At 69.0% G+C, this 95,517-nt stretch carries 78 protein-coding genes, 1 tRNA gene and 2 pseudogenes; 45 read left to right on the top strand and 36 right to left on the bottom strand.

Features of this window, described 5'->3' with window-relative positions; genetic code table 11:
- Positions 1-109 precede the first annotated feature (109 nt).
- A complete protein-coding gene (locus ABDW59_RS15650; RefSeq protein ID WP_343630766.1) occupies positions 110-622 on the bottom strand; it encodes a DUF6484 domain-containing protein in 513 nt (170 codons plus the stop codon).
- A gap of 105 nt (positions 623-727) precedes the next feature.
- Positions 728-1,339: a DUF308 domain-containing protein gene (locus ABDW59_RS15645; RefSeq protein WP_343630765.1), complete on the bottom strand. Its 612-nt coding sequence runs from the start codon at positions 1,337-1,339 to the stop codon at positions 728-730.
- Between the two features lie 119 nt (positions 1,340-1,458).
- Here ABDW59_RS15645 and ABDW59_RS15640 point away from each other — a divergent pair, with 119 nt between their 5' ends.
- From ABDW59_RS15640 to ABDW59_RS15620, 5 genes are all read left to right on the top strand, one after another.
- Entirely contained in the window at positions 1,459-2,154 is a 696-nt protein-coding gene (locus ABDW59_RS15640) for a heavy metal response regulator transcription factor (RefSeq protein WP_343630764.1), read from the top strand.
- A gap of 17 nt (positions 2,155-2,171) precedes the next feature.
- Positions 2,172-3,548, top strand: coding sequence for a heavy metal sensor histidine kinase (locus tag ABDW59_RS15635; RefSeq protein ID WP_343630763.1), 1,377 nt, complete (start codon positions 2,172-2,174; stop codon positions 3,546-3,548).
- A 137-nt stretch (positions 3,549-3,685) separates the two neighbouring features.
- Positions 3,686-4,036: a GntR family transcriptional regulator gene (locus tag ABDW59_RS15630; RefSeq protein WP_343630762.1), complete on the top strand. Its 351-nt coding sequence runs from the start codon at positions 3,686-3,688 to the stop codon at positions 4,034-4,036.
- On the top strand, positions 4,033-4,905 hold the full coding sequence (locus ABDW59_RS15625) for an ABC transporter ATP-binding protein (protein ID WP_343630761.1): 873 nt from the start codon (positions 4,033-4,035) through the stop codon (positions 4,903-4,905). Before ABDW59_RS15630 ends, ABDW59_RS15625 begins: the two co-directional genes overlap by 4 nt.
- A 60-nt stretch (positions 4,906-4,965) precedes the next feature.
- A complete protein-coding gene (locus ABDW59_RS15620) occupies positions 4,966-5,865 on the top strand; it encodes a hypothetical protein (protein ID WP_343630760.1) in 900 nt (299 codons plus the stop codon).
- Positions 5,866-5,960: 95 nt separating this feature from the next.
- On the opposite strand, the gene ABDW59_RS15615 is transcribed toward ABDW59_RS15620, so the two are convergent.
- The 3 genes from ABDW59_RS15615 to ABDW59_RS15605 all read right to left on the bottom strand — a co-directional run bounded on the left by ABDW59_RS15615 (position 5,961) and on the right by ABDW59_RS15605 (position 7,001).
- Complete coding sequence (locus ABDW59_RS15615; protein WP_343630759.1) at positions 5,961-6,194, bottom strand: hypothetical protein; 234 nt, start codon at positions 6,192-6,194, stop codon at positions 5,961-5,963.
- 36 nt (positions 6,195-6,230) lie between these two features.
- Positions 6,231-6,365 (bottom strand): hypothetical protein, encoded by a 135-nt coding sequence (locus ABDW59_RS15610; RefSeq protein ID WP_343630758.1) that lies wholly within the window; start codon positions 6,363-6,365, stop codon positions 6,231-6,233.
- A 156-nt stretch (positions 6,366-6,521) separates the two neighbouring features.
- Positions 6,522-7,001, bottom strand: coding sequence for an Lrp/AsnC family transcriptional regulator (locus ABDW59_RS15605; protein WP_343630757.1), 480 nt, complete (start codon positions 6,999-7,001; stop codon positions 6,522-6,524).
- A 180-nt stretch (positions 7,002-7,181) separates the two neighbouring features.
- On the opposite strand from ABDW59_RS15605, the gene ABDW59_RS15600 reads away from it, so the two are divergent.
- From ABDW59_RS15600 to ABDW59_RS15575, 6 genes are all read left to right on the top strand, one after another.
- Positions 7,182-8,276, top strand: coding sequence for a saccharopine dehydrogenase NADP-binding domain-containing protein (locus tag ABDW59_RS15600; RefSeq protein WP_343630756.1), 1,095 nt, complete (start codon positions 7,182-7,184; stop codon positions 8,274-8,276).
- 14 nt (positions 8,277-8,290) lie between these two features.
- The gene (locus ABDW59_RS15595; RefSeq protein ID WP_343630755.1) at positions 8,291-9,796 is read left to right on the top strand and encodes an aldehyde dehydrogenase family protein; all 1,506 of its coding nucleotides are present in this window, start codon (positions 8,291-8,293) and stop codon (positions 9,794-9,796) included.
- Positions 9,789-10,883: a DUF1338 family protein gene (locus ABDW59_RS15590; protein WP_343630754.1), complete on the top strand. Its 1,095-nt coding sequence runs from the start codon at positions 9,789-9,791 to the stop codon at positions 10,881-10,883. Before ABDW59_RS15595 ends, ABDW59_RS15590 begins: the two co-directional genes overlap by 8 nt.
- Positions 10,877-12,316, top strand: coding sequence for an FAD-binding oxidoreductase (locus tag ABDW59_RS15585; protein WP_343630753.1), 1,440 nt, complete (start codon positions 10,877-10,879; stop codon positions 12,314-12,316). Before ABDW59_RS15590 ends, ABDW59_RS15585 begins: the two co-directional genes overlap by 7 nt.
- Before the next feature lie 50 nt (positions 12,317-12,366).
- Positions 12,367-12,451 (top strand) — tRNA-Leu (locus ABDW59_RS15580).
- A 113-nt stretch (positions 12,452-12,564) separates the two neighbouring features.
- Entirely contained in the window at positions 12,565-13,635 is a 1,071-nt protein-coding gene (locus ABDW59_RS15575; protein ID WP_343630752.1) for a LacI family DNA-binding transcriptional regulator, read from the top strand.
- Between the two features lie 18 nt (positions 13,636-13,653).
- Here ABDW59_RS15575 and ABDW59_RS15570 read toward each other — a convergent pair whose 3' ends face one another.
- The gene (locus tag ABDW59_RS15570; protein WP_343630751.1) at positions 13,654-15,210 is read right to left on the bottom strand and encodes a tryptophan halogenase family protein; all 1,557 of its coding nucleotides are present in this window, start codon (positions 15,208-15,210) and stop codon (positions 13,654-13,656) included.
- Positions 15,211-15,574: 364 nt separating this feature from the next.
- Here ABDW59_RS15570 and ABDW59_RS15565 point away from each other — a divergent pair, with 364 nt between their 5' ends.
- The 6 genes from ABDW59_RS15565 (at position 15,575) to glk (ending at position 23,773) form a co-directional block, all read left to right on the top strand.
- Positions 15,575-18,022, top strand: coding sequence for a TonB-dependent receptor (locus ABDW59_RS15565; protein WP_343630750.1), 2,448 nt, complete (start codon positions 15,575-15,577; stop codon positions 18,020-18,022).
- A gap of 11 nt (positions 18,023-18,033) precedes the next feature.
- The gene (locus ABDW59_RS15560; RefSeq protein WP_343630749.1) at positions 18,034-19,314 is read left to right on the top strand and encodes an extracellular solute-binding protein; all 1,281 of its coding nucleotides are present in this window, start codon (positions 18,034-18,036) and stop codon (positions 19,312-19,314) included.
- Positions 19,315-19,325: 11 nt separating this feature from the next.
- Positions 19,326-20,303 (top strand): sugar ABC transporter permease, encoded by a 978-nt coding sequence (locus tag ABDW59_RS15555; protein ID WP_343630748.1) that lies wholly within the window; start codon positions 19,326-19,328, stop codon positions 20,301-20,303.
- Positions 20,290-21,168 carry a carbohydrate ABC transporter permease gene (locus ABDW59_RS15550; protein ID WP_343630747.1) on the top strand — a complete coding sequence of 293 codons (879 nt, stop codon included), beginning with the start codon at positions 20,290-20,292 and terminating at the stop codon, positions 21,166-21,168. The genes ABDW59_RS15555 and ABDW59_RS15550 overlap by 14 nt, the downstream gene beginning before the upstream one ends.
- A gap of 35 nt (positions 21,169-21,203) precedes the next feature.
- Entirely contained in the window at positions 21,204-22,598 is a 1,395-nt protein-coding gene (locus ABDW59_RS15545) for a GH1 family beta-glucosidase (protein WP_343630746.1), read from the top strand.
- A 116-nt stretch (positions 22,599-22,714) separates the two neighbouring features.
- A complete protein-coding gene (glk, locus tag ABDW59_RS15540; RefSeq protein WP_343630745.1) occupies positions 22,715-23,773 on the top strand; it encodes a glucokinase in 1,059 nt (352 codons plus the stop codon).
- Between the two features lie 75 nt (positions 23,774-23,848).
- Here the strand turns inward: glk and ABDW59_RS15535 are convergent, their stop codons facing one another.
- Complete coding sequence (locus ABDW59_RS15535; protein ID WP_343630744.1) at positions 23,849-25,870, bottom strand: M13 family metallopeptidase; 2,022 nt, start codon at positions 25,868-25,870, stop codon at positions 23,849-23,851.
- 94 nt (positions 25,871-25,964) lie between these two features.
- A complete protein-coding gene (locus tag ABDW59_RS15530) occupies positions 25,965-26,990 on the bottom strand; it encodes a DMT family transporter (RefSeq protein WP_343630743.1) in 1,026 nt (341 codons plus the stop codon).
- A gap of 135 nt (positions 26,991-27,125) precedes the next feature.
- Between ABDW59_RS15530 and ABDW59_RS15525 the strand changes: the two genes are divergently transcribed.
- The 3 genes from ABDW59_RS15525 to ABDW59_RS15515 all read left to right on the top strand — a co-directional run bounded on the left by ABDW59_RS15525 (position 27,126) and on the right by ABDW59_RS15515 (position 30,518).
- On the top strand, positions 27,126-28,004 hold the full coding sequence (locus ABDW59_RS15525; RefSeq protein WP_343630742.1) for a LysR family transcriptional regulator: 879 nt from the start codon (positions 27,126-27,128) through the stop codon (positions 28,002-28,004).
- Between the two features lie 128 nt (positions 28,005-28,132).
- Positions 28,133-28,945 (top strand): enoyl-CoA hydratase-related protein, encoded by an 813-nt coding sequence (locus ABDW59_RS15520; RefSeq protein WP_343630741.1) that lies wholly within the window; start codon positions 28,133-28,135, stop codon positions 28,943-28,945.
- Positions 28,946-28,994: 49 nt separating this feature from the next.
- Positions 28,995-30,518 (top strand): 3-hydroxyacyl-CoA dehydrogenase, encoded by a 1,524-nt coding sequence (locus ABDW59_RS15515; RefSeq protein WP_343630740.1) that lies wholly within the window; start codon positions 28,995-28,997, stop codon positions 30,516-30,518.
- Positions 30,519-30,582: 64 nt separating this feature from the next.
- Here ABDW59_RS15515 and ABDW59_RS15510 read toward each other — a convergent pair whose 3' ends face one another.
- Together ABDW59_RS15510 and pcaF are read right to left on the bottom strand one after the other, a co-directional pair.
- Positions 30,583-31,383, bottom strand: coding sequence for an IclR family transcriptional regulator C-terminal domain-containing protein (locus ABDW59_RS15510; protein WP_343630767.1), 801 nt, complete (start codon positions 31,381-31,383; stop codon positions 30,583-30,585).
- Between the two features lie 704 nt (positions 31,384-32,087).
- Positions 32,088-33,287 carry a 3-oxoadipyl-CoA thiolase gene (gene pcaF, locus ABDW59_RS15505; RefSeq protein WP_343630739.1) on the bottom strand — a complete coding sequence of 400 codons (1,200 nt, stop codon included), beginning with the start codon at positions 33,285-33,287 and terminating at the stop codon, positions 32,088-32,090.
- Between the two features lie 201 nt (positions 33,288-33,488).
- Here pcaF and ABDW59_RS15500 point away from each other — a divergent pair, with 201 nt between their 5' ends.
- The 6 genes from ABDW59_RS15500 to ABDW59_RS15475 all read left to right on the top strand — a co-directional run bounded on the left by ABDW59_RS15500 (position 33,489) and on the right by ABDW59_RS15475 (position 40,598).
- Positions 33,489-34,781, top strand: coding sequence for a DUF3391 domain-containing protein (locus tag ABDW59_RS15500; protein ID WP_343630738.1), 1,293 nt, complete (start codon positions 33,489-33,491; stop codon positions 34,779-34,781).
- Positions 34,778-36,955, top strand: coding sequence for an EAL domain-containing protein (locus ABDW59_RS15495; protein ID WP_343630737.1), 2,178 nt, complete (start codon positions 34,778-34,780; stop codon positions 36,953-36,955). The genes ABDW59_RS15500 and ABDW59_RS15495 overlap by 4 nt, the downstream gene beginning before the upstream one ends.
- A 126-nt stretch (positions 36,956-37,081) precedes the next feature.
- Complete coding sequence (locus ABDW59_RS15490; RefSeq protein ID WP_343630736.1) at positions 37,082-37,405, top strand: DUF1840 domain-containing protein; 324 nt, start codon at positions 37,082-37,084, stop codon at positions 37,403-37,405.
- Positions 37,406-38,125, top strand: a complete 720-nt coding sequence (locus ABDW59_RS15485) for a histidine phosphatase family protein (protein ID WP_343630735.1) — start codon at positions 37,406-37,408, stop codon at positions 38,123-38,125. It begins immediately after the preceding gene.
- Positions 38,126-38,418: 293 nt separating this feature from the next.
- Entirely contained in the window at positions 38,419-39,504 is a 1,086-nt protein-coding gene (locus tag ABDW59_RS15480; RefSeq protein ID WP_343630734.1) for a sterol desaturase family protein, read from the top strand.
- Positions 39,505-39,641: 137 nt separating this feature from the next.
- Positions 39,642-40,598: a porin gene (locus tag ABDW59_RS15475; protein WP_343630733.1), complete on the top strand. Its 957-nt coding sequence runs from the start codon at positions 39,642-39,644 to the stop codon at positions 40,596-40,598.
- A 154-nt stretch (positions 40,599-40,752) separates the two neighbouring features.
- On the opposite strand, the gene ruvB is transcribed toward ABDW59_RS15475, so the two are convergent.
- From ruvB to ABDW59_RS15455, 4 genes are all read right to left on the bottom strand, one after another.
- Positions 40,753-41,814, bottom strand: coding sequence for a Holliday junction branch migration DNA helicase RuvB (ruvB, locus tag ABDW59_RS15470; protein WP_343630732.1), 1,062 nt, complete (start codon positions 41,812-41,814; stop codon positions 40,753-40,755).
- A 56-nt stretch (positions 41,815-41,870) separates the two neighbouring features.
- Positions 41,871-42,440: a Holliday junction branch migration protein RuvA gene (gene ruvA / locus ABDW59_RS15465; protein WP_343630731.1), complete on the bottom strand. Its 570-nt coding sequence runs from the start codon at positions 42,438-42,440 to the stop codon at positions 41,871-41,873.
- 108 nt (positions 42,441-42,548) lie between these two features.
- Positions 42,549-43,202 (bottom strand): response regulator transcription factor, encoded by a 654-nt coding sequence (locus ABDW59_RS15460; protein WP_067069232.1) that lies wholly within the window; start codon positions 43,200-43,202, stop codon positions 42,549-42,551.
- A 262-nt stretch (positions 43,203-43,464) separates the two neighbouring features.
- Positions 43,465-44,958, bottom strand: coding sequence for an ATP-binding protein (locus ABDW59_RS15455; protein ID WP_343630730.1), 1,494 nt, complete (start codon positions 44,956-44,958; stop codon positions 43,465-43,467).
- A gap of 92 nt (positions 44,959-45,050) precedes the next feature.
- Here ABDW59_RS15455 and ABDW59_RS15450 point away from each other — a divergent pair.
- Positions 45,051-46,010, top strand: a pseudogene (locus tag ABDW59_RS15450) (PhoH family protein); the annotation flags it as partial.
- A 377-nt stretch (positions 46,011-46,387) separates the two neighbouring features.
- Positions 46,388-46,828 (top strand): annotated as a pseudogene (ybeY, locus tag ABDW59_RS15445) (rRNA maturation RNase YbeY); the annotation flags it as partial.
- Between the two features lie 117 nt (positions 46,829-46,945).
- On the opposite strand, the gene ABDW59_RS15440 reads toward ybeY, so the two are convergent.
- Together ABDW59_RS15440 and hemB are read right to left on the bottom strand one after the other, a co-directional pair.
- Positions 46,946-48,040 (bottom strand): magnesium transporter CorA family protein, encoded by a 1,095-nt coding sequence (locus tag ABDW59_RS15440; protein ID WP_343630729.1) that lies wholly within the window; start codon positions 48,038-48,040, stop codon positions 46,946-46,948.
- Between the two features lie 45 nt (positions 48,041-48,085).
- On the bottom strand, positions 48,086-49,093 hold the full coding sequence (hemB, locus tag ABDW59_RS15435; protein ID WP_343630728.1) for a porphobilinogen synthase: 1,008 nt from the start codon (positions 49,091-49,093) through the stop codon (positions 48,086-48,088).
- A gap of 220 nt (positions 49,094-49,313) precedes the next feature.
- Between hemB and ABDW59_RS15430 the strand changes: the two genes are divergently transcribed.
- The 7 genes from ABDW59_RS15430 to ABDW59_RS15400 all read left to right on the top strand — a co-directional run bounded on the left by ABDW59_RS15430 (position 49,314) and on the right by ABDW59_RS15400 (position 54,525).
- Positions 49,314-49,742, top strand: coding sequence for a CopD family protein (locus ABDW59_RS15430; protein WP_343630727.1), 429 nt, complete (start codon positions 49,314-49,316; stop codon positions 49,740-49,742).
- A gap of 7 nt (positions 49,743-49,749) precedes the next feature.
- Entirely contained in the window at positions 49,750-50,961 is a 1,212-nt protein-coding gene (locus ABDW59_RS15425; protein WP_343630726.1) for a VanZ family protein, read from the top strand.
- Positions 50,958-51,290, top strand: coding sequence for an NAD(P)H-dependent oxidoreductase subunit E (locus ABDW59_RS15420; protein WP_343630725.1), 333 nt, complete (start codon positions 50,958-50,960; stop codon positions 51,288-51,290). Before ABDW59_RS15425 ends, ABDW59_RS15420 begins: the two co-directional genes overlap by 4 nt.
- Positions 51,291-51,303: 13 nt before the next feature.
- On the top strand, positions 51,304-51,939 hold the full coding sequence (locus ABDW59_RS15415) for an alpha/beta fold hydrolase (RefSeq protein WP_343630724.1): 636 nt from the start codon (positions 51,304-51,306) through the stop codon (positions 51,937-51,939).
- Between the two features lie 13 nt (positions 51,940-51,952).
- The gene (locus ABDW59_RS15410; protein WP_343630723.1) at positions 51,953-53,119 is read left to right on the top strand and encodes a D-alanyl-D-alanine carboxypeptidase family protein; all 1,167 of its coding nucleotides are present in this window, start codon (positions 51,953-51,955) and stop codon (positions 53,117-53,119) included.
- A 209-nt stretch (positions 53,120-53,328) separates the two neighbouring features.
- Positions 53,329-54,210, top strand: a complete 882-nt coding sequence (locus ABDW59_RS15405; protein ID WP_343630722.1) for a D-amino acid aminotransferase — start codon at positions 53,329-53,331, stop codon at positions 54,208-54,210.
- A gap of 24 nt (positions 54,211-54,234) precedes the next feature.
- Positions 54,235-54,525: a DUF493 family protein gene (locus ABDW59_RS15400; RefSeq protein WP_343630721.1), complete on the top strand. Its 291-nt coding sequence runs from the start codon at positions 54,235-54,237 to the stop codon at positions 54,523-54,525.
- Between the two features lie 133 nt (positions 54,526-54,658).
- On the opposite strand, the gene ABDW59_RS15395 is transcribed toward ABDW59_RS15400, so the two are convergent.
- A complete protein-coding gene (locus ABDW59_RS15395; protein WP_343630720.1) occupies positions 54,659-55,399 on the bottom strand; it encodes a tetratricopeptide repeat protein in 741 nt (246 codons plus the stop codon).
- Positions 55,400-55,493: 94 nt separating this feature from the next.
- Here ABDW59_RS15395 and lipB point away from each other — a divergent pair, with 94 nt between their 5' ends.
- Positions 55,494-56,162 (top strand): lipoyl(octanoyl) transferase LipB, encoded by a 669-nt coding sequence (gene lipB, locus ABDW59_RS15390; protein ID WP_343630719.1) that lies wholly within the window; start codon positions 55,494-55,496, stop codon positions 56,160-56,162.
- Positions 56,163-56,193: 31 nt separating this feature from the next.
- Positions 56,194-57,201 (top strand): lipoyl synthase, encoded by a 1,008-nt coding sequence (lipA, locus tag ABDW59_RS15385; protein WP_343630718.1) that lies wholly within the window; start codon positions 56,194-56,196, stop codon positions 57,199-57,201.
- Between the two features lie 78 nt (positions 57,202-57,279).
- On the opposite strand, the gene ABDW59_RS15380 is transcribed toward lipA, so the two are convergent.
- From ABDW59_RS15380 to ABDW59_RS15345, 8 genes are all read right to left on the bottom strand, one after another.
- On the bottom strand, positions 57,280-58,737 hold the full coding sequence (locus ABDW59_RS15380) for an efflux transporter outer membrane subunit (RefSeq protein ID WP_343630717.1): 1,458 nt from the start codon (positions 58,735-58,737) through the stop codon (positions 57,280-57,282).
- A gap of 39 nt (positions 58,738-58,776) precedes the next feature.
- Positions 58,777-61,947: a multidrug efflux RND transporter permease subunit gene (locus tag ABDW59_RS15375; RefSeq protein ID WP_343630716.1), complete on the bottom strand. Its 3,171-nt coding sequence runs from the start codon at positions 61,945-61,947 to the stop codon at positions 58,777-58,779.
- Entirely contained in the window at positions 61,944-65,150 is a 3,207-nt protein-coding gene (locus ABDW59_RS15370; RefSeq protein WP_343630715.1) for an MdtB/MuxB family multidrug efflux RND transporter permease subunit, read from the bottom strand. The genes ABDW59_RS15375 and ABDW59_RS15370 overlap by 4 nt, the downstream gene beginning before the upstream one ends.
- A 21-nt stretch (positions 65,151-65,171) precedes the next feature.
- Entirely contained in the window at positions 65,172-66,851 is a 1,680-nt protein-coding gene (locus tag ABDW59_RS15365; RefSeq protein WP_343630714.1) for an MdtA/MuxA family multidrug efflux RND transporter periplasmic adaptor subunit, read from the bottom strand.
- 331 nt (positions 66,852-67,182) lie between these two features.
- Complete coding sequence (locus ABDW59_RS15360) at positions 67,183-67,692, bottom strand: TlpA disulfide reductase family protein (RefSeq protein ID WP_343630713.1); 510 nt, start codon at positions 67,690-67,692, stop codon at positions 67,183-67,185.
- 57 nt (positions 67,693-67,749) lie between these two features.
- The gene (locus ABDW59_RS15355) at positions 67,750-68,919 is read right to left on the bottom strand and encodes a hypothetical protein (RefSeq protein ID WP_343630712.1); all 1,170 of its coding nucleotides are present in this window, start codon (positions 68,917-68,919) and stop codon (positions 67,750-67,752) included.
- Between the two features lie 259 nt (positions 68,920-69,178).
- Positions 69,179-69,976 carry an alpha/beta hydrolase gene (locus ABDW59_RS15350; protein WP_343630711.1) on the bottom strand — a complete coding sequence of 266 codons (798 nt, stop codon included), beginning with the start codon at positions 69,974-69,976 and terminating at the stop codon, positions 69,179-69,181.
- Positions 69,973-71,238 (bottom strand): CaiB/BaiF CoA-transferase family protein, encoded by a 1,266-nt coding sequence (locus ABDW59_RS15345; RefSeq protein WP_343630710.1) that lies wholly within the window; start codon positions 71,236-71,238, stop codon positions 69,973-69,975. Before ABDW59_RS15345 ends, ABDW59_RS15350 begins: the two co-directional genes overlap by 4 nt.
- A 70-nt stretch (positions 71,239-71,308) precedes the next feature.
- On the opposite strand from ABDW59_RS15345, the gene ABDW59_RS15340 reads away from it, so the two are divergent.
- The 3 genes from ABDW59_RS15340 to ABDW59_RS15330 all read left to right on the top strand — a co-directional run bounded on the left by ABDW59_RS15340 (position 71,309) and on the right by ABDW59_RS15330 (position 72,694).
- On the top strand, positions 71,309-71,851 hold the full coding sequence (locus ABDW59_RS15340; protein WP_343630709.1) for a hypothetical protein: 543 nt from the start codon (positions 71,309-71,311) through the stop codon (positions 71,849-71,851).
- An 86-nt stretch (positions 71,852-71,937) separates the two neighbouring features.
- Complete coding sequence (locus ABDW59_RS15335) at positions 71,938-72,414, top strand: PTS fructose transporter subunit IIA (RefSeq protein ID WP_343630708.1); 477 nt, start codon at positions 71,938-71,940, stop codon at positions 72,412-72,414.
- A gap of 10 nt (positions 72,415-72,424) precedes the next feature.
- Positions 72,425-72,694, top strand: a complete 270-nt coding sequence (locus ABDW59_RS15330; RefSeq protein ID WP_343630707.1) for an HPr family phosphocarrier protein — start codon at positions 72,425-72,427, stop codon at positions 72,692-72,694.
- A gap of 107 nt (positions 72,695-72,801) precedes the next feature.
- Here ABDW59_RS15330 and ABDW59_RS15325 read toward each other — a convergent pair whose 3' ends face one another.
- The 7 genes from ABDW59_RS15325 to ABDW59_RS15295 all read right to left on the bottom strand — a co-directional run bounded on the left by ABDW59_RS15325 (position 72,802) and on the right by ABDW59_RS15295 (position 82,221).
- Positions 72,802-75,654: a pitrilysin family protein gene (locus tag ABDW59_RS15325; RefSeq protein ID WP_343630706.1), complete on the bottom strand. Its 2,853-nt coding sequence runs from the start codon at positions 75,652-75,654 to the stop codon at positions 72,802-72,804.
- Positions 75,655-75,727: 73 nt separating this feature from the next.
- Positions 75,728-76,645: a GNAT family N-acetyltransferase gene (locus ABDW59_RS15320; RefSeq protein ID WP_343630705.1), complete on the bottom strand. Its 918-nt coding sequence runs from the start codon at positions 76,643-76,645 to the stop codon at positions 75,728-75,730.
- Positions 76,646-76,655: 10 nt separating this feature from the next.
- Positions 76,656-77,636 carry an AEC family transporter gene (locus ABDW59_RS15315; protein WP_343630704.1) on the bottom strand — a complete coding sequence of 327 codons (981 nt, stop codon included), beginning with the start codon at positions 77,634-77,636 and terminating at the stop codon, positions 76,656-76,658.
- Positions 77,637-77,736: 100 nt separating this feature from the next.
- The gene (locus tag ABDW59_RS15310; RefSeq protein WP_343630703.1) at positions 77,737-79,566 is read right to left on the bottom strand and encodes an ATP-binding protein; all 1,830 of its coding nucleotides are present in this window, start codon (positions 79,564-79,566) and stop codon (positions 77,737-77,739) included.
- Between the two features lie 144 nt (positions 79,567-79,710).
- Complete coding sequence (locus ABDW59_RS15305; protein ID WP_343630702.1) at positions 79,711-80,550, bottom strand: hypothetical protein; 840 nt, start codon at positions 80,548-80,550, stop codon at positions 79,711-79,713.
- A 60-nt stretch (positions 80,551-80,610) separates the two neighbouring features.
- Positions 80,611-81,594 carry a pyridoxamine 5'-phosphate oxidase family protein gene (locus tag ABDW59_RS15300; RefSeq protein ID WP_343630701.1) on the bottom strand — a complete coding sequence of 328 codons (984 nt, stop codon included), beginning with the start codon at positions 81,592-81,594 and terminating at the stop codon, positions 80,611-80,613.
- Positions 81,595-81,603: 9 nt separating this feature from the next.
- Positions 81,604-82,221: a glutathione S-transferase family protein gene (locus ABDW59_RS15295; RefSeq protein WP_343630700.1), complete on the bottom strand. Its 618-nt coding sequence runs from the start codon at positions 82,219-82,221 to the stop codon at positions 81,604-81,606.
- Between the two features lie 138 nt (positions 82,222-82,359).
- Here ABDW59_RS15295 and ABDW59_RS15290 point away from each other — a divergent pair, with 138 nt between their 5' ends.
- Positions 82,360-83,268, top strand: coding sequence for a LysR substrate-binding domain-containing protein (locus ABDW59_RS15290; RefSeq protein ID WP_343630699.1), 909 nt, complete (start codon positions 82,360-82,362; stop codon positions 83,266-83,268).
- 138 nt (positions 83,269-83,406) lie between these two features.
- On the opposite strand, the gene ABDW59_RS15285 is transcribed toward ABDW59_RS15290, so the two are convergent.
- A complete protein-coding gene (locus ABDW59_RS15285) occupies positions 83,407-86,076 on the bottom strand; it encodes a DNA topoisomerase III (RefSeq protein ID WP_343630698.1) in 2,670 nt (889 codons plus the stop codon).
- Between the two features lie 138 nt (positions 86,077-86,214).
- On the opposite strand from ABDW59_RS15285, the gene ABDW59_RS15280 reads away from it, so the two are divergent.
- The 3 genes from ABDW59_RS15280 to ABDW59_RS15270 all read left to right on the top strand — a co-directional run bounded on the left by ABDW59_RS15280 (position 86,215) and on the right by ABDW59_RS15270 (position 88,423).
- On the top strand, positions 86,215-86,733 hold the full coding sequence (locus ABDW59_RS15280; RefSeq protein ID WP_343630697.1) for an SET domain-containing protein-lysine N-methyltransferase: 519 nt from the start codon (positions 86,215-86,217) through the stop codon (positions 86,731-86,733).
- A gap of 90 nt (positions 86,734-86,823) precedes the next feature.
- A complete protein-coding gene (locus ABDW59_RS15275; protein ID WP_343630696.1) occupies positions 86,824-87,729 on the top strand; it encodes a biotin--[acetyl-CoA-carboxylase] ligase in 906 nt (301 codons plus the stop codon).
- A gap of 7 nt (positions 87,730-87,736) precedes the next feature.
- On the top strand, positions 87,737-88,423 hold the full coding sequence (locus ABDW59_RS15270; RefSeq protein WP_343630695.1) for a hypothetical protein: 687 nt from the start codon (positions 87,737-87,739) through the stop codon (positions 88,421-88,423).
- Positions 88,424-88,578: 155 nt separating this feature from the next.
- On the opposite strand, the gene ABDW59_RS15265 is transcribed toward ABDW59_RS15270, so the two are convergent.
- The 3 genes from ABDW59_RS15265 to ABDW59_RS15255 all read right to left on the bottom strand — a co-directional run bounded on the left by ABDW59_RS15265 (position 88,579) and on the right by ABDW59_RS15255 (position 92,914).
- On the bottom strand, positions 88,579-90,414 hold the full coding sequence (locus ABDW59_RS15265; RefSeq protein WP_343630694.1) for a S8 family peptidase: 1,836 nt from the start codon (positions 90,412-90,414) through the stop codon (positions 88,579-88,581).
- 245 nt (positions 90,415-90,659) lie between these two features.
- Complete coding sequence (gene gap, locus ABDW59_RS15260; protein ID WP_343630693.1) at positions 90,660-91,658, bottom strand: type I glyceraldehyde-3-phosphate dehydrogenase; 999 nt, start codon at positions 91,656-91,658, stop codon at positions 90,660-90,662.
- 410 nt (positions 91,659-92,068) lie between these two features.
- The gene (locus ABDW59_RS15255; protein ID WP_343630692.1) at positions 92,069-92,914 is read right to left on the bottom strand and encodes a GNAT family N-acyltransferase; all 846 of its coding nucleotides are present in this window, start codon (positions 92,912-92,914) and stop codon (positions 92,069-92,071) included.
- Between the two features lie 224 nt (positions 92,915-93,138).
- Here ABDW59_RS15255 and ptsP point away from each other — a divergent pair, with 224 nt between their 5' ends.
- Positions 93,139-94,917 carry a phosphoenolpyruvate--protein phosphotransferase gene (gene ptsP, locus ABDW59_RS15250; protein WP_343630691.1) on the top strand — a complete coding sequence of 593 codons (1,779 nt, stop codon included), beginning with the start codon at positions 93,139-93,141 and terminating at the stop codon, positions 94,915-94,917.
- Positions 94,918-95,517: the final 600 nt, after the last annotated feature.

Raw genomic sequence — 95,517 nt, 5'->3', positions numbered from 1 at the left:
ATGACCGGCGCGTTGACCAGCGCGGAGATCTCCGCGGGGCGGAAGCCGAAGTGGATCTGCTGAGCGGCCGCCGGCATGCGATGCGTCCGTGACTCGGCGCCGAGCGGGCTCAGTTGAGCTGCACCGAGCCGCCGCGCACGCGGTTGGCGCCGGTCGCGTCGGTGAGGATCTCTTCACCTCGGATGACGATGCGGCCGTCGGCATGCAGGGTCAGCATCGCGCGGCCACAGCGCAGCACCAGCTCGCTGGTGGCGGCGACGGTCATGCGCTCGCCGTCGGCGCTGACCTGCACGCGGCCGGGCACGGCCGGCAGCGGCCAGCCGGTCGCGCCGCGGACCACGCCGAAGACGATGGGCCGCTGCGGGTCGTCGTCCTCGAAGGCGATCATGACGGACTGGCCGATGTGGGCGGGGCGCAGGTCCACGCTGCATCGGGCCGGCATCGCGCCGGGCATGGGCTGGCCGTCGAAAGCGACCAGCGGCGAGCGGCCCTGATCCAGCAGGCCGAGCAGCCGGCCCACGACGATGCCGCCGGCGCGCGGCCGGGGGGGCGAGGTCGACGGATCCGACGAGGCCCAGTCGTCGATCAACGAGGGCGGAGGGCTGAGGTCGTCCAGCTTCATGGCGATGAAGCCCGCAGGGGCTGCAGGGGTCGAGCAGGGATGCTACGACGAAGGCCCCCGTGGAATCGCCCTTGGGGCGGGGCGAATGACGAAAGTCATCCGGCGTCATCCGGCGCGCCGATGACGCGCCAGCAGCCAAACGCCGGAGAGGGCGAAGTACAGCGCGCCGATGCCCGCATAGCCGGCGACGTTGGCGATCGACGGTGTCGCCGGCATGCGGGACTGCGCGATGAAGAAGCCGCCGGCCAGCGCGGATTGGGCGCCGCTCAGCACCATGACCCATTGCGCGCCTTGCGTCTTCCAACGTCGCAGCGCGGTCCCGAGCTGGAGCAGGCCCGAGGCGATCGCCCAGTCGCCGAAGACGGCGAGCACGGCATGCATGCCCGACGTCAGCGCGAGCACCACGGCCAAGGTCGTCAGACCGCTGGCCCACACGTTGACGCGCTGCGTGCGGTTGGCCTGCAAGCCGCCGCTGGCGTTGGCGTCGACCCAGTTGGCGGCGGCGTCCCAGGCGGGATAGAGCACCAGCAGCAGCGCCGCGACGACGGGCGAGCGGGTGCCGATCAGGATCGCCGCGGCGACCCAGAGCACGGAGAACAGCGCCCGCGTCAGGTAGTAGCGGGTGAGCCATCGATGCTGGCTTGGGTCCTGCTCACGTTCCTGTTGTGGTTGCTGCTGATCCTGGTGGAAGGCGACGGTGTCGATGGAGTCGGTCATGAGGAGACATCGGGGTTTCGGTCGTGAGGACTGTAGGAACTCGCCGGCCGGCGAGGGGTGACAGGTCGATGACAAAAACGTCATGCGAGGCTCGCGACGCGGGCGCAGAATCGCCGCGCATGAAGATCCTGGTCATCGAGGACGATCCCAAGACGGGCGATTACCTGAAGAAGGGGCTGCGCGAGAGCGGCTACGCGGTCGACCTGGCGCGCAGCGGGCGCGACGGCCTGCACATGGCGCTGAGCCAGGCCTATGACCTGGTCATCCTGGACGTCTCGCTGCCCGGGATCAACGGCTGGCAGATCATGCCGGCGCTGCGTGAGAAGGGCGACGTGCGCGTGATCTTCCTGACCGCCCGCGATCAGCTGAGCGACCGCATCCGGGGCCTGGAGCTGGGCGCCGACGATTACCTCGTCAAGCCCTTCTCCTTCATCGAGCTGGCCCTGCGCATCCGCACGCTGATGCGGCGCGGCGTCGTCGCGGACCCGGACCAATATCAGGTCGCGGACCTCAAGCTCGACGCGCTGCGGCGCAAGGTCACGCGCGAGGGCGTGGAGATCACGCTGACCAACAAGGAGTACCTGCTGCTGCATCTGCTGGTGAAGCATCAGGGCGAGGCGCTGTCGCGCACGTTGATCGCCTCGCAGGTCTGGAACATGAATTTCGACAGCGACACGAACGTGGTCGACGTCGCCATCAAGCGGCTGCGGGACAAGGTCGACCGTCCCTTCGCGACACCGCTCATCCACACGGTGCGCCATGTCGGCTACGCCTTCGGCGAGGCGCCCGCGGACCCGGACGCGGCCGAGACATGAGGGGCGGATGGCGTTCCTTGTCGCTCGCGCTGCGGGTGACCGTGGTGTGCGGGCTGATCGCCTGCGCGATGACCGGCATGCTCGGCGGCTACTTTTTCTTCTTCGCCCGGTCCGCCATCAACGCGCACGCGGACGATCAGCTGATCGGTCGCGCCGAGCACCTGCGGCAGCTGGTCGCCGATGCACGCGATGTCCAGGATCTGGAGCGGCAGTCGCCGACCTTCGCGGTGCTGCTGGGCGCGTCGACGGATGTGCTGCTCTTGCGCCGCGTGGGCGAGCGCGCGTTCACCGAGGTCAACCCCGCCGGCATGGTGGTGCCCGCGGCGTTGACCGCGGTCCCCGCTGATCGGGGGATGACGACCCGCGATGTGCTGCGCACGACGGACGGGCCTCGAATGCACTGGGTCGCGGGACTGGCGCGCGTGGGGCAGGGCGGGACCTTGGTCGAGGTCGTGACCGGTCACGCGCTCGAAAGCGAGATGCGGATGATCGACGAGAGCCGTTTCCAGGTGCTGCGCAGCACGCTGATGTCGATCGCCGTGTCGGTGCTGCTGGTCTATCTGGCGCTGCGCCATGGGCTGCGGCCGCTGCGTCGCGTCGCGGACCAGGCGGCGCAGATCCATCCGATCAATCTCTCCATCCGGTTTCCCGAGCACGACGTGCCGCGCGAGCTCAAGGACATGGTGACCGTGTTCAACGCGATGCTGGATCGGATCTCTCTGGGCTACGACCGGCTGTCCCAGTTCTCGGCCGATCTCGCGCATGAGATCCGCACTCCGGTGGGCGCGCTGATTGGGCAGACGCAGGTCGCGCTCACCCGTGCGCGCAGTCCCGACGAGTACCAGCAGCTGCTGGAGTCGAATCTGGAGGAGCTGGGCCGGCTGAGCCACCTCGTGGACGACATGCTGTTCCTCGCGCGTGCCGATCACGCGATGCTGGACATCGAGCGCGCGCCGCTGGCCATCGCCGATGAGCTGCAGGGGATCGCCGACTACTTCGAGGGACCGGCGGAGGAGGCGGGCTTGCGCTTCTCTATCCAGGGCGGCGGCACCGCGGTGGCCAATGGGCCGCTGGTCCGGCGCGCCCTTCACAACCTGGTGGTCAACGCGCTGCGCTACAGCCGTCCGGACACGACGGTGCGCCTGATCGGCGAGGCGTCGGGATCCGGCGCGCTGATCGCGGTCGAGAACCAGGGGGCGGTCATCCCGCCCGAACAGCTGGAGCGCCTGTTCGACCGCTTCTACCGGGCGGACGCCACCGGTCCTCGGCCGTCGGACGCCAGCGGCCTGGGCCTGGCCATCGTCAAGGCGATCATGGATCTGCACCGGGGCGAGGCCCGGGTGTCGTGCTCCGCCGGTGGGGTGATCCGCTTCGAGCTGCGCTTTCCTGGCTGATCTCAGGCCGACCTCCGGCCCATCTCCGGCTCATCCCCCCTTTTCTGCAGTTCGTCGCCCCCGGCTTGGGCGGGACCGGGGCGGGTTGCTATGGTGTGCTACATCAGCAACACACCGGCGCTCCGGCGCCTCGCGACATGCACAGCTGGAACGATCAAGCGCCGATCTATCAGCAGCTCGCCGATCAACTGGCGGCGCAACTGCTGGACGGCGATCCGCCTGAAGGCGAGGCGCTCCCCTCGGTGCGCACGCTGGCGAGCCGCTATCTCATCAACCCGCTCACCGTCAGCCGCGCCCTGCAGGCGCTCGTCGACGACGGCCTGCTCGAGAGCCGCCGCGGCCTGGGCATGTACGTCCGCGACGGCGCTCGCATCCGGCTGCTGCGCAGCGAGCGCGAACAGTTCCTCGAGGACGAATGGCCCCGTCTGCGCGAGAAACTCCGACGCCTGGGCCTCGGCCCCAAGGACCTGACCTGGGAGGACGCATGAACACGCTCATCGAGGCCAAGCACCTCAGCATCAACTACGGACGCAAGGCCGCCCTGCAGGACCTGTCCTTCACCGTGCCCGCCGGCCGCGTCGTCGGCCTGCTCGGCCACAACGGCGCCGGCAAGACCACGCTCATGAAAGCGCTGGTCGGCCTCAAGCGCCCGCTGGGCGAGCTGCGCGTGCTGGGCCTGGACCCCCACGCCAGCCGCAGCGAGCTGCTCACCGCGCTCTGCTACATCCCCGACGTCGCCGTGCTACCGCGCTGGGCCCGCGTGTCCGAGCTCATCACCCTGATGAGCGGCCTGCAGCCGCGCTTCTCCGCCGACCGCGCCCGCCAGCTGCTCAAGCGCACCTCGGTGGCCGAGAACGACCGCGTCAAGCACCTGTCCAAGGGCATGGTCACGCAGCTGCACCTGGCGCTGATCGCCGCCATCGACGCCAAGCTGATGATCCTGGACGAGCCGACCCTCGGCCTGGACGTCATGTCCCGCAAGAGCTTCTACGAGATGCTCATCGACGAGTGGTGCGACGGCGAGCGCAGCGTGATCATCTCCACCCACCAGGTCGAGGAGGTCGAGTCGCTGCTGTCCGACGTGATGATGCTGGACGAGGGTCGGCTGGTGCTCAACATCCCGCTGGCGGAGATGGACGAGCGCTTCGTCGCGCTGTCGCATGACGCGGAGGCCGCCGAGGCCGTGGCCGCCGTCCACCCGCTGCTGCGCTACCGCCTGCAGGGCCGGCCCGCCGCGCTCTTCGACGGCGTCGCGCCGGAAGCCGTCGCCCACCTGGGCCAGCGCATGCGGCCCAGCCTGGTCGACCTGTTCATGGCGCTCACGCGCAAGCCCGAGAACGAGGCGCGCAGCGCCTGAGGCGCCGCGCCCGATCGGCTCGAGGTCCGTCCCCCATACGAGAGAGAACAAGGACATCCCATGAAGCTCTTCAACACGCTGCTGCTGCGCGAGTGGCTGCAATACCGGCGGTCCTGGATCGGCCTGACCCTGGGTCCGGTGCTGGTGCTGCTGGCGCTGGTCCCCTTCAGCCAGGTCGAGGGCCTGAACGTGCCCACGCCCGAGCCGGTGGCGCTGATCTCCACCGCGCTGACCCTGGGCCTGGTGCTGGCGCTGATGTTCGCCGTCAGCGGCTACATGCTGATGAGCATGGCCCGTCGCGACTCGCAAGACCGCTCGATCGAGTTCTGGGCCTCGCTGCCCGGCAGCCATGGCGCGAGCATCGCCGCTCCGCTGCTGGCTCACGGCCTGCTCGCACCCCTGGTGGCGATGACGGTCGCGGTGGCTGGCGGCCTCATCGTCGGCGTCGCGATGTCGGTCCGGGAACTGGGTTTCGCCTCGCTGCATCAGATGCAGTGGGGCGCCGTCTTCGAGGCCGCGGTCTGGCTGGTCATCCGTCTGGGCGTCGGCCTGACGCTGGCCATCCTGTGGTTCTCGCCGATCGCGATGGCGCTGATGGCCGCCTCGGCCTGGCTCAAGCGCTGGGGCGCGCCGCTGCTGGTGATCGCGGTGTCGGCCTTCCTCAAGATCTACAAGGGCGAGCCCGCCGCGCTGCTGGTCTCCGAGACGCTGCGCGCGCAGATCGCCGGCGCGGGACGCTCGGTCCTCTTCGCCGGTCAGAGCCTGGCCTTCCCGACCCGCGAAGAGAGCGGCTTCAGCCTGGACAACTTCTACGAGATGCTCTACGGCTTCCCCAGCGGCGCCCGCGGCGATGTGCTGAGCGCGCTCCAGCTGGCGATGCAGCCGCGCTTCTTCGTCGGTCTGGCGGTGGCGGGCTTCTGCTTCTGGCTGCTGGTGCAGCAACGCCGCCGCAACTTCTGAGCAGGAACGAAAGATCCGGGCCTCGGCCCGGATCGGTGCTTCAAGCGAGGCTCAATTGAGCGTCAAGCGAGCATCAAGCAAGCATGAAGCGAGGCTCAAGCCGACAGGGTCGTGGCGACCGTCGGCGCGGCGACCAGGCGCAAGTCGCCCTCGGCGCGGTCGAGCAGGGTGACGACGGCCCAGACGAGCAGGGCGGCCATCACCACGCCGCCGACGCGCAGCAGCGCCTGGCGCCAGGGATGGCGAGGGGAGTCGGAGGAGGAGCCGGACAGGGACTTGTCCGGGCGGGCGAGCGGCGTGGAGCCGCTCAGGCGGGCGGGGGCTTTCATGGCGGACCTCGGTGGCGACGGGATGTCGTCGTCCGCTCAGGGCAGCAGGGCGCCCAGGCCCCACAGCAGCGCCGGGTAGATCGCTCCCCAGGCGACGGCCACGACGGCCACGGCCTTCAGACCGACGACCATCGGTTGTGCGTGATTGGCATTGACGGCAGGCTTGATCATGGTGCGCTCCTGATGCTGGCGACGACTCCGTGCAAACGGCGTGCCAGCTTGGCGCGTTGACCACCTCCATCCCCCGTCACCGGGAGTTACGCACGTTCACCGAGTTGGCATGAAGGGCGACGCGCCGTCGCCCACCACCCGGCCGTCGCCGCGAAATCAAGCGCTCCGGTCCACCCGCAGCGCCAGCAGCACCGAGGTGTGCGTCTTGATGACGCCCTCGATCTCGCCGATCTCGTCGAGCAGCGCATCCAGCCTGGCCGTGCTGTCGGCCCGCAGCGTGGCCATGTAGTCGAACTCGCCGCTGACCGACGCAAGCTGCCGCAGCTCCGGCAGCCGCGACATCCGCTTCACCACCTCGCGCCCGGCCCGCGGTTGCACCGTGATGCCGACGAAGGCCTGCACGCCGCGCTCCACCGCCTCCCCGCCCAGTCGCACCGTATAGCCGGCGATCAGCCCATCGGCCTCCAATCGGGCCAGCCGAGCCACCACCGTGGTGCGGGCCACGCCCAACTTGCGTGCGAGGTCCGCGGTGCTCTCGCGCGCGTTGGCCTGCAGCAGCGCGATCAGGTCGCGGTCGATGCGGTCGCGCAGCGTGGCGGTCGGGTGGGACTCGGGGGCGGCTTTCTTCGCGTTCATGGCGGCCTAGTGATAAACCCTTGATTTCGCCGGAATGACTGAATCGGCTGACGAATCGTCACCATAGCAGTGTTTTTCGTCGAACTCGTGCTTTCTTTCGTCGGCGCGCATTGGGAGACTGCGGCTCATCGCATCCATTCGATCAATCCGATCCATTCGATCAGGAACAAGGAGTACGACATGAAAGTGGCACTGCTGGGCGCCGGACACATCGGCCAAACCATCGCTTCCCTGCTGCAGGGCAGCGGCGACTACCAGGTCACCGTGATGGACAAGAACGTCGGCGCGCTCAAGCTGCTGGCCGATCGCGGCCTGGCGACCAAGACCGTCGACACCGAGGACAAGTCCCAGCTGGCCGCCGCGCTGCGCGGCAACGACGTGGTCGTCAACGCGTTGCCCTACCACCTGGCCATCACCGCCGCCCACATGGCGCTGGAGGCGGGCTGCCACTACTTCGATCTGACCGAGGACGTGGCCGCGACCAAGGAGATCAAGCGCATCGCCGAAGGCGCCAAGACCGCCTTCATGCCGCAATGCGGCCTGGCGCCGGGCTTCATCGGCATCGTCGCCCACCACCTGGCCAAGAGCTTCGACTCGCTGCAGGACGTGAAGATGCGCGTGGGCGCGCTGCCGGCCTTCCCGACCAACGCGCTGAAGTACAACCTGACCTGGTCCGTCGACGGCCTGATCAACGAGTACTGCCACCCCTGCGAAGCCATCCATGACGGCGCGTCCATCGCCGCGCTGCCGCTGGAAGGGCTGGAGCACTTCTCGCTGGACGGCGTCGAGTACGAGGCCTTCAACACCTCCGGCGGTCTGGGCACGCTGTGCGAGACCTGGGACGGCAAGGTCCGCGACCTGGACTACAAGACGGTCCGCTACCCGGGACACCGCGACCTGATGAAGTTCCTGCTGGACGACCTGGCGCTCAAGAGCGATCAGGAGAAGCTCAAGGACATCATGCGCAAGAGCATGCCCGCGACCATGCAGGACGTGGTGCTGGTCTTCGTGACCGTGTCGGGCATGAAGAAGGGCGTGCTGATGCAGGAAGTCTTCGCCCGCAAGATCTTCGCCGAGCGCGACGGCGCGCAACCGCTGTCGGCCATCCAGATCACCACCGCCGCCGGCATCTGCGCCGCGGTCGACCTGTTCCGCGAAGGCAAGCTGCCGCAGAAGGGCTTCATCCGTCAGGAAGAAGTCGCGCTGCCGGACTTCCTTGCCAACCGCTTCGGACGCGCCTATCAGCAGTCGCGCCAGGTCGAATCGATCGGCTGAAGGAGAATCCCGCGATGACTTCCACCACCACCGATTTGCTGGCCGCCCTGGGCGTGCCGGCCGCCGCCGTGACCGGCGGCTCGATGACCGTCCGCAGCCCCATCGACGGCGCCGTGATCGGCGCGGTCCATGAGGCCAAGGCGGCCGACATGTCCGCCGCGATCACGCGCGCGCAGGCCGCGTTCCTGCAGTGGCGCACCGTGCCCGCGCCCAAGCGGGGCGAGCTGGTCCGCCTGTTCGGCGAGGAGCTGCGCGCCAACAAGTCCGCGCTGGCCCGCCTCGTGTCGTTGGAGGCCGGCAAGGTCACCAGCGAAGGCGAGGGCGAGGTGCAGGAGATGATCGACATCTGCGACTTCGCCGTCGGTCTGTCGCGCCAGCTGCACGGCCTGACCATCGCCAGCGAGCGCCCCGGCCACCGCATGATGGAGCAGTACCTGCCGCTGGGCGTGGTGGGCATCATCTCGGCCTTCAACTTCCCGGTCGCGGTCTGGGCCTGGAACTCCGCCCTGGCCCTGGTCTGCGGCGACACCTGCATCTGGAAGCCCAGCGAGAAGACCCCGCTCACGGCCCTGGCCACGCAGGCGCTGTTCGAGAAGGCCGTTGCCCGCTATGCCGGCGCGCCCGCGCATCTGTCGCAAGTGCTCAACGGCGGCGCCGCCGTCGGCGAGGCCCTGGTCGACGACGCCCGCGTGGCGCTGGTCTCGGCCACCGGCTCGACCCGCATGGGCCGCGCGGTCGGCCCGCGCGTCGCCGCGCGCTTCGGCCGCTGCCTGCTGGAGCTGGGCGGCAACAACGCCATCATCGTGACCCCCAGCGCCGACCTGGACCTGGCCGTGCGCGGCATCCTGTTCGGCGCCTACGGCACGGCCGGCCAGCGCTGCACGACGACGCGCCGCGTCATCGCCCACGAGTCCATCCATGACGAGCTGGTCGCCCGCCTGGAGCGCGCCCGCGGGCAGCTCAAGATCGGCAGCCCGGTCGAGCCCGGCAACCTGATCGGCCCGCTGATCGACAAGGCCGCCTTCGACGCGATGCAGGCGGCGCTGGCCGCGGCGCGCGAGCAGGGCGGCGAGGTCACCGGCGGCGAGCGCGCCCTGGCGCAGCAGTATCCGGAGGCCTTCTATGCCGCGCCCGCGCTGGCCCGCATGCCGGCGCAGACGGACATCGTCAAGCACGAGACCTTCGCGCCCATCCTGTACACGCTGAAGTACAAGACTCTGGACGAGGCCATCGCGCTGCAGAACGACGTGCCGCAAGGCCTGTCCTCGGCGATCTTCACCAACGACATCCGCGAGGCCGAGACCTTCGTCAGCGCGAGCGGCTCCGACTGCGGCATCGCCAACGTCAACATCGGCACCTCGGGCGCGGAGATCGGCGGCGCCTTCGGCGGCGAGAAGGAAACCGGCGGCGGCCGCGAGTCCGGCTCCGACGCGTGGAAAGCCTACATGCGCCGCACGACCAACACGGTCAACTACTCGCGCGAGCTGCCGCTGGCGCAGGGCGTGAAGTTCGATGTCTGAGGCGGCGTCCGACCTGAAGCGCCGCGTCGACGCGGCGGCCGGCTCCGGCCTGTTCCATCTGCTGAGCAGTGCGCTGGACGACGCCGCGGCCCGCGCCGCGTTCGCGCGACTGGACGTGGTGCCGTCGCTGCTGCGCCCGCTGGGCGAGCGCGTGACGCGCGCCGAGCTGGCGCAGGCGCTGAACATGGCGCTGTTCCTGGACGTCACGCAGCGCGTGCCGATGGCGGCGGCCTACGTCGCCGATCTGCAGCGCGACGGCGCGCAGCTGGTCTTCGACCACGGCGCGCTGCGCACGGTGGCCTGGCCCTCGGGCCAGCTGCCGCCGGGCGAGGCCGCGATCACGCGGGTGCTGCGTCCGCTGGGCTTCAGCATGGCCGCGGTCTATCCGCTGCCGCGTCTGAAGATGACCGGCCGCGCCTGGCGTCACGCCGACTTCCCCGAGGACATCGCCCAGTTCTTCGTCTCCGAGCTGCATCCGGAGCGCTTCTCGTCCGAGTTCCAGGACGCGGTCACGCGCGTGCTGGGGAGCTCGGTCGATCCGCTGTCGCCGGCGGATCTGGCGACGCTGGAACACCTCGCCCGCGACGGCGATCTGCCGACCGAAGCCGCCGCCGCGCTGCTGCCCAAGCTGATCGGCTGCTTCGCACGTCAGCATGGGCTCTTCGAGGCGGACGACTATCAGCGGCTGCTGAGGGAGTCGGCGGAGATGGCCTGGATCTCGACCGAGGGCAACGCGTTCAACCACGCGACCGATCGCGTCGCCGACATCGAGGCGGTGGTCGCGCGTCAGCGGGCGCTCAAGCGCCCGGTGAAGGATGCGATCGAGACCTCGGCCACCGGCCGCGTGCGTCAGACCGCGTTCAAGGCCGCGCGCGTGATGCGCGAGTTCCAGGACCGCGGCCAGCGCGTGATGCTGGAGGTCCCGGGCAGCTTCCACGAATTCATCCAGCGCGCGCCGCTGGATGCGTCGGGGGCGCTGGATCTGGCTTTCGACGCGGGCAACGCGACCGGCATCTTCAAGATGACGGCCGGCGCCGCGAAGGATGCGGGTACCGCCGACGCCGCGGGCGAGGCCGCCGCGTGCTGAGCGAGTTCCTGGCCGAGGCGCGCGCCCTGTGCGGCGACGCCTTCGTGCAGGACGGCGCGGCCATCGAGCCGCGCTTCCTGCAACCCGCTCGCTATGCCGTCGGCCAGGCGGCCGCGCTGGTGCGGCCCGGATCGCGCGATGAAGCGGCCGGCGTGATCCGCCTGGCGGCGGCGCACGGGCTGCGCATCGTGCTGCAAGGCGCGCATACCGGTCTGGTCCGCGCCGGCACGCCCGATGACGCGGCCGGCGAGGTGCTGCTCAGCACCGAGCGCCTGCGTCAGGTCTTCGAGCTGGACCTGCTGGACCGCACGCTGCGCGTGTCGGCGGGCTTCAAGCTCTCCGACATCAATGAGCGTCTGGCGCCGCACGGGCTCTGGTTCCCGGTTGACCTGAGCGCAGATCCCTCGATCGGCGGCATGGTCGCGCACAACACCGGCGGCACACGGATGCTGCGCTACGGCGATGTGCGGGCCAACACGCTGGCGCTGGAGGTCGTGCTGCCCGAGCCGGCGGGTCAGGTCTTGCGTCTCGGACAAGGCTTGCAGAAGGACAACTCGGCGCTGGCGCTGGGGCAGCTGTTCATCGGCTCCTCGGGCAGCCTGGGGCTGGTGAGCGAGGTCACGATCAAGCTCGCGCCCTTGCCGCGTCAACGCGCGGTCGCGCTGGTGGCGCCGTCGGCGTTGGGCGAGGTCTTCCCGCTTTACGCCGAGGTGATGCAGCGCTGGGGCGTGCTGGTGTCCGCTTTCGAGGGCATCAGCCGCGCGGCGCTGGAGGCCGGGCTGCATGGGCAAGACCTGGCACGTTGGTTCGACGGACAGTTGCCGGACTACGCGATGCTCATCGAGCTCAGCAGCGAGCTGCCCGCGGATCAGCTGGATCTGAACGGACTGCTGCAAGGCTGGCTGGAAGCGGAATTCGAATCGGGCCGGGTGCGGGATGCCGTTCTCGACGCCGACGAGGCGATCTGGGGACTGCGCCATCGCATCAGCGAGGGGCTGCGGGTGCAGGGCAAGGTGATCGGGCTCGACCTCTCATTGCCGCGGCGGCACTTCATGGCCTTCCGGGAACGCGGGGCTGCCTTGCTGGCCGAGCACTTCCCGCAGGTACGGCTGGCCGACTTCGGCCATCTGGGCGACGGCGGCATGCACTTCAACATGGTGTGGCCGGTGGAAGCCGGGCCGCTGACGGCCGCGCAAGAACTGACCCTGCGCGAGGGGCTCTATGCGCTGGTCGCGGAGCTGGGCGGCTCCATCAGCGCGGAGCATGGGGTCGGGCCTCAGCTGCAGGCGGCGTATCGCGCGCATTGGGCGCGGGTGGAGCCGGGAATCCTGGATTGGGCGGGTCGCGTACAGAAGTTGTGGGATGCGCACGCTCGTATGGGCAAAGTGGTTTGGGCAGGCGAAAGTGCTTGCCAAGATTCAAAACCGTGCTAAAGTCCAATTCTTCGCTGCAACGCAAGTTGTGACGGAGACAAATCCTGAAAGCCCAGGTGGCGGAATTGGTAGACGCACTAGTTTCAGGTACTAGCGGGTAACTCCGTGGAGGTTCGAGTCCTCTCCTGGGCACCAAATATGAAAAGCCGGCTTCTCGCCGGCTTTTCTCATTGGCGCGGCGCTCCGTGCTCTCCCTCTCCCGAATGGCCGACGCTGTGGCAAAGTCGAACGAGCTTTTGATCCGTTCCATGCCACCACCGAAACCCGCCACCATCATTGACGTCGCGCGCGAAGCGGGCGTTTCCATCAAGACGGTCTCCCGGGTTCTGAATCAGGAGCCAGGCGTCCACAGCGATACGCGGGAGGCGGTGCTGAAGGTCGTCGCGGATCTCAAATACCGACCGAAGCAATCCGCTCGCAGTCTGGCCGGCGGTCGCTCCTTCCTCATCGGCCTGCTGTATTACGACCCGTCGGCGGCTTTCGTCGGCGGCGTCCAGCAAGGCGCGACGCTGCGCTGCCGCGAGGCGGGCTACCACCTCGTCGTCGAGTCCCTGCACAACGACGCCCCCGACCTGCCGATGCAGGTCGACCGCATGGTCTCGGCGCTGCGCCCTGACGGCATGATCCTGACCCCGCCGCTGTGCGACAACCCGCAGGTCCTGGCCGCGCTGCAGGAGAGCCAGACCCCCTGCGTGCTGATCTCCCCCGCCGCCGACGATCCCGAGCACCCCAGCGTCCGCATGGACGATGTGCATGCGGCCGAGGAGATCACCAACCTGCTGATCAGCCTGGGCCACACGCGCATCGCGATCATCAAGGGCGCGAAGGACCAGGTCGCCTCCAAGCGACGGTATCAAGGCTACGCGGCCGCGCTCAAGGCCCACAAGATCGCGCTGGACAAGGACCTCGTCGTCCAGGGCGACTTCACCTTCGACACCGGCGTCGATGCCGCCTATCAGCTGCTGAGCCGCCGCCAGCGCCCGACCGCCGTCTTCGCGAGCAACGACGAGATGGCGCTGGGCGTGCTGGCCGCCGCGCAGCGTCTGGGTCTGGCGGTGCCGGGCGATCTCTCCATCGCCGGCTTCGACGACACGCCCGCCGCCGCGCGCGTGTGGCCGCCGCTGACCACGGTGCGCCAACCGATGGACGACATGGCGCGCGCCGCCGTGGAGCTGCTCGTCGGCTCGCCGCGCGATGCCGAAGCCGCGGAAGGGGAGGAGTCGAAGTCCCGCCACCGCGTGCTCCCGCACGAGCTGGTGGTGCGGGACTCCACGGCCGCGCTGGGCGCGAAGTCCACGGCCCGGCCGAAGAAAGGTTGAGGATCCCGGGAGGTGGTCTTACGCCGCCTTCGCCATCCCGCCCCGCCCGAGCATCTGCTCGATCAGCCCGCGATGCGTCGGCAGATCCCGGATCGCATGCGACCCCAGCTGCGCGATGGTCTGGAACTCCCGCCGCGCCTCTTCCGCGCGCGTCAGCGCCGCCTTCGCCGCGCCCAGCTCCGTCTTGAACTCCATCCCGTAGAGCACGTATTGCCAGCTGGCCGGCAGGTACATCTCCACGTCGGTGATGAAGTCCAACCGCTGCGGCGGCCGGCTGCGCCACATCGCGAGCTTGTCCTTCAGCGTGTCCGTGAAACTGGCCGGATCCGCGTTGTCCCGCCAGAACGCCGTGTCGGTCCGCTGCGTCAGCGCGTAATGCAGCTTGATGAAGTCGACGATCCGCGCATAGCGCTCGCGCATGAAGGCGTTGAAGTGTCGCGCCGCCGGGGCCATCTCGCCGTCGAAGGGGAAGAGCTGCGCCACCAGATACGCCGCCGTCTCGATGAGCCCGATGCCCGAGGACTCCAGCGGCTCCAGGAAGCCGCCCGACAGTCCCACCGCCACGCAGTTGTGGACCCACTGCGTCTCCCGATAGCCGATGTTGAGCATCAGCTTGCGCGGCGTCAGCGCGTCGCCCGCCGGTCCGACATAGCGGCGCAGCACGCGCTCCGCGTCCTCGTCGTCGCAATGGCGGCTGCTGTAGACGTGGCCGATGCCGCGACGCTCCTGCAGTCCGATGTCCCAGATCCAGCCGTCGCGCTGCGCGCTCGCGATCGTGACCGAGGCGATCGGCGCATCCGCGCGCGCATACGGCACCTGCATCGCCAGCGCGCGGTCGACGAAGAGCACGTCCTTCATCGACTTGAAGGGCGAACCCAACGCCTCTCCGATCAGCCGCGCGCGGAAGCCGCTGCAATCGATGTAGAGATCCGCCCGCAGCGCACCGGCCTCCTGCGTGTGCACCGCCGCGATCGCTCCGCGTTCATCGAGGTCCACGCGATCCACCGTCGCGATCACGCGCTTCACGCCCAGCGCCTGTCCCTGCTCGGCGAGCAGCGCCGCGAAGCGGCCGGCGTCGAAGTGATAGGCGTAGTTCAGCGGCCCCATGAAGTCGCCGTCGCTGGCGCGCTTGGGGCCATGTCGCGCATCGACGACCGCCTTCTGCAGCGTCACCGCCTCGGCGAACGCGCGACCCTGTCCCGCCTCGCCCATCAGCCAGTAGGGCAGCAGCTCCGGCGCGCCGGGGCGCTGGCTCGGCAGGCTGAACGGATGGAAGTAGTGATCGGCGCCGGCCGCGCCGGGCTCGCGCACCCAATGCTCGAATCGGATGCCCTGTTTGTAGGTCGCCGAACAGGCCTCGAGGAAACGCGCCTCGCTGATGCCGATGGCCGCGAGCGTCCCGCGAATGGAGGGAAAGGTCCCCTCGCCGACGCCGATGATGCCGAGGTCGCTGGACTCCACCAGCGTGACGCGGATGCCGCCGTGCGCGGTGCCGAGCTGCTTGGCGAGGAAGGCGGCGGTGAGCCAGCCGGCGGTGCCGCCGCCGACGATGAGAACGTCCCGGACTGCTGTCATGACCTGGTCTCCTGGTCCTGGCCGACGGCCGCGCGAGGCGGCGCCGGCTCGATGTGATGGGGTGCGGAAGGTGGCGCCGACGGCGTGCCGCCACGCGCTCCCGCGTCGCGAATCCTCCGTCGCAATGGGGCTTCCCGGCACTACGGGTAAATCTCGATGAGCAAAATGACAACGATGTCAGTCCAGCCGTTGACAACGTTGTCATGCCTTGCCTACCATCCGCTCAAATGACAAGAACGGCGTCGCCGCGCGGGCTGACCGCGCCGGCTCGAACGTCCAGAAGAAGTCGAGAAGAGTCGAGGAACGTCGAACGCATCGACGCCCCGTACAGAGCTTTGTTTCGAAAAGCCCCTTAGGAGACAACATGACCGATCGATCGCCCCGCCGGCCGCGCCTTGGCCTGGCCACTCCCGTCCAGCTCGCGGTGCTCGCCCTCGTGGCGGGCAGCGTCCACGCGCAGAGCGCCGAGGCCCCGGCGCCGCAGGCCGACGCCCCGCCCGCCGCCAGCACCGCCGCCGCCGCGGACGGCAAGGACTCCAAGGCGCTGCCGCAGGTCGTCGTGACCGCGACCAAGCGCGCCACCTCGCTGCAGAAGACCCCGATCGCCGTGACCGCGATCAGCTCGTCCACCCTGGACGACGCCCACGTGCAGAACCTGCTGGACGTCTTCAACCTGGTGCCCTCGATGCAGGGGACGGGGCAGGGCGACCACGGCATCGTCAGCATCACGCTGCGCGGCATCGGCAACGACTCCGCCAAGACCGAGTACGCCGACCCCGAGGTCGCGCTCTTCGTCGACGGCGTCTTCGCGCCGCGTCCCGAAGGCGCCGCCACCATGCTGTTCGACCTGGACGGCGTGGAAGTGCTGCGCGGCCCGCAAGGCACGCTGTGGGGCCGCAACTCCACCGTCGGCACCATCAACATGAAGACGGCCAAGCCGGTGTTGAAGGACAACTCCGGCTACGTCGAGGGCGGCATCGGCAGCTACAACCGCCTGGGCGTGAAGGGCGCGCTGAACATCCCGCTGAGCGACACGCTGGCGGCGCGCGTGGCCTTCATCCACGAGCAGCACGACGGCTACGTCAGCTACCAGAAGCCGACGCAGTACAGCCTGGCGCAGCAGCAGGCCGCCTACAACGCGGCCAACACGGCGGGCAACCTGCCGCCATTCCAGCCGATCAACTACAACCTGTTCGTCCTGGGCGGGCAGAAGTACAACGCGCAGGACCAGACCGCCGCGCGCCTGAGCTTCCTGTTCAAGCCCAGCCAGGACTTCCGCTGGGACCTGTCGCTGGAGCAGTTCGCCGACCGCGGCACGCCGTCGATGAGCTTGATGCAGACGCCGCGCGCCGGCGAGAAGTTCTGGTCCGCGCTGATCGACACCGCGCCCTCGCTCAAGCGGGACTCGACCTCCATCCGCAGCCGGATGGAATACGACTTCAGCGGCATGGCGCTGGCCTACGTCGCGGGCTACACCCACTTCAAGGGATCGGGCACCTACGACCAGGACTTCGGCGTCAACACCCCGACCAGCTTCACCACCGGCGGCCCCTACCAGGCCAACAACACGGTGTGGACCAGCTACCGCAGCCAGAGCCACGAGGTCACGCTGCAGAGCACGCAGAAGCAGGCCATCGACTGGGTGCTGGGGCTGTACTACGCGGCCGAGGACAACGGCATCCGCTTCGACATCCCCATCATGAACGGCACCCAGCAGGGCACCGTGAGCTGGCAGGGATCCTTCATCCAGCCCAAGGAGACCGTCGATTCCAAGGCCGTCTTCGGCCAGGCGACCTGGAACGCGAGCGAGGCGCTGCACCTGACCGGCGGCCTGCGCTACACGCATGACGACCGCAAGAACATCGGCGGTCGCGGCTGGACCTGGGCCGGCAACCCGGCCGCGCCGCAGATCCCGCTGAACCCGACCATCGACCCGAGCGATCCGGCCAACGGCTACCAGGCCGGCAACATCAACGACGCGCATTACACCGGCAGCAAGACCACCTGGCTGGCCCGCGCGACCTACGACCTGAGCAAGAACGCGATGGCCTACGCCAGCGTGTCCACCGGCTACAAGTCCGGCGGCACCGGCGACAACGGTCGGCCCTACGGCCCCGAGTCGCTGACCAACTACGAGGTCGGCTACAAGACCTCGCTGCTGGACGGACGGATGACGCTGAACGTCAGCGCGTATCACATGAAGTTCAAGGACTTCCAGTTCAGCGCGCCGGTGATGGTCAACGGCAACCGCGAGTTCGCTTACTCCAACGCCGAGGGCGCGAAGGTCTCGGGCCTGGAAGTCGAGAGCTCGGTGCTGATCACCAATGACGACAAGCTGTCGGTCTCGGCCTCGTACACCAAGACCAAGCTGGGGGCGCTGGTGGCGGCGTCCAACGACTACGCGCTGCCCCCGTGCTTCGACGCGACGCTGGGCGGCAACTGCCTGAACGTCACCGGCAACACGCTGCCGCACGCGCCGAAGTTCGCGCTGCAAGTGATGTACGAGCACACCTTCCCGCTGTCCAACGGGGACTCGGTGGCGCCGCGCATCAGCTACCACTACCAGACGGCCAACTGGCTGTCGGTCTTCAACTTCGGCGACGGCGACCGTCAGAAGGCCTACTCGACGGCCGACATCAGCGTGCGCTACACGTCGAAGAAGAACTGGTACGTGGACGCCTTCGTGCGCAACGTCTCGGACGAGAAGATCAAGACCAGCGCGGGCAGCGCCGGGACTTATCCGAACGCGATCTGGACCGCCCAGTACGCGCCGCCCCGGACCATCGGCGTGAACGCCGGCTACAACTTCTGATCGACCTGACCATGGGCCACCTGAACCGGCGGACGACGGCCTGCGCGCTGCTGACCGCCGGACTGGTGGCCGCCGTGCCCGGCGCGGCACGAGCCGCGACGCGCGCGCCGACCTCGGTGCTGCGCGTCGCCACCTTTCCCGATCTCGACCGCGCCGCGATCGCGGCCGCGCCCCGCTGGCGCGCGCTGCATCCGGAGGTCGAGCTCAAGATCCTGTCGATGCAGTACTCGGACCACCACCTGTCGATGACGACGGCGCTGGCGACCGGCTCGGGTCTGCCCGACGTGATGGCCATCGACCTGCGCTACATCGGCAAGTTCGCCGGTTCGGGCGGCTTCGTCGACCTGAATCCGCCGCCGTATCGCGCGGCCGAGCACGCGGACGATTACGTCCGCTTCGCCCTCGCGCAAGGCGTGGGTCCGAACGGCGCGCAGGTCGCGATCCCCGCCGACATCGGCCCCGGCACGCTGATCTACCGCAAGGACCTGCTGGACAAGGCCGGCGTGAGCGAGGCCGAGATCACCCGCGACTGGGACGCCTACCTCTCCGCCGGCCAGCGCATCCGCAAGGCCACCGGCGCCTACCTGATGGCCGACGCCGCCGACCTGCGCGACATCGCGTTGCGCCAAGGACTGCGCGACGGCGAGGGCCTGTACTTCGATGCCGAGGGGCGCGTGCTGGTGGACTCCGAGCGCTTCCGCCGCGCCTTCGAGCTGGGCCGCGCCGCGCGCCGGGCCGGCCTGGACGCGCGCGCCATCGCCTGGACCAATGATTGGGCCGCCGGCTTCAAGCAGGGCCGCATCGCCACGCAGATGATGGGCGCCTGGCTGGTCGGACAGCTGCGCAACTGGGTCGCGCCGGAAACGGCGGGCCTGTGGCGCTCGGCGCCGCTGCCGGGCGGCGTGCAGGCGGCCTTCGGCGGCTCGTTCTATGCGATCCCCAAGAAGGCCGCCAACAAGACCGCCGCCTGGGATTTCATCCGCCTGATGAGCGCGGACGCGCAGGTGCAGCTGCAGTCGCTGAAGGTGCTGGACAGCTTCCCCGCGATGCGCGCGACCTACGACGACGCGGTGATGGACGAGCCCATCGCCTTCCTCGGCGGCCAGCGCGCACGGCAGCTGTGGCGCGACACCGCGCGCCGCATTCCCGCCATTCCGGTCAACCGCTTCGACGCGATCGCGACGCAGATCATCCGCGACGAGTTCGAACGCGTCATCGCCCGCGGCAAGGACATCGCCGCGGCCCTGCAGGACGCTCGCGCGCTGATCGAGCGCCGCGCGCGCCGCCGCTGAGAAGTCCCATCATGAGACTGCCCCGTCGCGCCGCGCCTTACCTGTTCATCGCGCCCTTCTTCGCGCTCTTCCTGGTCTTCTCGGCCTTCCCGCTGCTGTTCTCGATCTATCTCTCGCTGCAGCAATGGAATCCCGCCGAGGGCCTGCACACCATGCACTGGGTCGGGCTGGAGAACTACTGGTACGCGCTCACCGATCCGTGGTTTCACGATTCGCTGATCAACACCGCATGGTTCGCGCTGGTTTCGGGCCTGCCGCAGCACCTGGTCGCGGTGCCGCTCGCCTTCTTCATCCATCGGCGGGTGAAGCATGGCCGCGACCTGCTGGTCGGCGCGTACTTCATCCCCTACATCACCTCCAGCGTCGCGATCGCGCTGATCTTCAGCACGCTCTATTCCAAGGACTACGGCCTGATCAACGCCGCGCTGTCCGAGCTCACCCGCATCCCCTTCCTCGGCAGCCCGCTGGCCTCGCTGCAGGCGATGAAGGACGGCGGCATCGACTGGCTGGGCGACGCGGACTACACGCGGCCAGCGGTCGCGTTCGTCGTGTTCTGGCGCTACCTGGGCTGGAACGTCGTGCTCTACCTGTCCGCGCTGCAGGTCATCGACAAGGACCTCTACGAGGCCGCCACCATCGACGGCGCCGGCGAGTGGCAGCAGTTCCGGCACATCACGCTGCCGCTGCTCAAGCCGATGATGTTCTTCGCGGTGACGCTGACGCTGATCGGCAACCTGCAGCTCTTCGAGGAGCCCTTCATCCTGGTCGACGGCGAGAAGGGCGTGGCCTCGTCGGTGATGACCAGCGCGATCTTCATGTACCGGACCGCGTTCTCGGACGGCGACTTCGGCACCGCGTCGGCGGTGTCGTGGTTGATGTTCGTGCTGATCGCCGCGCTGACCTGGCTCAACGCCAAGCTCTTCGGGCGCGAATCCGGATCCTCACGCAAAGGCCGCGGCCGCCAGGGAGGCACCGATGTCGCGCGCTGACTCGCTGCCCGCGCCGCGCCTCCTGACGCCGCGTCGCCGCCGCCCCGTGCCGGCGTCGACGGTGATCGCCTGGCTGCTGGTGATCGGCGGCGCGATCGTGCTGGTGGCGCCGCTGTACTTCACCTTCGTCTTCGCGACGCACGGCCGCACCGAGATCTTCAACACGCCGCCGCCGCTGTGGGTCGGCGACGCGGCCGCGTCCAACCTGCGGCTTCTGGAAGAACGCCTGCCCTTCTGGCGCAACCTGGGCATGAGCCTGTACGTCGCCACGATGACGACGGTGCTCAACCTGCTGCTGTGCTCGCTGGCCGGCTACGCCTTCGCGATCTACCGCTTCCGCTTCCAGCGCGCGCTCTTCGCGGTGGTGCTGGGCTCGATGATGCTGCCCGGCTTTCTGCACATGATCCCGAGCTTCATGGTGATGGACGCGCTGGGCTGGATAGACACGCCGCGCGCGCTCTACGTGCCGGCGGCCGCCAGCGCGCTGGGCATCTTCCTGATGCGCCAGTACATCGGCTCCGCGATCCCGCATGACCTGCTGGACGCCGCGCGCATCGACGGCTGCGGGGAGTTGCGCATCTTCTGGAGCATCGTGCTGCCGCTGTTGCGGCCGGCGCTGGGCACGCTGGGCCTGATCACCTTCATCGCCAGCTGGAACAACTTCGTCGCGCCGCTGGTGGTGATGCGCTCGGCGGAGAACTACACCCTGCCGCTGGCGCTGCGCTCGATGCAGGCGCCCAACAACACCGAGTGGGGCGCGCTCATGATGGGCAGCGCCATCGCAATGCTGCCGCTGCTCGTCGCCTACTTCTTCAGCGCCCGGCGGCTTGTCGCCGGGCTCACCTCGGGAGCGGTCCGCGGCTGAGCCGCGTCACGCCCCGCCTCTCCATGACATCCTCGATGACCTCCGCCACCATGCACGCGAACGACGCCAACCCCGCCGCCGACACCGCCACTTTCCAGACCCTGATCCAGTCGCTGCCCGCGGGCTTCGAATGGGGCTCCGCGACCAGCGCCGCGCAGATCGAGGGCGCCGCCCGCGAGGACGGCAAGGGCGAGTCCATCTGGGACCGCTTCTGCGCCCAGCCGGGCCGCATCAAGGACGCGTCCAACATCGACGTGGCCTGCGACCATTACCGCCGCTATCCCGAGGACGTGAAGCTGATGCAGTGGCTGGGCCTGGAGGCCTACCGCTTCTCCTTCGCCTGGCCGCGGGTGCAGCCGCAGGGCCGCGGCGCCTGGAACGAAGCGGGCTTCGCCTTCTACGACCGGCTCATCGACACGCTGCTCGAGGCCGGCATCCGGCCGAACGCGACGCTTTATCACTGGGACCTGCCGCAGGCGCTCGATGAATCGATCGGCGGGCTGCTGTCGCGCGAGGTGGTGCCGCTGTTCGCCGAGTACGCCGCCGAGATCGCGCGCCGCTTCGGCGATCGGCTGTCCACCATCGCCACGCTGAACGAGCCCTGGTGCTCGGCCACGCTGGGTTACGAGACCGCGCAGTTCGCGCCCGGTCACACGAATCGCGCGGAGGCTTATCAGGTCTCGCACCACCTCCTGATGATGCATGGCGCCGCGATCCAGGCGATGCGCGCGGTCGGGTCCAAGGCCCAACTGGGCATCGTGCTCAACCACACGCCCTCGTTCCCCGCCGATCCGCTGAACGAGGAGGACCGCCGCGCCGCGCGCATCGACGACGGCACCAACGTGCGCTGGTACATGGACCCGGTGTTCCGCGGCCAGTACCCGGCCGACATCGTCGAGCACCTGGGCGCCGACGCGCCGGTCATGGAGGCTGGCGACCTCGCGCTGATCCAGCAGCCGCTGGACTTCCTGGGCGTCAACTTCTACACCCGCAGCGTGCTCAACGGTCGGCAGCAATTCGTGACCCCGCCCGGGGAGCTGGGCTTCACCGATATGGGCTGGGAGATCTATCCGCAGGCGCTGACCCAGCATCTGCTGCGCATCAGCCGCGAGTACACGCCGCCGCCCATCTACATCACCGAGAACGGCATGGCCAACGCGGACAGCATCGTCGACGGCCGCGTCCCGGACGCGCAGCGCATCGCCTATCTGCGCGGCCATCTGGAGGCGCTGGCGCAGGCGGTGGCGCTGGGCGCGGACGTGCGGGGCTACTTCTACTGGAGCTTGCTGGACAACTTCGAGTGGAACTCCGGCTACGAGAAGCGCTTCGGTCTCTTCCACGTCGACTACGCGACGCAGCAGCGACTGGCCAAGGACAGCGCGCACTGGTATCGCGACATGATCGGCGCGTTCAAGGCCGCGCGGCCCTGAGCGGCGCGGGGATCCCTTCCGGGCAGCGAGACCGGACCGTGGCAACATCTTGGGCTTTCGCGCATGGCGGGCAGCAACGCCCGCCGGCGCGGTACGAGCGACAAGGAGTGGACGGCATGGGGCAGGGCGTGGATCACGGCGGGGATCACGGTGCGGCGTCGGGCATCGAGATGCCGCCGCGCAGCGACGCGCCGCAGCGCCTTCTGGTGGACGTCGGCGGGACGCAGGTGCGCTTCGCGAGTCAGGAGGACGCGACGTCGCCGCTGTCGCATGTGGCGCGCTATGTCTGCCGGGACTTCGATTCGCTGGCCGACGCGATCTTCTATCACCTGCATCGCGAGGGCTTGCCCACGCCCAGGCGCTGCGCGATCGGCATCGCGACGGCGGTCACCGGCGATCACGTGCGGATGACCAATCACCACTGGAGCTTCTCGACGCGCGCGCTTCAATCGGCGCTCGGGGCGGAGCGGCTGCTGGTGATCAACGACTTCGCGGCCTTGGCGCTGTCGCTGCCGGTGCTGCCGGCGATGGGGCCGCGGTCCACGCGGCGCGTCGGCGGCGGCGAGGCGGTCGCAGGCGCGGCGATGGGATTGGTGGGGCCGGGGACGGGACTCGGGGTGTCGGGTCTGCTGCCGTCGGAGGGCGGCGGGACGCCGGTGGCACTCGCCGGTGAGGGCGGGCATGCGACGCTCGCTTCCTACGATCCGGAGGAGCGCGCGGTGCTGGATCTGTTGCATCGCCGCTTCGGTCATGTGTCGGCGGAGCGCGCGGTGTCGGGGCCGGGGTTGGAGAACCTCTATACGGCCTTGGCGGAGCTGCGCGGGTTGAAGCTCGCGCCGGGGGAAGGGCGCAGCGCGCCGGCGATCACGGCGGCGGCCTTGGCGGGGGAACCCTTCAGCAGCGAGGTGGTGACGATGTTCTGCGCGTTGCTGGGCGATGTCGCGGGGAATGTCGCGCTGACCTTGGGGGCTCGCGGTGGGATGTACATCGGCGGGGGCATCGTGCCGCGACTGGGGGAATGGTTTGATCGCAGCCCGTTCCGGGCGCGGTTCGAGTCGGCGGGACGGTTGACCTCGTATCTGCGGGCCATCCCGACCTTCGTCGTGCATGAGACGGAGCAGGCGGCGTTGCTGGGAGCGGGGCGAGCGTTGGACAGGGACTTGCCGACGCATTGAGGGCCGGGGCTCTGGTGTGCCACGGCCCTCACCCCAACCCCTCTCCCGCGCAGCGGGAGAGGGGCTATGTGCGGCTTACCAGATGCGGATGCGATCCTCCGGCGCCTTGAACATCTTGTCGCCCTGCTTGGTCTTGAACGCGTCGTGGAAGCCGTCATGGTTGATGGCGGCCCCATTGGCGCGGAACTCCGGCGGCGAATGCGGATCGATGGTCAGCAGCTGCAGCTTGCGCTCGTCGCGCGCCTTCTCACGCCAGGCCTGCGACCAGCCCATGAAGAAGCGCTGCTCGCCCGTGAACCCGTCGATCACCGGCGCCGGCTTGCCGCCCAGCGAGCGCAGATAGGCCTTGTAGGCGATCTGCAGGCCCGACAGGTCGGCGATGTTCTCGCCCAGCGTCAGCTTCCCGTTCAGGTGCTTGCCGGCGATCGGCTCGTAGCCCTCGTACTGCGCGACCAGCTTGGCGCCGATGGCGTCGAAGGCCTTGCGGTCGTCGTCGGTCCACCAGTTGCGCAGCTTGCCGTCACCGTCGAACTGGCTGCCCTGGTCGTCGAAGCCGTGGCTGATCTCGTGGCCGATGACCGCGCCGATCGCGCCGTAGTTCACCGCGTCATCCGCCTTCGTGGCGTAGAACGGCGGCTGCAGGATGGCGGCCGGGAAGACGATCTCGTTCATCGTCGGGTTGTAGTACGCGTTGACCGTCTGCGGCGTCATCAGCCACTCGCGGCGATCCACCGGCTTGCTGGCCTTGGCCGCCTGGCGCTTCCACTCGAAGGCGGAGGCGCGCAGGTTGTTGCCGACCGCGTCGCCCGCGCGCACGTCCAGCGCGCTGTAATCGCGCCAGACGTCGGGGTAGCCGATCTTGATCATGTACTTGGACAGCTTCTCCTGCGCCTGCGCCTTGGTCGCGGGCGTCATCCAGCTCAGCTTGTCGATGGACTCCTTGTACGAGGCCAGCAGGTTGTGCACCAGCTCCAGCATGCGGGCCTTGTCGGCCGCCGGGAAGTAGCGCTGCACGTAGACCTCGCCCACGGCCTCGCCCAGCGCGCCGTTGACGTTGCCCACCGCCTGCTGCCAGCGCGGCAGCGGGGCCTTGGCGCCGGTCAGCGCCGCGCCGTGGAACTGGAAGTGCGCGTCGCGATAGACCTTGGGCAGCACCGTCGCATTCGCGTCCAGCGCGCGGAAGCTCAGGTAGAGCTTGATGTCGTCCAGCGAGGCCTCGTTCAGCAGCTTGGCCGCGCCCGTCAGATAGCTGGGCTGCGAGGCCGACAGCTTGTCCAGACCGGGCAGCGAGGCCGCGGTGAAGAAGGCCGTCCAGTCGAAGCCCGGCGCCTTCTGCGCCAGCTCGGCCGGCGTCATCGGGTTGTAGGTCTTCTGCGGATCACGGTTGGCGACCTTGTCCCACTGCACCTCGGCCAGCTTTTCCTCGAAGGCCATCACGCGCTTGGCGCTGCCCTCGGGATCGGCGATGCCGGCGGCGCGGGCCAGCGCCTGCAGATAGGTCGAGTAGGCGCCACGGGCCTTGGACAGGCGCTCGTCGTCCTTCTTCAGGTAGTAGTCGCGGTCCGGCAGACCCAGGCCGCCCTGCCAGGTCTGCAGGCGGTTGATGGTCGGGTCCTGGTAGTCGGCCTCGATGCCCAGCGGCACGGGGCTGTCGACGACGCCGGTCTGCGCGCCCAGCCATGAGGCCAGCTGCTGACGGGTCTGGATCGCGGCGATGCTGTCCAGCAGCGGCTTGACCGGCGCGATGCCCGCTTTGTCGATGGCCGCGGTGTTCATGTAGGCGGCGTAGTAGTCGCCGACCTTCTGGTCCACGGAGCCGGCCTTGGCCTTCTTCTTGGCGAGCGCGTCGATGATGGTGCGCACGCGGGTGTCGGACAGGTCGGCCAGTTCGTGGAAGGCGCCGAAGGAGGACTTGTCGGCGGGGATCTCGGTCGTCTTGAGCCAGTGGCCGTTGGCGGCGCGGAACAGGTCGTCCTGCGGGCGGACCGTCTTGTCGAAGTTCTTCAGCGTCAGGCCGGAGTCGGGCGGGGCGGCCATCACGGCGCCGCCGAGCGACATCAGCAGGGCCAGGGTGGTCAGACGAAGTGCGTTCTTCATTGCTTGCTTGTGACGAGCGTGGGCCGCGGCCCGACGGATCCGACAGGCTATGTCAAAAGACATGGCGTGCCAAAAGCCATGAGAACGCGCGCGATCAGGCGGCCGGGCAGCGCCCGCCGACGACGGCCGGCGCCCGGACCTTCACGGTTTCGTGAGGCGCTGGGGTCTTGGCGGCGGGCGTAGCCGGCGCCGGCGCCTTGCCCGGCGATCGCGTGCTCAACGTCAACGCTGCGATGACCAGGGCCGCGCCCAGCCACTCCTGCATCGCCGGATGCTGACCCAGCGCGACGCTCATCAGCAGGGCCGACACCGGCACGCCGTTCAGGAACAGGGTCCCATGCGACGCCCCCAGCCGGCGCACGCCGAAGTTGAAGGCGATCACCGCGGCCACCGTCGGCACGGCGGCGATGTAGATCAGGTGCGGCGCGATCGGGGCCAGGTCTTGCCATTGCGGCGCGGCGATCCATCCGGCGGCCGTTACGGCCGCGGCGAACAGCAGCTGCCAGGGCAGCGCGGCAATCGCGGTCAGGCCCGTGTACTCCAGCGGGCTGAGATCGGGCAGCTTGGCGGCGCCTCGGGTGTAAAGCGCCCAGCCGATCGTGCCCAGCAGCGTCAGCGCATCGCCCAGCAGCATGTGCGGCGGACCGTCGCCGCGGCCCAGCACGCCGGAGACCAGCACCACGCCGCCCATCGCCAGCGCCGCGGCGCCCAGCATCGGCAGGCCTGGCCGATGGCCGTCGAGCAGCCAGCGCAGCAGGATGGTGGTCAGCGGCAGCGTCGCCATCAGCACCGCCCCGTGCGAGGGCAGCGAGAGCTTGAGGCCCTCCAGCACCAGCACGCCGAAGAAGCCGTAGCCCAGCACGCCGTAGCCGGTCAGCAGGGCCCAATGGGTGCGCAGCTTGGCCCAGGGTTTCTGCCCGAAGAGCGCGACCAGGACCACCATGCCGACGCCGGCCAGCAGATAGCGCAGCGCCGTGAACCAGATGGGGTCAAGCCGGCTCAGCACCGGCTTGCCGACGAGGAAGAGGCTGCCCCACGAGATCGCCGCGAAGAGCATCGCGACGGTGGCGGCCAGGGGGCTGGCGCTGAGGCCGGAGGCGGCCGGGCGGGCGGATTTCATGAGGGCACTCGCTTCCTGGAATTCGATGGAGCGAAGTCTGGGCGGCGCCCCGCGCGCGGTCCATGTGCAAGTTTGGAACGGGTGTTTGAAGAATCCGAACGACGCGGCCACACGGGCTCGCCACAATCACGTCCCATGGAGCTTTACCAGCTGAAGAGCTTTCTGGCCGTCGTCGCCGAACGGAACCTGACCCGCGCCGCGGAAAAGGTGTTCACCAGCGTGCCCGCCGTCAGCGCGCAGATCAAAGCCTTGGAAGAGGAACTGGGCGTGCAGCTGTTCGAGCGCAGCTCGCGCGGCATGAGCCTCACGCCCGCGGGCGAGCGCCTGGTCGACGAGGCGCGCCGCACGATGGACGCCGCGCAGCGCCTGCGCCAAGCCGCCGCGCAGATCCGCGGCGAGGTGGAGGGCGTGCTGCGCATGGGCACGGTGACCGACCCGCTGTCGCTGCGGCTGGGCGAGGTGCTGGTGAAGCTGGCCGAGCGTCATCCCGGCATCAAGCTGCAGCTGATGCAGCGGCTGTCGCTGCACAGTGTGCAGGCGCTGCGGCGCGGCGACGTCGATTGCGCCTACGTGCTCTATGACGGCGAGACCGCCGATGACCTCGTCGTGCGCCGGCTGCGCCGCATGGAGCTGGCGGTGGCCGTGCCCAAGCGCTTCGCCGACCGCGAGTGGCCGGTGTCGCGCGAGGCGCTGCTGGCGCTGCCCTGGATCGGCGTGCCGCCCGACTGCGGCCTGCGTCCCGCCGCCGAACGCCTGTTCCAGAGCGCGGGCCGCGAGCCCGCCCACAGCCTGATGGCCGAGACCGAGGCCGCCGTGCGCGGCATGGTGGCCAGCGGCCTGGGCGCCGCGGTGCTGCGCATCGACCAGGCGGAGGACGCGGCCAAGGCCGGCGAGCTGCGCATCTGGCCGCATTGGCAGGACGAGACCTGGCTGTGCTGGTTGCAGAAGGAAGGGCCGGAGGATCCGGCGCTGGGCGCGCTGCGCGAGCTGGTCATGGAGTCCTGGCAGGACTGAGCCGGCCAGACTGAGCCGGCATGACGGAGCGCCCCGGCCGGCGCGCCGCGCCCAGCGCGTCGTAAGCCCATTCTTCGACCGACCGGTCGGGCTGCGATACTCCGCCGATCACAACGGAGAGTGGCAACGTGGAGACCCTGCAGATTGCGACCGATGCGCGCGGCGTGGCGCGCGTGACGATGAACCGGCCCGCCGTGTTCAATGCCTTCGACGAGACCATGATCGCGGACCTCGATGCCGCGTTCGAGCGCCTGGGCCAGGACGACGCGGTGCGCGTCATCGTCCTGGACGGCGCGGGCAAGGCCTTCAGCGCCGGTGCCGACCTCCAATGGATGAAGCGCGCCTCCGAGGCGACGCAGGAGTGGAACGTGGCGGACGCGCGCCGCTTCGCCGGCATGCTGGACCGCATCGCGCGCTGTCCCAAACCGACCATCGCCCAGGTGCACGGCGTCGCGCTGGGCGGCGGCGTCGGCCTGACGCTGGCCTGCGACATCGCCGTGGCCGCGGCCGGCTCACAGTTCGCGGTCAGCGAGGCGCGCTTCGGCATCCTCCCGTCCGTGATCGGGCCGTACGTCGTGAACGCCGTCGGTCCGCGCGAGGCGCGTCGGCTCGCACTCACCGCCAGCCGCATCCCGGCCGCCGAGGCGTTGCGCATCGGCATGATCCATGAGGTCGTCCAGAGCGACGACGCCGGCGGGCTGGACGGCGCGGTCGAGCGCTGGATCGCGGAGCTGCTGATGAATGGCCCCAATGCGCAGGCCGAGATCAAGGCGCTGATGGCGCAGATCGAAGTTGGTCCCATCACCGGCGAGGTCCGCGAGCTCACCGCCCAGACCATCGCTCGCGTGCGCATGGGCGCCGAGGCGAAGGAGGGCTTCGCGGCCTTCCTCGGCAAGCGGCCCGCGGCCTGGATCCCGGGCCAGGTCGGCGGCTCGGACTGAGCACGCGCAGCCGCCTCACAAGATTCAGAACGACGACTCGGAGACAGCAATGACGGAAACGACGGGATCCTGGCGTGTCGCGAGCGCCCCGGCCGCGCAAGCGCCGGTGGCCGTGATCGGCGCGGGCGTGATGGGCGCGGGTATCGCGCAGGTGGCGGCGCAGGCCGGCCATCCGGTGCAGCTGATGGACCTGCGCGAGGGCGCCGCCGCGGCGGCGATCGCGCAGATCGGCAAGGCGCTCGACGGACTGGTGACCAAGGGCCGCCTGGAGGCGGCCGAGCGCGAGTCGGTGATGAGCCGCCTCACCCCCGCGGGCACGGTGGCGGAGCTGAAGGACGCGGCGCTGGTGATCGAGGTGATCGTCGAGAAGCTCGAGCCCAAGCAGGCGCTGCTGCGCGAACTCGACGCGCTGCTGCCGGCCGAGGCGCTGATCGCATCCAACACCTCGTCGATCAGCATCACCGCGCTGGCCAACGGCATGACGACGCCGCGCCGGCTGGTCGGCATGCACTTCTTCAACCCGGTGCCGCTGATGAAGCTGGTCGAGGTCGTGTGGGGCGCGGAGACCGACCCCTCGGCCGCCCAGGCGATCGAGCAGCTCTCGCGCCGCTGGGGCAAGACGCCGGTGCATGCGAAGTCCACGCCGGGCTTCATCGTCAACCGGATCGCGCGTCCTTATTACGCGGAGACCCTGCAGCTGCTGCAGGAGCAGGCCGGCAGCCCGACGCTGCTGGACCGCGCGCTGCGCGGCGCGGGCTTCCGCATGGGACCTTGCGAGCTGATGGACCTGATCGGTCACGACACGAATTACCTGGTCACGCAGTCCGTCTTCGAGGCGAATTACGGCGACAAGCGCTATCAACCCTCGCTGGTGCAGAAGGCGCTGGTCGACGGCGGCCGACTGGGCCGCAAGGCGGGCAAGGGCTTCTATGAGGGCACGCCCGTGGCGGCCGAGCCGGCGGCCGCGTTCGACGGCGAGCTCGGCGCGGTGACCCTGGCGGGGCGCGGGGCGCTGGTCGAGCGCCTCGGCGGGTGGATGGAGACGCGCGGGGTGGCGTTCTCGCGCGACGAGTCGGCGGACTGGAACGGCGTCGCCATCGAGGGGCTGCAACTGCACTTCACGCGGGGGCGTTGCGCCGGGCAGCTCGCGCAGGAGCGCCGGCAGCCGGGACTCGCGGTGATCGACTGGCCGCTGGCGCCGGACCGCATCGACGGACTGGCGATCGCCTTCGCGCCGCGGGTGGACGACGCGCAGCAAGCGCATGCGCAGCGGCTGCTGCGCCGTCTGGGCTGGGAGCCGCTGGTGCTGCGCGACGTGCCAGGTCTTGCCGTCGCGCGGACGGTGGCGATGCTGATCAACGAAGGCGCCGATGCGGTCTGGCAAGGCGTCTGCGACGAGGCCGGCGCGGACACGGCGATGAAGCTGGGCGTCAACTATCCGGCCGGCCCGTTCGAGTGGCTGGCGTTGCTGGGCGCGCCGCTGGTGGCGGACGCGCTGGAGGGGCTCTTCGAGGCCTATCGCAGCGAGCGGTACCGGATCAGCCCGCTGCTGCGGCAGCGCGCCTGGGCCTGACACGGGCAACCGCGAACAAAAAAGCGACCCGAGGGTCGCTTTCTTCATTGAGCCGAGGCTGGCCTCACAGCAGCATGCGCAGGTGAGCTTGCGCCTGCAGCAGCGGGGGCAGGCAGTGCTCGACCATCTGCTCGATGCTCATGCGGGTGGCGTGGACGCTGATGGCCATCGCGGCGACGGTGTCGCCCTTGTAGTTCTTCAGCGGCACGGCGACCGAACGCAGACCTTGTTCCAGCTCCTGGTCGATCAGCGCGTAGCCCTGGGCGCGGGCGCGGGCGATCTCAATGCGCAGGCGCTCGGGATGCGTGATCGTGTGCGGGGTCAGGGCGGTCAGCTCCTGCCGGGCGATGAAGGCGTCGACTTCGGCTTGCGGTTGCGCGGCCAGCAGCACGCGGCCGTTGCCGGTGCAGTAGGCGGGAACGCGGGTGCCGGGTTGCAGCGTCGGCGAGACCACGCGGCCCGCGCTGGTCGCGGAGATGCAGATCACGTCGTTGCCGTCCAGCACGCCGGCCGAGGAGGCTTCCTTCATCGCGTACGCCAGCTTGTGCAGCTCGGGTTCGATGATGCGGGGCAGGCGGGCGGAGTGCATGTAGCTCTGACCCAGGCGCAGCACCTTGGGGGTCAAGGCAAACATCTTGCGGTCCTGCGAGACGAAGCCCAGGTGGGTCAGCGTCAGCAGGTAGCGGCGGGCGGCGGCACGGGTCAGACCGGTACGGCCGGCGACTTCGCTGATGGTCAGGCGCGGACGCTCCTGATCGAAGGCTTCAATCACGGCCAGACCCTTTTCCAGACCGGCGACCAGATCGCGCTTGAGCGGACCGGTGCGGACTTCGGCGTCGGGGGCGGTGGAGGGTGCGACCGACAGGGCGGTCAATTCATCATCGTGGGCTCGAGCAGCGGACATGGCAGACAAAACGTGCGTTTGACGCCCAAATCTGCTGGGCGTAAGCAGGTGATGTCCAGAACTATAGGGACAACCCGGTGAAGAATCTTTGCCAAGGCAATTGTTTTGGCTGCAATTCGCACCACGATGCACCAAATTGGTGAGCGTTGCGCGCAGAACGCCCCACGACCTTCAGGAGGCGGTGTGATCGGGCGTTCGGCGGGAGAAAAGTGCGTGAAACCGCAATCGGCTCGGTCGCTAAGCAGGGCGTCAATAGTCAGACATCATGCTTGTTAGCGCGGGGACCGACATAAATGAGCGGTATGCGCCATCAAACGAAGTCAGTATGCCAGGGGCTGTGCGATTGGCGCCTACGTGGTCCTACTTCCGCCCATGACTATTTTTCAATCGCCCCCAACTTTTGGATATGGGTCGATTGCCGCCGCTTTGCACCGTCCTGGTGCTTGGGAAGTGCGAAAGTCCGCACAGCTAGCGCTGGGCGGAGCTTCGTCCAGGATGAAAAGTCTGACTATTCAGAAATCGCGGGAATAGTTGGCACTTTTAGCAAATATGGCAGCTCTATCGAGATGAACGACCCTGGATTTGCTAGCTCAAATGACGATGGCGCCGGGCCGCGAAACGCGGCGCCGACGCCATCGGAATGGGAGAACGGAGGGGCGTCGCCGTCAGACGCGCTCGACCACCACCGCGATGCCCTGGCCGACGCCGATGCACATCGTGCACAGCGCGTAGCGGCCGCCGGTGCGGTGCAGCTGGTTGACCGCGGTCGTGATCAGACGCGCGCCGCTGGCGCCCAGCGGATGTCCGAGCGCGATCGCGCCGCCGTTCGGATTGACGCGCGGATCGTCGTCGCCCAGGCCCAGGTCGCGCAGGACCGCCAAGCCCTGAGCGGCGAAGGCTTCATTCAGCTCGATCACGTCCATCTGATCCAGCGTCAGGCCGACCTGGGCCAGCACCTTGCGAGCGGCCGGGGCCGGGCCGATGCCCATGATGCGCGGCGCGACGCCGGCGGTGGCCATGCCCAGCACGCGGGCGCGCGGGGTCAGGCCGTGCCGGGACAGCGCCGCCTCACTCGCGATCAGCAGCGCGCAAGCGCCGTCGTTGACGCCCGAGGCGTTACCGGCAGTCACGCTTCCGTCCGGCCGGACCACGCCCTTGAGCTTGGCCAGCGCCTCCAGGCTCGTCTCGCGAGGGTGTTCGTCCTGGCTGACGATGACCGGATCGCCCTTCTTCTGCGCAATGGTGACCGGGCAGATCTCGGCGTCGAAGACACCGGCGCGCTGCGCGGCCAGGGCGCGGGTCTGGCTGGCCAGGGCCATGCGGTCCTGGGCCTCGCGTTCGATGCCGAAGTCGGTGGCGACGTTCTCGGCCGTCTCGGGCATGGAATCCACGCCGTATTGCGCCTTCATCTTCGGGTTGACGAAGCGCCAGCCGATGGTCGTGTCGTAGATCGCGTTGCTGCGGGAGAACGCGCTCTCCGCCTTGGGCATGACGAAGGGAGCGCGGCTCATGCTCTCGACGCCGCCGGCGATCAGCAGCTGGGCCTCGCCCGCGCGGATCGCCCGGGCGGCGCTGCCGACGGCGTCCATGCCGGAACCGCACAGCCGGTTCAGCGTCACACCGGGCACGTCGATGGGCAGGCCCGCCAGCAGGGCCGACATGCGGGCGACATTGCGGTTGTCCTCGCCCGCTTGGTTGGCGCAGCCGTAGAAGACGTCGTCCAGCGCCGCCCAGTCGACCGACGGGTTGCGCGCCATCAGGGCCTGGATGGGCACGGCGCCCAGATCGTCCGCGCGAACTGACGCCAGCGCCCCGCCATAGCGGCCGAAGGGTGTGCGCTGTGCGTCGCAAATAAAGGCATGCATTCACTGTCTCCAGAATCTTTATGAGAATGGCGGGTTCAGAGGATCATAGGGGGCCGCTGGAAAAACCTGTGACAAGTTGCACGCTCGTCTCGGGAACATGCTGCCTGCCGTACCGCTGACGCCGTTTTCGCTTAAGTTGCGCCCCTTGGCAGCCGATGCTGCTGACGAGGACGCCTCAACCCAGGGCGCGGAATTACAAGAATGAAGGACAGATCGGCCGATCCGCTAATCGATGTGAGCCAGCTCAAGGTGGGGATGTTCATTCATCTCGACCTGGGCTGGATGTCGCATCCGTTCCCGCTGAGCAGCTTCAAGCTGAGCTCGGAGGAGCAGCTGCTGATCCTGCGCCGTCTGGGTTTGAAGCAGGTGCGCTGGAGCCCCGGCAAGAGCGACCTGCCGCTGGACGCCACCCCGATGCCGCCTCCGGCCGCCGCGCCCGCGAGCGTCGTCCAGGAGCAGCCGGCCGAGGACGAAGCCCGCGAGCGCCATCGTCGCCTGCTGGCCGAGCAGCGCGACGCGCTGCTGCTGTGCGAGCGCCAATACGCCGAGGCTGCTACCGCGCTGCGCGAGGTCATGGATCTGGTGCCGCGTGAGCCCTCGGATGCCCGCGACCGCTCGGCTGCGCTGTCTCGCGCGCTGCTGGACAAGATGCTGGTCGAGGGTGACATCAACATTCGCCTGCTCAACGAGGGCGCCGGCGAACGCGCCACCGCCCATGCGCTGAATGTGGCCGTGGTCGCGATGCTGCTGGGCCGGGCCTTCGGCATGGGCCGCGACGAGATGCTGGACCTGGGCCAGGGTGCACTGCTGCACGACATCGGCAAGATGGAGCTGACGCCGCGCTTCCGCCATCGGGACGACGGTTTCACCGCGGCGGAGGTCTCCGCCTATCAGCAGCACGTCGCCAAGGGCGTGATGCTGGGCCAGAAGATGGGCGTGGGCGCCGGACCGCTGCTGATCATCGCGCAGCACCATGAGCACGCCGACGGCAGCGGCTTCCCGCAGCGCCTGAACGCCGACCGCATGAGCATCGGCGCCCGCATCGTGGCGCTGGTGAATCGTTTCGACGGGCTGTGCAATCCGCTGGTCAGCTCCAAGGCGATGACGCCGCACGAGGCGCTGTCGCTGATGTTCGCGCAAGGCCGCAGCCGCTTCGACGCGACCATGCTCAACGCCTTCATCCGGATGATGGGCGTGTATCCGCCGGGCTCGGCCGTGCAGTTGACCGACGACCGCTATGCGCTGGTCGTGGCGGTGAACTCATCACGGCCGCTCAAGCCCAAGGTGATGGTGCATGACCCGAAGGTGCCGCGCGACGAGGCGCTGGTGCTCAATCTGGAAGAGCTGCCCGATCTGGGCATCCGCCGCAGCGTCAAGCCGCAGCAGTTGCCGCGCGCCTCACTGGACTACCTGAGCCCGCGCAGCCGCATCGCCTATTTCTTCGAGTCGGCCGGCCCCGTGCCGCCCAGCTCGCCCGGGGAGATGGCCGCTTGAACGCTCCGGTCCGCCAGAACGCCGCGCCCGTTGCGGCTTTCAACACCGCCTTGATGCCGCTGATCGACGGCCTGCAGGAGGCCGTGTGGCTGGTGGACGCCCGCACGCATTGCGTGGTGGCGGTGAACAGCGCCTCGCAGCAGTTGCTGGGACTGCCCGCGCGGGACCTGATCGGCGCGAGCATCGAATCCCTGGCCTCGACGCCCGAGGACGCGCTGTTCTGGATGGACGCCGCGATCGGCCGCCGCGAGAGCCTGCACACCGACACGATGATGCGGCACGCCGACGGCCGCATGCTGTGGATCTCCCGCCGCATCAGCCACATGGCGCAGCCGCAGGGCGACGGTCTCTGGCTGATCGCCATGCGTGACCAGACCCAGCAGCGCCATCATGACGAGGAGCGCGAGACGCTGCTCGCCGAGTTGCGCGCCACGCTCGAATCCACCGCCGACGGCATCCTGGTCACCGACCTGGCCGGCCGCATCCGCAGCTTCAATCAGCGGCTCGCGTCGATGTGGGGGATCCCGGAGGACTTGCTCAACGACCGCAACGACGAGGCCGTGCAGGCCTGGATGCGGCGCAGCGTGGTCGACGGGGCCTCCTATGCGATGCGTCTGGGCGCGATCCAGGAATCGCCGCTGCTGCACACCAGCGACAACCTCAAGCTGCTCGACGGCCGCGTGCTGGAGCGTGTGTCGCTGCCGCAGTGGAGCCGTGGCCGGCCGATCGGCCGGGTGTATTCCTTCCGCGACCTGAGCGAGAAGCTCGCCGCCCATCAGCGCATCGAGGAGCTGTCCCACAGCGACATGCTCACCGGGCTCCCGAATCGGCGCGCGCTGATGGAGCGGGTCGACTACGCCCAGGCCATGGCCCGCCGCGAGACCACGCCCTTCGCGCTGCTCAACGTGGACCTGGACCGTTTCAAGCAGATCAATGACACGCTGGGCCATGCCTACGGCGACCGCGTGATCAAGGAAGTCGCGCTGCGGCTCAAGGAGTCGCTGCGCGAGGTGGACACCGTCGCCCGCCTGGACGGCGACGAGTTCGCGCTGCTCATCCATCAGGCCGACGCGCGCGGCGCCGAGCATGCGGCACGCCGCGTGCAGGAGGCGATGTCGCGGCCGTTCTGCTTCGACACGCTGAGCTTCACCGTGACCTGCAGCATCGGCATCGCGCTCTTTCCCGGCGACGGCGCCAGCGCCGAGGAGTTGCTGGCCAGCGCCGAGCGCGCGATGCACTGGGTCAAGGAGAGCGGACGCAGCGCGTTCCGCTTCCATCAGCCGCGCAAGGACGTGGACCTGCTGTCGCGCATGCGGCTGGACCACGCGATGCGTCAGGCGCTGCAGGAACATGAGTTCCGGCTGCACTTTCAGCCGCAGCTCTCGCTCGAGACGGGCGAGCTGGTCGGCGCCGAGGCACTGATCCGCTGGCGCGATCCGCTGCGCGGCGACGTGCCGCCGTCGGAGTTCATCCCTGTGGCGGAGGAGAGCGGCTTCATCGTCGCCATCGGCCAATGGGTGCTGCAGCAGGCGGTGGCGCAGGCCGCGGCCTGGCTGAAGCGAGGATTGCGGGTGCCGGTGGCGGTGAACGTGTCGGCGCTGCAGTTCCAGCAGACGCACTTCGTCGAGCAAGTCGCGCAGGCGCTGCGCGCCTACGACCTGCCGCCCTCGCTGCTGGAGCTGGAGCTGACCGAGTCCGTGCTGCTGCGCGACGCCGACGAGGCGCTGCATCGCATGCGCGCGCTGTCGGAGCTGGGCGTGCTGATGGCGATCGACGACTTCGGCACAGGCTATTCCAGCCTGGGCTATCTGAAGCGATTCCCCATCCAGCGCCTGAAGGTCGACCGCAGCTTCATCAAGGGCCTGCCGGGCGACGCCAGCGATGCGGGCATCGTCAATGCAATCGTGCAGATGGGCCGCGCGCTCAATCTGAAGGTCATCGCCGAAGGCGTGGAAACCGAGGCGCAGCGCGACTTCCTGGACCGCTGCGGTTGCCACGAGTTCCAGGGTTTCCTGTGCGCGCCGGCGCTGGAGACGCGCGCCTTCGAAGAGCGCGCCAGCCAGATCGCCGCGCAGGCCGAGGCGCTCAAAGCGGCGCGCGCCGCCGAGGCAGCCCAGGCGTCGCGCGGTGTGCGTGCGTCGGTGCACGTGCTGCGTGGCGGTACCAACGGCTGATCGTCGTTCCCTGGTTTCCGATCGCTGATCGCTGATCGGGTCTTCCCTCGGGAGCGCTCCCCACAGCCGCGCGCGGGCCGGCGGCACAATGCGCCGGTGGCCGCAGTCGACGGCCGGGAGACAAGCGTGCTGTACAAGTTCAAGTCCAAGGCCGGTGCTGATGTGATCATGCTGGCCGCCCACGGCGACCAGGCGCTGCAGGCGCTGGGGCGTTCGCCCGCTGCGCAAGGCATCTTCCAGGCGGGCGATCTGTCGGCGCTGATCGCCCGCGGCGACGCCGCGATCGCCGATGAGCAGGCCGCCTACGAGCGCGCCGTCAAAGAGGCCGAGGCCGAAGGCCGCAAGCCGCCGCCCAAGCCCGAGGTGATGCTGCGTCAGCGCCTGTGGCCGCTGCTGGAGCTGATGCGCGCCGCGCAGGCCGCCAACACCGACGTGGCCTGGGGCGTCTGAATGACGGCCAGCCCGACGATCGCCGAGTCCGCCAGCGCGTCCGCCGAACCCACCTTGATCCTGGCGATCCGCCATGGCGAGACCGCCTGGAATCGCGAGGGCCGGCTGCAGGGGCATCTGAACCTGCCGCTCAACGCGCTCGGCGAGCGCCAGGCCGAGCGCCTGGGCGCGGCGCTGGCCGACGAGCACCTCGACGCGATCTATTCCAGCGATCTGGACCGTGCCGCGGTCACCGCGCGAAACCTCGCCGGCCCGCATGGCATCGAGGTGCGGCTCGATCAGCGGCTGAGGGAGCGCGCCTTCGGCATCCATGAGGGCAAGCTCTGGACCGAGATCGAATCCGAGTTTCCCGAGGACGCGCTGCGCTGGCGCCGCCGGGATCCGGCCTTCGGTCCGCCGGGGGGCGAAAGCTTGGAGCAGCTGTCCGAGCGTGTGGTGGGCGTCGTGTCCGAGCTGGCCGCGGCGCATGCGGGTCAGACCATCGCCATCGTCGCGCATGGCGGCGTGCTGGACTGCTTGTATCGCGCTGCCACGCGCATCGACCTGCAGGCGCCGCGCAGTTGGGTGCTGGGCAATGCGAGCGTCAACCGGGTGCTGTATTCGCCGCAGGGCTTCACGCTCGTGGGCTGGAACGACGACCAGCATCTGCAAGGGCTGACGCTGGACGATCCGGGCGTGCCGGGGTTCATGCCGGGGGCGCTGCAGACTGCCAAGGTCTGAGGGCCGGCGAAGGGAAGACCCTCTCCCCAGCCCTCTCCCGCAAGCGGGAGAGGGAGCATTCAGCGCGCTTGCTGTTCACTTCTTCTCTCGCAAGTGGGCGAGGGGGCCGCACGGCGCGCTGTCAATCGCGGCTCGCGGTGCTGGTTCACTCCCTCGCCCGCGGGGCGGGAGAGGGCGGGGGAGAGGGTGGGAGCGGTGCAGTACGCCAGAGCTCGAAGACCCTCTCCCGCAAGCGGGCGAGGGAGTTACGCTGACCATCAGAGGCGCCGCATCGAGCGCCCATCGAGGAGACCATGACCGACGCTCAGATCATCGTGCTGGCGACGCCGGTGTTCTTCGCCCTGATCGGGCTGGAGTACTGGATCGGCGTGCGCCGTGGCTGCAACACCTATCGGCTCAATGACGCGATGAGCAGCATCGCGCTGGGCATGCTCAGCCAGGTGGTGGGCGTGCTGACCAAGCTCTTCACGCTGGGCATCTACACCTGGGTCTTCGAGCACGCGGCGCTGACCCGGCTGGACGCCGGCGCCTGGTGGGTCTGGCTGAGCGGGCTGCTGCTCTACGACTTCCTCTACTACTGGCATCACCGGCTGGGCCACACCACCGCGCTGCTGTGGGCCGCGCACGCGGTGCACCATCAAAGCGAGGACTACAACCTGTCCACCGCGCTGCGTCAGACCGGCAGCGGCTGGCTGGTCGGCTGGGCCTTCTACATCCCCATGGCCATCCTCGGCTTCCCGCCGCTGGTCTTCGCGGTGGTCGCGCTGATCGACCTGCTCTACCAGTTCTGGGTCCACACCCAGCAGATCGGACGGCTGGGCGGGTTCGACCGCTGGTTCTGCTCCCCGTCCAATCACCGCGTCCATCACGCCGTCAACGACCCCTATCTGGATCGCAACTACGGCGGCATCCTGGTCATCTGGGACCGGATGTTCGGGTCCTTCCAGGAAGAGCTCGACCACGAGCCCTGCGTTTACGGCACCCGGGATGCGCTCTCTAGCTGGAATCCCTGGGCCGCCAACGTGCAGGTCTACGCCAAACTCCTGCGCAAGACTCGGCTCACCCCTCGCTGGCGCGACAAGCTGCGCCTGTGGTGGGAGCCCGCGCACTGGGAACCCGGCATCGGCGCCCGCATAGCGCCCGGATACGACCCGCACGGCAGGTTGCTGTTCGACCCCGTGGTCTCGTCCTCGCACCGCGCGGCGGCGGCGCTGCTGTTCGTGCTGCTGCTGATCGGCGTGGCGCTGTTCCTGTGGAACGCGCACCGGCTCGGCACCGCGGCCCAGATCGCCGTGCTGGCAGGCCTGCTGGCGGGGCAGGCCGCAACCGCCCGCTTGCTCACTCCTCGTCCCGTGTCGTCCACCCCGGGACACCCCTAACGAAGAACTGTTGCGATTTCGCGTCGGCTGTCATGGGGGCGTGCAACGCACTTCTATACTCCGCACACCCTGCTGTACGCCAAACGCCCATAGCGCCGGGTTTACCTGGCCGAAACCTCCAACACACGAAGGTGGACATGAAAAAGATTGCCATTGCAGCTGCCATCGCGGCGCTCTCCGCTCCCGTTTTCGCCCAGAGCTCTGTCACGCTGTGGGGCCGGATCAACACGTCGGTCGAGAGCATCAAGACCGGCAACGGCGACCGCGTCGCCTCGATGGTCAACAACAACTCGCGTCTGGGCTTCAAGGGCACGGAAGACCTGGGCGGCGGCCTGAAGGCCAGCTTCGCGCTGGAACACGGTCTGAACTCCGACGACGGCAAGCAGACCAACTCCGCGTTCTGGAACCGTGAAGCCAGCGTGCAGATCGGCAGCGCGGAATTCGGCGCGATCCGTCTGGGCCGCTGGACCCCGGGCTCGTATTACGCGACCGCCGACTACGTGTCGATGCACAACCACGACACCGGCACCTCGGAAGACAAGCTGTACTCCGGCGCCGGCTTCACGCAGACCAACAAGGTCGGCTACTTCACCCCCAACGTCGGCGGCTTCAACGGCGAAATCGCCCTGCACGCCGGTGAAGGCGTGGATCCCCGCGGCTACGACGTCGCCCTGAACTACGACCAGGGCCCGCTGCACCTGGGCGCCGGCTTCAGCAAGCAAGGCTCCGCCAAGCAGTACGCGATCCGCGGCCTGTATGAACTGGGCGCCTTCACCTTCGGCGGCTACGCGCAGCGCGAAGAGTCCGGCACCCCGCAATCGCCGGGCGCCAAGGACGCGCGCTGGATCGGCCGCGCCGCCGTGATGTACACGCTGGGCCAGTCGGAATTCCACGTGAACGTCGGCGGCACCAAGGCCGGTGCTTACTCGTTCGGCAACGGTCGTTACGGCGGCAAGCAGTACACGCTGGCCTACAACTACAACCTGAGCAAGCGCACCAAGGTCTACGCCTTCTACACGGCCGTGGACGCCAACACCCCGAACAAGGTCAACGACCTGAACTCGTTCGCGCTGGGCGTGCGCCACAACTTCTGATCCTCGGATCGGCGAACGACAAAGGCGCTCCTCGGAGCGCCTTTTTCATTGGGGCGGCCACCTTGAGCGTGGCATCGTTTGGGCGGTCCAGCGGCTCTGGCCGGGCCAGGTCTTGCCTGGCCGCGGGACAGCGTCCACCGTTGCTTGTTCTCGACTACTCGTCGAAGAGCTGCCCCGCCTGCTTGGGCGGCGCGACGCCCAGGTGCCGATACGCCGCCAGCGTCGCGATGCGGCCGCGCGGCGTGCGCTGCAGGAAGCCCTGCTGGATCAGATAGGGCTCGATGACGTCCTCGATAGTGCCCGGCTCCTCGCCGATTGCGGCGGCGACGTTGTCCAGCCCCACCGGTCCGCCGTCGAAGCGGTGCACGACCGCCTCCAGCAGCTTGCGGTCCATCAGGTCGAAGCCCAGTGGATCCACGTCCAGCATGGCCAGCGCCTTCTCCGCGATCGTGCGGGTGATGGTGCCGTCGGCCTTGACCTCGGCGTAGTCGCGCACCCGGCGCAGCAGCCGGTTCGCGATCCGCGGCGTGCCGCGCGAGCGCCGCGCCACTTCCAAGGCGCCGGACGCCTCGATGGGCGCGCCCAGCAGCGCGGCCGAGCGCGTCACGATGCGCTGCAGCTCCTCGGAGGTGTAGAACTCCAGCCGCGCCACGATGCCGAAGCGGTCGCGCAGCGGATTGGTCAGCATGCCCGCGCGCGTGGTCGCGCCCACCAGGGTGAAAGGCTGCAGGTCCAGCTTGATCGAACGCGCTGCCGGACCCTCGCCGATCATGATGTCGATCTGATAGTCCTCCAGCGCCGGGTACAGGATTTCCTCGACGACCGGCGACAGCCGATGGATCTCGTCGATGAAGAGCACATCGTTGCGCTCGAGATTCGTGAGGATCGCGGCCAGGTCCTTGGGCTTCTCCAGCACCGGGCCGCTGGTCTGGCGCAGGTTCACGCCCAGCTCCGCGGCGATGATGTGGCTCAGCGTGGTCTTGCCCAGGCCGGGCGGGCCGAACAGCAGCACATGATCCAGCGCCTCGCCGCGCTTCTTCGCGGCGCCGATGAAGATCTCCAGCTGCTCCCGCGCCTTGGCTTGGCCGACATACTCGTCCAGCAGCTTGGGCCGCAGCGCGCGCTCGATCGCGTCCTCGTTGGGCGAGGTCGGCTGCGCGCTGATCAGCCGCGCCTGCTGCGGGCGCGGGGTGAAGTCGTCGGTCTGGATGCTCATGGCGAAGGATTGTGCGGCGGGTCGCTGCGGAAGGCGGCGGGCTCAGGACGGGACGATCACGACAAGTGCTTCATCGCGAGCTTGATGCCCTCGCTGACGCCCACGTCCGCCGGCAGCGACTTGAGCGCGATACCGGCCTCCTTCTCGCTGTAGCCCAGGGCGACCAGCGCTTGCAGGATGTCGGCCTGCGCGTCGTTGGCGACGGACACAGGCTGCGACAGATCGGGGCTGAGCTTGCCCTTGAGCTCCAGCAGCAGCCGCTCGGCGGTCTTCTTGCCGATGCCCGGCACCTTCACCAGACGCCCGGCCTCCTGCCGCGAGACCGCCTGCGCCAGATCGCCCACCGACATGCCCGACAGCAGCGACAGCGCCATCTTCGGGCCGACGCCGCTGATCTTGATCAGCAGGCGGAAGGTGTCGCGCTCCTCCGCGGTCAGGAAGCCGAAGAGGACGTGCGCGTCCTCTCGGATGCTCAGGTGGGTCAGCAGCGCGGTCTTCTCGCCCAGGCCGGGCAGGTTGAAGAAGGTGCTCATCGGGACGTCGACTTCGTAGCCGACGCCCTGCACGTCGATGAGGATCTGCGGGGGCGATTTTTCCGCGATGACGCCGCTGAGCTTGCCGATCATGGGCGCGGATTATCCGCGTTCGGCGAGGCGTCGAGCGGCTTCTGCTGGATGTTTGTCCAGTATTTTCCCCGAGGGGCGACCCAGGCGCGCGAAAGCGCCCGCAGGGGCTCAGTTGCGGCCGAACAGGCCCAAGCGCTGCGCTTCCAGCGCGGCCTCGGCGCGCGAGCTCACGTTGAGCTTGCGGTAGATCTGCTTGACGTAGTCGGCGATGGTGTGGCGCGACAGGCCCAGCTGCACCCCGATTTCCGGCAGGGTGAAGCCCTTGGCGACGCGCAGCAGCACCTCGGTCTCGCGATCGGTCAGCGAGACCTCGTGCAGCACCTGCGCCGCCTGCGGCCGGCGCTGCGAGGTGAAATAGGCGATGACCTTGCGGGCGATGGACGGCGACAGCGGCGGCTCGCCCTGGCTGATGCGCTGCAGCTGCTCGACCAGCAGCTCGCGCGACTGCTCCTTGAGCAGATAGCCGAAGGCGCCGGCTTGCAGCGCGGGGAAGAGGTGCTCGTCGTCGTCGTGGATGGTGACGATGACGGATTGGACTTCGGGTTGCTTCTCACGCAGCGCGGAGATCACGTCCACGCCCGAGCCGTCCGGCAGGCCCAGGTCCAGCAGCGCCAGCGTGAAGCGCTGCGAGTTGACCTGCTGCAGCGCATCCTGCACGCGCGAGCACTCGGTGACGACCGCGTTGGCGAAGACCTGTTTGACCAGGACCTTGAGCCAGGCACGGATTTCGGGAATGTCTTCGAGCAGCAGGATGTGGTTCATGGCGCGGGATTCTTGCTCAGGAAAGCGACAGCCACGGGAAAGCTGGCGGGTGTTTGCAACGGTACGGCTTTCCACGCGGGCTGACCATCCTGAACAACGCCCGAGTGTGGCGCGGTCGGCAATGGATCACGCCCGCGCGCGCTTTGCGGCCCCTTCGGCGCGAACCGGGGCCGGTTCTTCCGGGAAGAGGGCGGGAGAGAACGCGATGGATGCGGGGATCGATGACGGGTCCGAGGCTGATCGGCAGCAAAAAGGCACCGGATCAGAGCGGGATGGTCAGGCGGATCACCGTGCCCCAGCCGGGGCCGGATTCGACCAGGCACTGGCCGTGCATCTGCTTGGCGCGCGCCTTCATGCTGGCCATGCCGTGTCCCTTGTCCAGGCGACCTTCCAGCTCCAGCGGGATGCCTTGGCCGTTGTCCTGGATGACGACGGAGAAATAGCCGTCCTGCGCCGAGCAGCTGATCACGCAATGCGTCGCACCCGAGTGCTTGATGATGTTGCTCACCGACTCACGCAGGATACGGGTGGTCTGGACGTAGGCGCGGGCGGGGAAGGTGTGCTCGATGTCCTCGGCGGGAGATTTCCACTCGGCCAGGATGTTGGCCTGGGCCAGGCGCGACACCACCTCGGCGCGCCAGTCGCCCAGCGCGTCCAGCAGCACGACCGGTTTGCCGGTCAGGCCGCGCACCGACAGCCGCATCTCTTCCAGCGCTTCGCGCGCCAGGGTGGAGATGCGGTCCGACTCGCTGGTGTGGACGATGGTCAGCAGCTTGGCGCCCAGGTCGTCGTGCAGGTCGGCGGCGATGCGCTTGCGCTCGCGCTCGGTGACCTGCTCGAGCTTGGCTTCCGCAACCTGGTCGAAGTGGCGCTCCAGTTCGGCGATGCGTTCCTGCAGGCGCAGCTCGCCCTGCAGCACGGCCAGCTCCGATTGCGACAGCGCGCGCGAGAACTCCCGCACCCGGTGCAGCCCCAGGCCGATCAGCGACAGTGGTGCCAAGATGCCGGCCAAGCCGCTGCCCGGCAGCGTCCAGGCGGCGACCACGGCCAGCGCGCCCAGGCCGATCAGCACGCAGCTGATGACGAAGTCGGCGCGGGGATAGCGCTCCTCCAGCGTGGGCAGGAACATGTCCTGCCACAGATGCCAGACATGCCAGGCCATCGCAATCAGCAACTGCGCGCCCAGCCACCAGAGCGCGAACCCGGCGATGCGTGCGGTCGGAAACGGCAACAGCAGCGCGATCGGGAAGAGCACCGCCTGCGCCAGCAGCGCGCGGTGCAGACGGCGATCGCGCCGGCGCAGCCGTCGCATCAGGTAATGGACGCCGCACCACAGCAGCCAGGGCGCGAGCACGACGGCGACCGCCGCCGGCCAGGGCGTCAGCGGCGCCAGGCCGACCATCAGCACCCAGCCCGGCATCAGCGCCAGCAGCCAGCTGATGTGACGCTGCGCACGGCGCTGCCAGATCAGCAACCCCAGCACGAAAGCCATCAGCACCAGCGCCGACTGCAGCCCGTAGCCGAGTTGGGAGGCCAGCAGCGACCAGCGGCTCACCGGGCCCGGATCGCCGCTGCCCGCGGCCTGCGCCAGGCAGGCCGGTGCGATCAGCGCGAGCAAGGCGGTCAGGCCGACGGTCAGCGCGCCAGCGGCGCCGCGCACGGGCGACTCGGGGGGCGCGGTCACGGCGATATCGACCGTGCTTTCCGGACCCGCCTCCCGCTGGTCCGTCCCTTGTTGTTCTATGGTCCGCTGCATGGGGGGCGATTGTGCAGTGACGACCGACGCGCGGCGCACCGGCGCGCGACAATAGCGCCCTCAACCCCCCTGAATACGGAGCCTGCGCCGCTTTGAACCTGCGCCACGCTTTCACCCCTGCCGACAACCGCCGCCTGTCCCATTTGTGCGGTCCGTTGGACGAGCATCTCCGCCAGATCGAGGCGGCCCTGTCGGTGCGCATCACCCATCGCGCCGAGCACTTCAACATCGAGGGCGAGCGCGCCGCGGCCCAGCGGACGCTGCTTCTGCTGGAGGCGATGTATGCGCGCGCCGATCGCGCCATACCGGCCGAGAGCCTGCGGCTGGCCATCGTCGAGGCGGCCAACGACGTCGCCGCGCCGATGCGCTCCGGCGGCGCGCCGGGCGACGTGGATGCCGAGGGCCACGTCGTGCTGCGCACGCGCCGCGCCGACCTGGCCGGTCGCACGCCCAATCAGCACGAGTACCTGCGGCGCATCCTGTCGCACGACATCAGCTTCGGCATCGGGCCGGCCGGCACGGGCAAGACCTTCCTGGCGGTGGCCTGCGCGGTGGATGCGCTGGAGCGCTCGTCGGTGCAGCGCATCATCCTGACCCGCCCGGCCGTCGAGGCCGGCGAGCGCCTGGGCTTCCTGCCCGGCGACCTGACGCAGAAGGTCGATCCGTATCTGCGCCCGCTGTATGACGCGCTCTACGACCTGCTCGGTTTCGACCGCGTGACCAAGGCCTTCGAGAAGGGCCAGCTGGAGATCGCGCCGCTGGCCTTCATGCGCGGCCGGACGCTGAATCACGCGTTCGTCATCCTGGACGAGGCGCAGAACACCACGCCCGAACAGATGAAGATGTTCCTCACCCGCATCGGCTTCGGCAGCAAATGCGTGGTGACGGGCGACACCAGCCAGATCGACCTGCCGCGCGGCATGGCCAGCGGGCTGGTCGACGCGGAGCAGGTGCTGGACGGCGTCGACGGCGTCGCGATCACCCGCTTCACCCGCGCCGACGTGGTCCGCCATCCGCTGGTGGCGCGCATCGTCCAAGCCTATGAAGAGCGGGCTGAGGCGCAGGCCGAGGCCGAAGCGCGCGAGCTGCAGGAACGCGAGGCCCACTTCGCTGAGGAGCGCGAGGAGCGCCGGTTGCGCGCGCTGCTGCTGCGCGAGCAGGCCATGCGCTTCGACGAGCGGCCGATCGCGCCGGCGACGACGCCCGTGGTGAAGCGCCCGGCGGTGAAGCCCGCCGCAAAGAAGCCCGCAGCCAAGACGACCGCGACGAAGGCTGTTGTCAAACCCGCCGCGAAGAAGCAGGCCGCCAAGACCCCCGCCGCAAAGAGCCCCGCGACCAGCAAGCCCCTCGTGAGGAAGCCGGCTGCCAAGCCTCCCGTCGCCAAGAAGGTGGTGGCCAAGAAGGTCGCGCCTCGCAAGGGAGCCGCCCGATGAGCCGCCCGGAACTGAGCCTCTCGTTGCAATTCGCGGATCCGCGCCACAAGGCGCTGCTGCCGCGCCACAAGGTGATCCGCTGGATGCGCGCGGCGCTGGAACTGCCCGGCGAGATGACCGTCCGCATCGTCGATGCGCAGGAGGGGCAGTCGCTCAATCGCGAGTACCGCTCCAAGGACTACGCGACCAACGTGCTGACCTTCGATTACGCCCATGAGCCCGTGGTCGCGGCGGATCTGGTGATCTGCGCCGAGGTCGTGGAGCGCGAGGCGAAGGAGATGGGCCTGGACCTGACCGCGCATTACGCGCACATGCTGGTCCACGGCACGCTGCACGCGCAGGGCTACGACCACGAGGAAGACGACGAGGCCGAATTCATGGAGGCGCGCGAGACCGAGCTCATGCTCGAGCTCGGCTTCGCTGATCCGTATGCGAAGGCCAAGGCGAAGGTCACGCCCGTCGCCAAGAAGTCCGCCGCCAAGAAGCCGGCGGTGAAGAAGCGCTGAGGGCACTCGGGCCTGAGCCATCCAAGCGCGCCGAGTGGCGCGCATTTTTTACTGCTGCGTGCCTAGGTAGCGCTTGCGCCAGAAGAAGGCGCCCAGCGCGATCGCCAGCGCGATCATCACGCCCGTCGCGATCCAGAAGCCGGTCGCCCGGTGGATCAGCGGCAGGGTGTCGAAGTTCATGCCGAAGATGCCGGTGATCAGGTTCAGCGGAAGGAAGATGGCGGTCAGCACCGTCAGCGTCCGCATGATGTTGTTGGTGCGCTCGCCCGTCAGCGAGAAGTGCATCTGGACCGAGGTCTCCGCAGAGGTCTCCAGCCGCCGCACATGCGAGAGCACCCGCTCCACGTGTTCCAGCACGTCACGCGATCGCACGCGAAGCAGCTCGCGCTCGCGCTCGGCGTGGGCGTCGCCGACGGGCCACTCGCCCAGCGCGTCGATCCACTCCTGCACCGCGCTGCGCTGGTCCTCGCAGAGGTCCTCCAGTCGCGACAGCGTGTCCCGCGCCAGCAGCACCACGGTCCAGTCGCGGAAGTGGCCGCGCCGGTCCAGCAGCAGGTTCTGCAGCGCGGTCAACTGACGCGTCAGCATGCGGCGCAGGTCCAGGTAGCTGTCGACCATGTGGTTGACCATGCGCAGCATCAGCTCGGCCGGGCTGGTCGGCAGCCGCGTCGAGCCGCGCAGATCGCGGCCCTCCTGCTGCGCGCCCAGCTTGCTGGCGAAGTAGTCGCGCAGCGCGCATTCGCCCGGATGCACCGTGATCAGCACGCGGTCGAAGACGGCGAAGCCGACCGGACTCGTGTCGATGGACTTGAGCGCCGCCTCGACCGCGGCGGGGCGGTGGGGCTCCTCGTCGGCCATCGTGTGCGGACTGCCGGGCAGCGTCGCCAGCCGGCGGAAGACCATCACGTCATACCAGCTGGTGTAGTCGAAGTGCGACGGCAGCTGCTGGTTCATCAGGTCCGACACATGCAGGTCGAGCAGCTGCGCGCCGGTCCAGCGCTGCAGCCGCTGCTGCAGCGTCGCGAGCTGGAGCTCGAATTCGCGCCGCGGCAGGCCGATCCAGAGGAAGCCCTCGGCAGGCAGCGCCTCGGGCAGGGTCGCGAGTTCTTCGTAGAGGCTCTCGCCGAGATGGAAGATGCGCATGCGTCCGGTGAGGGCAGGGGGCGTGCCGCGGAGCGATCGCCCCGATCAGGCGCCGGCCTTGATCAGGCGCGCGGCGTCCATCGCGAAATAGGTCAGGATGCCGTCGGCGCCGGCGCGCTTGAACGCCAGCAGCGCTTCCATCATCACCGCGTCGTGGTCCAGCCAGCCGTTGGCGGCGGCGGCCTTGATCATGGCGTACTCGCCGCTGACCTGATACGCGAAGGTCGGGACGCGGAACTCGTCCTTCACGCGCCGGACGATGTCCAGATATGGCATGCCGGGCTTGACCATCACCATGTCGGCGCCCTCGGCCACGTCCAGGCCGACTTCGCGCAGCGCCTCGTCGGTGTTACCCGGGTCCATCTGATAGGTCTTTTTGTCGGCCTTGCCCAGATTCGTGCGCGAGCCCACCGCGTCCCGGAACGGACCGTAGAAGGCGCTGGCGTACTTGGCGCTGTAGGCCATGATCCGCGTGTGGATGTGGCTGTCGGCCTCGAGCGCCTCGCGGATGGCGCCGATGCGGCCGTCCATCATGTCGCTGGGGGCCACGATGTCCACGCCCGCCTGGGCCTGGACCAGCGCTTGTTTCTTCAGCAGCTCGACCGTGCGGTCGTTCAGGATGTAGCCCTGCTCGTCGAGCACGCCGTCCTGGCCGTGGCTGGTGTACGGGTCCAGCGCGACGTCGGTCAGCACCCCAAGACCTGGCACCCGCTCCTTGAGCGCGCGCACGATGCGCGGGATCAGGCCGTCGGGGTTCGTGGCCTCGATGCCGTCGGGCGTCTTCAGCGCGGGATCGATGGCGGGGAACAGCGCCAGCACCGGGATGCCCAGTTCGACGCATTCCTCGGCCACGGGGATCAGCTTGTCCAGGCTCAGGCGCGAGACGCCGGGCATCGAAGCGATGGGTTCGACGCGGTTTTCGCCCTCGTGGACGAACACCGGGTAGATGAAATCGTTGGCGTGGAGGCGGTGTTCGCGGACCAGCGCGCGGGTGAAAGCGTCACGGCGCAGACGGCGCGGACGGCTCAGGGGATGGGGGGCAGGCAGTTGCATGGGTTTCGAGAAATACCACCGGGATGGGGGGCGCTACGTAGAAGGACGTAGATTCCGAAATTCGGCAGATCTGTTAAAGTCGCTCCTGAATGATAGCCGCTCGGTTGTCATTCCCTGCTTTTCCTCCCTGAGCAGGAGCCTTAACGTGATGACAGCGATAAGGCTTTCCAACCCCGGCTGTGAAGCCGGGGTTTTTTTTCGCGCCGTCCATAATGCCGCGATGCTCTGGATCAAAGCGCTACACATCATCTTCGTCGCCGCGTGGTTCGCCGGCCTGTTCTACCTCCCCCGCATCTTCGTCAATCTGGCGATGGTCCCGCAGGACAGCCACGCCGAGCGCGAGCGCCTGCTGCTGATGGGCCTGAAGCTCTACCGCTTCAGCTCGATGCTGATGGCCCTGGCATTGCTCTTCGGCCTGACGCTGTGGCTGCATTACGGCATTGGCCGCGGCCCGGGCAACGGCTGGATGCACGCCAAGCTGGCGCTGGTGGTGCTGGTGATCGGCTATCACCACATGTGCCGCGCGATGCTGCGCCGCTTCGAGCTCATGGCCAACCGCCGCAGCCACAAGTGGTACCGCGTGTTCAACGAGGTCTCGGTGCTGCTCTTCGCGGCCATCGTGATCCTGGTGGTCGTCAAACCCATCTGACCGCGCGATGAGCCGGCGCAGCTCCGCCACCTGGCTGGCCTTGTGCTATGCCGTGCTGGTCGTCTACGCCAGCCTCTATCCGTTCTGGCCCTGGCGTCTGCCGCCCAGCCTGCCCTGGCCCGGCGTCATCGGGCTGCCCTGGCCGCGCTACTGGGGCCGCTTCGACATCTGGATCAACGTCGTCGGCTACTGGCCGCTGGGCTTGCTGTGCTTCGCCGCGGTGATCCGCAGCGGGGGCGGGCTGTTGCGCGCGCTGGTGCTGAGCCTGCTGGGGCTGCCGCTGCTGTCCTTTTCGATGGAGACGCTGCAGTACTTCCTGCCCGGGCGCGTCCCTTCGCTGGCGGACTTCCTGCTCAACAGCGCCGGCGCCTGGACCGGCGCGCTGTGCGGCTGGGCGCTGTACCGCTTCGGCGGGCTGGAGCGCTGGGACGGCTGGCGCGAGCGCTGGTTCGTGCCGCACAGCGCGGGCGCGCTGGCGCTGCTGGCGCTGTGGCCGATCGGGCTGCTCTATCCGGCGCCGCTGCCGCTGGGGCTGGGCCAGCTCTTCCCGCGCTTGCGCGAATGGGTCGAGCTGCTGCTCGCCGACACCCCCTGGGAGCTGGTCCCGCGCGACCTGCCCGACGACCTCCCGCTGCCGCCGGGCCTGGAGGCCATCGCCATCGCGATGGGCCTGCTGGCGCCGTGTCTGCTCGCCTTGTCGGTCGCGCGGCCGGGCCGCTGGCGACGCATGCTGCTGGTGCTGGGCGCGCTGCTGCTGGGCGTGCTGTCGACGGCCTGGTCCACGCTGCTCAACTTCGGCCCCGATCACGCCTGGGCCTGGCTTACGCCGACGACGACGCCGGGACTGGCCATCGGCGGCGCGCTCGCGCTGCTGGCCGCGCTGATGTCGCGTCGCGCGAGCGCCGCCTGGGGCCTGGTCGTGCTGACCGCGCTGATCGCGCTGGTGGCCGAGGCGCCCTCCGATCCCTACCTCACCGAGAGCCTGCAGTTCTGGGAGCAAGGCCGCTTCGTCAACATGTACGGGCTGGCGCAGTGGGTGGGCTGGGTGTGGCCCTTCGCCGCGCTGGCCTGGCTGCTCTACGGCGTGACGCAGAGCGATCCGCCCCCGCCGCCGACGTCATCGCCGCCTGAAGCTGCGGCTTCGCCTTCGCCCGTCGATCGTGAAGAAGCGCACGATCTGGCGCTTGGTGGAAACCCTGAAACTACAATCGCCCGATGAGCTCCCCCAGCTACTACCAACGCCACATCTTCTTCTGCCTGAACCAGCGCGAGAACGAGAACGCCTGCGCCCAGCACGGCGCCCAGGAAGCCTTCGACCACTGCAAGCAGCGGGTCAAGGCCGAGAAGCTCGCGGGCAAGGGCGGCGTGCGCGTCAACAAGGCAGGCTGCCTGGACCGCTGCGCCGGCGGGCCCGTCGCCGTCGTGTACCCGGACGCGGTCTGGTACACCTTCGTGGACAAGGCCGACATCGACGAGATCGTCGAGCGCCACCTCAAGCACGGCCAGGTCGTCGAGCGCCTGGTGCTGGACGACGCGGTCGGCCGCTGAGGGAGCGCACGTCATGAATGCACAGACCCAGCGCCGGCTGATCGCCGGTCCGGCCGGCGCGATCGAATGCGCCGTCGACGAGCCCGCGGTGGATGCCGGCCCGCTGCGCGGCGTGGTGGTGATCTGCCACCCCAATCCCACGCAGGGCGGCACGATGGACAACAAGGTGGTGCAGACGATCGCGCGCGCCTTCGTCCATCTGGGATACCGCGCCGTGCGCTTCAACTTCCGCGGCATCGGCAAGTCGGAGGGCGGCTGGGACGAGGGCCGCGGCGAGGTCGACGACGCCTCGGCCGTGATCGCGGCGTTCCGCGATCCCGCGCAGCCGCTCGCGCTGGCGGGCTTCTCCTTCGGCGGCTTCGTCGCGTCGCAGGCGGCGCTCCAGCTGGCGCAGCCGGCCGAGCGCCTGCTGCTGGTGGGCCCGGCCGCGAGCCGCTTCGGCGTGGCCACCGTGCCCGCCGACACCGTCGTGATCCACGGCGAACAGGACGATGTGGTGCCGCTGCAGGCGGTGCTGGACTGGGCGCGCCCGCAGGCGCTGCCGGTCATCGTGGTGCCCGGTGTCGGGCATTTCTTCCATGGGCAGTTGCCGCTGCTCAAGAACCTGGTGTTGCGCAGCTGGCATCCCGCCGGCGTCGCGCGCGCCTGAGGACTTCCTCCGAATGAAACGATTCCTTGCTTCCCTGGCCCTCGGCGTGGGTCTGTCCGGCTTCCTGATGAACGGCGCCTCGGCGCAGGCGCTGACGCCGCCCGAGATCGCGGCGCGCAACTACGTGCTGCTGGATCTGACCACGCATCAGACCCTGGCCGAGCGCGACGCCGACGTCCCGCAGGACCCGGCCTCGCTGACCAAGCTGATGACGGCCTACATCGTGTTCGACGCGATCAAGGCCAAGCGCCTGACGCTGGACCAGACGGTGACCGTCTCCAAGCGCGCCTGGGACGAGCGCAAGGGCGATCCCTCGCTGATGTTCATCGACACCACGATGACGCCCAAGGTCGACGAGCTGATCCGCGGCATGATCATCCAGTCGGGCAACGACGCCTCGGTCGCGCTGGCCGAGGCCGTCGGCGGCACCGTCGAGCAGTTCGTCGCCATGATGAACAAGCAGGCGCAGGCCTGGGGCCTGAAGAACACCTCGTTCACCAATGTCACCGGCATCACCGCCCCGGGGCACAAGACCTCGGCGCGCGACATCGCCGTGGTGTTCTCGCATGTGATCCAGGACCATCCGCAGTTCTACGCCGAGTACTACTCCAAGCGCGAGTACACCTTCAACAAGATCCGCCAGTTCAACCGCAACATGCTGCTGGGCCGCGACCCGTCGGTGGACGGCGGCAAGACCGGCTACACCGATGCCGCCGGCTACTGCCTGGCGGTGAGCGCGCAGCGCGAGGTGCCCAACGGCAAGCGCCGTCTGCTGAGCGTGGTGATGGGCACGGCCTCCAAGGAAGCCCGCGCGACCGAGAGCCAGAAGCTGCTGAACTGGGGCTACGCCGCGTTCGACGCGGTGCGCCTGTTCGAGAAGAACCAGCCCATCACGACCGTCAAGGTGTGGAAGGGCGCGAGCCCCGAGGCCAAGCTGGGCGCGGCCGATGCCGTGTTCGTCGCCGTGCCGCGCGGCGAGGGCGGCAAGCTCAAGACCGACATCCAGCGCACCGATCCGCTGGTGGCTCCGCTGGCGCTGAACCAGCGCGTGGGCAGGCTGAAGGTGACCACGGCGTCGGGCGCCTCCGTGGCCGAGGTGCCGCTGGTCGTGCAGCAGGAAGTCCCGCTGGCCGGCATCTTTGGCCGCGCCTGGGACGCGATCCGTCTCTGGATCAAGTGAGCTGCGATGAGGTCGCTTCCAGGAGCGACCGCCTGACGGCTTGATCGAGCGCGCGATTGCTCGCTCGATGTCCGCGCCGGCCCTTCGGGGCCGGCTTTGCTTTGCGGCCGCCAAGGCCCCTCGCTTGCCGGGGTTGGCGTGCCGGGCCAGCGGCGTACAGTCGATGGGCTGGTCGCGACGACTTCTCCACGACGCCACGGGAGCCTTCGATGACGATGTCCTGGACCGATCTGCCCTGCTACCTGAACGGCCACCTGGGCCGCCTCGGCGATGCCAAGGTGCCGGTGATGGATCGCGGCTTCCTGTTCGGCGACGGCGTGTACGAGGCCATTCCGGTCTACGGCCGCCGGCTGTTCCGCGTCGAGTCCCACCTGGACCGGCTCAGCCACGGCTTGAAGGCCTTGCGCATCGAGGATCCCTACGAGCGCGAGGCGTGGCTGGATCTGTTCCATAGCCTGGTGGCGCATCTGCCCGAGGTCGAGGACCAGACCATCTATCTGCAGGTCACGCGCGGCGTCGCCCCTCGCGAGCATGCGATGCCGCAGGACATCGAGCCGACGGTGCTCGCCTACACGCAGCCGCTGGTCGCGATCAGCGCGGAGCTGCGGCATCACGGCCTGTCCTGCGTGACCGCGCGCGACTTCCGCTGGCAGCGGGGCGACATCAAGAGCATCTCGCTGCTGGGCAATGTGCTGGCGCGGCAGATGTCGGTCGACCAGGGCGCCGACGAGACGCTGCTGATCCGCGACGGCTTCCTGACCGAGGGCTCGGCGAGCAATGTCTGGATCGTGCGCGACGGCGCGCTGCTGACGCCGCCGCCGGGCGAGCTGCTGCTGGAGGGCGTGCGCGTGGGTCTGCTGCGCGAGCTCTGCGAGGAGCTGGGCATCGCCTGCAACCTGCGTCCCATCGCGGAGACCGAGCTCACCACCGCCGACGAGATCCTGGTGACCTCGGCCAGCAAGGAGGTCGCCGCGGTGACCCGGCTGGACCGGGGGCCGGTCGGCCACGGCGCGCTGCGCGGCAAGCCCGGGCCGGTGTATTCGAAGCTGTACGAGGCCTATCAGCGGGCCAAGCTCTTGCAAGGCAGCTGAACGACCCTATTTGGATCTCCCATCATGACGACTTACAACAACGCGCCGATTCCGCCCGAGCAGTCCCTGATCGAATACCCCTCGCAGTTCCCCATCAAGGTGATGGGCGCGCATGTGGAGGGCTTCGTCGAAGCCATCGTGAGCGTGGCGCAGCAATTCGATCCGGCCTTCGATTCGGCCACCGTCGAGAGGCGCCCCAGCAAGGGCGGCAACTACCTGGGCGTGACCATCGTCGTCACCGCGACCAGCCGCGAGCAGCTCGATGAGCTGTATCGCACGCTGACCACCCATCCCATGGTCAAAGTCGTCCTGTAAACCCGGCGAGGCCTCGCTTCGGGCAGCCTGCGTCGTTGCGGATCCTCGCCATAGCGCTGCTATGGCTCCGGTCCACGCCTAGCAGGCCCTCCCGAATCGAAGCCTCGCCGGGCTTACAGGCTCAGCGAAGTTTTCACACCGAGCCGGCCGCGGCGGCGATCGCGTCGTCGACGGCCTTGAGCTTGTAGGGGGCGGCCTCGTCCCCGTTGCGCGCCGCGATGTCGTACCAGTAGCGCGCCAACCGCAGGTCGCGCTCGACGCCCCATCCCGTCTCGTACATCGACGCAATCAGGTATTGCGCGCCGACGTCGCCGCTCTTGGCCGCCTCGCGATACCAGGTCGCGGCTTGCGCGGGATCCTTGGGCGCGCCTCTGCCCAGATAGAAGGCGGTCGCCACGGCGACCTGCCCGTCGACGCTGCCATGCTCGGCCGCCTTCAGGTACCAGGCCTGGGCCTGGACCAGATCGGGCTTCCCGTCCTCGCCCTGCTCGTGATACGAGCCCAACGCCAGCTCCGCGCGCACCAGCCCTTTTCCCGCCGCCCGCACCAGCAGCTGACGCGCGAGCTTGGTGTCCGGCCGGGCGACCTCGCCGCGCAGATGCATCATGGCCAGGTTGTAGTCGCCCAAGGGCAGACCCCGCTGCGAGAGCTCGCGGAACTGGCGTTCGGCCCGCCGCAGGTCGCCGCGCTCGTAGCTGTCCAAGGCCTGCTCCAAGGTGAGGCCGGAAGCGGTCTCGGAGGCCGTCGCCTTCGGCGAGGCGGTCGCGGCCGAAGGGGGCTGGCTGGCGGCGAAGCTCGCGCCGCTCCATGCGAGACCGAGGGCGAGCATCGACGGGGCGAAGGCGAGTGCAAAGGCGGTGACGCGGCGCGGCATGGCGAGACTCCTGACCTGAACGGACTGATCGAACTGATCGGCCGGAATGACCGGATGCGGGCGATGCTAGGCCCATCGCGGCTAGCATGCCGGGATGCTGATCAAGACCCTGGGCCGCGTCGACTACGCGGCCACGCTGGAGGCGATGCGCGCCTTCACCGATGCCCGCGGCCCCGACACCCCCGATGAACTCTGGCTCTGCGAGTTCGACCCCGTCTACACGCAGGGGCTGGCGGGGCACGCCGATCACGTGCTGGACGCGCAGGGGATTCCCGTCGTGCAGACCAACCGCGGCGGGCAGGTCACGTATCACGGGCCCGGCCAGGTGGTGGCCTATCCGCTGATCGACCTCAAACGGCTGGGCATCTTCGTCAAGGAGTACGTCTTCCGCCTCGAAACCGCCGTCATCCAGACGCTGGAGAGCTTTGGCGTCACGGGGCATCGCGTGGCCGGCGCGCCGGGCATCTACGTGCGGCGGGACGATCCCGGGGCGCATGCCGCCCTGACGGGGCCGGCCGATCCGGCGGACCCGTTCCGGGGGCTGGGCAAGGTGGCGGCGCTGGGCATCAAGATCAGCCGGCACTGCACGTATCACGGCGTGGCGCTGAATGTCGCGATGGACCTGAAGCCCTACCTGGGGATCAATCCGTGCGGCTACGCAGGGCTGCAAACGGTGGACCTCGGTACACTCGGGGTTTTCACGGACTGGGCCACGGTGGCCCGGCGGTTCGGGGAGCGCCTGGCGGCGCAGCTCGAGCCCTGAGGCCCGAACGAGGCAACCGAGAGAACGCCTGATGGCAACCGAAAACGTCACCCACGAAGCCAAGAGCGCGTCCGACTACGACGCGACCGCCAAGCAGAAGGCCCAGGCCAAGACGGCGCGGATCCCGATCAAGATCGTGCCCGCCGAGCAGCTGAAGAAGCCGGACTGGATCCGCGTGAAGGCGGGATCGCCCAGCACGCGCTTCTACGAGATCAAGCAGATCCTGCGCGAGCACAAGCTGCACACGGTCTGCGAGGAAGCCTCCTGCCCCAACATCGGCGAGTGCTTCGGCAAGGGCACGGCCACCTTCATGATCATGGGCGACAAGTGCACCCGTCGCTGCCCGTTCTGCGACGTCGGCCACGGCCGGCCGGATCCGCTGGACGTGGACGAGCCGATGAATCTGGCCAAGACCATCGCCGCGCTGAAGCTGAACTACGTCGTGATCACCAGCGTGGACCGCGACGATCTGCGCGACGGCGGCGCCGGCCACTTCGCCGAGTGCATCCGCAAGGTGCGCGAGCTGAGCCCGCTGACGCAGATCGAAGTGCTGGTGCCCGACTTCCGCGGCCGCATGGACCGCGCGCTGGACATCCTGAAGGCCGCTCCCCCCGACGTGATGAACCACAACCTGGAGACCGCGCCGCGTCTGTACAAGGAAGCGCGCCCGGGCTCGGACTACCAGTTCAGCCTGAACCTGCTCAAGCGTTTCAAGGAAGCGGTGCCGGGCGTGCCGACCAAGAGCGGCATCATGGTCGGCCTGGGCGAGACCGACGAGGAGATCCTCCAGGTCATGCGCGACATGCGCGAGCACAACATCGACATGCTGACGGTCGGCCAGTACCTGGCGCCCTCGGGCCACCACCTGCCGGTGCGTCGTTACGTGCACCCGGACACCTTCAAGATGTTCGAGGAAGAGGCCTACAAGATGGGCTTCACCCACGCGGCCGTCGGCGCGATGGTGCGCTCCAGCTACCACGCGGACCAGCAGGCCCACGCCGCGCTGGAGAAGGCGGAAGCGGAGAGGGCCTCGGCTTGAGCGTTCTCCCCGCGCCATGAACGACGGCTCCCTCGGGAGCCGTCGTCGTTTCTGCGTTCCGGGATCAGCGCTTGGGGCTCAAGCCGCCGTCCACCGTCCCGCGATGTTCTTCAGCAGCAGGTTGATCGCCGCCAGCTGCCGGTTGCGCAGCGACAGCAGCGACGCCTCCGCATTGAACGCGCTGTTCTGCGCGGTCGTGACCTCCAGGAAGGACACCGTGCCCGCGCGGTACTGGTCCGTCACGAGCTCCAGGTTCCGCTGCGCCGATTCCACCGCGTCCTGCTGCAGTTTCGCTTCCTCGCGCAGGTGCTCGGCCAGGATCAGGTTGTCCTCGACCTCTTGCAGCGCCGTGAGCACCGTCTGCCGGTAGGTCGAGGTCGCGACCTCGGCGCTGGTGCGCGCCTGCGCGCTCGCCAGCTTGCGCTGGCCGCCGTCGAAGATGGACTGCGCCAGCGCCGGGCCCAGCGACCAGAACAGATTCGGCGCCGAGAGCAGATTCGACAGCGTGCTGTTGCGATAGCCGCCGCTCGCCGACAAGGTCAGCGACGGGAAGTAGGCTGCGTCCGCCACGCCGATCTGCGCATAGGCCGTCGCCACGCGGCGCTGCGCCGCCGCGATGTCCGGACGTCGCTCCAGCAGCTGCGAGGGCAGCAGCGTCGGCACCGACGGCGGCTGCGGCAAGTTCGCGCTCTTGCTCACTTCCAGCGCCGACGGCGGCAGACCGAGCAGCACCGCGATCGCGTGCTCCAGCTGCGCGCGCGTGGTCCGCGTTTCAAGCAACTGCGCTTGCGCCGTGCGCAGCTGCGTCTGCGCCTGCAGCACGTCGCTGCGCGCCGCCACGCCGCTTTGATAGCGCGCCTGCGTCATGTCGAGGAAGCGTTCATACGACTTCACGCTGCGCTCGTAGAGCGCCTCCTGCGCCTCGGCCGTGCGCAGCGAGAAGTAGCTCTGCGCCAGCGTCGCCTGCGCGCTCAGCCGCGCGGCGGCCAGATCGTCGGCCGTCGCCTGCAGCGTGGACGTCGCGCCCTCGCTGGCCAGGCGCAGCTTGCCCCACAGGTCCGCCTCCCAGCTCGCGTTCAGCGAGGCCTGCACGCTGTTGGTCGGGCCGCGATTGATGGAGCCGTTGGTGACGTTGCCGTCCGGGCTCGCGCTGCGCGTGCCGGAGAAGCCCGCCGACAGCGTCGGGAACAGCGCCGAGCGGCTGGCCTCCAGCGCTGCGCGCGCGCCGGCCACCTGGGCGACCGCGGCCTTCAGGTTCTCGTTGCCGATCACCAGCTTGTGCTGGAGATCGTTCAGCACCGGATCGTCGAAGAGCGTCCACCACTGCTCGGGCACGACCTCGGCGGTGCCGGGCTGCGCCTTCTTCCAGAGCGCGTCTTCCTTGAACTGCGCCGGGGCGGCCACGGGCGCCGGCGGATCGACGCGCGTCACCGCGCAGCCGCTCATCAGCGCGATCAGCACCGCGGCCACGGCGATGCGGGTCAGGTGGGCCGGGCCGGACGCTCGGGACGCGCGGCGGGAGAAGGTCGAAGTCATCGGGATCGGCATCGAATTCAGCATCGAGGTCGGCATCTTTCAGCCTTGCAGAGTCGGAGCCGCGGGCGGCTCGGGATTCATCGGCGAGGGCGGCGTGCCGCCGGCGGCCTTGCGGGCCTGCTTGGCGGCGCGGCGGCGCATCACGCGCTGACGCAGCCGCTCCATCATCACGAAGACCACCGGCGTGGTGTACAGCGTGAGCAGCTGGCTCAGGATCAGCCCGCCCACGATGGCGATGCCCAGCGGCTGGCGCAGCTCCGCGCCGTCACCGCTGCCGATCGCCAGCGGCACCGCGCCGAAGATCGCCGCGAAGGTCGTCATCAGGATGGGACGCAGCCGCAGCTTGGCCGCGCGGAAGATCGCCGCGCCCGCCGTCAGATGCGCCGTCGTGCGCTGGCGCGCGATCGCGAAGTCGATCATCATGATCGCGTTCTTCTTCACGATGCCGATCAGCAGGATCACGCCGATCAAGGCAATGATCGAGAACTCCGTGTTGAACATCATCAGCGCCAGCAGCGCGCCCACGCCCGCCGACGGCAGCGTCGACAGGATGGTCACCGGATGCACCAGGCTCTCGTAGAGCATGCCCAGCACCAAATAGATCGCCACGATCGCCGCCAGGATCAGCATGGGCTGCGACTTCAGCGAGTCCTGGAAGGCGTTGGCCGTGCCCGAGAACGTCCCGCGCATCGACACCGGCACGCCCAGCTCCGCCATCGCGTTGTTGATCGCGTCCGTGGCCTGCGACAGCGACACGCCCTCGGGCAGGTTGAAGCTGATGGTCGAGGCCGGCGTGCCGCTCTGGTGATTGACCGACAGCGGCGTGTTGGTCGTCTCGAAGCGGCTGAAGGCCGACAGCGGCACCTGCGCGCCCGAGCTGCTCAGCACGTAGAGCTTGCGCAGCGTCTCCGGTCCTTGCAGATACGGGGCCGCCAGCTCCATCACCACCCGGTACTGGTTCAGCGGGTTGTAGATCACGCCGACCTGGCGCTGGCCGAAGGCGTTGTTCAGCGTCGTGTCGATGGTGCTCACCGTCACGCCCAACCGCGCCGCGGCCTCGCGGTCGATCACCAGCGAGGTCTGCACGCCCTTGTCCTGCTGGTCCGTGTTGACGTCGGTCAGCTCGTTCAGGTTGGAGAAGGCGTTGCGCACGCGCGGCTCCCATTCGCGCAGCACGTTGAGGTCGTCGGCCTGCAGCGTGTACTGGTACTGCGCGTTGGCCTGCCGCCCGCCGATGCGGATGTCCTGCACCGGCACCATGAACAGGTTGGCGCCGGGCTCGTGCGACATCTTGTCCCGCAGCCGCGCCACCACCTGATCCGCCGAGACCTTGCGCTCCTTCAGCGGCTTGAGCGTGATGTAGAAGTTGGCGCCATTGCGCTGGCCGCCGCCGGTGTTGCCGTTGACGTTCTCCACCGCCGGGTCCGACAGGATGATCTCCATGAAGCGGTCCACCCGCTTGCGCATCATCTCGAAGGAGCTGCCTTGGTCGGCCTGCACGCCGCCGATCAGCACGCCGGTGTCCTGCTGCGGGAAGAAGGTCTTGGGAATGATCCCGTACAGATGCACGTTCAGCGCGATCACCGCCACCAGCGACAGCAGCGCCACCGGCTGATGCCGCAACGTCCACATGAGCGAGCGCCGATAGCCGCGCGCCAATCCGCGATTGAAGCGGCCCGCGGCGCGCGCGAACCAGCCCTTGCGCCCGTCCTCGCCGGGCACCGGCTCCTTGCGCGCCTTGAGCACCCGGGAGGCCATCATCGGCGTCGTCGTCAGCGACACGATCATGGACACCAGGATGGCGGAGGACAGCACGACCGCGAACTCGCGGAACAGCCGGCCCACCACGCCGCCCATCAGCAGGATGGGGATGAACACCGCGATCAGCGACAGGCTGATCGAGATCACCGTGAAGCCGATCTCGCGCGCGCCGCGCAGCGCGGCCTCGACCGGCTTGAGGCCTTGCTCGATGTAGCGGGTGATGTTCTCCAGCACCACGATCGCGTCGTCGACGACGAAACCGGTGGCCACCGTCAGCGCCATTGCCGACAGGTTGTCCAGGCTGTAGCCGCACAGGTACATCACGCCGAAGGTGCCGGCCAGCGACACCGGCACCGCCACCGCCGGCAGCAGCGTCGCGCGCCAGCTGCGCAGGAACAGCAGCACGACCAGGATCACCAGCCCCACCGCGATCGCCATCGCCCGCTGCACCTCTTCCAGCGAGGCGCGGATCGTGGGCGTGCGGTCGCTGATGACCTTGAGCTCGATGGCCGGCGGGATCGAGGCCTGCAGACGCGGCAGCAGCTCGCGCACGCGGGCCACCGTCTCGATGATGTTGGCGCCGGGCTCCTTCTGGATGAACAGCAGGATCGCCGGCTGGCCGTTGGACGCGCCGTAGTTGCGCACGTCCTGCACCGAGTCCACGACATCGGCCACGTCGCGCAGCCGCAGCGCCGCGCCGTCGCGATAGGACAGCACCACCGGCGCGTACTCGGCCGCGGTGCGGGCCTGGTCGTTGGCGCCGATCTGCCAGTAGCGGCCGGAGGCCTCGACCGAGCCCTTGGGCCGATTCGCATTGGTGTTGGTGATGGCCTGCCGGACCTGGTCCAGCGAGATGCCGTTGGCCGCCAGCTTGTCCGGATTGAGCTCCACCCGCACCGCCGGCAGCGCGCCGCCGCCGACGTTGACCTGACCCACGCCGCTGACCTGCGCCAGACGCTGCGCCAGCACCGTCGACGCGGTGTCGTACATCTGGCCGCGCGTCAGCGTCTGCGACGTCAGTGCCAGGATCATGATCGGCGCGTCGGACGGGTTGACCTTGCGGTAGGTCGGATTGCTGGGCAGGCCGGAGGGCAGCAGCGTGCGCGCGGCGTTGATCGCCGCCTGCACGTCGCGCGCCGCGCCGTCGATGTCGCGGCTCAGGTCGAACTGCAGCGTCACGTTGCTCGAGCCCAGCGAGGAGCGCGAGGTGATCTCGGTCACGCCGGCGATGCTGCCCAGCGCGCGTTCCAGCGGCGTGGCCACGGTCGCGGCCATGGTGTCGGGACTGGCGCCCGGCAGCGAGGCGGACACCGAGATGGTCGGGAAGTCCACCTGCGGCAGCGGCGCGATGGGCAGGAAGTGATAGCCCAGCAAGCCGGCCAGGGCGACGCCGATCGTGATCAGCGTCGTCGCCACGGGTCTGGCGATGAACGGCGCCGAAATGTTCATGACGACTCCCCGGGCGTGGCGCCCGACGGATCGGCGATCTGCGGCGCATCGGGGCTGCGGTGTTCATGCGCCTGACGCTCGGTCTGCTTGCGGGCGCGATGCGCCTTCCAGCGCAGCGACAGGCGCGCGAAGCCCAGATAAATCACCGGCGTGGTGAACAGCGTCAGCAGCTGGCTCACGATCAGGCCGCCGACCATCGTCACGCCCAGCGGATGGCGCAGCTCATGGCCGACGCCGGTGCCCAGCATCAGCGGCAGGGCGCCCAGCAGCGCGGCCATGGTCGTCATCAGGATCGGGCGGAAGCGCAGCAGCGAGGCCTGATGGATCGCGGCGCGCGGCTCCAGTCCCTGCTCGCGTTCGGCCTCGAGCGCGAAGTCGATCATCATGATCGCGTTCTTCTTGACGATGCCGATCAGCAGCACGATGCCGATGATCGCGATGATCCCCAGGTCCAGCCCGCCCAGCAGCAGCGCCAGCAGCGCGCCCACGCCCGCCGACGGCAGCGTGGACAGGATGGTCACAGGATGGATGTAGCTCTCGTAGAGCACGCCCAGCACGATGTACATCGTGACCACCGCCGCCAGGATCAGGAAGAGCGTGCTCGACAGCGAGTTGCTGAAGGCCTCCGCCGCGCCCTGGAAGCTGGTCTCGACGCTGATGGGCAGATCGAGATTGGCCTGCTCCGTCTTGATCGCCTTGACCGCGTCGCCCAGCGCCACGCCGGGCGGCAGGTTGAAGGAGATGGTCGCGGAGGGGAACTGCGCCACGTGGTTGATCGCCAGCGCGGTCGGGCGCTCGACGATGCGCGCGACCGAGCTCAGCGGCACCTGCACCGTCGTGTTCACCGTGTTGCCGGCGGCGTTGGTCGTCGCCGTGCTGCCGGGCACGTACAGGCCGTCCAGCGCGCGCGGCCCGTTGCGGAATTCGGGCGCCGCCTCCAGCACCACGCGGTACTGGCTGGACTGGGTGTAGATGGTCGAGATCAGGCGCTGGCCGAAGGCGTTGTACAGCGCGGTGTCGATGGCCGCGACGGTCACGCCCAGCCGGCCGGCCGCCTCGCGGTCGATCTGCACCCAGGCCTGCAGGCCCTGGTTCTGCAGATCGCTGGCGACGTCGGCCAGCTGCGGCAGCTGCTTGAGCCGCTCCAGCAGCGCGTCGTTGGCCTTCTGCAGATCGCCGGAATCGGGTGAGCTCAGCAGGAACTGGTACTGCGTCTTGGAGACCCGGTCCTCGATGGTCAGGTCCTGCACCGGCTGCATGTAGGCGGTGATGCCGGCGACCTTGCGGTTGGCTTCGTTCAGGCGGGCGATGATCTCGGTCGCCGATGCGTGCCGCTGCGCGAAGGGCTTGAGCGTGATCTGCATGCGCCCGGTGTTGAGCGAGGCGTTCGCCCCGTCCACGCCGATGAAGGACGCGATGTGGTCCACGTCCGGATCTTCCAGGAAGACCGCGGCCAGCTTCTGCTGGCGCTCGCTCATGGCGTCGAAGGAGGTGCTCTGCGTGGCCTCGGTGATGACCTGCAGCAAGCCCGTGTCCTGCACCGGGAAGAAGCCCTTGGGCACGATCACGTACAGCAGCGCTGTCAGCGCCAGCGTCGCGGCGAAGCCCAGCAGCGTCAGCACCGGGCGGTCCAGCACCCAATCCAGGCCGCGGCCGTAGGCCTGGATCATGGCCTCGAACTTCTCGCCGAACCAGTTGCCCAGCTTGGAGTGCTTCTGCTCGGATTCGGGCTTGAGCAGACGGGCGCTCATCATCGGCGTCAGCGTCAGCGAGACGAAGGCCGAGATCAGGATGGACACCGCCAGCGTGATCGCGAATTCATGGAAGAGCCGGCCCACGACGTCGCCCATGAACAGCAGCGGGATCAGCACCGCGATCAGCGAGACCGTCAGCGAGATGATGGTGAAGCCGATCTGCTTGGAGCCCTTGAACGCGGCCTCCATCGGCGAATCGCCTTCCTCGACGTAGCGGGCGATGTTCTCGATCATCACGATCGCGTCGTCGACGACGAAGCCGGTCGAGATGGTCAGCGCCATCAGCGTCAGGTTGTTGATCGAGAACCCGGCCATGTACATCACGCCGAAGGTGCCCACCAGCGACAGCGGCACGGCGACGCTGGGAATCAGCGTGGCGCTGCCCGAGCGCAGGAACAGGAAGATCACCGCGACCACCAGCACGATGGCCAGCAGCAGCTCGATCTCGGTGTCGTCGACCGAGGCGCGGATGGTGGTGGTGCGGTCGGCCAGCACCTGCACGTCGACCGAGGCCGGCAGCGTCCCTTGCAGCTTGGGCAGCAAGGCCTTCACCCGGTCCACCGTCTGGATCACGTTGGCGCCGGGCTGGCGCTGCACGTTCAGGATCACGCCGGGCGTGGTGTCGGCCCAGGCCGCGAGCCGCAGGTTCTCGGCGTCGTCGACGATCTCGGCGACGTCGCTCAGACGCAGCGGGTTGCCGTTCTTCCAGGCAATGATCAGGTTCTGGTACTCGGCGGCGGAGCGCAGCTGGTCGTTGGCGTCGATGGTGGACGCGCGCTGCGAGCCATCGAAGCTGCCCTTGGCCTGATTCACGTTGGCCGCGGCGATGGCGCTGCGCACGTCGTCCAGCGACAGGCCCAGCGCCGCCAGCGCGCGCGGATTCGCCTGGATGCGCACGGCGGGCCTGCGGCCCCCGGCGATGCTCACCAGACCGACCCCGTCGACCTGCGACAGCTTGGGCGCGAGGCGGTTCTCGACCAGGTCATGGACCTTGATCACCGGCAGCGAGGGCGAGGTCACCGCGATGGTCAGCACCGGCGCGTCGGCCGGGTTGACCTTGCTGTAGACCGGCGGCATGGGCAGGTCGCTGGGCAGCAGGTTGCTGCCGGCGTTGATGGCCGCCTGGACTTCCTGCTCGGCCACGTCCAGCGACAGGCCCAGCGAGAAGCGCAGCGTGATCACCGAGGCCCCGCCGGAGCTCGACGAGGTCATCTGGCCCAGGCCCGGCATCTGGCCGAACTGGCGCTCCAGCGGCGCGGTGACGGTGGTGGAGATCACATCGGGGCTCGCGCCCGGATACAGCGTGGTCACCTGGATGGTCGGGTAGTCGACCTCGGGCAGTGCCGACAGCGGCAGCAGCCGGTAAGCGAGCAGGCCGGCCAGCAGGATGGCCAGCATCAGCAGCGAGGTCGCGACCGGCCGCTCGATGAAGGGACGTGAGGGATTCATGGAAGGGACCCGCTCGGACGATCAGTTGCCGCCGCCCGAGGCGGCCTGGCGCTTGGCGCGCTCGGCGCGGCGTTCGGCGATCCAGGCCTCGCGCTCGGCGGGGCTCATCTTCATGACCCTCTCCTGCACGTCCGGCGGCAGACGGTCCAGCCAGGCCGGACGCTCGCCGCCCGATTGCAGCGCGTCGTTGCGCGCGGCCGCGGTGGGCGCGCGCTCGGCGGCGTCGCCCGGATTGCCGGGGTCGCCGGTCTTTCCGCCGCGGCCCTGGCCGCCCGGGGCCGAAGCGCCCGAGGCGGCACGGCCCGCGCCCCAGGCACCGCCGCCGCCGGGCGCGCTCGCGCCGCGACCGCGACGCGGCGCCGCGTTGGCGCCGGCGCGCTGCTTGGGATCGTTGGCGATCACCTCGACCTTGGCGCCCTCGCGCAGGCGGTCGACGCCGTCGATGACGACGCGTTCGCCCGGTTCGATCTTGCCGTCCACCGCCATCCAGTCGCCGTCGACCGCGCCGGTCTGCACGACGCGCGTGTTGACGCTGTTGTCGGCGTTGACGACGTAGACGTAGAAGCCCTGCGAGCCGCGCAGCACCGCCGCGGCCGGCACGGCCAGGCGGTTCTGCTCGGTGGTGAGCTGCAGCTTCACGCTGACCGATTGGTTGGGATAGAGCGCGTCATCCTGGTTGGGGAACAGCGCCTTGAGCTTGATGGTGTCGGTCGCCAAGTCGATGGCGTTGTCGGCGGTGGCCAGCTTGCCGGTGGCCAGACGGGTCTTGCCGTCGCGGCTCCAGGCCTCGACGACCATGGAGGTCGGGCCCTTCAGGCCGGCGGTGATTTGAGGAAGCAGCGCGGACGGGACCGCGAAGGTCAGCGCGATCGGGCGGGTCTGGGTGATGCTGACGATGCCGTTGGTGTCGCCGGTCTGCACGACGTTGCCGATGTCCGCCTGCTTCAGGCCGACGCGGCCCGAGATCGGCGCGAGCACCTTGGTGTAGGTCACTTGCAGCCGGGCGCTGTCGACGCTGGCCTGGTCGGCCTTGACCGTGCCCTCGAGCTGACGCACCGTGGCTTGCTGCGTGTCGACCTGCTGGCGCGCGATCGCGTCCTTGGCGAGCAGGTCCTTGTAGCGGTTCAGGTCGATGCGGGCGTTGTCCAGCGTGGCCTTGTCGCGGGCGAGCTGGCCTTCGGCCTGACCCAGCGTGGCCAGGAAGGCGCGCGGGTCGATCTGAGCCAGGGGCTGGCCGACCTTGACCTGCTGGCCTTCGGTGAAGTGGATTTGCTGCAGCACGCCGCTGACCTGCGCGCGCACGACCGCGGTGTTGGAGGCGGTGATGGTGCCGATCGCCGAGGCCGTGTGGCGGATGTCCTGCAGCCGCGCCGGCAGCACCGAGACCGGCTGCACGCGATTGGCCGCGAAGCGGCCGCCGCCGGGGCCGCGTCCGCCCGCGCCGCCGGGACCGGCTTGTCCGCCGGGGCCGCTGGCCGCGCGCGCGGGACCGCCAGCGGCGCCGGCATCGGCGCGTCCCTTGAACCACCACCAGCCGCCGGCCGCCACGGCCAGCACGACGACCGCCAAGATCCAGGGCGTGGCGCGACCGTGCTGTCGATTCGAGCCTGTCTGTCGTCGCGAGCGCGCTCCGGTGGACATGCGGGACGCGGCAGCGGCGCCGGACACCGGCGGACGGGGCAGGATCTTGTTCGTGTTCATTCGGACTGGCGATGAAGTCCCGGACGGGACCGGGTCGGACGCCGCGAAGACACCGCCGCCCGAGGGGCCGGGCGATGCGATCGCGAGTGCGGAATCGAGGACTGCGCGGTACTGCTCGGCAGACGTGGCCACCGGCTCGCCGCGTCACCGTCAGGGCGCGCGTCGGCTGGGCATGTCGACACCGTAGTATCCGGCGACAGCAGGGTGGTGTCGGCGGCGAAAAGAATCGCAAAGCGGGGGGAGTAACCCCAGGATCGGCGCCGCGCGGCCATGAAAAATGCCGCTCGTGAGCGGCATCGTGCGAGGGGCGGAATCGGCCGGGTGCCGGAAGTCAGCTCTCCGCGAGCAGCTTCTCGATGGTGCCGTGCAGGGCGGCGAAATCGGGCTCGCCGACGAAGCGCTTGACGATCTCGCCGCGCTTGTTGATCAGGAACGTGGTCGGGGTCAGCTGGACCTTGCCGAAGCGCTGTGCCATCTCGCCGGTGCTGTCCATCGCGACGCCGAAGGGCAGGCCGCGGGTCTGCGCATAGTTGGCGACGTAGGCCGGCGGGTCGTAGCTCATCGCGATGGCCAGGGTGTCGAAGCCCTTGTCCTTGTACTTGTTGTACGTGGCGATGACCTGCGGCATTTCCTTGACGCAGGTGGTGCAGGAGGTCGCCCAGAAGTTGACCAGCATGACCTTCCCGGTCCACGCCTGCGCGGAGCTGGTCTTGGTGCCATCCAGCAGCACGTAATCGATGCGGGGCGCGGCCTCGGGCTTGAGGCCTTGATAGGCGAGGCCGGCGCCCGCACCGATGGCGGCGACCAGCAGGAGGAGGGCGGACCAGCGAGGCAGCTTCATGGCGCCGGAGTGTAGTCCCGCGTCGAAAGCCCTGTCATCGCGGGGATCAAGGCCGGCTCACAGCGCCTTGGACAGCTCGAACAGCAGCACCGAGGGCAGGGCGTCGGGCAGGTTCTGGCGGGAGATGCGCGCCATCTTGTCCGGCGTCGCGGTGGAGAGCTGGGTCTGCTGCTCGCCCTCGCGCACCTCGATGAAGCTGAAGCTGGGCACCTCGGCGGTGATGTCGGCGTACAGGCGCTCGAACGAGGCGTCGCGCAGCGATTGCTCGAAGGCGATGCCGTGGGGCAGGCCCTCTTCGCAGAACTGCAGGGCCTCGTCCATGGAGGCCACGGCGTCGATGATCAGGCCCATGTGGCGCACGGCGCCCTGGATCTCCTGGCGGATCTCGCGGCGCGGCGACACGATCAGCAGATGGCAGCCCGCCAGCGGCTTGGAGTTGTGCGAGGGCAGCGGGTCTTCGAGCTCGGGCCGGTCGGGGCGGGGTTGCGGCTGGGGCGCGGCTTGCAGGCCGGGCTCGTCGCCGACGGTGTTGGCGAATTCCAGCGTCAGCATGGTGATGCCGGCCTCGTCCTCGCGCAGCGGCAGCACGCCCATGGTGAGGGCGGTCTGCTCGATCAGGCGCCAGGTCAGGGAGTTCAGCGCCTCGGGCGCCTCGGCGATCGCGGTGGCCGGGGCGGTGCCCAGGTCCAGCGAGCGGTGGGCGAAGCGGCACATCAGGCGCGCCTTGGCAGGCCACGGGGTCAGGTCCAGGCGCATCTCCAGCGAGGAATGCGTATTGGCCAGCGCCCAGTCCATCACCGCGTTCAGCAGCGAGAACAGCAGCGAGGCGTCGGTCATGATCTCGATCGGCTGCAGCAGCTGACGGATCTGGATGCCGCGGGCCTGGGTCTCGCGGCTGCGCTGGGTCAGGACCCCGCGCAGCACCTGCGTCAGGTGGACGCGCTCGCGGGACAGGCGCAGCCGGCCGGAGGCCAGGCGGGACAGCTGCTGGCTGACCATGCCGGCCTCGCGGGCCTGGGCGACGGCGTCGCGCAGGGAGCGCAGGCCTTGGCGGTCGATCTGACCGGTGCTCATGAGCTGGTTCACCCGCTCCAGCGCAGCGCTCAGCGGCCCGGCGATTTCTGCGCCGAGCTGCTGGACGATGTCGCCCCATTGCGAATCGCTGGGACGCTGCGCCATGTCGTTGGCGGCCAGGGCGGCGGCCGACTGGGAAGGCGGGGTGGACATGCTCTCTCGTCGTTTTTGTAGGCCCTCGGCGGATTGCCCGGGGCAAGGAACGCCATGGTTCCAAGCTGTAACAAGCCGGGCCATCCCGTGACTCGGGGGCGAGGCGCCACTCGTCTGAATGCCGTGAAATGGCTCACGGATAGGGGAGGGGGCGGGGCGAGGATCGGACGCTGTTGATTCCCTCGCCCGCTTCACCGAGAGGGCACGAATGTCTCCCTCGCCCGCTTGCGGGAGAGGGCAGGGGAGAGGGTCTTCGGGCTCAGCCGCCCCCACGCTCCCGCTCCGCCAACATCAACAACCTCTCCGTCAACGCCTCCGGCGCCGACACCATCACCTGATGCCCGGTCGGAATCTCAAACAGCTCCCACCCCGGCTGACTGCGAGCCCTTTCCCTCGCCGCCGCGATCGTCAGCAACGCGGGCCGATTGCAGTCGATGAAGGTCCTCGCCCGCCCCAACCACGCTTGCTTGTCAAAGCTCAGCGGACTGTCATACACCCCGCCCGGCTGCGGCCGTTGGCATCTCATCATCCAATCGAAGTCCGCCGGTTTGAGCCCCATCCCTTGCGGCTCCGTCACCGGCAGATGCCCGAACTCCGCGATCAACGCCCGCCGCTGCGCCTGCGTCTCAGGCGTATGCCTGCTGGACCACGACTCCCCCGGCTCCGGCACCACCGCATCGAGATACACCAGCCTGGCGATCCGATCCGGCATCTGATCCGCGACCCCGGTGATCACCATGCCGCTGTAGCTATGCCCGACCAGCAGCACCTCGCTGAGTTCCTCGCACTCGATGACCGCCTTCACATCGTCGATATGCGTCTGAAGCCGGATCCCCTCATGCGGTTGATGGGCCCGCTCCCCCACGCCGCTGAGCGTGACCGGAAACACCCGATGCCCTGCCGCCCGCAGCGGCCCCAGCACGCGTTTCCACGCCCAGGCCCCGAGCCAAGCCCCATGGACCAGCACGATGGCGACGCCGGTGTCGTCCTTGCCGCTGCCGTAGCTGCCGTCGTTCCTCGCGTCGTTGCGCCCGGAACCGTCCTGTCCCTTGCTCATGCGATGACTCCTTCCCTGCGCCATGCGGCGATCGCATCGGGGCCATGGCCGAGCTCGCCCAGCACTTCATCGGTGTGCTGCCCCAGCATCGGCGGGGGCAATCGGTAGGCCACCGGCGTGCCGGACAGCTTGATCGGGCTGGCCACCACCCGCAGCGAATCGCTCAGCGGATGGGCCATCGGGACCACCATCCCGCGCTCCCGCACCTGCGGATCGGCGAAGACCTCGCCCAGGTCGTTGATCGCGCCGCCCGGGACCTTGGACGCCTCCATCGCGGCCAGCCAATGCTGGCGCGGCCGCGCCGCGATCCGCTCGGCCAGCAGCGGGACCAGTTCCTCCCGATGCCGCACCCGCTGCGCATTGGTCGCGTAGCGCGGATCGCGCGGGAGCTCGGGCAGGCCCAGGATCTCGCAGAATTTGATGAACTGGCCGTCGTTGCCGACCGCCACGATCAGGTGGCCGTCGCTGGCCTGGAAGACCTGGTACGGGACGATGTTCTGATGCGCGTTGCCCATGCGGCGCGGCGCCACGCCAGTCGTCAGGTAGTTGGACCCCAGGTTGGCCAGCATCGCCACCTGCGTGTCCAGCAGTGCCATGTCCACGACCTGCCCTTCGCCGGTCGCGTCGCGGTGACGCAGCGCGGCCAGGATGGCGACCGTCGCATACATGCCGGTGAACAGGTCCGCCACCGCCACGCCCACCTTCTGCGGCCCGCCGCCGGGCAGGGCGTCGCGCTCGCCGGTGACGCTCATCAGGCCGCCCAGGCCCTGGACCGCGTAGTCGTAGCCCGCGCGGTCGCGATAGGGGCCGGTCTGGCCGAAGCCGGTCACCGAGCAGAACACCAGCCGCGGATTCAACGCCCGCAGCGATTCCGCATCCAGTCCATAGCGCGTCAGGTCGCCGACCTTGTAGTTCTCCACCAGCACGTCGGCTCGCAGCGCCAGCTCGCGGATCAAGGCCTGACCCTGCGGGCTGGCGATGTCCACCGCAATGGAGCGCTTGTTGCGATTGGCGCCCAGGTAATAGGCCGCCTCGGCCGTGTCATGGCCCTCGCGGTCCTTCAGATAGGGAGGGCCCCAGCCGCGGGTGTCGTCGCCCCCGGGATGGCCGGCGGCCGGCGGGCGCTCGACCTTGATGACGTCCGCGCCGAGATCGGCCAGCGTCTGCGTGCACCAGGGACCGGCCAGCACGCGCGAGAGATCCAGCACGCGCACGCCCTGCAGGGCCATGGCGGAGGGGCGGGAGGGGTTCGCTTCGCTCATCGGGGCATTGTGGTGCAAGCCTCCCGGCGACGTCCCCGGGCTTGTGCGGGCCGCCGCCCATAATCGCCCGATGCGCCCCGCGACCTTGATCCCCCTCATCCCGCCGATCGCCGCGATCACGGCGATCGCCGTCCTCGCCCTGGCCGCCTGCACCCCGGCGCTGAACTGGCGCAAGGTGCAGCCCGAGGGCGCCCAGCTCTCGCTGATGTTCCCCTGCAAGCCCGAGCGCGAGGAGCGCGCCCAGCCCGGCCCGACCGGCGCGCCGGTGACGCTGCGCACGCTGAGCTGCAAGGCGCAGGGCGGCCAGTACTCGCTGACCTGGACCGACTTGGGCGACGCGGCCGCGACCTCGGTCGCGATGCGCCGCATGCACGAGGGCCTGGCGCGGCAACTGGCGCCGGGCGCGTCCGCGCCGTTGGGCGTGCGGGGCATCGCCGTCGATCCGCAGGCCTTTCAGCAGGTCTTCCAGAACCGCGGCGGCCAGCCCGCGCAGCAGGTGCGGCAGGCGGTGTTCTCCCGCGACGGGCGGCTGTATCAGCTGCTGATGCAGAGCGAGCGCGCCGACCCGGCGGCCTGGGACGTGTTCGTCGGCTCGGTCGAGCTGCCGGCCTGAACGGCGGCGCCGGACTGTCCTCCCCGCGATCACGGGTTTGTGCGAGCGCCGCCCCCGCTCTGCTGCGGCGCACGATAATGCGACCCATGTCCGGCTTGCTGTTGATCGCTCACGCACCGCTGGCCACCGCGCTCAAGCAGGTGGCCGAGCACACCTTCCCGCATTGCTCGCTTCAGCTGAGCGTGCTGGACGTGACGCCGGACATGAATGCCGACGACGTCGAATCGGCCGCCCGCGCGCTGATCGTCGCCTCGGCCCATACGCAGACGCTGGTGCTGACCGACGTCTACGGCGCCACACCGACCAATGCCGCGCTGCGCCTGCAGAGCGAGCAGGTGCGGGTGGTGACCGGCGTCAACGTGCCCATGCTGTGGCGCTCGCTCTGCTATGCGGGCGAGGGCTTGGACGCGCTGGCCCAGCGCGCCACCCAAGGCGGCGCCCAGGGCATCCTCTGCGACCAACCCGCTTGCGCGCCGCCGCCCGCGTCCTGCGCGTCCACCGTGAAAGCGGTGGCGCCGGGCGCGTCGGCGTCGTCTCCTCTGACCAACCCCCCACTGCCCTGATACGCCGCTCATGATCAAGTCGACGCTCACCATCAGCAACAAGCTGGGCCTGCATGCCCGTGCATCGGCCAAGCTGACCAAACTGGCGGGGAGCTACAAGTCGGAGGTCTTCATGAGCCGCAACGGCCGCCGCGTGAACGCCAAGAGCATCATGGGCGTCATGATGCTGGCGGCCGGCCTGGGCTCGGACGTGGAGCTGGAAGTCGCCGGCGAGGACGAACAGACCGCCCACGACGCGATCACCGCGCTGGTCAACGACAAGTTCGGCGAAGGCCAGTAAGGCTGACCGCTCGCGCCGCACGCGCGGGTTGACCAAGTCTCCAAGCGGAACGGGCGCCTTCTCAGGCGCCCGTTCCGCTTTGGGGAGAGCCGATGGGGGCTCGCCGATTACGGCTTCACCGGCGCGCCTTGCGCGTCACGGATCTCCACCGGCTTGCGGCCCAGGGCCTCGAGCTGCGGCAGCACCTTGGCCTTGTCGCCCACGGCTACCACGATCAACGAGGCCGGATCGACGTAGGTGCGCGTGGCCTTGTAGGCGCTCGCGGCCGTCACCGCGCCGTACTTGCGCGGCAGCGAGGTGATGCTGTCGGCCGGCTGGCCCAGCGCCCATTCGCTGGCGTAGGTCGAGGCGACGACACGATTCGTGTCGAACAGCCCCGGCAGCGCCAGCAGCTGCGCGTTGCGGACGCGGTTCAGCTCGGCCGCGCCCATGGGCTTGGCGCGCATGCCGTCGACCTCCTTGAACAGGTCGACCAGGGCCGCGCCGGTCACGTCGGTGCGCACGCTGCCGCGGATGCCGAACATGCCGCTGTCGCGGTTCATCGTGTAGACCGAGTAGATGCCGTAGGTGTAGCCCTTGACCTCGCGCAGCTGCGTGTTGATGCGCGACGTGAACAGGCCGCCCAGCGCCGCGTTCTGCACCTTGATGTCGGAGGCGTCCGCGGTGCCGGCCTTCGGTCCGGTCGAGACCACGGCCAGCGCGGTCTGCGGCGCGCCCGGCTTGTCGACCAGGACGACGCGGGCCGCGGCTGGCGACGGACCGGCGGTGTTCAGCGCGGGAGCGGCCGTGCCCGGACGCTGCCAGCCGCCGAAGAGCTGCTCGGCCAGCGCCTTGACCTCGGATTCGGAGATGTCGCCCGCCACGACCAGCGCGGCCTGGTCGGGCCGGTAGTAGGTCGACCAGAACTGGCGCAGCGCGCCGGCGTCGGTGGCCTTGATCGAGGCCTCGTCGCCCAGGCCGGCCTGCGCCAGCGGATGGCCTTCGCCATAGATCACGCGGTTGGCGACGACCGAGGCCACGGCCGGTGCCTGATCGCGCTGCTGCGCCAGGGCCGCCAGGCGCTGGTTCTGCTGACGCGCGATCTCGCCCTCGGAGAAGGCCGGATGCAGGGCCACGTCGGCCAGCAGCGCCAGCGACTGCGCGAAGTTGCGCTTCAGGCTGCCGACCTCGATGCGTGCCTCGTCGCGCGCGGCGCCGGTGGTCAGCGAGGCGCCCAGCGCCGCCGCTTCATCGGCGATCTGCTGCGCGGTCCGCGTCTGCGTGCCTTGCTGCAGCATGCCGGCGGTGAAGCTGGACAGGCCGGGGCGATCGCTCGCATTGGCGGTCTGGCCGGCCCGCACCACCAGGCTGGCGCTGACCAGCGGCAGGCCCGGGTTGGCCACGTGGATCACCGTCAGGCCGTTGGCCAGCGTCAGGCGCTTGCCATCGGGCAGCGACAGCGGCTTGGCCTTGCCGGCCTTGGGCTGCGTCTTGCGCCAGGCGACGTCGGCGTTCAGCGATTCGCGCTCGTTCTTCGCCGCCTTGGCCGGGATCGGCGGCGTCGCGACTTCGGGCGCGAGCTGCTTCTCGCCCGGCGTCGTCAGCACGACCACGCGCGCGTTCTTCTTCAGCTGCGCGGCGACCGCGTCGCGGATGCCCGCGGCGGTGACGGCCTGGTAGCGGGCCAGGTCCTTGCCGATGAAGTTGGGATCGCCGGCCTGCTGGTTGTAGTAGTTGATCTGGTCGGCCAGGCCTTGCACCTTCTCCAGGTGGGACAGCGTGGCGGTCTCGATGGAGGCGCGGGCGCGCGCCAGCTCATCGGGCGAGGGCGGGTTCTGCGAGAGCTCGGCCACCGCGTCGTCGACCAGCTTCTCGATGTCGGCCATGGACTTGCCGGGCCGAGCCGTGACCTCGATGCTGAACACCGAGCCCAGCGACAGCGAGTACTGCTGCACCTGCACCGACTGCGCCAGCTGCTTGTCGTAGACCAGGGTCTTGTAGAGCCGGCTGGACTTGCCGCCGCCCAGCACGTGGGCGGCGATGTCCAGTTCCGCGTCGCCGGGTTGGAACACCGCCGAGGTGTGCCAGGCGATGTCCAGACGCGGCAGCTCGATGCGGTCGGTCACCGTGACGCGCTTCTCTTCCGTGAGCTTGGGCTGCGCGACGTTGACCGGGGGCACGGCGTCGCCGGCCTTGAGCGTGCCGAAGTACTTCTCGACCAGCTGGCGTGCCTGCGCCGGATCGAAGTCGCCGGCCAGTACCAGGGTCGCGTTGTTGGGCCGGTAGTAGCTGCGGGCGAAGGCCTTCACGTCCTCCAGCTTGATGGACTGGATGTCCTCATGCGAGCCGATCACCGAGGCGCGATACGGATGGCCCGCCGGGTACAGGGCCTGGAACATCGCTTCCTCGGTCAGGCCGTAGGGGCGGTTCTCGACGGACTGGCGGCGCTCGTTGCGCACCACGTCCTGCTGGTTGGCCAGGGACACGGAATCGACCTCGTCGATCATGTAGCCCAGCATGTCCGACTTCAGCCACAGGCCCAGCTCAAGCTGATTCGAGGGCAGGGTGAAGAAGTAGTTGGTGCGGTCGAAATCGGTGGAGCCGTTGGAGTCGGTGCCCCCGGCGGCATCGATGATCTTGTCGGCCTGGCCGCGCGGGATGTGCCGGGTGCCGGCGAACATCAGATGCTCGAACAGATGGGCGAAGCCGGTCTGGCCCTTGGCCTCGTTGCGCGGGCCGGCGTGCACCCACATGTTGAAGGCGATCAGCGGCAGCCGATGGTCCTCCACCAGGATGAGTTCGAAGCCGTTGGCCAGCTTCACCTTCTCCAGCTTGACGCTGAGCGTGCCGCCGCTCGCGGTCACCGCGCTGACGCCGGCCGTGGTCGGGGCGGCGAGGGCGTCGGACATGACGCCCAGTCCGCCCAGGGCGGTCAGAACGGCGAGGGTGATGGCGGCCGGGGCCGCGGGCATGAATCGCATGGGGAGCAACTTCCCTGGAATGTTGGTGCCGGGCACGCTACCCAATCAGGCAGCGCCCCACAAGTGCTGAAGATCAGAGGGGCCGGACCATCAGCTGCTGGTGCAGCGGCTGGGGCTCGGCGCCCAGCGCGCGCAGCACCGCGCCGCCCAGGTCGTCGCGCTGCAGCTGGGGCACGCGCACGCGGCGGTCCCCGTAGACCGTGGCCAGCGCGCGCAGCAGCGCCTGCGCGTCGTCCTCGCGCGGCGCGATCAGGCTGTGCAGCATCACGGTCTCGTCGGGCAGGCTGAAAACAACTTGCGCGCGGGCGTCCCCGCCCACGCCTTCCTTGCCCAGCTGCCAGGCGCGGTAGTCCTGGCCATGGCGCACGGTCGTGGCGGTGACCTGCAGCGGCAGGTCGGGGATGCGGCGCTCGGCAGCGTCCAGCCAGGCCAGCGCGCGCGGCAGGTCCACCGCCTGCGGCGCCCAGGTCAGCGTGCCGGGAGGCGCTTCGCCGCGCGCGAGCAGGCCCGGCTGGGCCAGGTAGCCGAAGAGATCTTGCACAGGCTGGAAGCCGCGGCCCTCGTAGAGCTTGCGGGCGCGGTCGTTCTGGACGAAGACCTCGAGTTCCACCGCTTGCAGCCCGGCCGCCGCGGCGCGGGCGATCAGGTCGTCGAGCAGGGCCGGCGCCGCGCCCGATCCGCGCGCGGTGGGCGTGGCGCCCATGGTCGCGAGCCGCCAGCGTCCCAGCGCCGGACGCGGCGCGACGAAGGCGAAGGCCAGCGGCGTGCCGGAGGCGTCCAGCGCCACGCGCGAGCGCGGCAGATCCACGCCCTGCCGCGCGAGGAAGGGCGCCCACTCCTCGAGCGGGACCTGGAACGGACCGATCAGATAATCCGCGAAGGCGCGGCCGAAGGCGGCATGCAGCGCCTCGGGGGCGACCTCGTCGCCGCGCACGAGGGTGGCGGTCACCGGGGTGGCCGAGGGGGTGGGCGCATTCGTCGGATCGGTCATGGGCGTCTCCTCAATGGAACTTGTCGAGCCAGGCGGGCACCGCCAACCACAGCGGCGCGGTGAGGGCGAACAGCATCGTGGCCAGCACGATCGCGCCGGAGGCTTCGGCCTCCAGCGTGCGATAGCGCTGGGCGAACATCATCGCGTTGGAACCGGGCGGCAGCGCGGCCATCATCACGATCACCGCCAGCGGCATGCCCGACAGGCCGAAGCCCCAGTGGGCCACGACCAGCACCAGCGCCGGCAGCATCAGCAGCTTCAGGGCGATCAGGCCCGCCAGCGCCCGCCAGGCCCCCTTGGGCAGGCCATAGTAGGACAGTGACATCCCGATCAGCACCAGGCAGAGCGGAACGACGGCGCTGCCCAACATCTGAAGCGTTTCGTCGAGCACGGCTGGCAACTCCAGGCCAGTGAACTGCCAGGCGAAGCCACACAGCACCGGGAGCACCACCGGGTGAATGACGGTGTTGCGCATCGTGGTCAGCACGGTGCGGCCCAGGCTGGCACCGCTGTGGGTGGTGCGTGCCAGGTCCATCTCGACCAGCACGGTGGCCAGGCTCAGCAGCGTCAGGGCGTGCAGGCTGAGCACGGTGATGTGCACCGCCAGGCCGCTCTCGCCGAACACGCCGGCCACCAGCGGCACGCCGACCTGCAGCGTGTTGCCAAAGCTGGCGGTGATGCTGCGCACGGCGGGCGCGGCGGGGTTGTCCGGATGGCGGCGGCGTTCCCACAGGTAGACGGCCACCAGCATCAGCACCACCGGCACGAAGAAGGCCGCCACCGTCAGCCACGGCAGGGTGGCGAAGTCCACCCGCGCGGTGGTGCGGAACATCAGCGCCGGAACGAAGAGATAGAAGGCCAGGTTGGAGAGCACGCGCGCCGGGTCGTTCTCGCCGCCGGCCTTGCCTAGCCAGCGCATGTGCCCGACGAACCAGCCCATGGCGGCGGCGATGAAGATCGCCAGCAGCTTGTAGAACAGGACGGCTGTCATAAGCGGGGCAGTATGCCCCGGAGGTCCGCGCCAAAGCCGTCCGGTGCGCGCCCGGCGCACGGCCCGGAGCTCACCGGCGCTCACCGGATCTCACCGGATCTCAGGAGGCCAGCGGCAGCTCCAGCGCGAAGGCGAAGCGGCTGCCTTCCTCGGGCGAGGTCTCCACGCTGATCTCGCCGCCCATCAGCCGCACCAGCTGCTGGCTGATCGCCAGCCCCAGGCCGGTGCCGCCGGCGCGGCGCGAGCGGTCCGCCACCTGCTCGAAGGGCTGGAACAGGCGCTCGACCTGTTCCGGCGCCATGCCGATGCCGGTGTCGGAGACGGTGAAGCGCAGCATCAGGCTGGTCGGCCCCTGCGCAACGACGTCGACGTTCAGCCCGACCCGGCCGTGATCGGTGAACTTCACCGCGTTGGACAGCAGATTGAGCAAGACCTGGCGCAGGCGCTGACCGTCGGCGCGCACCCGCGTGGGCAACTGCGGATCGAGCTTGACGTCGAAGGACAGGCCCTTCTCCGCGGCGCGCGGGCGCATGGATTCGCTGCAGATCTCCAGCAGCGCGCGCAGGTCCAGCGGATTGAGCTGCAGGGTCAGCTTGCCGGCCTCGATGCTGGCGACGTCCAGCAGATCGGTGATCAGCACCAGCAGGTGCTCGCCGGATTCACGCATCAGCCGGATGCGGGTCTGTTGCGCCTCGGTCAGCGAGCTGTCCATCTGCAGCAGCTGCGCGAAGCCCAGGATGGCGTTCAGCGGCGTGCGGAACTCGTGGCTCATGGTCGCCAGGAAGCGGCTCTTGGCCTGATTGGCAGCCTCGGCGCGCTGCTTGGCCTGCGACAGCTCCACGGTGCGTTCGGTGACCAGTTCCTCGAGGTGGTCGCGGTGCTGGGTCAGTTCCTGCTCGGCCAGCCGGCGCAGCGTGATGTCGCTGACCAGGCCTTCGATGCGCGGCGCGCCGTCCATCACCAGATGCAGGCTGAGCTCGACCCACAGCTCGCGGCCGTCGCGCGTGCTCACCAGCAGCGGCACCTGCTGCAGCAGGCGGTGGCGCTCCAGCGCGCGGGCGAGGCGGCGGTACTCGTCGCGTTCGACGCGCACCATGCGGCTCAGGCTGATGCCTTGCGCGTCCTCGGGCCGCGACAGGCCCAGCATCTGCGCCAGCGCCTTGTTCACGCGCAGCAGCCGGCCGTGACCGTCGGCTTGGAAGATGCCTTCGGCGGCGTTCTCGAACAGGCTGCGATAGCGCTGCTCGCTGCTGCGCAGGCCCTCGGCGAAATCGCGCAGCCGCGCGCTCATCGCGTTGAGCTGATCGGTCAGATCGCCGATCTCGTCCGCATGCTCGGGCTCGATGTGGGCGCCGAGCTCGCCGGCCGCCACGCGTTGCGCCAGGCCGCGCAGGCGCGAGACCGGGCGCTCCACCAGACGGCGGACGAGGAAGTAGCTGGTCAGGCCGATCGCCAGCAGCACCGTCGCCAGCAGGCTGGCCACGAGACGCCGGGTCTCGCCCAGGGTCTGGTCGATGTAGGCGCGGGTGTAGACCAGCGTCGCGCGGCCCAGCGCGCCGGCCGGTCCCTGGGCGCCGGCGCGATGGCTGAGCTCGAACTCCAGCGTCAGCGGTCGCACGGCCGCCTCGGAGCGGGCTCGGCGCAGGGTGTCCAGGCCGGGCGCGGCCAGCGTGATCGAGTGGACTTCCGGATCCGCCATCACGGCGTCCAGCAGCTCGGAGAGCGCGGCGCTGTCCAGGTTCCAGACCGGCTCGGCGAAGCCGCGGGCCACCAGCTGCGCCATGCGCTGCTGGCGCTCGATGAGCGCCTCGTTGAGTTCGTGCTCGTGACGGTCGACCCAGTACAGGCCGATCAAGCCCACCAGCAGCGTCGCGCTGAGGCTCAGCGCGGCCACCAGCCGCGTCTGGATGCTCAGCGTCGAACGGCCCATGAACGCATGCCCTCTCCTGATGTTTGCGGTCGAGTGTCGCGCAATAAGCCCGGACCTTCGGGACCAACCGAAGGGGGATGGGCCTCAGGATTTCACGGGTTGCAGAGGCAAAGACCGGTCCCGTTCCGTTTGGCATGCGTCCGATCAGAGGGATTCGGCAAGCAACTCCAGGAAGTCGGGGGACGACGCGGGACGTGCTGCCGCGCTCGATGGGGCACCCCCCATGGGCTCCGAAGAGGGGGCCTCGATCCGCCGGCGCTTGGGCACCCCGAGAGGCGGCGGCATGGAGGACGAGAGAGACGGGTGGAACGGGTCGACCTCCGGCGTGGCCGGCGGGCGTTTCAAGACGCCCCGGGGGATCTGGGGGGCTTGTTGCGAAGGGCGCAGCGTCGAGCCTGAGGTACTCACGAGCCGCCGCCCCGCCACCCGGCTGGCGACGTGAGCGCACAGCCGGTCGACGGCGCGTTTCGTGTCGGCGAGGGCCTCCGTCAATAGCCGCTCGTCGGAGGTCGTGTCGAGTCGCATCAGCGCATCGAAGTAGCCCCTCGCGGCCTCGCCGTTGCGGTCCTCGGGAGGCAACTGCCGCAGTGCCTTTCGCGCGCGCTCCGCCAGCTTTTCGCGGTCTTGGAGATGCAGGGTGAGCGATTGGGGCGTGAGACTGCTGATCAAGGCTTCCAGCGCGTCCGACTCATCCTGCAACAGCTTCACCGCCCTGGAGAACGTCTGCGAGTCGAGCGCTTGGGGAAGGTTTATCCACTCGGTGCATTTCGCGTGGAGCGAGCGGAGTCGCGTCAAGCGAGGGGTCAGCTCCTGCTGGAGCGAGAAGGGCTTGCGTTTGGCATAGCTTTCCAGGCAAATCAGCGTGGCATCCGCGAGCACGATCTGCAGCCTGAACTCCTCCAGACGCTCGGTCTGGGACGGTGTCGGGTCGGGGAGTGTCGTTGCGGCCAGGGAGGGGTCGACCGTCGACGGGACATGAAACATGAGAGCGCCCAAAAGTGAGAGGGCGTGCTGAGTGATGCCAATGGCAGCGGCGTCAGCCCTTCAGACGCGGTTCTCGAACTGCGGCGCCAGCCGCGCCTCGCTCCAGCGCCACGGCAGCGCCCCGGGACGTCGCAGCGCGGCGGTGACGCGCAGACGCAGTTCGCGCGTGTCGCCTTCCCAATGGACATCGGCCCGGGCGGCCAGATGCAGCATCTCGCCGCTGGCGTAGTCCGGCACCAGCAGGCCCGCGCGAGGATGCAGCAGCAGGTTGCCCAGCGTCATGAAAAAGCGGTTGCCAGGGAAGTCCTCGATGCGCAGCTCGATGCCACCGTCGAGTCGCGTCTGCACCCGCACGAAGCCGGGCGGGCCGCCGCGATGCGACACGTCGACACCCTCCGAGCGCCCATCGCCCGGCACCGGCGCCGAGGCGCTGGCGATGAAGACCGTGTCCGCCGCGCCCAGCAGCGCGATGGCCCGCGCGTCCAGCCCGGCGCCGAGCGGATGCGCAATGGCCGGCGGCGTGTCGTCCCAGGTCAGCGGATCGCGGGCCTGGATGTACTTCGGGCAATTGCCGAAGCTCTGCACGACGCCGATCTCCATCGACTCGTCGGACAGCGAGACCAACCGGCCGTTCATCCGGTTGCGGCGCCGGGTGTGCGGCTCCAGCCCGAGCAGCCCGACCGGCGCGCCCACACCGCGCGCCCGCAGCGCCGCCAGTGCCGGGTCTTGCCCGTCGAAGGCGCCGGCGATCCTCATCGTGCGCGCGTCGGGCGTGTCGACGAAGCCGGGCCTGCCGGCCAGCATCGTGGCCCAGGGCTGGCCGCTCGCGTCCAGCGCGCCCAGCAGCATCGTCGGCAGCTTGCCGAAGAGCTCGCGGTGCTGGTCGGGCATGTGGTCGCGGACCACCTGCGCGCCGATCTCCGCCATGCGCTCGCGCAGGCCCAGGCGCTGATGCAGGGTCTGCTCGCCGGGGTGCCAGGTCTTGTCGGAGGCGTCGAAGTCGCCGAAGTCGCCGAAGTCGCCGAACGCGTGCGTCGTGTCCATGGCGGTTCCTCAGAGCTTGTCAGGCAGCGGGACGAAGCCGGGCAGGGCTTCGATGCGGGCGAGCCAGGCGCGCAGGCGTGGGTAGTCGGCCAGCGAGACGCCGCCGATCGGCGCCTGCGCGGTGTAGCCGTAGAAGCTCAGGTCGGCCAGCGTCGGACGCTCGGCAACCAGGAAGGGGCGCTCGGCCAGTTGCGCCTCGATCAGCGTGAACAGGCGGTGCGAGATCTCCGCCATCGCCGGATCCACCGGCCGGCCCATGATGCCCTGGAAGCGTGCCGACGCCGGGCCCGGCTTGAGCATCCCGACCGACAGCGCGAACCAGCGCTCCTGCTCGGCGGCTTCGTCCGCGTCACGCGGCAGCCAGTCCGACGAGGGCGCGTAGCGCGAGGCCAGGTAGACGAGGATGGCGTTGCTCTCGGCCAGCACGCGTGTGCCGTCCTCCAGCACCGGCACTTGGCCGAGCGGGTTCAGCGCCAGGAAGGCGGGCTGGCGGTGCTCGCCGCCGGGCAGGTCGACGTCGATGAATTCATGCGGCAGTTCCAAGATGGACAGCAGCAGCTCGACGCGATGGCAATGGCCCGACAAGGGCAGGCGGTGCAGCTTGAGCGGGGCGGCGGGACGGGTCATGGGGCTTCCTTCGTTGTCAGAGCCTCTACCGTATCTCTTGCACCTGCCGATGAGAATCATGGGGTCGCATCATTCAGAATTGCAGCCGTCGAAACAATTGAACCCGAGTAGTGCGCCACGCGCCTCGGGCTCGCCGTCATGGATCACCTGGACCGCCTGCGCTGCTTCGTCGCCGTCGCCGACACGCAGAGCTTCGCCGCCGCCGCGCGGCGCATCGGCTGCTCGGCGCCGGCCGCGACCCGCGCCATCGCCGCGCTGGAGCAGCGCCTGGGCGTGCAGCTGTTCCAGCGCAGCACGCGCTCGGTCCGCATGACCGCCGAGGGCGAGCGCTTCCAGCTCGACTGCCGGCGCATCCTGGCCGATCTGGACGAGTCGGAGATGGCGCTCACCAGCGCCCAGGCCGAGCCGGCCGGGCTGCTGTCGCTGACCGCGCCGACGATGTTCGGGCGGCTCTTCGTCGCGCCGCCGGCGATGGACTTCATGCAGCGCCATCCGCGCATCCGCATGAAGCTGCTGCTGGTCGACCGCGTGGTGCCGCTGCTGGACGAGGCTCAGGATCTGGCCGTACGCATCGCTCATCTGCCGGACTCGGGCCTGACCGCGGTGCCGGTGGGCGCGATGCGGCGGGTGATCGTGGCCTCCCCGGATTACCTGGCCCGCGCGGGCGAGCCGATGACGCCGGGCGAGCTGGCCGGCCATCGCATCGTGGCCGGCTACTTCGATGGCCAGGGCATGACGCCGTGGCGATTCCGCGAGGGCTCGCAGGCGCTGACGCCGACGCTGATGGTCAACGACAACGCCTCGGCGATCGCCGCCGCGGTGGCGGGCGTGGGGTTGGTGCGCTGCCAGCTCTATCAGGCCGTCGAGGCGCTGCAGCGCGGCGAGCTGCGCATCGTGCTGGCCAACCACGAGATCCCGGCCGCGCCGGTCCACATCGTCCACGCCGCCGGACGGCGCGTGCCCGCGACGCTGCGGCTGCTGCTGGACTTCCTCACCGAGCGGCTGCGCGCGCAGCCGGTGCTGGGCGGCGACGCGTTCATGCGATGACGCCATGGCCCGCGGGCCCTTGAGAAGAGCGGGCCCGACATGACACGCGCCCCGTGCCGGGATCGGCAGCGGGGCGCGGGGGGCGGACACGGCGTCCGGCGGGGTTCGTGAGGGCCCGGGAGCGATCCCGGGGGCAGGTCATGACTTGGCGGCGGCCTTCTTCGCGGCGACCTTCTTGGCGGGGGCCTTGGCCGGCGCGGCCTTCGCCGCCGCCTTCGCGGGCGGTTTGGCGCCCGGCTTCGCGGCGCGCGGCTCGAACTCGAAGACGACCTTGCCTTCCTTCTTGTCGTAGGCCAGGAAAGCCTTGAACTTGCGGCGCGTCTTGTTGGAGACGAAGTTCTCCAGCAGGTCCGTCTTGCCGGTCTCCAGCAGCTTGCTCACCTGCTCGGGCTCGACCGGCTGCTGCAGGATGATCTTGCCGCTCTTGAAGTCGCAAGTGACCTTGTCGCCCACCGCGTGTTCGCACACGTAGTTGCTGCCGAAGTCGTAGACCTTGCCGCCGCACTTGGGGCAATGACCCAGCGAGGTCTGCCCGCTGAAGTCCACCGGCTCGCCGTTCTCCTCGGCCTTCTTGGCGTCCTCGCCGAAGTCGAACTCCAGCTTCCAGTTGTCGATCTCCGCGTCGAAGACCAGCGCCAGTTCGGCCGTGAAAGGCCAGCCCGCCTTGGAGCGGAAGCCCTCCAGCGGACCGACCTTCTTGTCGCGCAGGAAGGCCTCGACTTCATGCAGCTCGAAGCTGCGGCCGCCCGGGATCTTGGGGATGGAGAAGCCGCACTCGTCGCCATGGCCGGTCTTGCCGATGCAGGTGAAGCGGCGGTAGTTCTCCTTGACCACGCCGCCGCACTTCGGGCACGGGGTCTTGAGCGTCGCGTAGTCGCCGGGGATGGTGTCGCGGTCGTACTCCTTGGCCTTGCGCACGACCTTCTCGGTCATCGCGGCGATCTCGGCCATGAAGGCCTCGCGCTTCAGGCGCCCCTTCTCCATCTCCGACAGCTGGAATTCCCAGTTGCCGGTCAGCTCGGGCTTGGTCAGCTCCTCCACGCCCAGGCCGCGAAGCAGCGTCATCAGCTGGAAGGCCTTGGCGGTGGGGATCAGCTCGCGGCCCTCGCGCAGCATGTACTTCTCGGCCAGCAGGCCTTCGATGATGGCGGCGCGCGTGGCCGGCGTGCCCAGACCCTTTTCGGCCATGGCCTCGCGCAGCTCGTCGTCGTCGACCAGCTTGCCCGCGCCTTCCATCGCGGACAGCAGCGTCGCTTCCGTGTAGCGCGCCGGCGGCTTGGTCACCAGGGCCTTGACGTCGGTGTCCTCGGTGCGGACCAGCTCGCCGGCCTTGACCGGGACCAGCATCGCGCCGCTGGTGCCGGGCTCGGCGTTCTCGTCGGTGGCTTCCTTGCCGTAGACCGCCTGCCAGCCCGGCTTGATCAGCACCTTGCCGTTGGTCTGGAACGCATAAGACTTGGCCGCCGTCTTGACGGTCGAGATGCGGGTCGTGACCTGGAATTCCGCGGGCGGGAAGAACACCGCCAGGAAGCGCTTGACGACCATGTCGTAGAGCTTGGCCTCGGCCTCGGTCAGGCTGCGCGGGGCCTGCAGCGTCGGGATGATGGCGAAGTGATCCGACACCTTGGCGTTGTCGAAGACCTTCTTGGTCGGCTTGATGTAGCCGTTGTCCAGCGCGGTGCGGGCGTGCGGCGCCAGCGCCTGCAGCGGGCCGGGCAGGTCCTCGTTGGCGATCATCCGCGCCGTTTCCTTGGCGACGTTGAGGTAGTCCTCCGGCAGATAGCGCGAGTCCGTCCGCGGGTAGGTCAGCACCTTGTGCTTCTCGTACAGCGCCTGCGCCAGGCCCAGCGTGGTCTTGGCCGAGAAGCCGAAGCGCGAGTTGGCCTCGCGCTGCAGCGTGGTCAGGTCGTACAGGCCGGGGCTGGCCGTGGTGCTGGGCTTGGACTCCTCGGTCACCGTGGCCGGCTGGCCCTTGGCGGCCGCGGCGATGGCGTCGGCCTCGGCCTGCGTCCAGACGCGGTCGGCGCGCTGCTCGGGATCCTCGGCATTCTTCTTGAACGCGGGATCGAACCACTTGCCTTCGTACTGGCCGGCCTCGGCGTCGAAGGTCCCGCGGATCTCCCAGTAGTCGCGGTAGACGTGCTTGCGGATCTTCTCCTCGCGCTCCACAACGATGGACAGCGTGGGCGTCTGCACCCGGCCCACGGTGGTCAGGAAGAAGCCACCGTCGCGCGAGTTGAACGCGGTCATCGCCCGGGTGCCGTTGATGCCCACCAGCCAGTCGGCCTCGGAGCGGCAGCGCGCGGCGTCGGCCAGCGGCAGCATCTGGGCGTCGGTGCGCAGGCCCTCGAAGCCGTCGCGGATCGCCTGCGGCGTCATCGACTGCAGCCACAGCCGGCTCACCGGCTTGGCGATCGGGGCCTTGGCGCCGGCCGCGTACTGGACGATCAGGCGGAAGATCAGCTCACCCTCGCGACCCGCGTCGCAGGCGTTGATCAGCGAGGTCACGTCCTTGCGCTTGATCAGCTTGACCAGCGCGTTGAGCCGGCCCTTGCTCTTGTCGATCGGATTCAGATCGAAGTGGGGCGGGATCACCGGCAGGTGGGCGAAGCTCCACTTGCCGCGCTTGACGTCGAACTCCTCCGGCGCCTTGATCTCCACCAGATGGCCGACGGCCGAGCTCACGACGTACTCGTCGTTCTCGAAATACTCGTCGTGCTTCTCGAACTTGCCTGACAGCGGAGTCAGCGCCTTGACGATGTCCTGCGCCACCGACGGCTTCTCCGCGATCACCAATGCCTTGCTCATGCGATTGCTTCTTTCTTCATCGTCCAGTCACCCGAAACCTCCCGGGCGCCTGCCTACAATGCGGCCTCGCGCGCGCCCACGCTACGTACACGTACACGCGCGCGCGCACCCATGAATTCAATGTACCGGACTCGCTCCATGCCGCAAGACAGCCCTGTTTCGAGCGCCACCCCCCAACAACCTCAGGCGAAGACCAAGGCCCCGGCCAAGGGCTCGCGGATCCAGGTACGGGCCTCCGGCGTGCACGGCCGCGGCGTCTACGCGGTGGCGGCCATCCCCGCCGGCGACAAGATCATCGAATACAAGGGCGAGCGCATCTCCTGGGACGAGGCCATCGAGCGCCACCCCCACGACCCCAGCCAGCCCGACCATACGTTCTTCTTCCATCTGGAGGAGGGCGACGGGGTGATCGACGCGGCGGTGGGCGGCAACCACGCGCGCTGGATCAACCATGCCTGCGCCCCGAATTGCGAGGCGCGCGAGACCGGCGGCCGCGTGTTCATCCACGCGCTGACGGACATCTCGCCTGGCGAAGAGCTGTTCTACGACTATGGTCTGGTGATCGACGAGCGCTACACGGCCAAGCTGAAGAAGCGTTTCGAATGTCGCTGCGGCCATCCGGGTTGCCGCGGAACGATGCTCGCACCCAAGCGCTGAGATCTCCCTCTAGACTCCGGGGATTCTCAGCACCGGACGCGATCGTCCGGGACGATCAGGACGGATCACAGGATCCACAACATCGCGGCGATGCAAGAACATCAGAACTGGGGCGCCGAAGCCCTGTGGCAAGACCTGGAACCGCTGCTGCCGGGCCTCAGCATCGAGGTGCTGGCACGGGCGGAATCCACCAACGCGACGCTGGTCGAGCGCGTGCGCCGCGACGGCGCCGCGGCGGCCGGGGCGAGCGCACCGGCGGGCCGCGAAGCCCGTGAGCCCCGTGACGGGCAGCGCCCCTACGGCCGCCGTCAGCACGACCTGCACCCCTGCCTGCTCATCGCCGAGCATCAGACCCACGGCCGCGGCCGACAGGGTCGCAGCTGGCACAGCACGGCCGGCGCGTCGCTGACCTTCTCGCTGTCGCTGCCGATGAACGTGCCCGACTGGTCCGGCCTGTCCCTGGTTGTCGGCGCCGCGATCGCCGAGGCGCTCGATCCCGAGGGCAAACGGCTCAAGCTCAAGTGGCCCAACGACCTGTGGCTGGACGATCGCAAGCTGGGCGGCATCCTCATCGAAACCGTGCCCGCCGGCGCGTCGCGCATGGCCGTGGTCGGCGTCGGCGTGAACGTGTCGGACCGGGCGCGGGTGGCGGACTCGCAACTCAATACCGGCTTCGCCTGCCTGCAGGAGCTCATCCCCGACGTGACACCGCCGCAGGCGCTGGCGCGTCTGGCGCCAGCGCTGGTCAAGGCGCTCGCGGACTTCCCGCGCGAGGGCTTCGGCGTCTGGCGCGAGCGCTTCACGGCGCGCGATCTGCTGACGGGTCAGTCGGTGACGGCCGGTCCGTTGGAAGGCGTGGCCGCCGGCGTGAACGAGCGCGGCGAGCTGCAAATCGACACCGCCTCCGGTCGCCAGACCGTCAGCGGCGGCGAGGTCAGCGTGCGTCTGGCGGGGCCGGGCGCGTCGTCCGGGTCCACCGGCTCGGCGGGGAGGTAAGGGATCGATGCTGCGCGCCGTGGTCATCCTGCTGTTCGTCGCCAACGTGCTGGTGCTCGCGTGGCACCGCGGCTGGATTCCCGGGGCGGCGCAGCCGGTCCCGCGGCTGGATCAGCAGCTCAACGCGGCGCGGCTGTCGCTGTTGAATCAGCAGGCGGTGACGCAACTGGCCAAGCTGTCCTGCGTCGAACTGGGCCCGATGACCGGCGACGAGCCGGTGCGCCGCGCGGCTGCCGCGCTGACCGCGGCGGGCATCGCGTCCTCGGCTTGGCAGATGCACACGGCCGACGGCGCCGGCGTGTGGGCGCTGGCCACGATCAAGATGCCCAGCCGGGATTTCCGCGAGCGCAAGGAAGACACCTACCGCAGCGCCCGCATCGCTTTCGAGCCGCTGCAGGGCTTCCCTGAAGAACAGCCCACGCTGGTGCTCAGCAAGCACGACAGCGAGGCCGCCGCGCAGGCGGCGCTCGACGGCATGACCCGGCGCAACTACAAGGGCCTGCGCGTGCTGCGTCTGCAGGCGCCGCAGTCGACGACGACGCTGCGTCTGGCACGGCTGGACGGCCTGCAGGTCGCCAAGCTGGACGCGATCGCGTCGCCGCCCTGGGGCTCGGCGCGCCACGCCTGCGAGGCGGAGGCGAACGCCAACGCCGCCTCCGCGGCTGCCGGGACCGGCTCCGCGGCCAGCCGCTGAGACAGCGGGACGACGCAAACCGCGCAGTGCGCCAGCACGCGGGCGACGCGCCCCTGCGAAGACTTCACTGCTTCGGAAACGACAAGGCCCCGACCATCGGGGCCTTGTTCATGGCGCCATCCATCGATGGCGTGACGATCCGCTGATGCCGGGGCTCAGCGTGCCGAGCCCGCCCGCCGCGCGGGCCAGCGCAGCGCGATCACGGCCAGCGCCAGTCCGGCCAGCCACAGGCCGCTCATCGCGCCGCCACCGCCGCCGGAGCTGGTGGTGGTCACGGGCGTGGTCGGGGTGGTGGGGGTCGTCGGCGCGGGCGCTGCCGGTGCGGCCGCCGCCACCGCGGCGGCGGCGTCCAGCATGCCGGCGCCGCAGGTACTGGTGGTGCAGTTGCATTCCAGCTGCGGCGATGCGGTCGTCCCCGCCACGCATTGCGCCACGCCGCTGACGGACGGGAAGGCCCGCGCGGTGGACATCAGCTTGCTCTTGATCTCGGCGGGCGTCAGCGAGGAGTTCACCGCCAGCATCAGCGCGATCGTTCCCGACACCAGCGGCGTGGAGAAGCTCGTGCCGGTGCCGGCGTAGTTGTAAGCGTTGTCGGCCGCCTTCGGCGTCGTCGCGCCCGAGTTGCTGGTCGACAGGATCGGGTACAGGCACGCACCGGAAGTGTTGACGCAGTTGCCGCCGGGCGCCGCGATGGTGTTCTGCGGCCCGAGGTTCGAGAAGCCGACCTTGGTCCCCACGTTGCGCAGGCCCGCCACGGCGATCACGCCGGTGCAGTTGGCCGGCGTGCCGACGCCGATGCCGCCGCCGGTGCTCGTGCTGGTGGTCTCGACGCCGTTGCCGGCCGCCGCGACCACGCTGACGCCGGCGTTGATCACCGCGGTCACCGCGTTCTGATAGATGTTGGAGCAGGCGCCGTCGCTGCCCAGGCTCATGTTGATGACCTTGGCGGGATTCGGGTTCGACGGCAGACCCGGCACCGCGAGGCCGGCGGCCCAGCGCATGCCGGCGTCGATGTCCGACTGCCAGCCGCCGCACTTGCCCAGCACCCGCACCGGCAGGATCTTGGCGTTGTAGGCGACGCCGGCCATGCCCAGGCCGTTGTTGGTCAGCGCGGCGATCAGGCCCGAGACCCGCGTGCCGTGCCAGGAGCTGGTGCCGCTGCCGATGTCGTCCTTGGTGCACCCGGTGCCCAGGCGGCCGCTGTCGATGTCGGCCTGGCTGACCCAGTCGCCCGGGTCGCTGGGGTCGGCGTCGGCGCCGTCGCCGTCGTTGGCCGCGGCGATCTGGTCCGAGGTGGCCGTGCCGCCGTTGTTGTAGCCCACCACGTCATAGCCCGGCTTGAACTGGCCGGCCAAGTCCGGATGGTCCAGGCGCACGCCGGTGTCCAGCACCGCCACGACCACGCCGTTGCCGGTGGAGAGGTCCCAGGCGGCCGGCATGTTGATGGCGGAGACCAGCGTCGAGTCCGGCGTCTTCAGGTACCACTGGCCGGCGCTCACGCCGTTGGCCGAGGCGGTCGCATACAGCGGATCGTTGGGCACCGAGGTGTGGCGCCACCAGCGGTCGACCTCGACGGCCTCGACCTCGCTGTCGGCGGCCAGGCGCCTGGCCAGTTCGGCCGAGCTCATGCCGGTGGCGGTGAAGACGTGGGTGCGGCTGTCCAGGCTGCGGCGCGCGTGCAGCGAGGCGCTATGGCGCAGGCCCAGCGTGGTCGCGCGGACCTGGGCGACATCGGCGGCTTCGAGCGCGGTCGCGCGCGCGGCCATCGGCCGGGCCTTGACGGTGGCCGCCTGCTCCTTGAAGCGGACGATCACGCGGGCGTAGTTGCTTTGCTGGTCGGGGCTCTGGGCGCTGGCGCTGGCGCTGGCGCTGGCGCTGGCGGTGGATGTCGCCGCGATCGCAGGCGAGGTCAGGGCGGTCGCCGACGCGGCAATCAGACCGGCGGCAGTCGCCAGGTGCCGCAGACGCAGCGACAGGAATTTGGCAGGCATCAACAGCTCCGAGGGAACACGGCCAGCAAGTTTAGGTCGGTGCCTGCTAAAAATTTGCTAAGGCCATGACACATTCGCGCTGTCGCCCACACCATAAAGAGTGGGGCGGCCCACTTTCGTCACGCTCTCTCGGACGGACTTGAAACGAGGTGTTTTCGAGGGTCTCCAGACGCCCCGCGGCCGGTGCCGAGCGGGCAAGAAAAAGCCCCGCCGAGGCGGGGCTTGGAAGCGGGATCGGAAGGCGCTTATTGGGCGACGACCTTGACCATCTCCAGCACCTTGTTCGAGTAGCCCCACTCGTTGTCGTACCAGGACACGAGCTTGACGAAGGTGCCGTCCAGGGCGATGCCGGCTTCGGCGTCGAAGATCGAGGTGCGCGGGTCGCCGCGGAAGTCGGTGGCGACGACCTTGTCATCGGTGTAGCCCAGCACGCCCTTCAGGGCGCCTTCGCTCTGGGCCTTCATCTCGGCGCAGATTTCCTTGTAGGAGGCCTCGTTGTTCAGCTCGACGGTCAGGTCGACGACCGAGACGTCGGAGGTTGGCACGCGGAAGGACATGCCGGTCAGCTTCTTGTTCAGCTCGGGGATCACCACGCCCACGGCCTTGGCGGCGCCGGTGGAGGAGGGGATGATGTTCTCGAGGATGCCGCGGCCGCCGCGCCAGTCCTTGTTGGACGGGCCGTCGACGGTCTTCTGCGTGGCGGTGGTGGCATGCACGGTGGTCATCAGGCCGCGCTTGATGCCCCACTTGTCGTTCAGCACCTTGGCCAGCGGGGCCAGGCAGTTGGTCGTGCAGCTGGCGTTGGAGATGATGGCCTGGCCGGCGTAGGTCTTGTGGTTCACGCCGTAGACGAACATCGGGGTGTCGTCCTTGGACGGAGCCGACATGATCACCTTCTTGGCGCCGGCGGCCAGATGCTTCTCGCCGGTTTCCTTGGTCAGGAACAGACCGGTGGCTTCGACGACGATGTCGGCCCCGACCTCGTTCCACTTCAGCTCGGCGGGATCCTTGACCTGGGTCAGGCGGATGCGCTGGCCGTTGACGATCAGGGTGTTGCCGTCGACCGCGACTTCGCCGTCAAAGCGGCCGTGCACGCTGTCGTACTTCAGCATGTAGGCCAGGTAGTCCGGCTCCAGCAGGTCGTTGATGCCGACGATCTGGATGTCCTTGAAGTTCGCCACGGCGGCGCGAAACACCATGCGGCCGATGCGACCGAAGCCGTTGATACCGATCTTGATGGTCATGAGGAAAGTCTCCTGCGAGTGAAATGAATCGATGACGTCATGGACCCGCCGGCGCCCTTCGGAGGCCGGCGTGCCGCGGAGGTGTTCGGTCCGGCACGAGAGGCCCCGCTCTGAGGTGGGGCGCTCGCGCCGAAGCGCACGATTTGAACAGATCGGCGCGGGCCGGCGTTTCCAGCGGGTTACCGGATTACGGCCGGTGGAACAGCACCGTTACATCGCGGCGCCCTCTCCGACGCGGCGGTGCGGATTCGGCTGGAACTCGGTCGCACGGACGGCCCGGCGATGAGCCGAAAAAAAGGGGCCGCATGCGCGGCCCCGAGTCTGTCGTCTACCAAGAAAAAAATCGCAAGGAACCAAAGAGCGATGGACCGCCTCGGGCCACGAGGACCCGGCGGCGCTCCGCTGGGCGCTCACGCGCCGAGGAAATGCTTCCGATAGCGCGCCGGCATGTCCGAGATGCGCATCATCATCGGCAGGTCGGCGGTGTTGAAGTCCGGATCCCAGGCCGGACGCCCCAGGATGCGCGCGCCCACGCGCAGGTAACCCTTGATCAGCGGCGGCGGCTCGACGGCCAGATCCTGGCGCAGTTCGTCCACCGGCAGCGGCAGCCGCGGGCGCACCTGCCACTCGATGTCGGCCATGTGGCTGCCCTCGAGCTGCTTCCACAGGCTGGCGGCGTAATGGCCGCCGTCGCGCATGCTGATGCTGGCGCAGCCGATCATGATTTCCAGATCGTTCCGGACCATGAACTCGGTCAGCGCGCCCCACAGCGCCATGATGGCGCCGCCGCTGCGGTGATCCGGGTGCACGCAGGAGCGGCCCAGCTCCACCATGCGCGGGCGCAGCGAGCGCAGGCGGGTCAGGTCGAACTCGGTCTCGCTGTACAGGCCGCCGGCGCGGCGGGCCGCTTCCGGGGTCAGCACGCGGTAGGTGCCGATGACCTCGGCCGGCTGGCCCAGCGCGTCGAGCTTGCGCACCAGCAGGTGCTCGCAGAAGGGGTCGAAGACGTCGACGTCATGACCGGCCGGCGCATTGGCGGGCGGGCTCAGTCGCGCGCCCATCTCGCCGACGAAGATCTCGTACCTCAGACGCTGGGCCTGACGGACTTCTTCTTCGGTACGCGCCCAGCCCACATGGAAGCGAGTGCGCGCAGTCTCGACAGCTTCGGCGGACGAGCCTGCTGAAAGTGACCTCCGAGGCGCTTCGGTGGAGCGCAGATCGGAGAAGGGCAGGGTGGGCAGCGGCAGATCCCTCATGGCTGGGCCTCGCGGATGTGATGGCCGTGATGCTGAGCGGACGGGGTGACGCGTCGGTGACCTCGGGGTGAACGAACCGTGACAGTCGCGCCGCCGTCACGCGTCTCGGGTCCTCGCGTTCCTCGTTGCCGAAGACCCGGCGCAATGCCTCTCCTTTACGTGCGTTTTCCTCGTGTTGCCGTCCCTGTCCGCGAGGGCTCGGGACCCGCTGCTAAAGTCGGCGCATGAGCTTCCAGGTCTTCGGTATTCCTGTGTCTCGTGGCGTGGCGATCGGCCGTGCGGTGCTGGTCGCGTCCAGTCGCGTCGACGTCGCCCATTACTTCATCGCGTCGGCCGATGCCGAGCAGGAATTCGCCCGGCTCGTGCGAGGCCGCGATGCGGTGACGCGCGAGCTCCAGGACCTCAAGGCCGACCTTCCGGAAGACGCCCCGCATGAGCTCGACGCGCTGCTGGACGTCCACCTGCTGCTGCTGAACGACGAGGCGCTCGTCGACGCGGCCCGGGACTGGATCGTGGACCGGCACTACAACGCCGAGTGGGCGCTGTCGGCCCAGCTCGAAGTCCTGGCCCGCCAGTTCGACGAGATGGAGGACGACTACCTGCGCGAGCGCAAGGCGGACCTGGAACAGGTCGTCGAGCGCGTGCTGTCGGCGCTGGCGCTGGAGCTGGATTCGTCCGCCGGGGGCGGCCCCTCGGCGGTGGTAGCGCGGGACTTCGCCGGCGAGGATCCGCTGCTGCTGGTGGCCGCCGACATCGCGCCGGCCGACATGATCCAGTTCAAGCGCAGCGTCTTCCAGGGATTCATCACCGACATCGGCGGCAAGACCTCGCACACGGCCATCGTCGCCCGGAGCATGGCCATCCCCGCCGTGGTCGGCACGCGCGAGGCCTCGCGGCTGATCCGCCAAGACGATTGGGTCATCATCGACGGCGACGCCGGGACGGTGATCGTGAACCCGTCGCCGATCATTCTGGAGGAGTACCGATTCCGGCAGCGTCAGGCGGAGCTCGAAAACGCCCGACTGGCCCGCCTGCGCCATACGCCGGCGATCACGATGGACGGGCAGCGCATCGAGCTGCACGCCAACATCGAGCTGCCGGGGGACACGGTGTCGGCGCTGGCGTCCGGTGCGACCGGGGTCGGTCTGTTCCGCAGCGAGTTTCTTTTCATGAACCGCGAGGGCGATCTGCCCAGCGAGGAAGAGCAGTTCGTGGCCTACAAGGCGGCCGTGGAAGCGATGGCTGGACTGCCGGTGACCATTCGCACCGTGGACATCGGCGCGGACAAGCCGCTCGACCGCATGTCCGTCAACGAGTTGCGCCATGAGCACGTGCTCAACCCGGCCATGGGCCTGCGAGCGATCCGCTGGAGCTTGGCTGAGCCGAGCATGTTCCGTCAACAGCTGCGCGCCATATACAGGGCGAGTGCCTTCGGCCGCGTGAAGCTGCTGGTCCCGATGGTGGCCCACCTCGGGGAGATCCGGCAGGTCCAGGAGACGCTCAAGCGGGTGAAGGCCCAGCTGGACGAGGCGGGTCAGATGTATGGGCGGGTGGATCTTGGCGTCATGGTGGAGGTTCCAGCCGCCGCGATCATGCTGCCGCAACTGCTCAAGCATGTGGACTTCGTGTCGATCGGGACGAACGACCTGATTCAATACACCTTGGCGATCGACCGCGCCGATGAGGCGGTCGCCCATCTCTACGACCCCTGGCACCCGGCGGTGCTGCAGTTGCTGGCCGGCTCGATCGCCCAAGCGCGTGCGGCCGGCAAGGAAGTCAGCGTCTGCGGCGAGATGGCGGGAGACGCGGCCTTCACGGACTTGCTGCTGGGCATGGGGCTGACTTGCTTCTCCATGCACCCGTCCCAGATTCCCTCCGTCAAGCAACGCGTCCTGCGCGCCGACGCGCAGCGCCTGGCCGCAGGGTTGCCGAGAATCCTCGAGAGCGAGGACCCGGCCCGCACGGCGGCGGAGGTGCTCGCAAAGTCGGCGCGCCTCCACTGACGCCGCCTGCGACTTGGGGATCGCACCGATCTGATGACGCCAGCATGACGCGGGTGTTGCGCAGTCGGAAAAAACCGTGCTAGACTCTACGTCTTCGCTGCTCACGACAACGTTTTGAGCGGCGGCCTCGGAGGATATGCCGGGGTGTCAGGTGAATAATCGGGCTCTGCCCGGTTTTCATTTGGCGGCGAGATTCTCGCAGTCGGCGATAAAATAGTTTCTTCGATTGCTTGACGGCTTCAAAAGAAATCGTTCATAATCTCGCTCCTCACTGCACAGGACATTGTTTTGGGTGGTGGCCTCGGAGAATAGGCTGAGGTGGTCAAACAAGCATCTGGTAATACCAAGTATTTGTTTGGCGGCGAGATTCTCGCAGTCGACGATGAAAATAATTTCTCTGACTGCTTGACGAGTTCGAAAGAAATCGATCATAATCTCGCTTCTGCGCTGCTGACGACAAGTCGGTGACGCGACGAAGCTGGCGAAAGCTGCTTCGATGTTCTTTAAGAATTTACAGCCGATAAGCGTGGGCGTCTGGACGAGCGACCTGAGAAGGTTAAATCGCTAGATGCTCACGGAAAATGAATGAAGCTATGAAAG

The sequence above is a fragment of the Roseateles sp. genome, from assembly GCF_039595295.1.
In the GTDB taxonomy this organism is placed as follows: domain Bacteria; phylum Pseudomonadota; class Gammaproteobacteria; order Burkholderiales; family Burkholderiaceae_C; genus Roseateles.
The sequence above is the reverse complement of the archived record's forward strand: the minus strand, read 5'-3'. Positions and strand labels throughout refer to the sequence as shown.

What these genes read in the sequence shown, in the direction of transcription:
- ABDW59_RS15305 (WP_343630702.1), bottom strand. Translation starts at nt 80,550, where the DNA reads ATGTTTCATGTCCCGTCGACGGTCGACCCCTCCCTGGCCGCAACGACA.
- ABDW59_RS15430 (WP_343630727.1), top strand. Translation starts at nt 49,314, where the DNA reads ATGCTCTGGATCAAAGCGCTACACATCATCTTCGTCGCCGCGTGGTTC.
- ABDW59_RS15360 (WP_343630713.1), bottom strand. Translation starts at nt 67,692, where the DNA reads ATGAAGCTGCCTCGCTGGTCCGCCCTCCTCCTGCTGGTCGCCGCCATC.
- gap (WP_343630693.1), bottom strand. Translation starts at nt 91,658, where the DNA reads ATGACCATCAAGATCGGTATCAACGGCTTCGGTCGCATCGGCCGCATG.
- ABDW59_RS15500 (WP_343630738.1), top strand. Translation starts at nt 33,489, where the DNA reads ATGAAGGACAGATCGGCCGATCCGCTAATCGATGTGAGCCAGCTCAAG.
- ABDW59_RS15530 (WP_343630743.1), bottom strand. Translation starts at nt 26,990, where the DNA reads ATGAAATCCGCCCGCCCGGCCGCCTCCGGCCTCAGCGCCAGCCCCCTG.
- ABDW59_RS15645 (WP_343630765.1), bottom strand. Translation starts at nt 1,339, where the DNA reads ATGACCGACTCCATCGACACCGTCGCCTTCCACCAGGATCAGCAGCAA.
- ABDW59_RS15415 (WP_343630724.1), top strand. Translation starts at nt 51,304, where the DNA reads ATGAATGCACAGACCCAGCGCCGGCTGATCGCCGGTCCGGCCGGCGCG.
- ABDW59_RS15275 (WP_343630696.1), top strand. Translation starts at nt 86,824, where the DNA reads ATGCAAGAACATCAGAACTGGGGCGCCGAAGCCCTGTGGCAAGACCTG.
- ruvA (WP_343630731.1), bottom strand. Translation starts at nt 42,440, where the DNA reads ATGATCGGCAAGCTCAGCGGCGTCATCGCGGAAAAATCGCCCCCGCAG.
- ABDW59_RS15595 (WP_343630755.1), top strand. Translation starts at nt 8,291, where the DNA reads ATGACTTCCACCACCACCGATTTGCTGGCCGCCCTGGGCGTGCCGGCC.
- lipA (WP_343630718.1), top strand. Translation starts at nt 56,194, where the DNA reads ATGGCAACCGAAAACGTCACCCACGAAGCCAAGAGCGCGTCCGACTAC.
- ABDW59_RS15545 (WP_343630746.1), top strand. Translation starts at nt 21,204, where the DNA reads ATGACCTCCGCCACCATGCACGCGAACGACGCCAACCCCGCCGCCGAC.
- ABDW59_RS15325 (WP_343630706.1), bottom strand. Translation starts at nt 75,654, where the DNA reads ATGCGATTCATGCCCGCGGCCCCGGCCGCCATCACCCTCGCCGTTCTG.
- ABDW59_RS15335 (WP_343630708.1), top strand. Translation starts at nt 71,938, where the DNA reads ATGTCCGGCTTGCTGTTGATCGCTCACGCACCGCTGGCCACCGCGCTC.
- ABDW59_RS15380 (WP_343630717.1), bottom strand. Translation starts at nt 58,737, where the DNA reads ATGACTTCGACCTTCTCCCGCCGCGCGTCCCGAGCGTCCGGCCCGGCC.
- ABDW59_RS15605 (WP_343630757.1), bottom strand. Translation starts at nt 7,001, where the DNA reads ATGAACGCGAAGAAAGCCGCCCCCGAGTCCCACCCGACCGCCACGCTG.
- ABDW59_RS15420 (WP_343630725.1), top strand. Translation starts at nt 50,958, where the DNA reads ATGAGCTCCCCCAGCTACTACCAACGCCACATCTTCTTCTGCCTGAAC.
- ABDW59_RS15340 (WP_343630709.1), top strand. Translation starts at nt 71,309, where the DNA reads ATGCGCCCCGCGACCTTGATCCCCCTCATCCCGCCGATCGCCGCGATC.
- ABDW59_RS15315 (WP_343630704.1), bottom strand. Translation starts at nt 77,636, where the DNA reads ATGACAGCCGTCCTGTTCTACAAGCTGCTGGCGATCTTCATCGCCGCC.
- hemB (WP_343630728.1), bottom strand. Translation starts at nt 49,093, where the DNA reads ATGCAACTGCCTGCCCCCCATCCCCTGAGCCGTCCGCGCCGTCTGCGC.
- ABDW59_RS15375 (WP_343630716.1), bottom strand. Translation starts at nt 61,947, where the DNA reads ATGAACATTTCGGCGCCGTTCATCGCCAGACCCGTGGCGACGACGCTG.
- ABDW59_RS15425 (WP_343630726.1), top strand. Translation starts at nt 49,750, where the DNA reads ATGAGCCGGCGCAGCTCCGCCACCTGGCTGGCCTTGTGCTATGCCGTG.
- lipB (WP_343630719.1), top strand. Translation starts at nt 55,494, where the DNA reads ATGCTGATCAAGACCCTGGGCCGCGTCGACTACGCGGCCACGCTGGAG.
- ptsP (WP_343630691.1), top strand. Translation starts at nt 93,139, where the DNA reads ATGAGCTTCCAGGTCTTCGGTATTCCTGTGTCTCGTGGCGTGGCGATC.
- ABDW59_RS15485 (WP_343630735.1), top strand. Translation starts at nt 37,406, where the DNA reads ATGACGGCCAGCCCGACGATCGCCGAGTCCGCCAGCGCGTCCGCCGAA.
- ABDW59_RS15515 (WP_343630740.1), top strand. Translation starts at nt 28,995, where the DNA reads ATGACGGAAACGACGGGATCCTGGCGTGTCGCGAGCGCCCCGGCCGCG.
- ABDW59_RS15625 (WP_343630761.1), top strand. Translation starts at nt 4,033, where the DNA reads ATGAACACGCTCATCGAGGCCAAGCACCTCAGCATCAACTACGGACGC.
- ABDW59_RS15480 (WP_343630734.1), top strand. Translation starts at nt 38,419, where the DNA reads ATGACCGACGCTCAGATCATCGTGCTGGCGACGCCGGTGTTCTTCGCC.
- ABDW59_RS15620 (WP_343630760.1), top strand. Translation starts at nt 4,966, where the DNA reads ATGAAGCTCTTCAACACGCTGCTGCTGCGCGAGTGGCTGCAATACCGG.
- ABDW59_RS15365 (WP_343630714.1), bottom strand. Translation starts at nt 66,851, where the DNA reads ATGAACACGAACAAGATCCTGCCCCGTCCGCCGGTGTCCGGCGCCGCT.
- ABDW59_RS15405 (WP_343630722.1), top strand. Translation starts at nt 53,329, where the DNA reads ATGACGATGTCCTGGACCGATCTGCCCTGCTACCTGAACGGCCACCTG.
- ABDW59_RS15560 (WP_343630749.1), top strand. Translation starts at nt 18,034, where the DNA reads ATGGGCCACCTGAACCGGCGGACGACGGCCTGCGCGCTGCTGACCGCC.
- ABDW59_RS15345 (WP_343630710.1), bottom strand. Translation starts at nt 71,238, where the DNA reads ATGAGCGAAGCGAACCCCTCCCGCCCCTCCGCCATGGCCCTGCAGGGC.
- ABDW59_RS15630 (WP_343630762.1), top strand. Translation starts at nt 3,686, where the DNA reads ATGCACAGCTGGAACGATCAAGCGCCGATCTATCAGCAGCTCGCCGAT.
- ABDW59_RS15410 (WP_343630723.1), top strand. Translation starts at nt 51,953, where the DNA reads ATGAAACGATTCCTTGCTTCCCTGGCCCTCGGCGTGGGTCTGTCCGGC.
- glk (WP_343630745.1), top strand. Translation starts at nt 22,715, where the DNA reads ATGGGGCAGGGCGTGGATCACGGCGGGGATCACGGTGCGGCGTCGGGC.
- ruvB (WP_343630732.1), bottom strand. Translation starts at nt 41,814, where the DNA reads ATGAGCATCCAGACCGACGACTTCACCCCGCGCCCGCAGCAGGCGCGG.
- ABDW59_RS15310 (WP_343630703.1), bottom strand. Translation starts at nt 79,566, where the DNA reads ATGGGCCGTTCGACGCTGAGCATCCAGACGCGGCTGGTGGCCGCGCTG.
- ABDW59_RS15350 (WP_343630711.1), bottom strand. Translation starts at nt 69,976, where the DNA reads ATGAGCAAGGGACAGGACGGTTCCGGGCGCAACGACGCGAGGAACGAC.
- ABDW59_RS15280 (WP_343630697.1), top strand. Translation starts at nt 86,215, where the DNA reads ATGCCGCAAGACAGCCCTGTTTCGAGCGCCACCCCCCAACAACCTCAG.
- ABDW59_RS15615 (WP_343630759.1), bottom strand. Translation starts at nt 6,194, where the DNA reads ATGAAAGCCCCCGCCCGCCTGAGCGGCTCCACGCCGCTCGCCCGCCCG.
- ABDW59_RS15460 (WP_067069232.1), bottom strand. Translation starts at nt 43,202, where the DNA reads ATGAACCACATCCTGCTGCTCGAAGACATTCCCGAAATCCGTGCCTGG.
- ABDW59_RS15290 (WP_343630699.1), top strand. Translation starts at nt 82,360, where the DNA reads ATGGATCACCTGGACCGCCTGCGCTGCTTCGTCGCCGTCGCCGACACG.
- ABDW59_RS15535 (WP_343630744.1), bottom strand. Translation starts at nt 25,870, where the DNA reads ATGAAGAACGCACTTCGTCTGACCACCCTGGCCCTGCTGATGTCGCTC.
- ABDW59_RS15590 (WP_343630754.1), top strand. Translation starts at nt 9,789, where the DNA reads ATGTCTGAGGCGGCGTCCGACCTGAAGCGCCGCGTCGACGCGGCGGCC.
- ABDW59_RS15255 (WP_343630692.1), bottom strand. Translation starts at nt 92,914, where the DNA reads ATGAGGGATCTGCCGCTGCCCACCCTGCCCTTCTCCGATCTGCGCTCC.
- ABDW59_RS15565 (WP_343630750.1), top strand. Translation starts at nt 15,575, where the DNA reads ATGACCGATCGATCGCCCCGCCGGCCGCGCCTTGGCCTGGCCACTCCC.
- ABDW59_RS15475 (WP_343630733.1), top strand. Translation starts at nt 39,642, where the DNA reads ATGAAAAAGATTGCCATTGCAGCTGCCATCGCGGCGCTCTCCGCTCCC.
- ABDW59_RS15440 (WP_343630729.1), bottom strand. Translation starts at nt 48,040, where the DNA reads ATGCGCATCTTCCATCTCGGCGAGAGCCTCTACGAAGAACTCGCGACC.
- ABDW59_RS15640 (WP_343630764.1), top strand. Translation starts at nt 1,459, where the DNA reads ATGAAGATCCTGGTCATCGAGGACGATCCCAAGACGGGCGATTACCTG.
- ABDW59_RS15330 (WP_343630707.1), top strand. Translation starts at nt 72,425, where the DNA reads ATGATCAAGTCGACGCTCACCATCAGCAACAAGCTGGGCCTGCATGCC.
- ABDW59_RS15650 (WP_343630766.1), bottom strand. Translation starts at nt 622, where the DNA reads ATGAAGCTGGACGACCTCAGCCCTCCGCCCTCGTTGATCGACGACTGG.
- pcaF (WP_343630739.1), bottom strand. Translation starts at nt 33,287, where the DNA reads ATGCATGCCTTTATTTGCGACGCACAGCGCACACCCTTCGGCCGCTAT.
- ABDW59_RS15300 (WP_343630701.1), bottom strand. Translation starts at nt 81,594, where the DNA reads ATGGACACGACGCACGCGTTCGGCGACTTCGGCGACTTCGGCGACTTC.
- ABDW59_RS15575 (WP_343630752.1), top strand. Translation starts at nt 12,565, where the DNA reads ATGCCACCACCGAAACCCGCCACCATCATTGACGTCGCGCGCGAAGCG.
- ABDW59_RS15295 (WP_343630700.1), bottom strand. Translation starts at nt 82,221, where the DNA reads ATGACCCGTCCCGCCGCCCCGCTCAAGCTGCACCGCCTGCCCTTGTCG.
- ABDW59_RS15555 (WP_343630748.1), top strand. Translation starts at nt 19,326, where the DNA reads ATGAGACTGCCCCGTCGCGCCGCGCCTTACCTGTTCATCGCGCCCTTC.
- ABDW59_RS15570 (WP_343630751.1), bottom strand. Translation starts at nt 15,210, where the DNA reads ATGACAGCAGTCCGGGACGTTCTCATCGTCGGCGGCGGCACCGCCGGC.
- ABDW59_RS15370 (WP_343630715.1), bottom strand. Translation starts at nt 65,150, where the DNA reads ATGAATCCCTCACGTCCCTTCATCGAGCGGCCGGTCGCGACCTCGCTG.
- ABDW59_RS15550 (WP_343630747.1), top strand. Translation starts at nt 20,290, where the DNA reads ATGTCGCGCGCTGACTCGCTGCCCGCGCCGCGCCTCCTGACGCCGCGT.
- ABDW59_RS15355 (WP_343630712.1), bottom strand. Translation starts at nt 68,919, where the DNA reads ATGTCCACCCCGCCTTCCCAGTCGGCCGCCGCCCTGGCCGCCAACGAC.
- ABDW59_RS15610 (WP_343630758.1), bottom strand. Translation starts at nt 6,365, where the DNA reads ATGATCAAGCCTGCCGTCAATGCCAATCACGCACAACCGATGGTCGTC.
- ABDW59_RS15265 (WP_343630694.1), bottom strand. Translation starts at nt 90,414, where the DNA reads ATGCCTGCCAAATTCCTGTCGCTGCGTCTGCGGCACCTGGCGACTGCC.
- ABDW59_RS15270 (WP_343630695.1), top strand. Translation starts at nt 87,737, where the DNA reads ATGCTGCGCGCCGTGGTCATCCTGCTGTTCGTCGCCAACGTGCTGGTG.
- ABDW59_RS15285 (WP_343630698.1), bottom strand. Translation starts at nt 86,076, where the DNA reads ATGAGCAAGGCATTGGTGATCGCGGAGAAGCCGTCGGTGGCGCAGGAC.
- ABDW59_RS15525 (WP_343630742.1), top strand. Translation starts at nt 27,126, where the DNA reads ATGGAGCTTTACCAGCTGAAGAGCTTTCTGGCCGTCGTCGCCGAACGG.
- ABDW59_RS15395 (WP_343630720.1), bottom strand. Translation starts at nt 55,399, where the DNA reads ATGCCGCGCCGCGTCACCGCCTTTGCACTCGCCTTCGCCCCGTCGATG.
- ABDW59_RS15600 (WP_343630756.1), top strand. Translation starts at nt 7,182, where the DNA reads ATGAAAGTGGCACTGCTGGGCGCCGGACACATCGGCCAAACCATCGCT.
- ABDW59_RS15400 (WP_343630721.1), top strand. Translation starts at nt 54,235, where the DNA reads ATGACGACTTACAACAACGCGCCGATTCCGCCCGAGCAGTCCCTGATC.
- ABDW59_RS15320 (WP_343630705.1), bottom strand. Translation starts at nt 76,645, where the DNA reads ATGACCGATCCGACGAATGCGCCCACCCCCTCGGCCACCCCGGTGACC.
- ABDW59_RS15455 (WP_343630730.1), bottom strand. Translation starts at nt 44,958, where the DNA reads ATGCAGCGGACCATAGAACAACAAGGGACGGACCAGCGGGAGGCGGGT.